The organism is uncultured Caulobacter sp. (assembly GCF_937900395.1).
Taxonomy (GTDB): domain Bacteria; phylum Pseudomonadota; class Alphaproteobacteria; order Caulobacterales; family Caulobacteraceae; genus Caulobacter.
Map to the genome: position 1 here is coordinate 1 of NZ_CALCDX010000046.1, position 87,409 is coordinate 87,409.

Annotated in this window: 79 protein-coding genes and 2 pseudogenes; 43 read left to right on the forward strand and 38 right to left on the reverse strand. The window is 66.6% G+C overall.

Annotated features, from left to right (window positions below):
* Positions 1–1,110 (reverse strand): trypsin-like peptidase domain-containing protein (locus Q0379_RS03940; RefSeq protein ID WP_299004506.1); only part of this gene is annotated, 1,110 nt, incomplete at its 3' end.
* A 927-nt stretch (positions 1,111–2,037) separates the two neighbouring features.
* On the opposite strand from Q0379_RS03940, the gene Q0379_RS03945 reads away from it, so the two are divergent.
* From Q0379_RS03945 to Q0379_RS03955, 3 genes are read left to right on the forward strand one after another with little or no spacing between them, the layout of a single operon-like run.
* Positions 2,038–2,424, forward strand: coding sequence for an Hsp20/alpha crystallin family protein (locus Q0379_RS03945; RefSeq protein WP_291844210.1), 387 nt, complete (start codon positions 2,038–2,040; stop codon positions 2,422–2,424).
* Complete coding sequence (gene lon / locus Q0379_RS03950; protein WP_299004515.1) at positions 2,421–4,799, forward strand: endopeptidase La; 2,379 nt, start codon at positions 2,421–2,423, stop codon at positions 4,797–4,799. The genes Q0379_RS03945 and lon overlap by 4 nt, the downstream gene beginning before the upstream one ends.
* Before the next feature lie 11 nt (positions 4,800–4,810).
* Positions 4,811–5,104 (forward strand): hypothetical protein, encoded by a 294-nt coding sequence (locus Q0379_RS03955; RefSeq protein WP_299004518.1) that lies wholly within the window; start codon positions 4,811–4,813, stop codon positions 5,102–5,104.
* Between the two features lie 18 nt (positions 5,105–5,122).
* Here Q0379_RS03955 and trxC read toward each other — a convergent pair whose 3' ends face one another.
* Positions 5,123–5,560 carry a thioredoxin TrxC gene (gene trxC, locus Q0379_RS03960; protein ID WP_299004520.1) on the reverse strand — a complete coding sequence of 146 codons (438 nt, stop codon included), beginning with the start codon at positions 5,558–5,560 and terminating at the stop codon, positions 5,123–5,125.
* A gap of 175 nt (positions 5,561–5,735) precedes the next feature.
* On the opposite strand from trxC, the gene Q0379_RS03965 reads away from it, so the two are divergent.
* From Q0379_RS03965 to Q0379_RS03980, 4 genes are all read left to right on the forward strand, one after another.
* On the forward strand, positions 5,736–6,413 hold the full coding sequence (locus Q0379_RS03965; RefSeq protein WP_299004523.1) for a BON domain-containing protein: 678 nt from the start codon (positions 5,736–5,738) through the stop codon (positions 6,411–6,413).
* Positions 6,414–6,507: 94 nt separating this feature from the next.
* Complete coding sequence (locus Q0379_RS03970) at positions 6,508–6,879, forward strand: DUF5335 domain-containing protein (protein ID WP_231732259.1); 372 nt, start codon at positions 6,508–6,510, stop codon at positions 6,877–6,879.
* Entirely contained in the window at positions 6,876–7,646 is a 771-nt protein-coding gene (locus Q0379_RS03975) for an RNA polymerase subunit sigma-70 (RefSeq protein ID WP_299004527.1), read from the forward strand. Before Q0379_RS03970 ends, Q0379_RS03975 begins: the two co-directional genes overlap by 4 nt.
* Positions 7,647–7,650: 4 nt before the next feature.
* Entirely contained in the window at positions 7,651–8,031 is a 381-nt protein-coding gene (locus Q0379_RS03980) for a DUF6491 family protein (RefSeq protein ID WP_066680660.1), read from the forward strand.
* On the opposite strand, the gene Q0379_RS03985 is transcribed toward Q0379_RS03980, so the two are convergent.
* From Q0379_RS03985 to Q0379_RS04025, 8 genes and pseudogenes are all read right to left on the reverse strand, one after another.
* Positions 8,028–9,383, reverse strand: coding sequence for an acetate/propionate family kinase (locus Q0379_RS03985; protein WP_299004530.1), 1,356 nt, complete (start codon positions 9,381–9,383; stop codon positions 8,028–8,030). The genes Q0379_RS03980 and Q0379_RS03985 overlap by 4 nt on opposite strands.
* Positions 9,383–10,654, reverse strand: coding sequence for a bifunctional enoyl-CoA hydratase/phosphate acetyltransferase (locus Q0379_RS03990; RefSeq protein ID WP_299004533.1), 1,272 nt, complete (start codon positions 10,652–10,654; stop codon positions 9,383–9,385). The genes Q0379_RS03985 and Q0379_RS03990 overlap by 1 nt, the downstream gene beginning before the upstream one ends.
* A gap of 442 nt (positions 10,655–11,096) precedes the next feature.
* Entirely contained in the window at positions 11,097–11,549 is a 453-nt protein-coding gene (locus tag Q0379_RS03995) for a host attachment protein (protein WP_299004536.1), read from the reverse strand.
* Positions 11,550–11,751: 202 nt separating this feature from the next.
* Entirely contained in the window at positions 11,752–12,753 is a 1,002-nt protein-coding gene (locus Q0379_RS04000) for a 2-hydroxyacid dehydrogenase (RefSeq protein ID WP_299004538.1), read from the reverse strand.
* A gap of 353 nt (positions 12,754–13,106) precedes the next feature.
* Positions 13,107–14,324 carry a hypothetical protein gene (locus Q0379_RS04005; protein ID WP_299004736.1) on the reverse strand — a complete coding sequence of 406 codons (1,218 nt, stop codon included), beginning with the start codon at positions 14,322–14,324 and terminating at the stop codon, positions 13,107–13,109.
* Positions 14,325–16,744, reverse strand: a pseudogene (locus Q0379_RS24135) (glycosyl transferase); the annotation flags it as partial.
* Complete coding sequence (locus tag Q0379_RS04020; protein ID WP_299004540.1) at positions 16,723–19,392, reverse strand: glucoamylase family protein; 2,670 nt, start codon at positions 19,390–19,392, stop codon at positions 16,723–16,725. The gene Q0379_RS04020 and the pseudogene Q0379_RS24135, both read right to left, overlap by 22 nt.
* 31 nt (positions 19,393–19,423) lie before the next feature.
* Positions 19,424–20,785 (reverse strand): hypothetical protein, encoded by a 1,362-nt coding sequence (locus Q0379_RS04025; RefSeq protein ID WP_299004543.1) that lies wholly within the window; start codon positions 20,783–20,785, stop codon positions 19,424–19,426.
* A gap of 442 nt (positions 20,786–21,227) precedes the next feature.
* On the opposite strand from Q0379_RS04025, the gene Q0379_RS04030 reads away from it, so the two are divergent.
* A complete protein-coding gene (locus Q0379_RS04030; RefSeq protein WP_299004546.1) occupies positions 21,228–21,536 on the forward strand; it encodes a hypothetical protein in 309 nt (102 codons plus the stop codon).
* A gap of 87 nt (positions 21,537–21,623) precedes the next feature.
* Here the strand turns inward: Q0379_RS04030 and Q0379_RS04035 are convergent, their stop codons facing one another.
* Positions 21,624–21,926, reverse strand: a complete 303-nt coding sequence (locus tag Q0379_RS04035) for a low affinity iron permease family protein (protein ID WP_299004548.1) — start codon at positions 21,924–21,926, stop codon at positions 21,624–21,626.
* A gap of 911 nt (positions 21,927–22,837) precedes the next feature.
* On the reverse strand, positions 22,838–23,956 hold the full coding sequence (locus Q0379_RS04040) for a cation-translocating P-type ATPase (RefSeq protein ID WP_366519295.1): 1,119 nt from the start codon (positions 23,954–23,956) through the stop codon (positions 22,838–22,840).
* Positions 23,957–24,131: 175 nt separating this feature from the next.
* On the opposite strand from Q0379_RS04040, the gene Q0379_RS04045 reads away from it, so the two are divergent.
* From Q0379_RS04045 to Q0379_RS04070, 6 genes are all read left to right on the forward strand, one after another.
* Complete coding sequence (locus tag Q0379_RS04045; protein WP_299004553.1) at positions 24,132–25,295, forward strand: hypothetical protein; 1,164 nt, start codon at positions 24,132–24,134, stop codon at positions 25,293–25,295.
* Between the two features lie 17 nt (positions 25,296–25,312).
* Positions 25,313–26,680, forward strand: coding sequence for an MBL fold metallo-hydrolase (locus Q0379_RS04050; RefSeq protein WP_299004555.1), 1,368 nt, complete (start codon positions 25,313–25,315; stop codon positions 26,678–26,680).
* A complete protein-coding gene (locus Q0379_RS04055; RefSeq protein ID WP_299004557.1) occupies positions 26,677–28,197 on the forward strand; it encodes a thymidine phosphorylase family protein in 1,521 nt (506 codons plus the stop codon). Before Q0379_RS04050 ends, Q0379_RS04055 begins: the two co-directional genes overlap by 4 nt.
* The gene (locus Q0379_RS04060) at positions 28,194–29,069 is read left to right on the forward strand and encodes a ribose-phosphate diphosphokinase (RefSeq protein ID WP_299004559.1); all 876 of its coding nucleotides are present in this window, start codon (positions 28,194–28,196) and stop codon (positions 29,067–29,069) included. Before Q0379_RS04055 ends, Q0379_RS04060 begins: the two co-directional genes overlap by 4 nt.
* A gap of 113 nt (positions 29,070–29,182) precedes the next feature.
* On the forward strand, positions 29,183–31,009 hold the full coding sequence (gene ftsH, locus Q0379_RS04065; RefSeq protein ID WP_299004561.1) for an ATP-dependent zinc metalloprotease FtsH: 1,827 nt from the start codon (positions 29,183–29,185) through the stop codon (positions 31,007–31,009).
* Positions 31,010–31,102: 93 nt separating this feature from the next.
* A complete protein-coding gene (locus tag Q0379_RS04070) occupies positions 31,103–32,524 on the forward strand; it encodes a Glu/Leu/Phe/Val dehydrogenase (protein WP_299004563.1) in 1,422 nt (473 codons plus the stop codon).
* Between the two features lie 232 nt (positions 32,525–32,756).
* Here Q0379_RS04070 and Q0379_RS04075 read toward each other — a convergent pair whose 3' ends face one another.
* The 5 genes from Q0379_RS04075 to Q0379_RS04095 form a co-directional block, all read right to left on the reverse strand.
* Entirely contained in the window at positions 32,757–33,983 is a 1,227-nt protein-coding gene (locus tag Q0379_RS04075; RefSeq protein ID WP_299004565.1) for a trypsin-like peptidase domain-containing protein, read from the reverse strand.
* A gap of 248 nt (positions 33,984–34,231) precedes the next feature.
* Complete coding sequence (locus Q0379_RS04080) at positions 34,232–34,957, reverse strand: NADH dehydrogenase ubiquinone Fe-S protein 4 (protein ID WP_291845652.1); 726 nt, start codon at positions 34,955–34,957, stop codon at positions 34,232–34,234.
* 128 nt (positions 34,958–35,085) lie between these two features.
* Complete coding sequence (locus Q0379_RS04085; RefSeq protein WP_291845650.1) at positions 35,086–35,589, reverse strand: Hsp20/alpha crystallin family protein; 504 nt, start codon at positions 35,587–35,589, stop codon at positions 35,086–35,088.
* A 73-nt stretch (positions 35,590–35,662) separates the two neighbouring features.
* The gene (locus Q0379_RS04090) at positions 35,663–36,142 is read right to left on the reverse strand and encodes an Hsp20 family protein (protein ID WP_299004575.1); all 480 of its coding nucleotides are present in this window, start codon (positions 36,140–36,142) and stop codon (positions 35,663–35,665) included.
* Positions 36,143–36,337: 195 nt separating this feature from the next.
* Complete coding sequence (locus Q0379_RS04095) at positions 36,338–36,577, reverse strand: helix-turn-helix transcriptional regulator (RefSeq protein WP_299004578.1); 240 nt, start codon at positions 36,575–36,577, stop codon at positions 36,338–36,340.
* A 149-nt stretch (positions 36,578–36,726) separates the two neighbouring features.
* Here Q0379_RS04095 and Q0379_RS04100 point away from each other — a divergent pair, with 149 nt between their 5' ends.
* The 4 genes from Q0379_RS04100 to Q0379_RS04115 all read left to right on the forward strand — a co-directional run bounded on the left by Q0379_RS04100 (position 36,727) and on the right by Q0379_RS04115 (position 39,537).
* Complete coding sequence (locus Q0379_RS04100) at positions 36,727–37,389, forward strand: helix-turn-helix domain-containing protein (RefSeq protein WP_299004583.1); 663 nt, start codon at positions 36,727–36,729, stop codon at positions 37,387–37,389.
* Positions 37,390–37,518: 129 nt separating this feature from the next.
* Positions 37,519–38,742 carry a PAS domain-containing sensor histidine kinase gene (locus Q0379_RS04105; RefSeq protein ID WP_299004585.1) on the forward strand — a complete coding sequence of 408 codons (1,224 nt, stop codon included), beginning with the start codon at positions 37,519–37,521 and terminating at the stop codon, positions 38,740–38,742.
* Positions 38,703–38,939 carry an ATP-binding protein gene (locus Q0379_RS04110; protein ID WP_291845645.1) on the forward strand — a complete coding sequence of 79 codons (237 nt, stop codon included), beginning with the start codon at positions 38,703–38,705 and terminating at the stop codon, positions 38,937–38,939. The genes Q0379_RS04105 and Q0379_RS04110 overlap by 40 nt, the downstream gene beginning before the upstream one ends.
* A 7-nt stretch (positions 38,940–38,946) precedes the next feature.
* Positions 38,947–39,537 (forward strand): response regulator, encoded by a 591-nt coding sequence (locus Q0379_RS04115; RefSeq protein WP_299004588.1) that lies wholly within the window; start codon positions 38,947–38,949, stop codon positions 39,535–39,537.
* Positions 39,538–39,583: 46 nt separating this feature from the next.
* Here Q0379_RS04115 and Q0379_RS04120 read toward each other — a convergent pair whose 3' ends face one another.
* From Q0379_RS04120 to ligD (Q0379_RS04150), 7 genes are all read right to left on the reverse strand, one after another.
* Positions 39,584–41,425: a cation:proton antiporter gene (locus tag Q0379_RS04120; protein ID WP_299004591.1), complete on the reverse strand. Its 1,842-nt coding sequence runs from the start codon at positions 41,423–41,425 to the stop codon at positions 39,584–39,586.
* Between the two features lie 719 nt (positions 41,426–42,144).
* The gene (locus tag Q0379_RS04125; protein ID WP_299004594.1) at positions 42,145–42,480 is read right to left on the reverse strand and encodes a hypothetical protein; all 336 of its coding nucleotides are present in this window, start codon (positions 42,478–42,480) and stop codon (positions 42,145–42,147) included.
* A gap of 160 nt (positions 42,481–42,640) precedes the next feature.
* Entirely contained in the window at positions 42,641–42,892 is a 252-nt protein-coding gene (locus Q0379_RS04130) for an efflux RND transporter permease subunit (RefSeq protein ID WP_299004597.1), read from the reverse strand.
* Positions 42,889–43,407 carry a hypothetical protein gene (locus Q0379_RS04135; protein ID WP_299004600.1) on the reverse strand — a complete coding sequence of 173 codons (519 nt, stop codon included), beginning with the start codon at positions 43,405–43,407 and terminating at the stop codon, positions 42,889–42,891. The genes Q0379_RS04130 and Q0379_RS04135 overlap by 4 nt, the downstream gene beginning before the upstream one ends.
* Before the next feature lie 1,460 nt (positions 43,408–44,867).
* Complete coding sequence (locus Q0379_RS04140) at positions 44,868–45,623, reverse strand: Bax inhibitor-1/YccA family protein (RefSeq protein ID WP_299004603.1); 756 nt, start codon at positions 45,621–45,623, stop codon at positions 44,868–44,870.
* Between the two features lie 134 nt (positions 45,624–45,757).
* Positions 45,758–46,945, reverse strand: coding sequence for a phosphoglycerate kinase (locus Q0379_RS04145; protein WP_299004606.1), 1,188 nt, complete (start codon positions 46,943–46,945; stop codon positions 45,758–45,760).
* Positions 46,946–47,181: 236 nt separating this feature from the next.
* Positions 47,182–48,183 (reverse strand): non-homologous end-joining DNA ligase, encoded by a 1,002-nt coding sequence (gene ligD / locus Q0379_RS04150; RefSeq protein ID WP_299004609.1) that lies wholly within the window; start codon positions 48,181–48,183, stop codon positions 47,182–47,184.
* Positions 48,184–48,419: 236 nt separating this feature from the next.
* On the opposite strand from ligD (Q0379_RS04150), the gene Q0379_RS04155 reads away from it, so the two are divergent.
* The 8 genes from Q0379_RS04155 to ligD (Q0379_RS04190) all read left to right on the forward strand — a co-directional run bounded on the left by Q0379_RS04155 (position 48,420) and on the right by ligD (Q0379_RS04190) (position 55,342).
* Positions 48,420–49,328 carry a DnaJ C-terminal domain-containing protein gene (locus Q0379_RS04155; protein ID WP_299004612.1) on the forward strand — a complete coding sequence of 303 codons (909 nt, stop codon included), beginning with the start codon at positions 48,420–48,422 and terminating at the stop codon, positions 49,326–49,328.
* Positions 49,328–49,648 (forward strand): chaperone modulator CbpM, encoded by a 321-nt coding sequence (locus tag Q0379_RS04160; protein WP_299004615.1) that lies wholly within the window; start codon positions 49,328–49,330, stop codon positions 49,646–49,648. Before Q0379_RS04155 ends, Q0379_RS04160 begins: the two co-directional genes overlap by 1 nt.
* An 82-nt stretch (positions 49,649–49,730) precedes the next feature.
* Positions 49,731–50,648, forward strand: a complete 918-nt coding sequence (locus Q0379_RS04165; RefSeq protein WP_299004618.1) for a universal stress protein — start codon at positions 49,731–49,733, stop codon at positions 50,646–50,648.
* A gap of 13 nt (positions 50,649–50,661) precedes the next feature.
* The gene (locus Q0379_RS04170) at positions 50,662–51,033 is read left to right on the forward strand and encodes a YdbL family protein (RefSeq protein ID WP_299004621.1); all 372 of its coding nucleotides are present in this window, start codon (positions 50,662–50,664) and stop codon (positions 51,031–51,033) included.
* 68 nt (positions 51,034–51,101) lie between these two features.
* The gene (gene pdhA, locus Q0379_RS04175; protein ID WP_299004624.1) at positions 51,102–52,067 is read left to right on the forward strand and encodes a pyruvate dehydrogenase (acetyl-transferring) E1 component subunit alpha; all 966 of its coding nucleotides are present in this window, start codon (positions 51,102–51,104) and stop codon (positions 52,065–52,067) included.
* Between the two features lie 218 nt (positions 52,068–52,285).
* Complete coding sequence (locus tag Q0379_RS04180) at positions 52,286–53,218, forward strand: RNA polymerase factor sigma-32 (RefSeq protein ID WP_299004627.1); 933 nt, start codon at positions 52,286–52,288, stop codon at positions 53,216–53,218.
* Positions 53,219–53,234: 16 nt separating this feature from the next.
* Positions 53,235–53,684 (forward strand): hypothetical protein, encoded by a 450-nt coding sequence (locus tag Q0379_RS04185; protein ID WP_299004630.1) that lies wholly within the window; start codon positions 53,235–53,237, stop codon positions 53,682–53,684.
* Between the two features lie 59 nt (positions 53,685–53,743).
* Complete coding sequence (ligD, locus tag Q0379_RS04190; RefSeq protein ID WP_299004633.1) at positions 53,744–55,342, forward strand: non-homologous end-joining DNA ligase; 1,599 nt, start codon at positions 53,744–53,746, stop codon at positions 55,340–55,342.
* A 34-nt stretch (positions 55,343–55,376) separates the two neighbouring features.
* Here the strand turns inward: ligD (Q0379_RS04190) and Q0379_RS04195 are convergent.
* Together Q0379_RS04195 and Q0379_RS04200 are read right to left on the reverse strand one after the other, a co-directional pair.
* A pseudogene (locus Q0379_RS04195) lies at positions 55,377–55,591 on the reverse strand (hypothetical protein); the annotation flags it as partial.
* Between the two features lie 67 nt (positions 55,592–55,658).
* Positions 55,659–56,975 (reverse strand): HAMP domain-containing sensor histidine kinase, encoded by a 1,317-nt coding sequence (locus Q0379_RS04200; RefSeq protein WP_299004636.1) that lies wholly within the window; start codon positions 56,973–56,975, stop codon positions 55,659–55,661.
* Between the two features lie 53 nt (positions 56,976–57,028).
* On the opposite strand from Q0379_RS04200, the gene dnaK reads away from it, so the two are divergent.
* The 4 genes from dnaK (at position 57,029) to Q0379_RS04220 (ending at position 63,488) form a co-directional block, all read left to right on the forward strand.
* Positions 57,029–58,888 carry a molecular chaperone DnaK gene (gene dnaK, locus Q0379_RS04205; RefSeq protein WP_012520296.1) on the forward strand — a complete coding sequence of 620 codons (1,860 nt, stop codon included), beginning with the start codon at positions 57,029–57,031 and terminating at the stop codon, positions 58,886–58,888.
* Positions 58,889–58,942: 54 nt separating this feature from the next.
* The gene (locus Q0379_RS04210; protein WP_299004643.1) at positions 58,943–59,485 is read left to right on the forward strand and encodes a nucleotide exchange factor GrpE; all 543 of its coding nucleotides are present in this window, start codon (positions 58,943–58,945) and stop codon (positions 59,483–59,485) included.
* A 69-nt stretch (positions 59,486–59,554) separates the two neighbouring features.
* The gene (clpB, locus tag Q0379_RS04215) at positions 59,555–62,161 is read left to right on the forward strand and encodes an ATP-dependent chaperone ClpB (RefSeq protein ID WP_299004645.1); all 2,607 of its coding nucleotides are present in this window, start codon (positions 59,555–59,557) and stop codon (positions 62,159–62,161) included.
* 640 nt (positions 62,162–62,801) lie between these two features.
* Positions 62,802–63,488, forward strand: a complete 687-nt coding sequence (locus Q0379_RS04220) for a purine/pyrimidine phosphoribosyl transferase (protein WP_299004648.1) — start codon at positions 62,802–62,804, stop codon at positions 63,486–63,488.
* Here Q0379_RS04220 and Q0379_RS04225 read toward each other — a convergent pair.
* Positions 63,485–64,249: a Crp/Fnr family transcriptional regulator gene (locus Q0379_RS04225; RefSeq protein ID WP_299004651.1), complete on the reverse strand. Its 765-nt coding sequence runs from the start codon at positions 64,247–64,249 to the stop codon at positions 63,485–63,487. The genes Q0379_RS04220 and Q0379_RS04225 overlap by 4 nt on opposite strands.
* 165 nt (positions 64,250–64,414) lie before the next feature.
* On the reverse strand, positions 64,415–65,344 hold the full coding sequence (locus Q0379_RS04230) for a YfdX family protein (protein ID WP_299004654.1): 930 nt from the start codon (positions 65,342–65,344) through the stop codon (positions 64,415–64,417).
* 185 nt (positions 65,345–65,529) lie between these two features.
* Here Q0379_RS04230 and Q0379_RS04235 point away from each other — a divergent pair, with 185 nt between their 5' ends.
* From Q0379_RS04235 to Q0379_RS04250, 4 genes are all read left to right on the forward strand, one after another.
* The gene (locus tag Q0379_RS04235) at positions 65,530–66,192 is read left to right on the forward strand and encodes a BON domain-containing protein (RefSeq protein ID WP_299004657.1); all 663 of its coding nucleotides are present in this window, start codon (positions 65,530–65,532) and stop codon (positions 66,190–66,192) included.
* A gap of 71 nt (positions 66,193–66,263) precedes the next feature.
* The gene (locus tag Q0379_RS04240; RefSeq protein WP_299004660.1) at positions 66,264–67,001 is read left to right on the forward strand and encodes a sensor histidine kinase; all 738 of its coding nucleotides are present in this window, start codon (positions 66,264–66,266) and stop codon (positions 66,999–67,001) included.
* Entirely contained in the window at positions 66,998–67,657 is a 660-nt protein-coding gene (locus Q0379_RS04245) for a hypothetical protein (protein WP_012520304.1), read from the forward strand. Before Q0379_RS04240 ends, Q0379_RS04245 begins: the two co-directional genes overlap by 4 nt.
* A 30-nt stretch (positions 67,658–67,687) precedes the next feature.
* Positions 67,688–68,287, forward strand: a complete 600-nt coding sequence (locus Q0379_RS04250) for a DUF308 domain-containing protein (RefSeq protein ID WP_012520305.1) — start codon at positions 67,688–67,690, stop codon at positions 68,285–68,287.
* Between the two features lie 158 nt (positions 68,288–68,445).
* On the opposite strand, the gene Q0379_RS04255 is transcribed toward Q0379_RS04250, so the two are convergent.
* A complete protein-coding gene (locus tag Q0379_RS04255) occupies positions 68,446–68,865 on the reverse strand; it encodes a response regulator (protein ID WP_299004671.1) in 420 nt (139 codons plus the stop codon).
* A gap of 215 nt (positions 68,866–69,080) precedes the next feature.
* On the opposite strand from Q0379_RS04255, the gene Q0379_RS04260 reads away from it, so the two are divergent.
* From Q0379_RS04260 to Q0379_RS04270, 3 genes are all read left to right on the forward strand, one after another.
* A complete protein-coding gene (locus Q0379_RS04260; RefSeq protein ID WP_299004674.1) occupies positions 69,081–69,329 on the forward strand; it encodes a hypothetical protein in 249 nt (82 codons plus the stop codon).
* A gap of 205 nt (positions 69,330–69,534) precedes the next feature.
* Positions 69,535–69,873 carry a hypothetical protein gene (locus Q0379_RS04265; protein ID WP_299004677.1) on the forward strand — a complete coding sequence of 113 codons (339 nt, stop codon included), beginning with the start codon at positions 69,535–69,537 and terminating at the stop codon, positions 69,871–69,873.
* Between the two features lie 1,027 nt (positions 69,874–70,900).
* The gene (locus Q0379_RS04270) at positions 70,901–72,409 is read left to right on the forward strand and encodes a PAS domain-containing methyl-accepting chemotaxis protein (protein WP_299004680.1); all 1,509 of its coding nucleotides are present in this window, start codon (positions 70,901–70,903) and stop codon (positions 72,407–72,409) included.
* Positions 72,410–72,900: 491 nt separating this feature from the next.
* Here Q0379_RS04270 and Q0379_RS04275 read toward each other — a convergent pair whose 3' ends face one another.
* From Q0379_RS04275 to Q0379_RS04295, 5 genes are all read right to left on the reverse strand, one after another.
* Positions 72,901–73,326, reverse strand: a complete 426-nt coding sequence (locus tag Q0379_RS04275) for a hypothetical protein (protein WP_299004683.1) — start codon at positions 73,324–73,326, stop codon at positions 72,901–72,903.
* A 544-nt stretch (positions 73,327–73,870) separates the two neighbouring features.
* Entirely contained in the window at positions 73,871–75,751 is a 1,881-nt protein-coding gene (locus Q0379_RS04280) for a CHASE3 domain-containing protein (protein WP_291845211.1), read from the reverse strand.
* A 142-nt stretch (positions 75,752–75,893) separates the two neighbouring features.
* Entirely contained in the window at positions 75,894–76,268 is a 375-nt protein-coding gene (locus Q0379_RS04285; protein WP_066682040.1) for a hypothetical protein, read from the reverse strand.
* 90 nt (positions 76,269–76,358) lie between these two features.
* Positions 76,359–76,796, reverse strand: coding sequence for a helix-turn-helix transcriptional regulator (locus tag Q0379_RS04290; protein WP_066682042.1), 438 nt, complete (start codon positions 76,794–76,796; stop codon positions 76,359–76,361).
* A gap of 275 nt (positions 76,797–77,071) precedes the next feature.
* Entirely contained in the window at positions 77,072–77,629 is a 558-nt protein-coding gene (locus tag Q0379_RS04295) for a recombinase family protein (protein ID WP_299004702.1), read from the reverse strand.
* A gap of 115 nt (positions 77,630–77,744) precedes the next feature.
* On the opposite strand from Q0379_RS04295, the gene Q0379_RS04300 reads away from it, so the two are divergent.
* From Q0379_RS04300 to Q0379_RS04315, 5 genes are all read left to right on the forward strand, one after another.
* Positions 77,745–80,705, forward strand: a complete 2,961-nt coding sequence (locus tag Q0379_RS04300; protein WP_299004705.1) for a Tn3 family transposase — start codon at positions 77,745–77,747, stop codon at positions 80,703–80,705.
* Between the two features lie 909 nt (positions 80,706–81,614).
* Positions 81,615–81,773 (forward strand): type II toxin-antitoxin system RelE/ParE family toxin, encoded by a 159-nt coding sequence (locus tag Q0379_RS24140; protein ID WP_366519296.1) that lies wholly within the window; start codon positions 81,615–81,617, stop codon positions 81,771–81,773.
* Positions 81,770–82,069, forward strand: coding sequence for a helix-turn-helix transcriptional regulator (locus tag Q0379_RS04305; protein WP_299004709.1), 300 nt, complete (start codon positions 81,770–81,772; stop codon positions 82,067–82,069). The genes Q0379_RS24140 and Q0379_RS04305 overlap by 4 nt, the downstream gene beginning before the upstream one ends.
* A 777-nt stretch (positions 82,070–82,846) precedes the next feature.
* Complete coding sequence (locus Q0379_RS04310) at positions 82,847–83,440, forward strand: sigma-70 family RNA polymerase sigma factor (RefSeq protein WP_299004712.1); 594 nt, start codon at positions 82,847–82,849, stop codon at positions 83,438–83,440.
* Between the two features lie 158 nt (positions 83,441–83,598).
* Positions 83,599–84,222, forward strand: coding sequence for a divalent metal cation transporter (locus Q0379_RS04315; protein ID WP_299004715.1), 624 nt, complete (start codon positions 83,599–83,601; stop codon positions 84,220–84,222).
* Positions 84,223–84,509: 287 nt separating this feature from the next.
* Here the strand turns inward: Q0379_RS04315 and Q0379_RS04320 are convergent, their stop codons facing one another.
* Positions 84,510–84,695: a DUF3008 family protein gene (locus Q0379_RS04320; RefSeq protein WP_299004718.1), complete on the reverse strand. Its 186-nt coding sequence runs from the start codon at positions 84,693–84,695 to the stop codon at positions 84,510–84,512.
* 129 nt (positions 84,696–84,824) lie between these two features.
* Between Q0379_RS04320 and Q0379_RS04325 the strand changes: the two genes are divergently transcribed.
* Positions 84,825–85,727, forward strand: a complete 903-nt coding sequence (locus Q0379_RS04325; RefSeq protein ID WP_299004722.1) for an NAD(P)/FAD-dependent oxidoreductase — start codon at positions 84,825–84,827, stop codon at positions 85,725–85,727.
* A 22-nt stretch (positions 85,728–85,749) separates the two neighbouring features.
* Here Q0379_RS04325 and Q0379_RS04330 read toward each other — a convergent pair whose 3' ends face one another.
* Genes Q0379_RS04330 through Q0379_RS04340 form a run of 3 tightly spaced genes read right to left on the reverse strand, consistent with a single transcriptional unit; the run spans position 85,750 to position 87,177 of the window.
* Positions 85,750–86,151: a DUF3597 domain-containing protein gene (locus tag Q0379_RS04330; protein WP_184724612.1), complete on the reverse strand. Its 402-nt coding sequence runs from the start codon at positions 86,149–86,151 to the stop codon at positions 85,750–85,752.
* 20 nt (positions 86,152–86,171) lie between these two features.
* On the reverse strand, positions 86,172–86,777 hold the full coding sequence (locus Q0379_RS04335; protein WP_299004730.1) for a DUF4142 domain-containing protein: 606 nt from the start codon (positions 86,775–86,777) through the stop codon (positions 86,172–86,174).
* A 58-nt stretch (positions 86,778–86,835) separates the two neighbouring features.
* The gene (locus tag Q0379_RS04340; RefSeq protein ID WP_184724617.1) at positions 86,836–87,177 is read right to left on the reverse strand and encodes a DUF883 family protein; all 342 of its coding nucleotides are present in this window, start codon (positions 87,175–87,177) and stop codon (positions 86,836–86,838) included.
* Positions 87,178–87,409 lie beyond the last annotated feature (232 nt).

Consider the following 87,409-nt stretch of genomic DNA (forward strand, 5'->3'; position numbering starts at 1 on the left):
CCCGCCGATCTCTATCGTCCAGTGTTTGTTCCCCCAGAACGTGAAGACGAGCGTGGGGACGGGTCCGAGGAGGAAACGGAGGATCTTGAGGCCCTGGTCGGCGGCGCCCCACGAGTGGTTCAGCATCCGCTTGGCGCGCACATACAGGCGGAACGTGTCGTCGTCCATGCCGTTGCGCTCGATGTCGTGGTACGGCCCCCAGTGCTGGTCGAGTACCCACCCGCTCGCAGTGTTGAGGGGCCACGACGTCGAGATGAACTGTTCGAGCGCTTCGGCGCGCACGTCAGCGATCTCGTAGAGGATCCGATGCCACTCAGCGAAGAGGTTCCGCTGGACACGCCGGAACAGCGTCGGGATCTTGCCGAGCTCGTGAGAGTCGTTGCGGAGCGTGAGCGTGATCCCGTCTCGCTCGACGTCCGCCCCGTGCTCCTTGAGCTGCTCGACGACGCTCTGGACCGTGGCTGCCGGGATCGCGAAGGCGATGCCGACATTGCCGCCGGACGGCGAGTAGATCGCGGTGTTGACGCCGACGACCTCGCCCTGGGTGTTGAAGGTCGGGCCGCCCGAGTTGCCGCGGTTGATCGGCGCGTCGATCTGCACGTAGTCGACGAACGCCGAGCCCAGATCGCGGCCGTAAGCCGAAACAATCCCGGCGGTCGCCGTAGCGCCCAAACCGAAGGGGTTGCCGATGGCGATGACCCAGTCGCCGACCTTCGGCGCGCCGGCGCGCTGCAAGTCCACATAGCTGAAGCGTCCGCCAGAAACCTTGAGCACGGCTAGGTCCGTGGCCGGGTCGCTGCCGATGAGCCGCGCCTTGAGGCGACGTTCGTTGTGCAGCACGACTTCGACGCGCTCGGCGCCTTCGACCACATGGTGATTGGTCAAGACATAGCCGTCGGCGCTGATGAAGAAGCCGGAACCGGACGACATGCGCCGGGTGGGCGGTATGAACTCGGGCTGGAAGAACGGCAGGTCGGGAACGACCAGGATCGGCGGGGACGGCGCACCCTCGGCATAGATCGACACCACGGCGGGGGCGACGCGCTCGATCACCGGAGCAAAAGTGTCTGGGGCGCTGGTGCGCGTCGTCGGCCCAGCGGCGGGGCCCATTTGGCCTACGACCGACCGGTGAGTCGTGATCAAAGCCCCAAAGAGCGCCGCGGCCAATAGGGCGAGCGCGAGGGCGAGGACCTTCCAAATTCTTGGCGTCACGGCGCGAGATCCAGTCGTCAAGATCGTCGGGCTTAGGTTAGCAGCTTGGGGGGAGCGTCGCAAAGGGCCGTGATGCGCGGCGCCTCAGCCAAGCCGATCGACAGCCTTTTATCCCGACGCGTAGCATCTCCCCGCGGTCGCTTTGAAGCGGCTTCAGCGTCGATACTTCCCAAGACGCGCCGGCCTGCAGGCATGCCTGATTTTCGGCCGCACCGGCGGACAAACCGGTGTGGTGGAGATAACAACAAGGTCCGCGCTACTCGCTCGACCACGCTCGTATCGGGATCGAGCGGGCAAGTTAAGTCCCGTGCGCTGTTACTTGTTTGGCCGGCTGGTCGACCTAGTTCGTTATCTGCAGCGTTCCAAGCGGCAAGGGAATTTGAATGCCGTCGTCCGCGTCGGCGTTGGCGCTGCGGCGCGTCCGGGCGCCCGTGGGACGAGCGCCTGAGGTCGTCGAGTCCCCTCAGTGCAGGCCGCGCTGTCACGTCGGGGGACTCGACCGACCGATATCCCGACCGCGATGGGGCATGCGATGGATCAGCTCTCGGCGGCACGAACGATCAAGGTATTGTCCCTCAACCGCCGCAGGGCTGGCTCGCTTCGACCTTCGGTGGGCTCGCGCCGCTTGTGGGCCTCAAGACCAGATGAACGCGCTCTGTGGCTAGATTTTACGGGAACCCTGCAGCCAGGTGCTGTGAGACGCGGAGGTCATTCCTCCACCAGCCGCTACCGCGTTTCGTCGTTTCCGTCAGTAGAGCGGCGGAGTTAGGCTTGTCGTCGTACGGGAGAGCTGGAGCCATGGGGAACCGAAGCGCGAGCGATTGGATGTGGTCGGAAGCCATTCAGATGTTGGCTCGCGCCGACCGGCTGCACCGAGAGGCGTTTCGTCCCGTCACAAGTCCGCGCACCGCCTACTGGGAACCGCCGATCGACCTCTTGGAGACGGCCAGCGACGTGCAGATCGTCGCGGCCCTTCCCGGAGTCGATCCTAGCGGCGTGCAAGTCTTCATCGACGGCGACGCTCTGATGATCACTGGGCGCCGCGATCCGTCGCCGGGCATGCGCCGCGGGGTGATCCATCACATGGAGCTGCCGCAAGGCCAGTTCGCCCGCCGGGTGCCGCTCCCCGCTGGACACTACGGCCGGATCGACTGGCAGGCGGAGAATGGGTGTCTGACAGTCACATTGCGCAAAGCAGGGCAGAACCGATGAACGGCGAGCAGTCCATCAACGGCGCGCGAAACCTGCCGGACGACACGGTCGTCGTCGTTCCAGTGTCCAACGTCATCTTCCCGGGCGTCGTGTTCCCGATCGTGCTCGACCGTCCGAGCTCGGTCGCGGCCGCCCAGCACGCGCTCCGCGAACAGCATCCCCTCGTCCTCGCGCTGCAACAGGACGTCCAGGCGCCCGACCCAGGACCACAGTCCCTGCATCGCATGGGGACTTTGGCCAACGTCCTGCGCTACGTCACCGGGCCCGATGGGGCGCCTCACGTGGCTTGCCAGGGCGTCGAACGGTTCGAGATCGACGAATGGGTGGAGGGGTTCCCCTTCCTCGTCGCCCGCGGCCGCCGCATTCCTGAACCGGAGGCCGAGGGCGCGGAGATCGAGGCGCGCTTCCTGCATCTGCGCAGCCAGGCGCTGGAGGCGCTGCAGCTCCTTCCGCAGTCCCCGCCCGGTGAACTGGTGGCGGCGGTGGAAGGCGCCAGTTCGCCGGCGGCGCTTGCAGACCTTGTCGCCGCCTATCTCGACCTGCAGCCGCCGGAGAAGCAGCAGATCCTGGAGGCGATCGATCTTGAGTCGCGGCTCGACAAGGTTTCGGCCTTCCTCGCCCAACGGCTCGAGGTCCTGCGGCTGACCAGCGAGATCGCCCAACGCACGCGCCAGTCCCTCGGGGAGCGCCAGCGCGAGACGCTGCTGCGCGAGCAGATGGCCGCGATCCAGCGCGAGCTGGGCTCAGGCGAACGCGAGGAGCTGTTCGAGCTCGAAGCGGCGATCGAGAACGCCGATATGCCGGAGGAGGTGGTGCAGCAGGCGCGCAAGGAGCTGCGCCGGCTGGCCCGGACCCAGGAAGCCGCGGCCGAGTACGGGATGGTGCGCACCTATCTCGAATGGCTGGTGGAGCTGCCCTGGGGCGTTCCTGAGGCCGCGCCCATCGACCTGGCCGAAGCTCGCCTCATCCTGGACGAGGACCACTTCGGGCTGGAGAAGATCAAGCAGCGGATCATCGAGCACTTGGCGGTCCGGCGACTGGCGCCGGAAGGCAAGGCGCCGATCCTGTGCTTTGTCGGCCCGCCCGGCGTCGGCAAGACCTCCCTCGGCCAATCCATCGCGCGGGCCATGCATCGGCCGTTCGTGCGGTTCAGTCTTGGCGGGGTGCACGACGAGTCCGAGATCCGCGGCCATCGGCGCACCTACGTCGGCGCCCTGCCGGGCAATATCATCCAGGCGATCCGCAAGGCCGGCCGGCGCGACTGCGTCCTGATGCTGGACGAGATCGACAAGATGAGCGCCGGCATGCACGGCGATCCGTCGGCGGCCCTGCTCGAGGTGCTCGATCCGGAGCAGAACGTCGCCTTCCGCGACAACTACCTGGCCGTTCCGTTCGACCTCAGCCGCGTCGTCTTCATCGCCACGGCCAACATGCTGGACACCCTCCCAGGTCCGCTCCGCGACCGCATGGAGATCATCCAGCTCTCGGGCTACACGGCCGGTGAGAAGCGGCAGATCGCCGAGCGCTACCTGGTCCGCCGCCAGCTGGAGGCGAACGGCCTTACCGCCACACAGGTCCAAATCGAGCCTGCGGCGCTGGAGGCCCTGATCGCGCGCTATACGCGCGAGGCCGGGGTGCGGTCCCTGGAGCGGGAGATCGGCCGAGTGTTGCGCAACGTGGCGGTCCGGTTCGCCGAAGGCCACACCGAGCCGGTCCGCATCGGCCCGACCGACCTCGAGCCGATCCTGGGCCCGCCGCGGGTGGAGAACGAGGTGGCGATGCGCACCAGCGTGCCGGGCGTCGCCACAGGTCTCGCCTGGACCCCGGTGGGCGGCGAGATCCTGTTCATCGAGGCCACCCGCACCCCGGGCGAGGGTCGCCTGATCCTGACCGGCCAGCTCGGCGAGGTCATGCGGGAGAGCGCGCAGACCGCGCTCAGCGTGGTGAAGAGCCGGGCTGAAGCGCTGGGCGTCACGCCGTCGCTCTTCAAGGAGAGCGACATCCACATCCACGTGCCGGCAGGCGCCACGCCCAAGGATGGGCCGAGCGCCGGCGTCGCCATGACCATGGCGCTGATCTCGCTGCTTACCGAGCGGACGGTGCGCAGCGACACGGCGATGACCGGCGAGATCAGCCTGCGGGGCCTGGTGCTGCCCGTCGGCGGCATCAAGGAGAAGGTCGTGGCCGCTGCGACGGCAGGCGTTCGGCGGGTGCTGCTGCCGGCGCGCAACCGGGCCGACGAGCGCGACATTCCGGAGGAGACGCGCCAAACGCTCGAACTGATCTGGCTGGAGCGGATCGAGGATGCGATCGAAGCGGGGTTGGATCCGCGGCGTGGGGACGTGCGCCAGACGCAGGTCCGGGCGGCGAGCTAGGAGGAAGGACGATGGCCGAGGTCGTCAAACTGAAAGCGGGCGACGCCTTGCCCCAGGCGGACGTGTTTCTGGTGGTGACCCGGCTCAGTCGTCCGCGCGTTTTCGAGTATTTCATCGACGTCAGCCCAGCGCTGGAGCCGATGGTCGGCCGGCGCCTGCCCCCGGGCGGCCCCGGGTACGCGAGCCTGGAGACCGCGCTGCACGCGGCGCAGGAGCTGGCCGAACAGAATCATGTGCCGACCATCTATGTGCAGCACGAATCGATCCTGGTGCGGCCCTACTACCCTGGGCTCAACCTTCCGTAGGAAGCCGCCCGCGGCCAATCAGGCCGCCAGGCGCTCCACCCATCCGCGGAGGACGCCCAGGTCGGCCACGCCGGATTGGCGCGCCGCCACCTGACCCTTCTGGAAAGCGAACATCGCAGGGATCCCCTGGACGCCGTATTGCGCGGCAAGGTCCGGGTTCTCGTCGACATTGATCTTCACGAACCGGGCCCGCGGCTCGAGCGCCTGGGCGGCCCGCTCGAAGATCGGCGCCATGGCCCGGCAGGGCCCGCACCAGGGCGCCCAGAAGTCTACGATCACCGGCACATCGGAGTTTTGAAGGTGTTTGCGCGCCCGATCGCCGCTCAGTTCGATGGGGGCGTGCGGGAAGAGCTTGGCGTGACAGCGCCCGCACTTGGCCGCGTCGGCCGGCCGGTCGGCAGGCACGCTATTGGTTCTGTCGCAGTTGGGACAGACAACACGGCGTCTCTCGGCCATCTCATCCTCCCGTGTCTTGGCTGCATCACACCTTAGTTCGGTCCGCCAAGCCGCGCCAGCCACGCGCGCGTGCGGCTGTCTTGTCCAGACGCGCGGCCGCTCTAGTTTTCAGGGAAGGGGCGGCGAGAGCGAACGCCGGCCTGCAGCGACATGTGTGGCTAAGGAGTACAGGGCAATGCGTGGAGATTCGGAGGTCCGACGCGATGTCGAGGCCCAGTTGGCGTGGGAGCCGGGTCTCGTCGATGACGATATCGCAGTGAGCGTCAAGGATGGTGTCGTCACCCTGGCGGGGTTCGTCAATAGCTACGCCGATTATTATGCGGCGGTGGCCGCAGCCAAGCGTATCAAGGGCGTGCAGGCGATCGCCAATGAGATCGCCGTTCGGCTGCCGGATGTCGATCAACGACCTGACCCCGAAATCGCCCGGGACGCCGTCGCAGCGTTGAAGCGAAGTTTGCCGACCATCGCCGAGCGGATCAAGGTTGTGGTCAAGAACGGCGACATCAGCCTGCAGGGCGATGTGGAGTGGAAGTTCCTCAAGGATTGGGCTGAGCGCGCGGTGCGCGACATCAAAGGGGTTCGCGCGGTCGCCAATGCAATCCTTGTCAAGCCCAAGGTTCAGCCCATCGACCTGAAAAAAAAGATCCAGGAAGCCTTCTTGCGGAGCGCCGAGGTCGACGCCCAGCATGTGATCGTCGAGGCCGATGGGAGCCAGGTCACTCTCAAGGGTCATGTCCGCTCTTGGGCGGAGCGGCAGGAGGCGGAACGCCAAGCCTGGTCGGCGCCCGGTGTCACGGAGGTCCGCAATGAACTGACGATCGATCCTTGGCCGTTCGCAGCCCAGGCGCTCTAGCCTGCGCGCGGACATCGCCAAACATGGTCGCGCGGGCGATCAGACGTGGAAGGCAAGGAACTGAAAAGGATGAGCTTTGGAGACGCGCACAGCCATGGAGGTGCCGAACATGAACTGGTCTGACCATACCATCGCCAGGAGCCAATGGCAGGCGTTCTGCGATCAACTGACCCGCCAACTTGAAGGCGCTCAAGCCGAGATCGAGGTGGCCAGCCTGGGGCTCGGCGACCAGATTCAGGCGCAATGGGTGTCGCTGGTCGGCGTGGCTTACGATCCGAAAGACGACATCCTGGAGGTCGCCGTCGAAGGTCTCGACCATATCATCCGGGCGCCGACCGCACTGACCGCGCAGCGGGAAGGGGCCATGGTGGAGAGCCTGGCTGTCGACACGCGTACAGGCGAGCGGCATATCGTCAAATTCAGACGCCCGCTCAGCCTTCCCCCGCCGGAAGGGAGCGCTGCATGACGGACGCCGATACGGGTTCGGGCGCGTCGCTGGCGGGGCCATGGCGCGGGGTGTTGGCCGGCGACAAGGACGCCTACCGGCGCGCTGTCGAGCCGCACCTGCCCGAGCTCCTGGCCGCCGCGGCTCGCGAACTGCGCTACCGCCGCGCGGTGGGCGATCTGCGACCCCAGGACCTGACAGCTGACGAGCTGGTGGGCGAGACCCTGGCGCGAGGCTGGCGTGATCGCGCGCGCAAACCCGCTGGGCTAGAGGTGCGAGCTTGGCTGTTGGGCCTGGAGTTCAAGGTGCTTGAGTCGATCGTCCGCTCCGAACGACGGGCCCGGAAGCTGGCTGGCGTTTCGCTCGAGGCTTCAGTCGAGGAGGAGGCGCAGGCGCTGGACGCCTCGGACGAGGCTTTGTGGGAGTGGTACCAGCCGGACGACCTCCTGCGTTGGGAGGACACGATCCCGGCGCATGACGTCACGCCCGCGGACCTGGACGCAGCAGACGCCTATGCCTTGAGCCGGCAGGAACGCGAAGCCCTGGTCTTGGTCGTCGAGCATCAGTTCAGTCTAAAGGCGGTATCCATGGTGATGAATCTTCCACCCGACCAGGCGCTGCGCTTGCTTCAGGGCGCTGAGCGTCGGGTGGCCGCAGGCCGGCTGGTGGCAGAAGGCGCCAAGCGCCCGGTGACCATGGAACCGTCGCCACCGGTGCGCGTCAAAGGTTCCACTCGGCATCGACCTCGCTCCATCTCCCCATCGGATTGTCTCAGCCGCAAGGACTAAGCTAATGGTCGTAAGAACGTTTGCCGTTGCTGTTGTCGGGGGCGTGGCAGCGGTCACATCGGCGGCCGCCCAGCAGCCGATCTCGGCTCGCCAGTGTTTCTGGAGCCACCAGGTCAATAGTTTCGCCGCGCAGGGCGACCGGCTTGTGAACCTGCGCGTGGGGGTTAAGGACTATTTTCAACTGGAGCTCATGGGACCGTGCCCGGATGTGGACTGGACTCAGAAGATCGCTCTCGTGTCGCGCGGCGGCTCCACGATCTGCTCGGGTCTGGACGCGGAGATCGTGACGCCGTCGCCCATTGGGCCGCAGAAATGCCCGGTGAAGAGCGTTCGGAAATTGACGCCAACCGAGGTGGCGGCGCTCCCGAAGGGGGCCAAGCCCTAGCCGGTGTCTGCTGGACCTTGATCGCGGCTGGGCGGCTCGAGGCCGTCCGGATCGTGCGGCTGGACGAGGGTTGGCGGGTCGCTGGCCGGGAATGTCTCGTCCAGCGCTTCATCCAGCAATCTGTCGATCCGCTCCGCGGCCGCAGGCGCTTGGGGCTCGCCTGACAGGGGTGGCCAGAGCAGGTCGGCGGCTTGGCGCGCCATTTCGGCCTCCTCATTGGTAGGGATCACCCAGATCGCCACGCTGCTCGCGCGCGAATCAATGCGCCGTTCACCCTCCGCAGCATTCAGCTGCGGGTCGAGATCGACGCCGAGCCAGGCAAGGCGGCGGCAAATGCGCGCCCTCACCTCCGAGTTGTGCTCGCCGACGCCGCCGGTGAACACCAGCCCGTCCAAACCCCCGAGCGTGGCCGCCATGCTCCCGATCGCCTGGACGGCGCGATAGACGAAGAGTTCCACCGCAAGTGCAGCCGCTTCCGCATCGCTGTGCACGAGTTCTCGAAGATCGCCCGAGACGCCCGAGACGCCAAGCAGGCCTGAGCGGCGGTAAAGTAGCGCCTCGACGCCCTCCGGCGTCAGACCCCCGTGGCTGAGCAGATGCAGGATGACGCCAGGGTCGAGGCTCCCGCACCGCGTCGCCATCACCAGGCCATCCAGCGGGCTGAAGCCCATGGTGGTGTCGATGCCTTTTCCGCCCGCCACGGCGCACAGGCTCGCACCAGCTCCGAGGTGGGCGGCGACGATGCGCGCCGGCGCGAGCGCGGCGTCGATCTGACGCAGGCGTCGGACGAGGTGAGCGTAGGAAACGCCATGGAATCCGTAGCGTCTCACACCCTTGGCGCTGATCTCGCGGGGGATGGCGAAAATGCGCGCGCACTCGGGCATGGTGGCGTGGAAGCTGGTGTCGAAGCAGGCCACCGGCGTGGCCTGGGGCAGGCGGCTGCGCGCCAGGCGAAGCAATTCGAGGCCCGCCGGTTGATGCAGCGGCGCGCGCGGCGCCAGCGCCTCAAGCTCGGTCTCGATCCCAGGCGTGACGACCGTCGGCCCTGATCGTTCGCCGCCATGGACGATCCGGTGCGCCACGACCGATGGCCGTTCCTTCGCGGGCCGCCGCCCCACCCAGGCCAACACCCGTTCGAGCGCGCCCGCATGGTCGGGCGCCTCCGGGCCAGGGGTCCAGGCGGCGCTGATCAGCGTTTCGCCGCTGCTGTCGCGCCCGACCAGGTGCGCCTGGGTCGAGAGGTTCTCGGCCGCGCCCCGCACGGTCTCGACCAGGCGGCGCCCGCGGCGTCGGTAAAGGCCGAACTTCAGGCTGGAGGATCCGGCGTTGAGGCTCAGGATGGAACCGGTCATCACTCGCCTTCCGCACTCGCCATCACCGCCGCCACAGCGCAGGACGCAACTCGGGTGCGTTCGGCGTCTGCGCGGCTGGTCAGAATGATGGGAACGCGGGCGCCCAATGCAATGCCGGCGGCGGCGGCCTTGCCGAGGAAGATCAGCTGCTTGGCGAGCAGATTCCCGGACACCAGATCCGGCGCCACGAGGATGTCGGCCCGGCCCGCAACCGGCGAGCGGATCGCCTTGGCCTCGGCGGCCTGAGGACTGATGGCGTTGTCGAACGCCAAAGGGCCATCGATCAAGGCGCCCGTGATCTGGCCGCGCTCCGCCATCTTGCAGAGCGCGGCCGCGTCCAGCGTTGAGCGTAGCCGCGACTTGACGGTTTCGACCGCAGAGAGCACGGCCACACGCGGGGTGCGCAAGCCCAGGGCATGCGCCAAGTCGATCGCATTCAGGACGATGTCGCGCTTGTCATCCAGATCCGGATCGATGTTGATCGCGGTGTCGGTGACCAGGAGCGGCCGCGGAAAAGTCGGCGCCTCGACGATGTAGATGTGGCTCACCCGGCGCTCGGTGCGCAGGCCGCGCACCTCGTCCAGCACGGCGTGCATGAGCTCATCCGTCGGCAACGAGCCTTTCATGAGCAGGCGCGCCTGGCCGGCGCGCACCAGGGCGACGGCTTGCGCCGCTGCGGCGTGGCTGTGAGGTTCGGGAATGATCTGTACCCCCTGGAGGTCGACGCCCGCCGCGTCCGCCGCGCGGCGGATCTTGACCTCGGGCCCGACCAGGAGCGGCTCGATCAGGCCGCGCGCCGCCGCTTCCATGGCTGCACCGAGGGCGGCGCCGTCGCATGGGTGGGCGACAGCCGTCGGCACTGCGGGCTTTCCGGCGCATCGGGCGAGGATGTCGTCCAGCCATTGGCCCGGCGCGGGGGTGCGGGGGTCGGCGTCCACCCCGATGTCTTCCGGCTGGTCTTCCGCATCGCAAGGGTGGATCGTCGGCAGTGCAAGCGCCGGCCAATGGCCGGGATGCTCCGGCGGCGTGAACGTCACATAAAGAGTATCCACCACCTGGGCGGCGGCGAGACCCTGGCTGAACAGATGCGCCGCCTCATAGGTGGCGAAGCCTAGGCCACCGCTTGGCAGCGGCTGCGGCAGCCGCGCTTCCAGGGACCGGGACGCGGTCACATAGTAGTCGTAGCCTGGGTGGCGGCGATACCGTCGGATCATCAGCCAGGATCCGGAGTCGTCTGGCGGCCCGTCGCCGCCGATTTCAATCCGCATCATAGCGCAGCTCCTTTCGCCGCAGCCGCTTCGAGCGCAACCTGTCTGCGGACGAACCAAGACCCGCATGGGCGAGATCTCGAGCGACGCCTCGGCGCCTGAGCGCCCGTTTCGAAGATCCGCGGCTGGGCCGAGTCGCTGTTTGGGCGAAGAGCAGGCGGTCGCCGCCCTGGGCGACGCCGCGGCGGCGTCCGCGAGCTGATCGATGCACGGGGCTCGCGCGGCATGTCATGGGGCCTGAGCGGTCTCATGGGGGAACTCGCGTCAAGAGGATTGAAGGGGAGACGCCAGAGGAGGCGGGGGGGCGCCAAGCCGTGTCCTTCCAGCCGAACTTGCGGTCAGACCTAGGTCGGAGCGCGGCATGGACAACCCTCCATATTCGAGTCGAAGCGCTCACGACTGTGTGGACGGAAGGCGCGGCCCCCCGCCGACCAGCCGTGGCGCGTCAGCGGTCGGGAACCCTGAGATCGCGCAGGAGGAGGCGGATCTCCTGGGCGCTGGCGCCGATGCGCTCGTGATCATCCGTCACCTCAATGCGTCGGGCGACGGCTGGCTTGAGCGCGTGCCGAAGGACCCCCAACGCTCGAGGCGGGGCGATGAGAACCAGGCGTTCGAACGCGCCGGCGGCGGCGCCGGCGTTGATGCGCTCGGCGACGCCCTCCAGAAAGCGTCGTTCGGCGGCGTCCGCGGGCGGGGCGTCGTGGATATTGTCCCGCCCGTAACCGAACCGGTCGAACACGGCGCCGCCGGGAGTGCGGGCCCGATGTCGATCGTTCTCGTCGGCGAAAAGCGTCCAGGCATCAAGCTCAGTGAGCCGGCCGTAACGCCGGCGTTCGGCTAGGCCGCGCGCCCGCGCGCCGTCGGCGAGGATGATGAGGGTCTCGGTGGAGTGTGTCACGAACTCTGCTCCCTGCTCGGCCTCGTCGCCGCCGATCGGAGAGGGTCCGGGGAGGCGGTTCCGAACCGATCCATGTCCCGGTCGATGCTTCCGCGGACGGCCCGACGACCGCTGCCCAATTTAAACCCTCGCCCCAAGTACGGATGTATCGCGCGCCTTGAGCACTTCAAGACGCCGTAGACCCTTCCCGTCCGCCGCTGCCCTAACTTCGACGATGCGGGACTTCATGGAGCGCATGACCGTTGCATTCGAAAGCGGTGACGTTGCCGATCGTCGCCTCGGCGATCGCCGTTAGCGCTTCCGCTGTAAAGAAGCCCTGATGCCCCGTCACCAGCACATTCGGGAAGGTAAGCAGGCGCGCAAATACATCGTCGGCGATCACTTGGTCGGAGCGGTCGTCGAAGAAGAGGCCCTCCTCTTCTTCATACACATCGATGCCGAGGCTGCCGATGACGCCGGCCTTCAGTGCGCGGATCACCGCCCGAGTGTCGATGACCGCGCCGCGGCTCGTATTGATGAGCATCACGCCCCGCGTCATGCGGGTGATGGCGCTTGTGTCGATGAGGCGCCGGGTCCCCGCGGTGAGCGGGCAATGCAGGGAGATCAGGTCAGCCTTGGCCAGCAGATCGTCGAACGCCACGAACTCCACCCCTGCTCTCGCGAGCGCAGCGTCGGGGACCGGGTCGCTCGCAAGCACGTGGCAGCCGAAGCCCTTCAGCAGGCGGGCCATCACGCCGCCGATCGCGCCCGCACCGACCACGCCCGCGGTCTTGCCGTGCAGGTCAAATCCCATCAGTCCGTCCAAGGCGAAATTGCCCTCGCGGACGCGGTTGTAGGCGCGATGTGTTTTACGATTGAGCGTCAGCATCAACGCCAGGGCATGCTCGGCGACCGCGTGCGGCGAATAGGTAGGCGCCCGGGCCACGTGAACCCCCGCGTCCCGGGCCGCCTCCAGATCCACGTTGTTGAACCCTGCCGCGCGAAGAACCACGAGGCGAACGCCTTGGGCTGCGGCATGGCGGAGCACCTTGGCGTCGATGACGTCGTTCACAAACACACACGCCGCCTCGAAGCCGGCCAACAGCCCCTGGGTGTGCGGCGTCAAGGGGCTCTCGAAGAAGGCCAGCTGGTGCTTCGCGGCTCGGTTAGCCTTGCCAAGGAAAACCTCGTTGTACCGCCGCGCGCTGAACACTGCGACCCGCAATAGCGGCTCCTTCCAACCTCGCGAGCCCCGCAAGCGAGGGCTCAGCTCCAAAAGCTGGGAAATCGGCTACGCCCGGGCCACGAAGGCCGATCCGCACAGAACGCTCGTTCTTCGAGCACGACCTCGGCGTGCTCGCCGCGCCGCCGCAGCGCCTCTGCGACACCGTTTGCATGGTCCAACGCAGAGTCACGCGAGCCGAAGGGCGTCATCATACCCTCTCCGAGCCGTACAGCCCAACCGTAGGGTTCCTTGACCACCCGGAAACAGATTGTCTCGACCATGGCGACCGCGCTCTGAACTGTATTGGCCCGTCGATAGGATGCCCCTTCGGGGCCAAGCCGAATTGACGCACGTCAAGACGGATTTCCGCCGGCCGTCAGAGGGCGAGTCGCGTCCATGCCCAGGCGAAGCGTCAGGGTGTGATCGCGTTCGTCATCGCGCAGGGCGATGCGGGCCGGCCGCCCGGCGACCGCCACGCCGTCGAGGGTTGCGGTGACGACCCCCCGGCACACCCCGGCCGGATTCTCGACGACGATGCGATACCGGCTGCGGCCCGTCCGAACGGTCGCTTCGAAGCCTGGCCAGCGCCTGGGTATGCAAGGATCGACGATAAGGTCCTGGCCTTCGCGGCGCAGGCCGAGAAGGCTCTCCAGGCCGGCGCGATGCAGCCAGGCGGCTGAGCCGGTGTACCAGGTCCAGCCGCCGCGGCCGATATGTCCCGGTGCGGCGTAGACATCAGCAGCCGCAACATAGGGCTCGACCCGGTAGCGCTGCGCGGCTTGGCGGGTCAGCGCGTGATTGACCGGATTGAGCAGCCCCAGAAGCCGCTCGGCGGCATCGCCATCGCCGAGCGCGGCGAACGCCATCACCGACCAGGCCGCCGCGTGCGTATATTGGCCGCCGTTCTCTCGCACACCCGGCGGATACGCCTTGATGTAGCCGGGATCGCGCAACGTCCGGTCGAAGGGCGGCGTGAAGAGAAGGGCGAGTTGTTCGTCCTCAAGGATCAGGTGTCGCACGACGGACGCCATGGCCTGCGCCGCGCGCGCAGGCGAGCCTGCGGCCGAGAGCACGGCCCAGGATTGGGCGATAGCGTCGATGCGACACTCGTCGCTCGTGACCGATCCGAGCGGCGCGCCGTCGTCGAACCATCCGCGCCGGTACCATTCACCGTCCCAGGCGTGCCGCTGCTGTCCGGCGGCGCGCAACAGGTGCTCCCGCGTCAGCTGCGGCTCCAGCGCGGCGAAGGCCAGGCCGTCCTGGAGTTGATCGCGGAACCCATAGGCTCCGCTGGCCTGGTAGAACCCTGATCGCGCCCAGAGGCGGCAGGACAGAGCCTGATAGAGCAGCCAGCCGTTGAGCATTACATCGAGCGCGCGATCCGGCGTCTTGACCTGGACCTGCTGCAAGAGGCCGTCCCATCGCTGCTTGACCGCCGCGAGGACGGCGTCCAGATCGGCGGCGCGATACTTGGCTACGAGCGCGCGCGCGGCCTCGGCGCTGTCCGCTTCGCCGAGGAGGAAGAGGATCTCATGAGCTTCGGACGGGGCGACCTCGACGGTGGTCTTCAATGCAGCACAGGGATCCAGCCCGGCGCCGGTTTCGCCCGACAGGGCCCCGGAGCGCCGCAGCGCGGCCGGCGCCCGGAGCGAACCGTTGCGGCCGATGAACTCACATCGGTCGGCCGTCCAGCTCTCCTGTCGCCCCCCCAGATCGGCGAACGCGACGGCTGATCCGAAGGCTGGGTTCCAAGCGTTGCGGGCAAAGAGCGCCCCCGTCGCGTCATCCCGGCGGGTGGTCGTGAACGGCGCCATGCCAGACCGTGACGGGCCCAGCGCCCATTCGGCGTAGGCGGCGACGGCGATCCGACGGCTGCGCGATGAGGCGTTGCGGATCCGCAGCCGCATGATCTTGATCGGCGAATCGAGCGGCACGAACTGAAGCAGCTCGGTTTCGAGGCCATGGGCCCAAGCCTCGAAGCGGCTGTAGCCGTGACCGTGCCGGGCGAGATAGGTCGCGTCCTCGAGGCGAATCGGGGCCGCGGTCGGCGACCAGAGCGCGCCGGTCTCCTCGTCGCGCAGATAGAGGCCTCGCCTGTAGGATCGCAGACGGGATCGTTGGACCAGGGCGTGAGCTGGTGCTCGCGGCTGTTGCGTCGCCAGGTGTAGCCGGCGCCGTCGGCCGAGACCTGGAAGCCGAATTCCGGGTTCGCGACGACATTGATCCAGGGCGCTGGCGTCGTTTGCCCGGCCTCCAGCAGTACGCAGTATTCGCGGCCGTCCTGGTCGAATCCCCCCAGTCCGTTGAAGAATTCGAGTTTCGGCGGCGGAGGGGCGGGGGGGTGCGCCGCTGTAGGTTGGCTCGGGGCGGTCGCCGGGCGGGGGCCTTCGGCTTTGGGCACTCGCTCCAGCTGCTCGGCGAGCGTTCCTTCCTGGGCCGACAGCACCACGCGCGCCACCGAGAGCAGTAAAGTTCGCGTTTCGTCCGCCACGAGATCGGCTCGCAGCACTACGGTGCGTCCGGCGGGCGCCTGGCCGCCCAGCCCCCCGCGCGCCTGCGCCGTGCGCACCAGGGATTCCAGGGCGACCTGAAGGTCCTGGACATAGGAAGCCGCGCGTTCGTTCAGGAGCACGAGATCGAAGGCGAGCTGCTTCGTGCGCCAATATTCCCCCGCCTTCACAAGTTGGCGGGCCACGCCGAGGTCGTGCAGCCCCGCCACCCGAAGGACAATGATAGGGAGGTCTCCGGAGATGCCGACGCGCCAGAGACCCGGCTGATCGCCCAAACCGCGTGCGAGGATATCTGCTGGTGCGCGCAGGTCCGCGGACGGGTAAATCATGCGGGAAGCCAGGTCCTGGAAGAGGGCGGCTTCGGTCCGGGTCACCCCAAGGTGATGCAGCTGAACGAGTGCCTGTGTCCAGGCGAGGTCGGCGGCGCGCTCGAACGCCGCCGGTTCGTGGTGCTTGTCGATCAGGTCGAGAATGCCTTTGGGAGAGGAGGCCGCCAAGGTCCAGAAGGCGATCCGCGCGGTGCCCCCCGGCGGGACCCTGATCCGGCGGCGCAGGGCGAACGCGGGATCGAGTACGGGGCCGGTTGCGCCGCCAAGAGGCCCGCCGTTGCGAAGGTGCGGACTCGTGCTCGCATCGAAGCCGCGACCGAGGATTTGAGCGCGGTCGGTGTCGAACTCTGGCCGCCCCGCCGGCTCACCCTCGACGATTGCAAAATGCGCGACCCAGATTTCGGGCTCGGAAGGGGACCGTCGCCGGCGGGTCGCCAGAAGGGCGCCGGCGGCCGGCAGGTGCTCGGTCTCCACAAACAGCTTCGAGAAGGCCGGATGGGCGGCGTCGGCGGCCTGGGGGGCGAGCGCCAGTTCCGCAAAGGACGTCAGCTCGAACTCGCGTGTGGCGAGGCCCGCGTTGGTGATCGAGACGCGCCTGACCTCGCCCTCGTCTTCTGCGGAAACCAGTACGTCCAGTCTCGTGGTGATAGTCCCGTCGCGGCGAGAGATCTCCACATGGTCCTCGCTGAAGGCCGCTTGATAGCTATCCGCCTCTGCGCCGATCGGCTGATGGCCTGCCGACCACGCTGCACCGCTGTGGACATCACGTACGATGACATAGGCCCCGTATGCGTCTTGGGTGGCGTCCTCCCGCCAGCGCGTGATGGCTATGTCGCCCCAACGGCTGTAACCGCCCCCAGCGGCGCTGATCATGACCGAGTAGCGGCCGTTGGAGAGCACGTGCGTGGCCGGCGCCGGGGTGTAGGGCGAGGCGACGCGTCGCAGACCGGTTGCGTCGAACTCTGGCGCAGGCCCCGTCGCGCTATGCCGGGTGACGGGCGGCGGGCTAACCACCACCTCGCGCGGCATACGCTCCTCGAGCAGGAGCTCCGTCGCCCGCACGACGGGCTCGGCATGGAAGCGGGTCTGCATGCGGCCATTCGCCAGCGTGTTGGCGATCGCGACGATGGTCATGCCTTGGTGATGCGCCATATAGGCGCGCACGATCGTGTGCTTCTGACCTTCGGGCACCCTTGTCGGCGTGTAATCGATCGCCTCGTAGAGAAGCCGTGGGCTCCGAGACCGCCAAGGCTCTGCAAGGTCGCGAAGTTCTTCAGAGCCGCCCTCGGTTCGACCATGGCGGCCAAAGCGGTGGCGTAGGGCGCCACCACCACATGCTCATCGAGGCCGCGCTTAAGGCCGAGGCCAGGGACGCCGAAGCTCATATACTGATAGTTCAGATGAAGGTCGCGGGTGTTGTAGGCCGCCTCCGACATACCCCACGGGACGCCCAGCTCTGCGGCGTAGGCCTGCTGCCGCCGCACGACGAGCCGGTTCGTTGTCACCAGCAAGCTGCCCGGCGGCTCGCGCATCACCAGCGAAGGCATGAGGTACTCGAACATGGAGCCCGACCAAGAAACCAGCGCGACGCCGTGCGCCACGGGGGTCACCGCGTGACTGAGCCGGAACCAATGGCGGGGTGGGGCGTCGCCCTTGGCGATGGCGAGAAAGCTAGCCAGCCGAGCTTCGGAACCGAGCAGATCGTAGCAGCTCGGGTCGAGTTCGCCGTCTGCGGCCCGATAACCGATGGAGAGCAACATCCGCTCCGGGTTGAGCAGGAATGTGAAGTCCATGTCGCGCGCCAGACGTCGCGCCCTTTGGGCGATGCTGTTCAATCGCGACGGCAGCAGCGACCCGCTCTCAGCCTGATCGCGACCATGGCTGGCGAGGGTCGCCGAGATGGCGCTGACCCAGAAGGCCAGAGGATCGTGCCGCCGGGCGTCGACTTCGGTCGCGAGGGCGTCCGAGGCCCGCTGAGCCGCCGACGCCGGCGCCGACAGGCCGCCCAAGGCCTCCATGATCGGCTCTTCGACTGCGCCGAGGGCGCTGGCTTGTTGGCGCAGGCGGTCGAGCGCGGCCCGCAGCCGCTTGCGCGCCGCTGCGCTCCCACTGTCGCTGGCGGCCGCCGCTTCCTCGAGGGCGACCTCGATCACGTCGGAGACGCCCGTCAGGCGCGCGCTCGCGGCGGGCGGGCGGGACGACCAATCGTCCATCGCATTGGCGAGCGCCACCAAGTGGCCGGCGAGGTTGCCGCTATCCACCGAGGAGACGTAGTGCGGCTCCAGCGGCTCCAGCGTACGCGTGTCATACCAGTTGGAGAAATGCCCGCGGAAACGGGCCATCATGTCGAGTGCGCCGAAGGCCGCCTCCAGGCGCGCGAGAGCGTCCGCCAGTCCTAGCCAGCCATGATCCGCCGCGGCTATGACGGAGAGCAGGTAAAGCCCGATGTTGGTCGGCGATGTGCGATGGGCTAGCGCTTCGGGATCCTCCTGAAAATTGTCCGGCGGCAGCATGTTGTCGGCTGGCGTCACGTAGGTCTCGAAGAAGCGCCATGTGCGCCGGCCGTTGCGCCGCAGCTGCGCGATCTCCTGGTCCGACAGCGCGGCTTTGGCGTGCGGTATGGGTGGGCGGCTGATCCAGAACGCCACCGCTGGCGAGGTCGCCCACATGAGTCCGAACGCGCCTGCAAGGGCCCAGGCTGACCCGCCTCCAGCGGCGGCCCAGGCGAGCGCCCCGAGACCTGCGAGGGCGGCTGGGGCCATCCGGCGGTAGAAGGCTTCAAGACTGAATGGAAGGGTTGCTGCAGCCTGGGCTGCGGGCGTCCATTCGAGAAGATGGCGGCGTGAGACCAGGACCCGCCACAGCGTGCGCGCGATCGCATCGCCCATGAGCCAAGCCTGATCGGCCAGGAAGATGGTCAAAAGCGCTGTTTGCAGGCCCGCGAGACGCAGATCGGTCCCTAGGACAGCGAAGCGCGCCCGCAGAGGCACGCCCGGCTGGCGACGGCCGATGGCGGCCAAGGGTGGAATGAACGGTGGAATGGCGAAGACGGCCACGATGAAGGCGGTCCACGCGGCTGCGGCGGGGGGCGTCGCCATCCATCCGAGCCAGAGACTGGTGAGCGCTGCGCCGGGCGACAGGGTTCGCCGCAAGTTGTCGACCATCTTCCAGCGTCCGAGCGCCGGCACGCCGGTCCTTCTCTTTGGCCCGTCGGGCGCCGGAGGCAGGCCCAGGATCCAGGGCAGAAGTTGCCAGTCCCCGCGCGCCCACCGATGATGGCGGACGGCGGCGACGTCGTAGCGATCCGGAAAATCCTCCACGACCTCGACGTCGGAGGCGAGCCCCGCCCGTGCAAAAACGCCCTCGAACAAATCGTGGCTGAGGAGAGTGGCCTCGGGAGCTCTCCCCTCCAGGGCGCCTTCGAATGCGTCGATCTCATAGATGCCCTTGCCGGTGAAGGAGCCCTCGCCGAAGAGATCCTGATAGACGTCCGAGACGGCGGCTGCGTAGGGGTCGATGCCGCCGGGGCTGGCGAAGACCCGCCGGAACAGCGAGGCTTCGCGGCTCTGGGGCAAGGCGGGCGTGACGCGTGGCTGAAGGATCGCGTACCCCTCGGTCACCCGGCGTCGTACCGGATCAAGATGGGAGCGATTGAGGGGGTGGGCGAGCTTGCCGATCAGCCGGCGCACCGTGTCACGCGGGAGGCGCGTGTCGGAATCGAGGGTGACGACGTAGCGTACGCCTTGCGGGACGATCTGGTCCCGGACGGGAAGAAATGTGGTGTCGCTTGCGCCCCTCAAGAGCCGGTTCAGCTCGTGAAGCTTGCCGCGCTTACGCTCCCCCCCCCATCCACCGGCCTTCGCTGTCGCTCCAGACACGCCGCCGGTGGAGGAGCAGGAAGCGATCGCCCCCGGGCGCCGGTCCATAGGTCTGGTTGAGGCGCCGGACACCTGTTGCGGCGGCGTTGAAGATTTCATCGTCGCCAGGAGCGGTCGGGCCGTCGGCGTCGGGCCAATCCGAGAGCAGGGCGAAGTGCAGATGGCCCTCCGGGCACGACAGGTAGTGAATTTCCAGCCGTTCAATCAGCTCGTCGACCTGCGCCAGGTCGCCGAGCAGCACGGGTGTGGCGACAACGGTCCGCAGCCGCTGCGGCACGCCGCCCTTAAGTTCCAGCCCCGGCAGGGGCGTCGCGCGAAGGCCGCCGGTGAGGCCGCGATTCACAAGGGCGATGGCGGCGTCGAGCGCGGGGAAACTGCCCAGCACGCCCAGAGCGACCAAGAGGGCGCCGCTCGCGCCCAGGTGTTGCAGGATTGCGAGCGCTGGCGCGAGGAGGAGCAGAGCCACGGCGACGAACGCCGCGACATAGATGCTGAGCCCGAGCCGATGCATGATCCGGCCGGGCCAGGCTCGAAGCGGCGGCCGAAAGTCGATCGTCGATTCGAACGCCGTTCGGCCGGGGCCGACGAGATGATAGCCGGGATCGCAGCGCCGCCCTTCCCCCGTGAGATCGTTCGCCCGCCCCGCGGCGGCCACTGCCTGCCGGGCGATGTCCAGCTCGCTGCGCCCCGATCCCCGCGCCAGCTGTTCGATCGCCGTGCGGTAGAGGTTGCGCGTCGCGAAATCCATGTCGCCAAAGGCGCTGCCCGCCCTGAGCAACCCATCGACGAGGCTGATCCGCTCCACCAGGTCGGCCCAGTCCACGTCGGAAATCAGCCGCAGGCTGGTCACGATGTTGCGCACCGTTGCGCTCGCAGCGACTTGGCGCTGCTGCTCGTCATGGATCACCTGATCGGCCGTGGCGCCCCGTCGCGCGAGCTGATCGTCGAGCCAGCTCAGGGCCGGAGCCGCCAGCGCGTCCTGGTCCCGAAGGCGATGATAGACCTGCACTGCGAAGGCGTCGCTCAATCGGGGCACGGTTTGAGGCCGCAACACCTTGTCCGCCGCTTCCGGCCCCCCTCCTGTCAGCCCGAGTATCCGATCGCAGCATGCGTCCGCCGCCGCTCGCCCTGCGCGGCTGGCCATCACGCGTTCAGCGATCCGGCGCAGGTTCTCAACCAGCGTGATCGCCAGGGCCCAGAGTTCCCCTATCGTTAGCGGCGCGACATCCTGGTAGGCCTGCAGGAAGCGGCAAAACTGATCGGTGTCGAAGCGGCTGTCCGTGTGGGCGACAAACGCCCAGGCGATCCCGAACACCCGCGGATAGCCTGCCAGATGGCCGCTCGCGATCTTCGGTAGTTGCCGGTAGTAGCTCGGCGGCAGGTCCAGTCGGATCTCGCGGATCTGCTTCTCGATCAGGTGGAAGTTGTCGATCAGCCATTCGGCGGCGGGCGCGACGGTTTCCCACCTGGAGCCCGTGCATGAGATTAGAGATGTCGAACACGCGCAGGCCTTTCACGTCGAGCGAGTTCGCCCACGCGAAGGAAATCCGAGCGTGACCTTGGTCATCTTGATCGGCATCAACTTGCGCGCCGCTGGCCGCCTCACTTGGGCGCTCTCGAGCTGTCGCTGTCGCGCCACGCGTGCCTCTATCGCCCGGCAGGAAACTCGCTCGGCGCCTCGCAGTTGACGCCGATCAAGTCGTGCGGCTCGCAGCGGCCGAGGTTGCGGGAGAGATACACCGGCCAGGAGATGAGCCATGTCGAAGTCGCTTACCCGCAAGGCGAAGCAGGAGTTGGAAGATTCCCTGAAGGACGTGTCGAAGGCGCTGCGGGCCGCGGCGGATGACCTCAGCGACGATGCCGAGACGGCCGTCGCTCAGGCCGCTCAGGCGCTTCGCAAGGCGGCCCAGGCGCTGGCGGAGAAAGCGCCCCGGGAGGTCGAAGAGATGGCAGGGAAGGCCGCGGCTGAGGCCAGGGCGCATCCGATCGCCACGGCGGCGGCTGCGCTGTCGGCGGCGACCGCGCTGATCACGTTGCTGGGCGTCGCGCGCCGCAAGCGAGCCTAGCTCGTCGAACTAGGGGCGCTGTGGCGGCGTCAACGGGTTCAGGGCGCGTGCTCCTCGCCTTGAACCTGTCGACGGCTGGACATCTCCTCACGGGCGCGCAGCGCCAACTTCTCGTTCAAGGCCGCGGCCCGTGCGCAGCGGGCGTGCAGTTGCTCGAGTTCGCGATCCGTCAGGCGCTCGATACCGAATGAACTCGTTCTCCGCCTCGGAGGTGAGAATAAGCTCGTCGAGCTTGGTCTGCAGGGCAAGATTGTCGCGGTTCTGAGTGTTCTGAATCAGAAACACCATCAGAAAGGTCACAATCGTGGCGCCCGTGTTGATGACCAGCTGCCACGATTCGGAGAAGTCGAAGAGCGGACCGGTCGCCGGCCAAGCCACGACGACGAGCACACAGGCGGCGAAGGCTGGCGCACTGCCGGCCAGCCGGGCAACCCGGCTGGCGAAGTTCGTAAGGCGCGGTCCAAGTCCATTGGGCAGCTAACGAATCCGTCTCAGCGCCGCTTGGAACTCAATCGCCGGGTCGGTCGGCAGTGGCAGCGGGCGCGGCGACGCGCCCGCACATCGATATGCTCGAGGCGACCCATCGGAGGGGCGATCGCTGAGGGTTGATGGGGTGATCGGATCGCGAGGCATCGGCGCTTCCTTTGGATACTTGCGGCCGGGAACATTTCTACTTCAGGGCTTAGCGTGCGCCGATGGCGCGAACGTTTTTTGAGATACATCAAGTCAACGGCACAATGCGTTGGCGGTCAGGCGAACCTGAGCGCCATGACGCTGTCCCGAGTCATTTTCCGGCGCATCATCGAGGCGCCGGCCTCGTTAAGGCCGGCCATGCTTCAGTTGTTCTTGCCGAGATGGATCTCCAGCATGGCGATCGGCGTCTTGCAGGGGTCTTCTCTCATCCAGCGCCGCATGCGGGCGGAAGGTGAGGGGCGGGCGGTCTTTCGGCCTTACCCTGGTACAGACGCATGACCGATGGCGCCACCACGGCCATCCGATCGCGCCTAACGCCTCGGCTGCAATTTCACCGCCCAAATGGCCAACCAGGCTTGCCTTACCGAACTCGCCAGCATGCCCACCAGCGAGGGTTGGCTGTACTTGGCCACCGTGATTGACCTCTTCACCCGCAAACTGTCGGCCGGGGCGTTCGATGGTGTCGGGTTCAGAAGGATACGGTCACCGATGATCCGCGGCATACAGGGGCGGCCCCGCAGCCATGCCGTCGAGCCCCGTGTCGGCGTCGGGCACATCGGCTCGACCAGCAAGGCGAGCTGACGCGAAGGCATGTTGTGCCGCTGATCTCAAGGCGCTCCGTTTGCCAGGGGGCGGCTCGGCGGAGCCTTTGCCGAGGCATTTTTCCCCCGGGCGTGGGTCAGTCGGCCAAGTCCTGTCCAACCGCCCGCGAGGACGCCCGCCGCCATGGCAAGGGCGAGGTGGGTCGCTGTCGGCCGCGAGATCGCGAAGATCGCGGTGAGATCGGGAACAAGCAGGATTGCCGCGAGCACCGCGAGCACCGCCCCGGCTATGCCCCAGAAGACCCTTCGGTGCGGAGCGAAGAGGCGCCCGATTCGCGCGGAGTCGGCGAGCGCGAGCGCCAGGACGCCTATGACCAGGGCGACGTAGCCTGCGCCGCGAGCCTCAAACTCGGTCGCGCCGGGCCGGACGAGCGACCACCCATAGACACCCAGCGCACCGATCAGGACGCCTGCGCCTTGCACCAGCGCGATCACCATTTGCCGAGGGCCGAACAGCAGTTCGTCGGGTCTGCGGGGCGGCCGCTGCATCGCGCTAGGATCCTCGGGCTCGGCCTCGAACACGAGCGAACAGGTCGGGTCGATCACCAGTTCGAGAAGCACGATGTGCATCGGCAGCAGCATCGGCGGCCAGCCGAGTAGCAGCGGCGCCAGCGCGAGGCCGGCGATGGGCAGGTGGATCGCAGTGATGTAGATCAGCGCCCGCCGTAGGTTGGCGAAAATCCGTCGTCCAAGCCTGACGCCGCCGACGATCGACGCGAAACTGTCGTCGAGGAGCACCAGGTCGGCGGCCTCGCGCGCCACATCCGTACCCCTCCGACCCATGGCGATGCCGATATGGGCGGCCTCGAGGGCGGGGGCGTCGTTGACCCCGTCGCCGGTCATCGCCACCACCTCCCCGGAGGCCCTCAGCGCCGTAACGAGCGTCAACTTCTGCTCAGGTGCGATCCGGGCGAAGACCCGCACCTGGGCGATGCGCCGGGACAGTTCATCCTGAGGCAGGGCCGCGAGTTGCGCCCCGGTCAGGATGCCCGCCTCGGTGTCGAACCCCGCCTTACGCGCGATGGCGAGCGCGGTCGCCGGATGGTCGCCGGTGATCATAATCACCTTGATCCCCGCGGCGCGGGCCGGCCGCTTCGACCGCTCGGCAGTCACCTGACACCCCACACGGGCGGCGGCGCTGTACGTCGCACCGCAAGAGCTGAACGCCGCGCGAGCCGTCTTTGCGCTCCGCGATCAGCAGGAGCGGCCGGCGGAGCGGGACAATCCGCTTGCGACGCGGTGGACGGCGACGCCGGTGTTTCCGGAGGAGCAAGGCCCTCCCACGGAGCTGGTGTCGCCGATGGCGGCCATCGATGCTTGGTTCGTCGCGCTGGCGGAGGCCAATCCGCACCTGCGGCTTCGGATCGGCAACCCCGACGAACTGAGCAGCAATCGGATGAGCGCCGCGCTGGCGCGGTTCAAGCATCGGGTGAACCGTCCCGAACCGGGGGCGCCCGAGGCGGTGGACGGGGCGGTCATCACCGCGCTGAACGAGGAGGCTGTGGCCAGCGCCGCGCTCGCCAACAAGGGCGGCCTCAATCTCATCGTCACCTACGAGGCGTTCGCCCCCAAGATGCTGGGGGCCCTCCGGCAGGAGATCATCTTCGCGCGCCAGCAGAAGGAGGCTGGGTATGCCCCCGGGTGGCTCGGCGTCCCCCTCCTGGCCGCTTCGCATACGTGGGAGAACGGCAAGAACCAGCAGTCGCATCAGGAGCCGACGATTGGCGAGGCCATGCTCGGCGAGATGGCGGATGTCGCGCGAGTGCTCTTTCCAGTGGACGGCGCTACGGCCGTCGCGGCTCTGCGGAGCCTCTATGCGCAGCGGGGCGTCGTCGGTTGCGTGGTGGCGCCTAAAGGCGAGGTGGCGGCTCGGTTGTCGCCAAGCGCGGCCGACGAGGCCCTGCGCGAAGGGGTCGTCGAGATCGGTCATGACGCCGCGCCGGCCGTGCAGTTCCTCGCGGTGGGCGCCTACCAACTGGCTCAAGCCGAGGCGGCGAGTTCACGCCTTCGCGCCGCGGGCGTGCCGGTGCGGCTTACGGCGCTGTTGGAGCCGGCCCGCCTGCGAACGCCCCGCGACGAATGGGAAGCGTCGGTCACCTTGTCGGATGAACGGCTCGACGCGATGTTCCCGCGCAGCGCGCGCCGGGTGCTCGTGGCGCACACGCGTCCCGAGCCCTTGCTCGGCCTACTTCGCCGAATCGACGGCGGCCCGGGCCGCCTGCGCGCCCACGGCTTTCAGAACCGTGGAGGAACGCTGGACCTGTTCGGCATGCTGTTCGCGAACCGGTGCACATTCGCTCATCTCGTGCGCAGCGCGGCGGCGCTCGTCGGCGTCGATGAGGCACGCCTGCTGACCGCGGCCGAGCGCTCGGCGCTGGATGGGGCCGGCGACCCGCAAGCGCTCCACGCGGGCGCTGGACTTGCGCTAGGTCAAGTCGACGATCGGGCAGCCGGTCCAGGCTGACTGCGGAGGAGAGGGCGATGGCGCTGAGCCTGCAATGTTTGGGTGGTGCCGGGACGGTCACCGGTTCGCGTCATCTCCTCGATGGGAAAAGCCAGCGAATCCTCGTCGGCTGCGGCCTCTTCCAGGGGTTGAAGGCGATGCGCGAGCGGATCTTGGCCCCGTTTCCGACGCCCCCGAAGAGCATCGGTCGGGTGGTGCTGACCCACGCCCACCTCGATCATAGCGGATATCTGCCCAGGCTCATCCGCGACGGTTACCGCGGCGAGGTGCTGTGCACGCCGGCGACGGCCGACCTTTGCCGCATTCTCCTGCGCGACGCCGCCCACTTGCAGGAGCGCGAGGCCGAGCAGGCGAACCGCTACGGCTACAGCAAGCACCATCCGGCCTTGCCGCTCTACACTGTTCAGGAGGCGGAACGGAGCTTACTGGCGCTCGCAAGCCAGGCCGCCGGCGTCGAGCGCGACCTGGGCGGGGGCGTCCATCTGAGGTTCGCGCGCGCTGGCCATATCCTGGGCGCCGCCACCGCGCGGTTTCGCCTGGAAGCCCGGACAGTGGTGTTCTCGGGCGACCTTGGACGTTACGACGACGCCGTGATGCTCGACCCGGAGCCGGTCCGAGACGCCGACTATCTCGTGCTGGAATCGACCTACGGGGATCGGGTGCATGAACGGACCGACCCAGCTGAGGCGCTGTTCGCCGTCGTCGAGCGGACCATCGGGCGCGGCGGCACGGTCGTTATCCCGGCCTTCGCCGTGGGCCGCGCCCAGCAAATTCTTCACCACCTCTGGCGGCTCAAGGCGGCGGGCCGGCTCGGGCTGGTCCCCATCTTTCTCGATAGCCCGATGGCCATCGATGCGACAGATCTCCTGGCCCGGCATGCGGACGAGCACCGCCTGTCCAAAGACGGCTGCGGGGCCACATGCGCCGTGGCGCAGTATGTCAGGACGGTCGAGGGCTCAAAGGCGCTGAGCGCCAACGCGATGCCGAAGATCATCATTTCGGCGAGCGGCATGGCGAGCGGCGGTCGGGTGCTGCACCACATCAAGGCTTTCGGCGGCGACCGGCGAAACACCCTCTTATTCACCGGCTTCCAAGCTGTCGGCACCCGCGGCGCCAAGCTCGTGGCCGGCGCTCGCGAGATCAAGATGTTCGGGCAGTGGTGGCCGATCCGGGCCGCGGCCGTACATTTGTCGATGCTTTCCGCACATGCCGACGCCGAGGAAATTCTGCGTTGGCTGTCAGCCTTTGAAGCGCCGCCGCGGGAAACCTTCATCGTCCATGGCGAGCCCGCCGCATCGGAGGCGCTGCGTGACCGGATCAGCCGCCAACTGGGCTGGCGGTGCACGGTCGCCGAGCCCTTCAGACGCTATGAGTTGGCCGCATGACGGATTCAGGCGGCGACCTTCGCAAGACCCGGCTCGCGGCGCGCCGGTTCGGGCTGGTGACGCAGGACGAGCCCGTCGCTCTGGTGCGGGCAGACTCGCCGGTTAGCCACGCCGAAGGGTTGGCCCCCCGATCGCAGGTGGTGGTGAGCGGGCCAACCGCCACGATCACCGCCACCTTGTACCATGTTACGTCGAAGGTCCTGCGGCCCAACGAAATCGGCCTTTCGGAAGCCGCCTGGGCAAGGCTCGGCGTGGAGAGCGGCGCCGAGGTCGAGGTTCGACACCCGCTTCCGCTCGAGTCGCTGGCTCGGGTGCGGCGCCGGATCTTTGGCGAGCGCCTTGGGCCGGCGGATTTCTCCGCCATCCTGCGAGACATCGTTGAAGGCCGCTATGCCGAGGCGCATCTGGCGGCGTTTGTCACCGCCTGTTCTGCGTTGCCGCTCGACCTGAACGAGACCACGGAATTGACGCGCGCCATGGTCGACGTGGGAAGGCGCCTCACCTGGAAGCGGCCGGTTGTGCTCGACAAGCATTCCATCGGCGGACTGCCGGGCAACCGCACCACGCCGATCGTGGTCTCGATCGCCGCCGCCCTCGGCCTCGTCATCCCCAAGACCTCGTCGCGCGCGATCACCTCCTCGGCGGGCACTGCGGACACCATGGAGGTGCTGACCCGCGTCGACCTGGAGATCGATGCTGTCCGTCAGGTCGTCGAAATGGAGGGTGGCTGCTTTGTCTGGGGCGGAAGGATGTCGCTGAGCCCGGCCGACGAGATCATTGCTCGGATGGGCCGCACGCTAGAGATGGACGCCGAGGGACAGCTTGTCTCCTCGATCCTGTCCAAGAAGATCGCAGCCGGCTCCAATCACGTGATCATCGATATCCCGGTCGGGCCGACGGCGAAGATGCGGACGCCGGCGGATGCGCAGGCCTTGGCCGAGCGGCTTGTCAGCGTCGGCCGCGCTTTCGGACTCCAGGTCCGTTGCGTGATCACCGATGGCTTGCAGCCGGTCGGGCGCGGCATCGGCCCGGCGCTGGAGGCGCGGGACGTCCTGGCGGTGCTCCAAGGGGCGCCGGAGGCCCCGCGCGATCTTCGGGAGCGCGCCCTCGCCTTGGCCGGCGCGGTGCTCGAATTGGGCGGGGCCGCGTGCGAAGGCGGCGGCGTCGACCTGGCCAGGACGGCGCTGGATGATGGCCGGGCCTGGGCGAAGTTTCAGGCGATTTGCCGCGCGCAAGGCGCCTTTCGCTCACCGCCGCGGGCGCCGTTGACGCGGGTCCTACCGTTGTCGCACGCCGGAACCGTGGTGCATCTGAACAACCGCAAGCTGGCCAAGCTGGCCAAGCTCGCCGGCGCGCATGAAGCGAAGGCCGCCGGGCTGGAGCTGCACGTGAAGATTGGCGACGAGGTCGTTGCGGGCCAGGCCATGATGACGCTCCATGCCCAGGCGGTGGGCGAGCTCGATTACGCGGGCGAATATGCGCGCGCCAACCCCGACATCATCGGAGTCGAGCTTTGAAGGTCTTCCTCGCCTTGCCAGGCAACGAACGGCTCGCCCGTTGGCTCGCGGTCCAAACTGGCGGCGCCTTTTGCGGTCTCCGCACTCGCCGGTTCCCGGACGGCGAGACCTATGTGCGCCTCGGGCGGGCCGTCCTGGGGGACGAGGTCTATGCGGTCTGCACCCTGGCGCATCCAGATCGGCGGACCCTTCGATTGCTGCTTGCGGCTGGAGCGGCGCGCGATGCCGGCGCAAGGCGCGTTGTGTTGGTGGCGCCCTATCTGGCCTATATGCGTCAAGACCGCGCATTTGCGGAGGGCGAGGCCATCAGCGCCCGCCATTTCGCGCGCCTGCTGTCTCACGCTTTCGAAGGCTTGGTGACGGTCGATCCGCATCTGCATCGGATCCGCGCGCTTGGCGAGATTTTCGACATCCCGGCGCGAGCGCTCCACGCAGCACCGCTACTGGCCGACTGGGTGCGCGTGAACGTCGAGCGACCGCTGCTGATCGGACCGGACGTCGAGAGCCGTCAATGGGTTGAGGCCGTCGCCCATCGCGCAGCAGCGCCCTTCGCCGTGTTGACCAAGGTGCGCCGCGCAGACCGCCAAGTCGAGATTGAGCTGCCAGCGCTGGCGACGTTTTCCGGACGCCAGCCCGTGCTGATCGATGACATCATTTCGTCAGGGACGACGATGATCCAGGCGGCGAGAATGCTTCGGGCCGCAGGGGTGGGGAGGCCGGTTTGCTTAGCTGTGCATGGGCTCTTCGCCCAGGACTCGTTCGAGCGGCTGTCGGCGCTCGCCGCGACGGTGGTCACGACCGATAGCGTTCCACACCCTTCGAACGGCATTTCGATTGCTCGTATGCTGGCCGATGGCTTGTCAGGAATCTAGAGCATGCAGATCCTCTCGTCAGACCAAACACAGTGGGGCGCCGGGCGCGACTTACCTGACACCTTGGGCCGGCGTCACGCGGCCTTGCCCGCAGTCCGCCTCGTGAGCCGGCGATGAACAAGCAGGCACGATTCCATGTGGCCTATTGGCTCATCGCCTTCCTCGGCGTGTTGGCCATCCAGCACTACATCGGCGTCGCCACCCAGGTGGCTCAAATTCCGTACAGCCAGTTCGAACGGTTGCTTCGCGAAGGCAAGATCGCCGAGGTGGGGATTTCGGACGAGTTCGTCCAAGGCCGGCTGAAGCAGCCCGTGCAGGGCAAGAGCGCCTTCGTTTCGGCGCGCGTCGAGCCCGAGCTTGCCCGTGAGCTTGACAAGTACGGTGTCGTCTATAGCGGCCAGGTCGAGAGTACCTTCCTGCGCGATCTGCTCTCCTGGGTGGTTCCGGTCCTGTTGTTCTTTGGCCTTTGGGCCTGGCTCTCTCGCAAGGCAGGGCCGGCCGGATTGATGCAGGTGGGGCGCAGCCGGGCGAAGGTCTATGTTGAAGCCGACACCGGCGTAACGTTCAGCGATGTTGCCGGCGTGGACGAGGCGAAAGCCGAGCTTCAGGAGATCATCGATTTCTTGAAGAGCCCGCAAGAGTACAGCCGCCTGGGCGGCCGTATGCCGAAGGGAATACTGCTCCTTGGGCCGCCGGGCACCGGCAAGACATTGCTCGCGAAGGCGGTGGCGGGGGAAGCCAAAGTTCCCTTCTTCTCGATCTCCGGATCGGAGTTCGTGGAAATGTTCGTGGGTGTCGGCGCGGCGCGGGTGCGCGACCTGTTCCAGCAGGCCCGCGAGCGCGCGCCGGCCATTATCTTCATCGACGAGCTCGATGCTTTGGGGCGCGCCCGCGGCCTCTACGCCTGGGGCGGGCACGATGAGAAAGAGCAGACGCTCAATCAGCTGCTGGTGGAACTGGACGGCTTCGATTCCAGCACGGGGCTGGTGCTGCTCGCTGCGACGAACCGGCCCGAAATCCTTGACCCAGCGCTGCTGCGTGCCGGGCGCTTCGACCGCCAGGTGCTTGTGGACAGACCGGACAAGAAGGGTCGGATTGATATTCTGCGGGTGCACACCCGAAGGGTGAAGCTCGCGCCGGACGTCGATCTCGAGAAGGTCGCGGCCCTAACGCCCGGCTTTACGGGCGCTGACCTCGCCAACCTTGTCAATGAAGCGGCGCTCCTGGCCACGCGCCGCCGCGCCGACGCGATAACCTTGGCGGATTTCAACGAAGCCGTGGAGCGGATCGTCGCTGGCCTGGAGAAGCGCAACCGCCTGCTGAATCCGAAGGAGCGCGAGGTGGTGGCGCACCATGAGATGGGTCACGCCCTGGTGGGCCTCACGCTGCCGGGGGTCGAGCAGGTGCACAAGGTCTCGATCATCCCGCGCGGGGTGGGGGCGCTCGGCTACACGATCCAGCGCCCGACCGAGGACCGCTTTCTGATGACCCAGGAGGAGCTGGAGAACAAGATGTGCGCGCTCCTGGGCGGTCGCGCCGCCGAATGGATCATCTTCCGACATCTGTCGACCGGCGCCGCGGACGACCTTCGCAAGGTGACCGATATCGCGCGAAGCATGGTGACGCGCTACGGCATGTCCAAGCGGCTTGGGCCTGTCTCCTATGATCGAGAGCCTCGGACCTTTCTCAGCGCCGGAGATGCTCCGCCTTCGTTCATGCGGGAGAACGACTTCGGAGAGGCCACGGCCGACGCGATCGACGAAGAGGTGCGCGCCATGGTGGAGGCGGTCTTCGCGCGCGCGGTGCAAATCCTCGAAAGCCGCCGCGCGGCGCTCGAGCGCGGCGCCAAGCTGCTGCTGGAGAAGGAAACCCTTGACGAGGCTGAACTGCAACGCCTGGTTCAAGATGGACCGGCCTCGACCGAGGCTCGGCGAGCGTGAGCCAGGGCGCGCCCTTCCTGCCCGGGCGTTGGCTGATCGGCGCGCGCCGAGCGGCTTGGCTGCGAGCGCCGAACAAGGACGGACGGTGAACACATGGAATACAGAGGCGCCGACACCTCCGCTCGGCTGAACGAGCAAGTCGATCAGGCGGTGATCCGCGCGGCGGCCTTCACCAAGCACGACCGCACGCTGCTGGCCCAAGTCCGAGCGTGCAACACGGTGTGCGAGTTCGCCTTTCCGATTCGTCGGGACGATGGGAGCGTCAAGGTCGTCAAGGCGTGGCGCGCCCAGCACAGCGACCATCGGCTTCCCACCAAGGGCGGAATCCGCTTCAGCCCCAACGTCGACTCTGATGAGATCATCGGGCTGGCGGCGCTGATGACCTACAAATGTGCGTTGATGGACGTGCCGTTCGGCGGCGCGAAGGGCGCCGTCCAGATCGACCGCGACGAATTCTCCGCCGGCGAGCTGGAACGGATCACACGACGCTACACGTTCGAACTCATAAGGCGAAACATGATCGGCCCAGGCGTTGATGTGCCTGCGCCTGACTATGGCACCGGGCCGCAGGAGATGGCCTGGGTCGCGGACACCTACCGTCAGATCAGCCGCGGCGACCTTGACGCACTGGCTTGCGTGACCGGCAAGCCGATCGCCCTGAGCGGCCTGCGTGGGCGGTCCGAGGCCACGGGACTCGGCGTCTTTTACGGCCTGCGTGAAGCCTGCGCCCAGGAAGAGGACATGCGAAAACTGGGCTTGGCGCCCGGCCTGGACGGCAAGACGATCGTCATCCAGGGCTTTGGGAATGTCGGCGCCCACGCGGCGGCGTTTCTCGCGCAAGGCGGGGCGCGGATCGTCTGCGTCATCGAACGCGATGGCGCGATCTTCAACCCGACCGGACTCAAGGTCGCCGAGATTGTCGAGCACCGGAGCCGGACTGGCTCCATCTTGGGCCTTCCCGGCGCCGAGACGCTGCCCTCCGCTGCGGCAGGACTGAACGTGGAATGCGACATTCTTGTCCCCGCCGCGCTCGAGAACACCGTTCACGCCGGCAACCAGGCGGGGATCCGCGCGCGGATCATCGCCGAGGCGGCCAACGGGCCTGTGACCGCTCTGGCGGACCAAGCCTTGCGGCAGCGTGGCCTGATGATCATCCCGGACATATATCTGAATGCCGGGGGGGTGACGGCGTCATATCTCGAGTGGCTGAAGAGCTTGGCGCACGTCCGTTTCGGGCGCATCGAGCAGAGGTTCGATCAAGGAGCCTATCACCGGATCGTTGAGGCCGTCTCGGGGGCGACCGGCCATGCATTTGATGCGCAGATCCTCAGCGGGCTGAAGGGCGCCGGTGAGACGGACCTCGTCCGCTCGGCGCTCGAGGAGACCATGGCGACGACATTTGCGCAGCTACGCGCCGTCAGCACTCAGCATCGGACGGACTTGCGCACGGCAGCGCTGATCATCGCCCTTGACAAGATCGCCGAAAGTTACGCCCGGATGGGGATATTTCCATAGTCCTGAGGGCTGTCGCGGCGGCGGCTCACAATTCGCTCCCGACGGCCTCGACAGCGCATGGCCCGATACAGGGATCGCCCCAGGACGGCGGGCGGCCGCCGAGTAGGCGCTTGGCCCCACACTGGCTGTTCATGGACGGCGGCCAGAAGCCCGACATGTTCCGGACGCGGCGCAGATCCATGCCTGCGGCGTCCTGGCCGAAGCTTCGCGGCCCAGGATCGGCCGCGGGGCGCTAACGTCCGTCAGGCGTCGCAAGCTTTAGCGGCACGAAGAGGCTCCGGCCCGAACGCCAGACGCGTATGAGGACCGCAGGGCGCCCTTGGTTGCGGGCCGCCTCGATCGCGGCATGGATGTCGGAGGGCGTAGTGACCACTCGATCCCCCACGCGGTCGATCACGTCGCCGGCGCGCAGGCCCTTTTCGGCAGCGTCGGATCCCGGCGAAACGCTTTCGATGACGACGCCGCGGGCGTCGGCGGGAAGGCGGTAGAGGCTTCGCGCTTCAGCATCCAGGGGGCGCAGCCGAAGACCCAGGCTGTCGCCCCCGGCAGGTCCCCCCGGGACCGGCGCGGTCCGATCGTCGGGGCGACGTGCGGCGCGCACGTCCAGGGTCTGCCGCCGCCCGGCGCGCCAGACCTCCAGTCGCAGAGGCTCGCCCTCCCGTGCGGTCGCCACCCGACGGGTCAGATCAGACGACGAGGCCAGCGTCTGTCCATTCAAGGTGAGGATCGCGTCCCCGGGCTGCAGGCCTACGGCCTCTGCTGGGCCCCCCGGTGTCGTTTCCACGACGAGGGCGCCGGTGCGCCCCGGAATACCGAGGCTGCCGGCGATCTCAGGCGTCAAGTTCTGAACCAATGCGCCGAGATAGCCTCGGACGATCCCGCCATCGGCGATCAGCTGCTTGGTGACGTGGTCGGCGATGTCGGCCGGGATAGCGAAACCGATGCCGACCGACCCGCCATTTGGCGAATAGATCGCCGTGTTGACGCCGACCACCCGGCCCTGCACGTCGAAGGCGGGGCCGCCGGAGTTTCCCCGATTGATCGGCGCATCGATCTGGAGGTAGTCGACATAGGCCTCGCCGATGTCCCGCCCGTCAGCCGAGACAATCCCCGCCGAAGCGGTGCCGCCGAGGCCGAAGGGGTTGCCCATGGCGACGACCCAATCGCCGACCCTGGGCCGCGCGGTCGTCTCGAAGGTCACGAAGGCGAAGCGCGAACCGCTCACCTTCAGGACCGCCAGGTCGGTTAGTGGATCGCGTCCGATGATACGCGCCGCAAGTTCGCGCCCGTCATTCGTTCGCACAGTCACCTTGGCGGCGTTCTCGACGACGTGATTGTTGGTGACGATGTAGCCGTCCGGCGCGATAAAGAAGCCCGAGCCCGACACCCGAGCGAGGGGTGGTGTTCGCGGCTCTTCGTCGCCGTCGGGCGCGCCCGGAAACCCGAAGAAGAACGGCAAGCCAGGAAACCCTTCAGGCAGATAGGGACTGGCCGGAGCGCTGCGGGTGACGTCGATAGAGACGACAGCCGGCGCCACGCGCGCGATGATGTCTGCAAAGCTCGACGGCGGCCGAACCGGCAAGCTTCGCGCCGGCTGTGCGGCGGCGAAGCAGACGGTGGGCGAGAGACCGCCGGTCGTGAGCGCGAGGGCGAGGGCTGCTGAGGCCAGGCGGGTCGCTTGGGGCTGCTTGGGCATCGCGGCGGCTCTTATTCGGCTTGGAGCGGGTCTGCGGTTGACGCATCGTGGGCGGCTGGCGCAGCTTCCCATTGATACAGGGGCGCGGGCGGCGGCGTTCCTGCGTCGAGGCCGGCGAGGGCTGTCCTCACTTCGTCGAGGCGGGACACATGTTCGCGCACCGGCGCTTCCGTGGCCTCCACCTCCAGCAGGTATTCATCCCATTCCCAGGAGCGCAGGATTCTGCGCTTCTGCGCGGTCGTCAGCGACGGGTCGGCGACAATCGCCGCCGGCGTCCGGTAGATCGCCTGGGGACTGAGGTAGAGGGCTTCGGCCTCCGCCGGCGTGAGGGGATCGAGCGGCTTTTCCGGCCGCTTGGGGCCCCCCATTGGGGGCGGATCCGCCGCGGTGTCGGACCCGTAGGGCGCAGCGCCCTCGCCCGCGTGGACCTCGAATTCGAGGCCATGCCGGCGGCAGTAGCCGATCGCGGCTTCCGCTGTGGGGAAGCGCAGGTTCACCTGCTGCAGCGGGTCGGTGCTTTCCAGCCAACCCATCAGGGGCTCCACGCGGGGCGCGGATCGTGCCGCGAAGCGCAGGGTCCATGCCTTCGCCTTGCCCTGTCCCCCGGTGACGGGGGCGGAGGGCTCGTCCTGCTGGATGATCGCGAATGCGTCAGCCGGCAGAGCTGCCGCGTGATGACGCGCGGCGATGGATTGAACCCCTGTTTCGCCTTGCCGAAAATCGTCGTGCCGGGGCATGTCTGGACCTCTGGTCTGGCCCGGGAACACAGGTTCCCGGGCAGCTTCACTGGGCGTGACCGGCCAAGTTACTGGCGTCGCGGATGACCGGGCCGGACAGGAGCTCTTTTCGGGAACCCCACATCACATCAGCCCTTGTCGATCGCGATCCGGCGAACGCCGTCCTGCTGGGCCCGGGTTTTCGGGAGCGTTACGGTGAGGACGCCCTTTTTGAACTTGGCCTTGATAGCATCCTCGTCGATCGCCACGGGCACCGGGATCACGCGTTCGAAACGGCCGTAATAGTGCTCGCTGTAGCGTCGGTCGTCGTCTTCGACGTCCTTGCGCTTCTCTCCACGCAGAACCAGCACGCCATCGTCGAAGACCACATCCACGTCGTCCTCCTCCATTCCGGGCAGCTCGGCGGAGACACGGATCGCCTTGTCGTCTTCCGACACTTCGAGGCTTGGCCAAGCCTGGCGGCCAAGCGTCGGCGCCCCGAAATCACGGAACACGTCGTCGAAAAGCCGATTCATCTCGCGATGCAGCACGAGAAAAGGATGACCGTCATCGTCGCGCTCGGCGGTCGTCAGCGCGTTCTCGCCGGGGCGTCGGCCGCCGCGGGTCCAAGGGATCAAGTCGCGAACATTCATGTCTTGTCTCCTTTGATCATCGGGCGATCCGGTGCAGGGGACCAAGCCGCCCGGGAAGGTGTTTGGGGCCGGTTCAGTTCGCCGGGGTCTGGGCCGTCTCGGCAGCGCTATCGGCAGCCGAAACCTGACCCTCGACCTGGATCCGCCTGGGCCGGGCGGCCTCCGGGATCTCGCGGACCAGGTCTATGGACAGGAGCCCGTCCGCAAGGCGGGCGCCTTGGACCTGCACGTGATCAGCCAGGGCGAAGATCCGCCTGAACGGTTGGGTCGCAAAGCCGCGATAGACGACCTGTCCGGGCTCTATCGTGTTCGAAGGCTGGCCGCTGATCGTCAGGCGGTTGGGTTCGTAGGTGATCTCGATGTCCGCATCCCGGAAGCCGGGTGTCGCCAGGACGATCCGGAAGTGATCATTGTCGAGGGTCACCACATTGTAGGGTGGCCCGGCCGTCTGCAGTTCGGGGCCGGTCGCCGATCGGTCGAACAGACTGAGCGCGTCTTCGACGCCCGGCGTCAGCCGATAGGGGAACATCGGCGTGATGGTGCTCATTCTCATGGCGACTTCCTGCCTGATCGTGTGAATCCGGGAGGAGCCGGGGTCGGCTCGCCTCCGGCGCCAGAGCCCGCGAATGGCCTGGCCATAGAGGACGTAGGGCGCAAGCGGCGCCCTTCAAGGCAGAATTTTCGGCGATCGAGACGAAGCCGCTGGCGCCCCGCTCCCCGCGCCAATCAATCCCGGCGACGACGGGCGTCAGAACAGCGGGCCGTCAATCTCCAGCAGCTTGGAGGGTGGCACCTTCAAGGCGAGCGCAGTGTGCCACAGCGTCAGGATCGTCGGGTTGCGGCGTCCGAGTTCAAGGCCGCTCACATAGGCGCGATCCACGCCCATCCGCGCGGCCAGGCCTTCCTGCGAAAGCCCAGCATCGCCCCTATAGCGCCTGACGTTGGTTCCGACGACCATGCGAACGTCCATGGCGATCACCAACAGCACCGAGAACTTTGATGCTACGCACTAAAGTGCACGGGCCGCATGTTGTTCTGGCGCGGGGGGCGTTCGGGCATCCTCCTGCGCCCTACGGGTTGCTACGTAGTTGTCACCCACAAGTAGGCGTCCGCCCTGCCGGCCGCTAGACGTCGGGCATGCGACCTGGCGCACTCCCGACCCCCCCGACCGCATCGTCTCAGGGCGACCAGCATGAGCCGTGTGCGACGGCGATCTCTGAGGCCTTTGCACGGCATGGCGCGCGGCTCCTCTGTCGGCGCCGGACGACGATCTATAGCGAAGGGGGGTGCGCCGATCGGGCCTTCTATATCCGGCGCGGCGTCGTGCGCACCAGCCGCGTGAGCGCGACCGGGCGACGAGAGGTCGGTGACTTCTACGGGCCTGGGAGTGTGTACGGGCTGGAGTCGGGCGCCGCGCGTTGCTTTGCCGCCGAGGCGGTCACCGATTGCGAGTTTCTGATCGTGTTTCGTCACGAGATCCGCTTCGATCCGCAGCTGCAGCAGGCGATCGACGCGGCTATGCGGCTGGAGCTGGCGCGAATGCAAGACCATCTGTCCCTCCTCCGCCGGATGAGCGCCCGGGAGAAGGTCGCAAGCTTTCTGACCCGGCTCTCGGGGCCCCACGCTGTGAGCCCCGCCCTGCCGATGGGGCGGCAGGATGTCGCCGATTTTCTCGGCCTGACCATGGAGACTGTGTCCCGCGTGCTCAGCCAATTCGAGCGGGACGGCGTTCTGCGTTTCGCCGGGCCGCGCCAGTTTGAGGTTCACCGGCCGCAGGTTCTTGCGGCGCTAGCGGCCTGAAAGTCGCCTGCCGAGGAAGGCTGAGAACTTGCCTTCGTCTCATCCTCCGCCCAAGCTCGCTCAGATGCTGCCTGGGGGGCGATCCGCACGGCCCTGAAGACGCGGCTTGGCGAGGCTGCCGGCTACGCCGTGGCGATCACCGCCGCGCTGCTTTGCAGCCTGCTCAGGCTCCTGGTCGATCCGCTGTTGGGGAACGAGATGGGCCTCCTGCTCTTCGTGCCGGCGATATTGGCCGCGGCGATGGCCGGCGGCGCGGGCCCCACCTTCGTGGCTGCTACGCTGTCGATCGGCTCGAGCCTCGCCATAGCCCGGTTTCACCTGGATGGCGACGCTGTGGTGCGGATCGTGATCTTTATCCTGATCGCGCTGACGGTGGGGTGGCTCGGCTCGCGGATGCTGCGGAATGGCCGCGAGCTCGAACGCTTTGTGGGCGCGCTTCACGAGCGCGAGGTGCGGCTGCAATCGATCCTCGAAACCGTGCCCGACGCTTTGGTCATCATCGATGAGCGCGGCGCGATCGACGCACTCTCGCCCGCCGCCGAACGGCTCTTCGGCTGGTCGGGCGCGGAGCTGAAGGGCCGGAACGTCGCGCTGCTGATGCCGGAGCCCGATCGGTCGCAGCACGGTGCTTATCTGGCGCGCTACCTGGCCACGGGCGAAAAGCGCATAATCGGGAAAGGTCGGGTGCTGATCGGCCAGCGTTGCGACGGCTCGACCTTTCCCATGCAGCTGGCGGTGGGCGAGATGGTCCTCGGGTCAAAGCGCCTTTTCACCGGCTTTGTTCGCGATCTCACCGAACGACAGGACGCCGATCGCCGGCTTCGGGATGTGCAGGGGGAGTTGCTCCACGTCTCCCGCCTGGCTTCGCTGGGCGAAATGACGTCTGCGCTCGCCCATGAGCTCAACCAGCCGCTGGCGGCGGCGACCAGCTATATGGAAGGCAGCCTCATGCTGCTTGAGCGCGCACCAGTTGATTTTCAACGCCTGAAGGCGATGATTGGCCAGGGTGGGGAGCAGACTTGGCGGGCGGGGGAAATCCTGCGACGGATGCGGGACTTCTCAGTGAGGGGCGAAACCGAGCAACGGATCGAGCGCTTGTCACCGCTTCTTCAGGAGGCCGCCGCCCTCGCCCTGGTCGGGCCAGGAACCCGCGACGTGCGATTGTCCTTCCAGATCGACCCTGCCGCAGACGCAGCTCGCATCGACAAGGTGCAAATCCAGCAGGTCGTCGTCAATCTCGTACGCAATGGGATCGAGGCGATGGAGGGCGCGGCCGACAAGTCCCTTGCCGTTGGGACAAGTCCGGCAATGGCATGGTGGAGGTATGGGTTAGCGATCGCGGCGCAGGGCTGAGCGAGGCGGCGGCCTCGACATTGTTCGAGCCCTTTCGGTCGACCAAGCCGGGCGGCATGGGCATTGGACTTTCTATTTCCCGGACGATCATCGAAGCCCATGGAGGGCGGATCTGGGCAGATCTCAATCCTGTCGGCGGCGCGGTCTTCCGCTTCACGCTACCCGGCGTGCATGCCGAGGCGGGTAGCGATGTCTGAGCCGCGGGTGCATCTGATCGATGACGAGGACTCCGTGCGCAACGCCATGAGCTTCATCCTCGACATGGCGGATCTGCCGTCCCGGAGCTACGCCAGCGCGCTCGAGTTTCTCGATGTCGCTGGATCTATCCGTGAGGGATGTGTCGTAACCGACCTGCGGATGCCCCATATGAGCGGCCTTGAACTCATCACGCGGATGAAACAGCTGGGGCTTGGACTGCCCGTCGTGATGATCTCCGGCCACGGCGACATCCCCATTGCCGTCGAGGCGATGCGTGCGGGGGTGGTCGATTTCATCGAGAAGCCTTTCAAGAAGGATGCGCTTCTCGACGCCATCCGCCGGGCGCTCGATAGCGAGGCGAGCCGCGCCGCGGCTCAGTCCTCGCGGAGCAGGTTCGAGGAGATGATCGCGACGTTGTCGCCGCGACAGACGGACGTGCTGAGGGGCGTCATCGCGGGCAAGATGAATAAGACGATCGCCAACGAACTTGGCATCAACATCCGCACCGTTGAGGTGCACCGGGCGCACGTCATGAGCAAGACGCACGCCGCCAGCCTGTCCGAACTCGTCCGTGTCGCCATGTCAGCGGGCTTCTGAGTCTGAGCGGTCGGATGCCGGCTAACGGCATGATCGCCACCCCCGCTCAGGTTACGTCGCCTGAGCCTCCGCCAATGCTGGCCCTATAGGCGCGCCGGCGATCGCGGATGAACGCATCGACAGCTTCGACCGGCTCGCCGAGGTCGCGCAGCAACGACTCGGACAGATGCAGGCTGGCCTCGAAGGTCTCCGGCACGGCGCTGGTTGCGCCGAGGCCATAGAGTCGGGCCGCATGGCGCGCGTCGCGGGCGCGGGCCACAATCACCAGATCTGGATGGCGATGGCGCGCCACGCCGACGACGGCTTCGACCCCTTCCGGGGCATCCATGGTTACGACCAGAGCCCGGGCGTCAGCCAGGCCCAAGCGATCCAAAAGCTCGATCCGGGATCCGTCGCCGAAGTAGATCGGCCGGTCCCGCCGCCGTTCGGCGCTGACGACGCGCGGGTCGCGATCTACGGCGACCCAGGCGAAGCCTCTTGCATCGAGGATCTCGGCGATCATGCGGCCGACCCGACCCATGCCGACGATCAGGACACGGCCCGGATTGACGGTCTCGGCGGGGTCGGCAGATGGCTCGGCGGCGAGCTTGAGAGCAACCGACTTTCGCCCGGCCCAGGCGCCGAAGGCGACGAGACCCGGGGTGAAGGCCATGCTCAGGCTCACGGCGACAAACAGCGGCTGCAATAACGAGGTCGAGAGGATCGCAGAGTCGCTGGAGTGTCGGAGCACCACGAACGCGAATTCGCCTCCGCCGCAAAGCGCGAGGGCGGCCTCAAGGCTGGTGGCCGGCGCCAGCCCAAACAGGCGGCAGGCGACGAGGTTGGCCAGCGCCTTCAGCGACAGCAGGCCCACGGTCAGGCCGGCGACCAGTGTGGGTTGCACCCAAAGCGCCGACAGGTCCAAGCCCAAGCCAACGCTCAGGAAGAACAGCCCCAGCAACAGGGCTGTGAACGGCTCGATCATGACTTCGACCTCGTGCCGGTACTCGGTTTCGGCCAGCAGGACCCCGGCGACAAAGGCCCCAAGCGCCATGGACAGGCCCGCGAGCGCGCTGGCGGCGCCTGCGCCGATGATCACGAGGAAGGTCGCCGCCATGAAGAGATCCTGGCTCTTGGCGCGGGCGACCAGTTTCATTAAAGGTCGCAGGAGCCACCGGCCGGCCAGGATCAGGGCGCCGACAGCCAAGACGCCCGGGGCCAGGGCATAGAGCGCTCCAACCTCCACCCCATGCCTTTCCGAGGCGAAGAGGGTGGCGACCGCCAGCAGGGGCGCGACAGCCAGATCCTGGAATAGGAGTACTCCAAACGCGGCGCGTCCAGCTGGCGCGTGCAGCCGATGACGGCGAGACAGAGCCGGCGTCACCATCGCCGTTGAGGAAAGCGCCAGGGCGGCGCCGGCCATGAGGGCGCTTGGCGCATCGGGGACCAGCAGCCGCAGGGCGCCCCCGAGAAGGAGTGACGCGATGAGGAGTTGCGCGAGACCCAGGCCGAACACCAGCTTGCGCATCAATCGCAGTCGTTCCCAGGAAAGCCCGAGCCCGAGGTGAAAGAGGAGGAAGGCCACCCCCAGCTGCGCAAACTGCTCGAATTCCTCTGGACGGGTGATTGTGAAGGCCGCAATCCAAGGCGCGGACGGCGCCAGGGCGCCGAGTCCATGAGGTCCGAGGATGACGCCGGCCGCCAGGAATCCTAGCGTGGAGCCGACGCGAAGGCGGGCGAAGATCGGAGCGACTACGCCGGCGGTCGCCAAGAACAGCATGAGGTCCTTCAAGACCGGCGCGATGGTCGGATCGCTCATGCGGCCTCCGTTGCGACGGATCGCATTGATCTGGGGCCGCCGCATTTCGGCGCCCGCATTGTCGCCGCCGATGGCGGAATTGGGCGCCACCGCATCTCCTGGGTGTGTTGCGAAGACGGCGCCGCACCGGCACGATTGTCGGTATGCGCCGAGAGATCAGCGGCGGATCGGCGCATCCCAGCGGGCGCCGCCTGCCTCTGCCGGTGGATCGCGACCCGCTCCATCGCCCGGAGCGGATCAGCCCGTTGCCGCCCAGGACCTGCATCCAGGGCCGCGGGCTTCTCATGCGTAAGCGGACAATCGTTCAAAGGACGGACCGTGACGGTGTCGCCGGGCCGATCCCCAGCCAGAACGGCGGCTCGGATCGCGCCACGGACCGCTTCGCGAGCCCTGAGGCGATGTCGCAGCATGCCTTGCGCCCGAGGCTGAGGATCGCCGACCTCGATCCCGGCGTAGTTTGCCAGGTCCGTCCGACGCTGCGGCGCCAGCGCGCCCGGTGCGAGGGTGTTTGCGAGCACCTCGCCAGACACTGGGGTGATATCGACCCGCAACCCAATGGCCTGCGCCGCTTCTTCCCTGGCCCGGTCGTCGTCGTTCGGCATCGCTGTCCTCCGCGTCTTCGCGACCCGGCAAGGCGATACCGGCCAGGGTCGAAAGGCCAATGGCATTCACGAGCAGACGCTCCGACGATGACATCTAGGGCGAGGGCTGCTGGCGACAACCGCGCCTCCACCGAAGGAGAAATGGATGCCCCGCCCGCCGCGGCGTCGTAGATGTCGCCGGAAGGCCTCGGCGCTGCTGATTGCGTGCTAGGTTCGCACGTCGCGCGCCCTCGCGTGGCGACAAGCGGACCGGTAGTCGGCCGCGGCTTTCGGGTCGAAGCGCTCGAGGGCCGAGATCAGGTCGTCGAGATGGGAGACAGGTGCGAACTCGGTGAGGTCGCGCGCATCCGCCATCTCCAGCCCCAGCGCATCGTTCGCCCAGGCCAGCAGGATGATCCGCTTCTGATCGTCAGTTAGTCCGGCGTGGGCGATCACGTCCGCGGGACGGGCAAAGGCCGACGCCGGGTCGATCAGCGCATCCACGAACGCAGCCTTGGCCATGGGCGAGGTGGCGGGTGGCGACGGCTCGGCTTCGGGCACCATATGCGCCTTCGCTGGTTGAGGTTTCGTTTCGAACTTAGCGCGGGGGCGCATACCGGCAAGGTGGTATGTAACAGCTGGCCCTAGCTGGGCCGCGCCTCGGATCTTGCTGGCCTCTCGTCATCGCGCAGGACGACGTAGGTGGCGGGGATCACCAGCACGGTCAGCAGGGTGGACGACGCCAGGCCGAACAGCAGGCTGATGGCGAGGCCCTGGAAGATCGGGTCGAACAGATCACCGCCGCCCCGATCATGGCGGCCAGCGCCGTCAGCAGGATCGGCTTGAAGCGGATGGCGCCGGCCGAGAGCAGCGCGTCGCGCAGGGGCCGGCCCTCGGCCTGCTCAGGGCGGATGAAGTCCACGAGCAGGATCGAGTTGCGCACGATGATGCCGGCCAGCGCGATGAAGCCGATCATCGAGGTGGCGGTGAACGGCGCCCGGAAAAGCATTGGCCCGCCACGATGCCCACCAGGGTCAGCGGGATGGGCGTCAGGATGACCAGCGGCAGGCGGAAGCTCTTGAACTGCGCCACCACCAGGACGTAGATGCCGAGGATCGCCACCCCGAACGCCGCCCCCATGTCGCGGAAGGTGACCCAGGTGATCTCCCACTCGCCGTCCCACAGGACGGTGGGCCGACTCTCGTCCGTCGGCTGGCCGTTCAGGCGGATGTCGGGCTTGGGCAGCTTGCCCCAGTCGTGCGCCTCGATGGCGTCGTCGACGGCCAGCATCCCGTAGATCGGCGCCTCGTAGCGGCCGGCGAGGTCGGCCATGACCATCTCGGCGTCGCGGCCGTCGCGGCGATAGATCGGGTACGAGCCGGTCTCGCGGGTGGCCTCGACCACCTCGCCCAGCTCCACCAGGCGCCGGCCCTGGGCGGTGTTCGCCACGGCCACCGGGGTGGCGGCCAGCCGTTCGCTCCAGGAAATCAAGGATGTCGAGGGCGCCGGGCTTCCGGCCGCCTCCATCACTCGCCCCCTGAAAGATCCCAACGATCGAGCCCCCTTACGCCGAGGCGTTTCGGCGGATCACGCCAGCCTTGCTGGCGCAGATCTCCGACGTCCTCGGCGATCTAGTCGACCTCAGCACCCGATTCTCGTGAGACGCCACAAGATCGAACCGGCCCGCAGAAATGGGGCGGCGTACGCCCAGAAAGTCTCGATGAAAGGACCGGAAGCGGAAGGTGGCTCGCGGCCGACCGGCATTGGCGGGGTCCTTTAGGCTCGACCCAAGCGCTCCGCATGCGTCCGCAGCGGCGACGTGCTCGTCGTTTGCAACGATCGCCTCAGTCGATCGATGGCTCCACTGGATCACCTCTGGCAGCCGACTCCTGAAGCTGCCAGAGCAACCTATCCGCTACTCGTCGACGGACGCGGCAGCGTGCCGTCTGAAGATGCCGACGATCCGCATCGGTGCGCGGGGGTTCTGGGAAGTTTGGCGCGGCCCCGAGCACGGGGGTCATCTCGCGAGACTCAAATGCGCCGGCGTTTCCGGCGAGCGGCGCCCCCTTCCGAAGGGGGTGTGGACGGAGTCGCCCAGGGAGGGCGTCAGAACGTCGGCACAAGCCTAGCTGGGGCGGCAGCGACAAATTTCACCAGCGGCGATACCGATAGACCCATGGGCCGGGCCGGAACCTAGGCCGCCAATAGTGGTGATTGTGCCAATACCAATAGCGATAGGGTCGGAACACCCAAACCCCTCCCGTCCAGACCCAGGGATTGTACCAGGGCGGCCCATGGATCACGTCAGGCGGATAAGCGCGCGTTCCGGGCGAGGCATGGACGAATGCCGGCGCCCCCGGCCGCACGATGTACCCCGGAGGGCATTGCGACCCGCCCCACCGGATCCGACCGCGGCGCCAGCCGCAGCTCCCAAGGCTCCCCCGATGATCGCGCCGGCGGCCGGATCCCGTCGCTCGGACAGGCTTGAGCCCAAGATCGCGCCCATAACGCCGCCGATCGCCGCGCCTGCCAGCGCATTGGTGCGTTGATCGATGCAGTTTTGAGCGGCCCATTCCGCAAATCGCTGGGCGTAGTCTCGATCATACCACTGGGCCTGATCGTCGTAGACCGCCCCCTGCGCTCCGCGCCCGGGGGCGGCGGCGCATGGTGGCCCGTAGGCGGGGCGGACGCGGGGGAGGCGCCGCCGAGGCGGAGGCGACCGGATGGGCTTCGGCGACGGCGCCGTCGGCAAAGATCAGGCCGATCGCGGCGAGGAGCGCTGGTCCGTCGAGTCGTCGAGGTCATGGCGTCGGTCTCCTTGCTCCTTGAAACGGGCGTTCGCCCCGGCGCTGCAATCCCCTACCGGTATGGCTCCCGAGCAAAAACTAGGGCGCGCCTGTCGCAACCCAAACTTCCCCCACCTTGTTCGGAGCGCGGCTGCGATCGCCTGCCTAGTCCCGTCGTTGCCCGAACAACGACAGCAGAAATTGAAACAGGTTGATGAAGTTGATGTACAGGCTGAGCGCACCGTAACTGGTGGCGACACTCCGGGCGGCTTCGGCTCCCCCGAGTTCGTAATAGGCGATCTTCAGGCGCTGGGTGTCGTAAGCGATCAGGCCCGCGAAGACGAAAACGCCGATCACGCTGATCATAAACTGCATCAGCTCCGACCTCAGGAACAGATTGACGAGAGAGGCGATCACCAACCCGACCACGCCGACGATAAGAAAGGATCCGAAGCCGGTCAGATCCTTCTTTGTGACGTAGCCGAAGAGGCTGAGGGCGCCGAAAGCCGTAGCCGTGATCAGGAACATCGAGACGATGGACGCCCCAGTATAGACAAGTCCGACGACCCCCAGGGACGCGCCGATCAGGGCCACGATCGTCCAGTAGAGCGCGCTTGCGGCTCCGCTTGTCGGATTGCGCATAGCAAACCCGGAGACCAGCAGGATTCCGAGCGGTGCGATGGCCACGATCCAGCCGATCGGCGTCATGCCGGCCAGATGGCCATCGGCGCTCGTCACGAACATCAGGTCCCGGACCGGGGGGACGCTGGAGGTGAGGTAGGCGAGGGCGGCCGAGACCAAGAGCCCCAGGGCCACCTTATTGTAGACGCCGATCATGAAGGATCGCAGGCCGGCGTCGATCGCCATGTCGGCGCGTGTGCTCAGGATTGTCGCGTGGCGGGCGCGCTGGAAGTCGCTCATGGCTGGTCGTCCCCAGGATGTGGTTCTCCAGCCAACTCCATCTAGGTCGAACGCCCAATGGAACAAGAGGGGCGCGCGGCGGTGATGCGGCGGGCCTCCGCTCAACGGCCCTCCGCGCAAAGGTCCAGTCGCCGCTAGGACAGCGCCTCGATGCCTGGAAGAGTGCCTTTCGCCAGGAACGTCAGGCAGGCTCCGCCACCGGTGGAGACATGGCTGAACCGCTCCCCAAGCCTCAGCCTCTGAGCGGCCGCGACGGTGTCGCCCCCGCCAAGCACTGTGAAGGCGGCCGGGAGGCCGGCGATGGCGCGGCCAATCGCCTGCATCCCCCCCTGAAAGCCGTCGATCTCCGCCGCCCCCATCGGCCCGTTCCAGAATACGGTTCTGGCGCCCTGCAACGCCTCGACGAAGCGCTGGCGCGTCTGGGGGCCGATGTCCACGCCCTTCCAGCCCGCCGGAATGTGGTTGGCTGGAACGATTCTCGCCTCAGCGCCCACCGCGGGCTTGGGGGCCGCCACCACATCGACGGGGAGCAGGAGCTGTACGCCCCGATCGTGGGCCATGCCCAAGAGGCTTTTGGCCAAACCTGCGGTTTCCGCAGCCACCAGGGAGTTCCCCACCTGGCCGCCCTGAGCCTCGATGAACGGAAAGGCCAAGGCGCCGCCGATCAGCATGCCGGTCACGCGCGGCAGCAAGCTCTCCACTGCGCCAATTTTATCGGCTGCCTTCGAGCCGCCGAGCACAACCCAAAAGGGCTTCGCTGGGCGCTGGATGAGTCTGGTGAGGTTGGCGACTTCCTTCTCCATCAAAAGGCCAGCGCAGCTCGGTAGGAACCTGGTGGCCCCGGTAACCGACGCGTGGTCACGGTGGGCGGACGCAAAGGCGTCGAGCACGAACGTTTCGCCCAGCCTGGCATAACGCCGCGCCAGGGCCGCGTCGTTCGACCCTTCACCCGGTTCGAATCTCACATTGTCCAGCAGCGCCACTGAACCTTGGGGCAAAGGTAGGACTTGCCTGAGCGTGGGGTCGGAAGCTGGTGTGCGTTCGGCGCTCCCGCCGATAAAGGTCACGGGGCGCCCCAACTGCGCCGCCAGCACCGGCGTCACGGGGGCCAGACTGCTCGTTGCTTCGAAGCGGCCTTTGGGACGTCCGAAATGGCTGAGGAGCACAAGGCTCGCGCCCTGATCGAGCAACTGCTTCAGCGTCGGAAGGCTCGCCTTCACCCGGCTCACGTCGGCGATCTTGCCCGCGTGTATTGGCAAGTTGTAGTCCGCCCGCACGATGATGCGCTTGCCGGCGGCGCTGAGATCCTTGAGCGTTCGCAAGTCGGCCTCCAGCCTGCATTTTCAGTCGAGGTCTGCAGAGCGACACGGCGCCCCGGAGGGCCTCAGGTCGATCTGCGGGCGCAATCGACTAGTAAGGCATGTCGCAGAGAGGATCCGCCATACGAGCAATTAGGCCGGGCCGCATCCAGGCTCAATGGTCCGCCACCCACCCGGATCCCAGCCGCTGGCGGTGGCGCCTCAGCCCCAGCGAACCGCCCTCTCGCTCGTGTGGGGACTCACTCTGCTGAGCTCTCGGGAATCTCTGCGACCACGTCCTGCGGGGACTTGTCCGACCGCAAGCCCTTGAAGCTTGCCTGCCGAATGCGGCCATGCTCGGTCCATTCGGCGAAGTCGATGTTCTCCATCAGTACCGGCCGGGTCCACTGAACGGCCGGATCCTTGCGCGGCGGATCGCCGGCCTCGAACGGACAGGTCTCGGATCGCACGGCGCGGAGTCGCGCGAGCAGCTCGGGCACCACCCGGCGCGGATAGCCGGTGTGCACGCGCCCGACATAGCGCAAGACCCCGTCGTCATAGACCCCGACCAGTAGGGATCGGAACTTGCGCGAACCGGTCATGGCCCAGCCGCCGATCACCACCTCCTGGGACGGGCGCCACTTCGACTTGCGCCAGCTGTCGTTCCGTTCGCCCGGGGCGTAGGGAGAATCGAGCCGTTTGGCGACCACGCCTTCGAATCCCTCGCGCCTCGCCCAGCCGAGGGGATCCGGGTCGGTGATCGCGGCCGCCGACCGGATCGGCCCATCAAGCGGCGCCCGCCGCAAGAGGCGCCCGAGCGCCTCGTGTCGGGCCGCGAGCGGTCGCCGCAGCAGCGCCTCGCGGTTCAGGTGCAGCAAATCGAAGGCGAAGAAGACCAGCGGATCGCGGGCCGCGTGGCGCTGACGCGCCCCTAGTCGCGCCCGGAGGAGGCTGAAGTTCGGCCTTTCCGCTCGGTCGAGCGCGCAGAGCTCGCCGTCCAAGATGCAGTCGGGCAAGTCGGCGAGCCGTGCGCTGAGATCAGGAAGCAGAGCCGATCGGTCGACGCCGTTTCGACTACGCCACCGGACCTCGCCCTGCAGGACTCGGGCCTGGAAGCGGTCGCCATCAAGCTTGACCTCATGAAGCCAATCCGGACCTGACGGCGGCGCGCGGACGAGCCGCGGATGCTGGAAGGGGATGAAGATCGGCGGCCCGGATCCGGTCCAAGATCCGTCGACGGGCCTGTCACGCGCCGTGGCCACGACAGTCACTCTTCGCCAGATCGCATTCTCTTAACGTGACACCTCGGTTTGGCGGCGGTTCAATGAGCCTATGGAGCAGGCTCGAGCGGGAACGACGACCCTATGACCATGCGGATGTCGACAGATATCAAGTTCGAGAATGGCCGCGGCAGCATGATCTCCAGATCGTGTTCGCGACCAGGGCCGTCGCCAAGACGGCGAGCGGGGGCTAAGGCGAGCCGTTCAGGAGAAGCCAATTGAACGAAGACCCTTACAAGGTGCTGGGGCTGAGCTCCGACGCGACCCAGGACGAGATACAGAAAGCCTATCGAAGGCTGGCCAAGAAGCACCATCCAGACCTCAACCCGGGCGACCGGGCCGCCGAGGAGAAGTTCAAGCAGGTGTCGGCCGCCTACGATCTCTTAGGGGATGAGGAAAAGCGGCGCCGCTTCGATCGCGGCGAAATCGACGCGCAGGGGGCCGAGCGACCTCGGCACCGCTACTACCGGGAGTACGCTGATGCGGCCGCCGATCATCCCTACGCCAGTCGCACCGGTTTCCAGGACTTCGCAGACGAGGACATCTTCGCACAGTTCTTCAGCCAGGAAGGGGAGCGCTTCCGTGAAGTCCGGATGCGTGGCGCCGACCTCAGATTCCACCTCAGGATCGACTTCCTTGATGCTGTGCGCGGAGCGCGCCGCACGCTGACGCTTCCCGACGGCACGTCCATGAACCTCAACATTCCCGCGGGAGTGGAAGACGGACAGGTGCTCCGGCTGCGGGGCAAGGGCGCGGCGGGCGTCAACGGCGGGGAGCCGGGAGATGCGCTCATCGAACTCGAGATCGGAACGCACCCGTTCTTCAGCCGCGAGGGCCGGGACATTCACCTTGATCTGCCGGTTACCCTCGATGAGGCGATCCTGGGCGGTAAGATCGAGGTGCCGACGCCCACCGGGCGGGTCACCATGACAGTGCCCGCAGGCGCCAATACTGGTCGCACCCTGCGCCTGCGCGGCAAGGGGGTGCAGGGCAAGCCGAAAGGGGACGAGCTGGTGCACCTCAAGATCGTCCTGCCGGAGCGGATCGACCCGGAGCTTGAGGCGTTCATGCGCCGCTGGCGCGAGCAACACCGGTATGATCCCCGTCAAGCGATGGGAGCAGCGTGATGAGGGAAGAGGCCGAGGTCCTGCAAGGGGTTCGCGGGCTAAGCCGCCGCAAGCTGCGCGCGTGGGTGCAGGCGGGCTGGGTGCTTCCCGCGCGGGGGGAGCAAGGCGCGATGTATAGCGACATCGATATCGCGCGGGTTCACCTGATCCACCATTTGCAGGCGGACCTCAATATCGGAACCGACGCGCTGCCCGTGGTTCTGTCGCTGGTGGATCAGGTTTATGGTCTGCGGCGCGAGCTTCGGCGGCTGGCGCGCGCCGTCGAGGCGCAGCCGGACAGGGTGAAGCAGGCGATCCTGAGGGCGAACGACCAAGGCTGAGGGGCCGCTCCGGGGTGCGCCACGCCCCTCCTGGTCACCCCCGACGGGCGACGGATGCGCGCCCGGGCGCCAGGGGCGCGACTTGACCGCGGTCAAGTCGGCATGCCGATGGGGCGGCATGTTGAATCGCCAATGGAGAAGAAATTCCGCGGCGCTCCAGGAGGGCTCGATGAGCATCAAACATATTGTCGTGCAGGCGGCCGGGAAGGCAGAGGACGCGCGGCGCGTCGCCATGGCGGTCGATCTCGCGAACCGATGCGAAGCCACGCTTGGTGGCGTATTCCTGGAGCCGGCGCCGCCCTGGCTCTTCGTGGGCGGGGACCTTGCAGCCCCCGCCGCTCTCGCCGATTTGACTGAATCTCACCGCAAAGCGGTGCAGACAGCTTCGGCGGCGGCGCGGGCGAACCTTGAGGCGGCGGCGCAGGGCAAGTCGTTCGAGTGGCGCCAAGTCGACGGCTCCGCCCCTACCGCGTTGGCCGAAGTGGCGCGGGAGGCGGATCTGCTCTTCATGGCGGGGCCTCCACTGACCAGTCGCGATGGCGTGTTCGCCCCAGCGGACGCCGTGGCGCTTACTGCCGGCGCGCCGATCATCGCGGTGCCAGAGACCGCGACCGGGACGTGTGTCGGACACCGCGTGCTCGTTGCTTGGAACGGCGCGCGCGAGAGCGCGCGCGCCTTGCGCGACGCCCTGCCATTGCTGCAGCGCGCCGCGCAAGTCGATGGCGTGATCGTCGACCACCCGGAGGCGGCCCGCGACGGGGAACGCGTCCTGAAGGCGTTCCTCCAACGCCACGGCTGCCCGGCGATAAACGTGATCCGGCTTCCCGCCGGCGGGCGGCATGCCAGCGAGGTGATCCTGCAGCACGCGGCGCACGTTGTGCAGGCCGACCTGATCGTCATGGGACTGTACGGCCACTCGCGCCTACGGGAGTTCGTACTGGGCGGGGTCAGCCGGGACATGCTCGACGACTCGCCCATTCCGCTGCTCCTGTCGCACTGACGGAGGCGCGGCTGTGCTCCGATACCACCCGACGCGTCGAACGCTTGCCATCTTGTTGCTGGCCGCGATGGGAACGCCTGTGCGGCCGGCCCTGGCGCAGTCCTCGTCGTCCAAGGCGCTTGTCGATGCGGCCAAGGCCGCCGGGAAGGTCGGCGAGCAGGCCGACGGCTACCTCGGTTTCGTGGCGCCCCAGGACGACCCCGGGCTCACCGCGGCGGTGGCGGAGATCAACACCGCGCGCGCTCGGCTGTACGCGGAGACGGCGCGTCGTCATGGCGTGAGCCCTGAGGTCGCGGGCGTCGCCGCCGCGAAGGCCCTGTTCGAGACGAAGCTGCGGCCCGGTGACTACTATCGTGACGCCACGGGCGTGTGGCGCAGGAAGTAGGGGCTGTGTCCGCGGGCGCCGCCAGGTCGACGGATGAGGGCCGGGATCGACTCCGCCGGGAGGACGTCATGTCGCAGACCCTCGCGACGCTGTTGGCCGACTATCAGCAGATGGCGCTGATCCGGCGGTTCGAGGAGGAGGCTGCGCGCCTCTACGGCATGGGATTGATCGGCGGGTTCTGTCACCTCAGCATCGGCCAGGAGGCGGTCGCCGTGGGCGTGGTCGGCGCCCGTGCGCCAGGCGATCAGGTGATCACAAGCCACCGCGACCACGGCTATGCGCTGGCGTGCGGAATGGAGCCGCGAGCGGTCATGGCGGAGCTGACCGGACGCATCGGCGGCGCCTCGCGGGGCAAGGGCGGATCGATGCACATCTTCGCGCCCGACCAGGATTTCTACGGCGGCCACGGCATCGTCGGAGCCCCGGCCAGTCTCGGTAGCGGCTTGGCCTTCGCCAACCGCTACCGGAGCAATGGGAGGGTGGCGTTTGTCGTCTTTGGCGAGGGCGCCGCCAATCAAGGCCAGGTTTATGAATGCTTCAACATGGCCGCGCTCTGGCGATTGCCCGCGCTCTACATCATCGAGAACAATCGCTACGCGATGGGGACGGCGGTGGAGAGGTCCGCCTCCGAGCCCCGCTTCTATCGGCGCGGTCTCTCGTTCGGAATTCCCGGAGTGGCGGTCGATGGAATGGACGTTGTCGCGGTCCGCGAGGCGACGGCGCGGGCCGCACGGCATGTCCGGGCGGGGGAAGGCCCCTATCTCCTGGAAATGAAGACCTATCGATACCGCGGCCATTCGATGAGCGACCCGGCGAGGTATCGGCCGCGAGATGAGGTGGAACGGGTGCGGCGCAGGCGCGATCCCATCCAGCAGCTGAAACGTCTCGTGTTGACCCGCGATCCCGACCTCGCCACCGAGCTGGACGAGATCGACAAGACGGTCCAACAGCGCATTGAGGATGCCTCCGCCTTCGCGAAGGCGTCTCCAGAGCCCCCCCCCGAACACCTGCTGCGCGACATCTATTCCGCCTGACGTCCTCAGGGTCAGGTCCGCGGGCTCCTGGCGAGCAATGCTCAGAACACGCACGGCCGAAGGGCGACGGCGCGGCGCAGGACCAGCGGCGCTCGGCCGGCGAACTGCCGAAGCTTCGCGCTGGCGCGCGGTGCGGGCGGCACTTGATGACGGTCAAGTCATGGCGGCGCGGAGCCACCACTCTGGTCACGGCAGCACCATCAGGAGCATCGGGTCCCGTGTCCTATCCATTCCTCGCCGGCGGCGTGGTCGCGTCGCCCTACGCCGCCAGTCTGCGGCAGTATCTCTCGGCCGTGCGACGCTATCCGGTGCTGACGCGCGATGAGGAATATGCGCTCGCCAGACGCGTGCGCGACGAGGTCGATTTGGCGGCGGCGCATCGGTTGATGACCAGTCACCTCCGCCTCGCAGCCAAGATCGCCTGCGGCTATCGCGGCTATGGGTTACCGCTCGAAGACATGATCTCCGAGGCCAATGTCGGGCTTCTGCATGCCATTTACAAGTTCGACTTGGAGCGGGATTGCCGGCTGTCCACGTACGCCGCCTGGTGGATTCGCGCCGCCTTGCAGGACTACATCCTGCGCCACTGGTCTATCGTCAAGCTCGGCACGAGCGCGACTCAGAAGCGCTTATTCTTCGGTTTCAGGCGGGCCCGCGCGCGCGTCGAGGCGTGTCCGTCCGAATTGCTCGCCGGCGACAGCATCGCCAAGATGGCCGAGCTGTTTCATGTTCCGCCCGGAGACATCACCGGGATGGAGGCCCGCCTCGGCTGGCGCGACCTGTCGCTGAGCGCGCTCCACGGCGACGAAGGCGGGCCGGATCGCCTCGAGCGCCTTGCCGATGAGAACGCTCAGGATCCGGAGACCGCGCTTTCGGAAGCCGACGAGCGAGACTACCGCACGCGTCTGCTCACTCAGGCCCTCAGCCCGCTCGGGCCGCGGGAGCATCGAATCTTCGTCGCCCGACGCCTGCGCGACCCTCCCGCTCCGCTTGCCGAGCTGGCTCAGGAATATGGCGTGAGCTGCGAGCGCATCCGGCAGATCGAAATGCGCGCTTTCGAGAAGGTGCAGCGCTTTGTCACCGATCAACAGCAGCACCACGCGCGCGAAGGTGCGTGGCGGCGCGGTCAGGCGTACGAATGCGCCGCCTGAAATGGACGGTGAGAACTTGAAACACGAGATCGAAGTCCGCGCGCCGGCCGCTCATGCGTTCTCCGTGTTCGTGGACGAGATGAGCGGATGGTGGCCGTTCGCCTACACCGTGTCGAAGGACGCCCTCGCCAAGGTCGTGATGGAGCCACGTCTCGGCGGCTCCTGGTTCGAGTTGACCGTCAGCGGACGGCGCATCCCTTGGGGCGCCGTCGCCGCGTTCACCCCGGAAACGCACCTTGGCCTCACGCGAACGGGAAGCGATGGCCACCCTCTCAGCAACATCTCCATTTGGTTTCGGCCGCGCAGCGCGAAACTGACGCAGGTTGAGCTGCAGCACCAAGCTGCCTGCGCTCATTCCATCGCCGAGGATGGAGACCCCTTGTCACAACCCTCCGCATGGCCCGCGATCCTGCGCGAATACGCGGAGGCGGCGAGCCCCACCTCCCGCGCCCTACTGAACGCCTAGGGGACACCTGACGACAAGAACGCCGGCGAACCGAACAGTCCAAGCAGGTGAAGCAAGCCGTGATCGAGACGCGACTCGACAGTTACCGCGCCAAGCGAGACCTTTCCAGGACACCGGAACCAGCTGGCCAGGGCGCCGTCCGACCGGCAAAGCGGCTGCGGTTCGTCGTCCAAAAGCATGCGGCGCGGCGACTGCACTATGATCTGCGGCTTGAGCTCGACGGCGTCCTTCTCTCTTGGGCCGTCGCAAAGGGGCCCTCGTTCGATCCCGCGGAGCGAAGGCTGGCCGTAAGGACAGAGGACCATCCCCTCGACTACGGCGACTTTGAAGGCAAAATCCCGGAGGGACAATATGGCGCTGGCGCCGTGATGATATGGGATCGCAGCTACTGGAGGCCCGAGGGCGACCCCCGCATCATGCTGGAGCACGGCAAGTTGAGGTTCACCCTCGATGGCGTTCGGCTCAAAGGCGGGTGGGCGCTGGTGCAAATGACGCGGCGTTCCGGAGCGCGCGGGCGCGATTGGCTGCTGATCAAGCGCCGCGACGCCTGGGCGGCGCCTGGTGAGGGCGCGGCTCTGCTCCACACCCTGACCACCTCGGTCGCCTCCGGGCGCACCGTTGAGGAAATTGCGGCGGGTCAGCGCCCTGCGCCGCGCCGGGACGGCGTCACAAGGTCCTGCAGGAACGCGGAGCGCATGGCCGACGAGATCAAGCGGACGGCGAGCGCCGCGGCCGGGGCCGGTTCGTCGGGGCGCGCTGCGCAGGCTCAGGTGCTCGGCGTGGCGATCACCCACCCGGACAGGGCGCTGTGGCCGGACGACGGCCGGGGACAGCCAATTTCCAAACTGGACCTCGCCCGCTACCTGGAGGCCGTGGGACCTTGGATGCTGCGCCACGTGCAGGGCCGGCCGTGCGCCCTTGTTCGCGCGCCGAACGGCGTCCTCGCTCCGCCGCGGTTCCTTCAGCGCCATCCGGGTCGAGGCGCCCCAGCGCAGATAACGCGGGTCGCCGTCACCGGAGGCGGGCCCCCCTGTTTTCAGCTTGACCGCCTCGACGCGCTCGCGGCCGCGGCGCAGTTGGCGGCGGTGGAGTTCCATCCCTGGAACTGCCGGCCACTTCAGCCGGAGGTCCCCGGCCGCCTTGTGATCGACCTTGACCCGGGCGATGGCCCGCCATTCGAGAGCGTCGTCAAAGCGGCCCTGGCGGTGAAGGACAGGTTGGAAGGCGCCGGGCTTGTGCCGTATTGCAAGACCACTGGCGGCAAGGGCCTGCACGTGGTCGCGCCCTTGGCGGACGAGAAGGGTAAGACCACCTGGGCGATGGCGAAGAGCTTTGCCCGCAGGCTCTGCCAAGCGCTCGCCGCCGACGCGCCGCAGGCCTACGTGCTCAGCGCCAGCCTTGACCAACGCCAGGGGCGCATATTCCTTGACTATCTGCGCAATGACTGGGCGGCGACCGCGGTGACGCCGCTTTCGCCGCGTGCGCGGCCATTCGCGCCCGTTAGCTTCCCTCTTGCTTGGAACCAGGTGCGAGCCGGGCTTGACCCCCAGGCCTGGACGCTGCGCACCGCAGCGACCGCGCTGGTCAGCACCGCGGCCTGGGCCGACTATCTCGACGCTGAGCGGCCGCTGAGCGACGCCTTGCATCGGCTGACCTGAGCTGCGCGGTCCGTCGGCGCGGCCGCGCAAATTGTCAGGCTTCCCGCCGAGCCGCTGTGGCGCGCTTGTTCGGCCAAAGCGGAGGCGCTGGCCTCCGTTTCTCCGCGATGCCGCCCACCGCCGCCTCAATGATCAGTAGTCCCGCGACGGACCCCGCATCCTGAAACGCAGTGCGGACAACCTTGGCGGGGTCAACGACGCCGGCCGCACCAGGTCGATGTACTCTTCGGTTTTCACGTTGAAGCCGAAGATAGGGGAGGGGGCCTTGCGGCCGGCCAGCCTATCTCACAGGGATAATGCTCGAAGTTGATCGCGATCAAGTCCGCCGCTCGCTTTCGGCCTGCGCACCAGAAGATCCGAGTGCGGCTGCAAGTAGCCGGTGGGCCGACATGCGAACACTGAAACAGCTTCCGCGCTCAAGTGCGGTGTTGACGCCGATGGTGCACCCGAGCACTCCTGCCAACTCGCCCACGATCCAGAGGCCGAGACCCAAGCCTCCGGCGGCAGCGTCGTCGCCGCGTGCGAACGCTTCGAAGAGCCGCGCGCGCATCGGCGGGAGGATGCCCGGCCCGGTGTCGTAGACTGAGATCGCCAGATCGTCCCCGCGCCGCCGGACGCCGATGAGCACGCCCCCACGCGCAGTATGCTTGACGGCGTTCGCCACCAGGTTGCTGACAATGCTGCGGAGCAGCTGCGGATGACTTGTGACCCGCGCCTCCGTCGATACGGTGCGGAGCTTGATTGACTTGAGGTCCGCTTGCGGGATCCAAGCCGCCATCACCTCATCCAGCAGGGGTTGCAGGGCGATCTCTTCCAGGAAGAGCGCCGAACCCCGCTGCTGAGCCGAAAGGAAGGCGACCGCCGCCAGGTCCTGGTCGAGCTGCGTCGCGGCGGCATTCGCATACCCCAGCAGCTGTTGCGCCCTGGCGGGAGGCGCGGACCCCAACAGTTGAAGAGCCGCGACGATCGTCCGCAGCGGCTGCCTCAGGTCATGGCCGATCATCGCCAGCAGATGACTTTGGGCAAGCCCCGCCGCCCGGCTGTGGACCTCGCGTTCGGCCGCGGCCGCCGTGAATCCGGCGACCACGGCGTATGAGTCTTTCGTCTCCTGCGGCAGAGGCGCCGCTGTTATCCAGCAACTGAGAATTCGGTCGTCGGCGAGTCGCAGCGTCGCCGGCGCGTGGATAGGATCCGCCGCGGCGATCCCGACATGGGGCCATGCCAGGTCCAAACCCAGCGCTCTCAGGTCCTTCCCGGCGATGTCGGCCGAAGCGTATCCGGTCAGGCGCTCCCAAGCGGTGTTGCAGACGCGGAGTGACGAACGGCCCGCCTCGGTCTCGATCAATGCGAGGGGGTGGGGGGCGGCCATGAAAGCCGCGGCCAACCTTCCTGCCTCCCGATCGTCGCCCTGCGGTGCTTGTAACATGGAACTAGGCGCCTCCGCGATGCACGGCCGCGCCGGGAGGCGCTGACCCAATCTTCGCATGGAGGGTCGATGGATGCGCTGCAGGCCATGTTGACGAACATCAAGACGACCGAGCCCTCGGCGGTCGGCTCGCCGCTCCCAGCCCAACGGCCGGCGTGGGCAAGCGATGCGATCGGCGGAAATCAGGCGGCTCTTGATGCAGATCAAGTCGGTCGGCTCCGGGAGCGCGAAAGTTGGTGATCAATGAAGGAGAAGCCGTCATGGCGCGCGCAGTCGGTATCGACCTCGGCACGACGAACTCGTGCGTCGCCGTGATGGAGGGCGGCAAGCCCACCGTCATCGAAAATGCCGAGGGCGCGCGCACCACTCCTTCCATGGTGGCGTTTCGTGATGATGGCGAAGTGCTCGTGGGCGCCGCAGCCAAGCGGCAGGCGGTGACCAACCCCGAAAACACGCTCTTCGCCATCAAGCGCCTTATCGGCCGCCGCTATGACGACCCCATCGTCCAGAAGGACAAGGCGATGGTGGCTTACAAGATCGTCGCGGGACCCAACGGCGACGCCTGGGTGGAGGTCGCTGGGAAGGCATACAGTCCCAGCGAGGTTTCCGCTCACATCCTGCGCAAGATGAAGGAGACGGCGGAGAAGCATCTCGGCGAAACGGTGACCGAAGCGGTCATCACCGTGCCGGCCTATTTCAACGACGCCCAGCGCCAGGCCACCAAGGACGCAGGGCGTATCGCCGGCCTTGAGGTGCTTCGGATCATCAACGAGCCGACCGCGGCGGCGCTCGCCTATGGGCTCGACAAGACAAAGGCCGGCCGCATCGCCGTCTACGATCTCGGCGGCGGCACTTTCGACATTTCGATCCTCGAACTCGGCGACGGGGTGTTCGAGGTCAAGTCCACCAACGGTGACACATTCCTAGGCGGCGAGGACTTCGACAAACGCGTCATTGAGTACCTGGCCGATGAATTCAAGCGCGACCAGGGAATTGACCTGCGCAACGACAAACTGGCGCTGCAGCGCCTCAAGGAGGCGGCCGAAAAGGCCAAGATCGAGCTGAGCTCGGCCGTGCAGACGGACGTCAACCTGCCCTTCATCACCGCTGACCAGAACGGGCCCAAGCACCTCAACATCAAGCTCAGCCGCGCTAAGCTGGAGGCGCTGGTCGAGGACCTGATCGACAAGACCGTCGAGCCCTGTCGCGCCGCGCTGAAGGACGCCGGCGTGACGCCGGACCAGATCGACGAGGTCATCCTGGTCGGCGGCATGACCCGCATGCCCAAGGTCGTCGAGGCGGTGAAGCAGCTCTTTGGCAAGGAGCCCCACAAGGGCGTCAATCCCGACGAAGTGGTCGCGCTGGGCGCCGCCGTCCAGGCCGGCGTGCTGAAAGGCGACGTCAAGGACGTGCTGCTGCTGGACGTTACGCCGCTGTCCCTGGGTATCGAGACCCTGGGCGGCGTAATGACCAAGCTGATCGAGCGCAACACCACCATACCGACCCGCCGAAGCCAGGTGTTCTCGACCGCCGAGGACAATCAGCCGGCGGTGACGATCCGGGTGTTCCAGGGCGAGCGCGAGATGGCGGCCGACAACCGGTTGCTTGGCCAATTCAACCTTGAGGACATTGCTCCGGCGCCGCGTGGCGTGCCGCAAATCGAAGTGACCTTCGATATCGACGCCAACGGCATCGTCAATGTTTCGGCCAAGGACCGCGGGACAGGCAAGGAGCAGAAGATCACGATACAGTCCTCGGGCGGACTGACGGAGGACGACATCAAGCGCGCGGTGCGCGAAGCGGAGGAACATGCCGAAGAGGACCGGCGACGGCGCCTTCTGGTGGAGGCGCGCAATCAGGGCGATGCTCTGATTTTCGCCGCCGAGAAGGCCCTCGCGAACGCGCCGCAAGGATCGCAACGGCAGGCAGTGGAGGATGCGCTCGCGGCCCTGCGGGCAGCGATGCAGGGCGAAGACACCCAAGCGATCATCGCCCGCGGGGAGGCATTGCGAGCGGTGACGGAGGCGCTGACGAGCGCTGGAGGGGGCGAGGCGCCAAAGGCTGGGAGCGAAGACATTGTCGACGCTGAATTCGAGGATGCCGATGACGGGCGGGCTTGAGGTCGGCGAGCCAGCCCGCCAGAACCGTCTCTAAGATCGGCAGGAGACAGCACAGTGACCTCGGAGAGCGGCATCCCGAACGCGCCCCCGGCGGCTGAGATCAAGACGTCTGCCGGCGAGACGCCCCAGGCAGCGACCGAGGCCGTCGAAGCCTTGCAGGATCGCCTGCTCCGCGCCCTCGCTGATGCCGAGAACGCGCGGCGCCAAGCCGAACGCGCGCGCAGCGAGGGACGTCGGGCGGGGGTGGTGGACCTGATCGCCCGCCTGGCGCCCGGCCTTGACAGCCTTGACCTTGCGGTCGACGCAGCGCGCGGACCCGACCAGGACGACGAAACCTTCGCAAGGTCCGTTCAGGAGGGTTTGCGCGCCGCGCGGCGCGCCTTGCTCGAGGCTTTTCAACGCGAAGGCGTGGAGCGCATCGAGCCCCTGGATCAGCCTTTCGACCCGACGTCGCACGAGGCCGTGGCGACTCGCGCTGACCCGGCGGCTGCGCCCGGCCACGTGCTGCAGGTCGTCCAGGCAGGATACCGGGTCGGGGAGCGCCTGGTGCGACCGGCGCGCGTCGTGGTCTCAGCCGCCGCTCCGCCGGCCGATTAGGGCTTCGTGAACGCTCGCCCCCTGGCGCACCGCCGATAACGCGCCGATAGTTCGGCAGGAGATTGCGACATGAACCTCGAAAAGTTCACCGACCGCGCCAAAGGCATGCTGCAGGCCGCCCAGACAGTGGCCGTCCGCCTCAACCATCAGCGCATTGCGCCCGAACACATCCTCAAGGCCCTGCTGGAGGACCCGGAGGGCATGGCCGCCGGCCTGATCCGCTCGGCGGGCGGAACCCCAGAGTTGGCCGGCCGCGAGGTCGACTCGGCGCTTGCCAAGATCCCGGCGGTGACCGGCGCCGGCGCTTCCCAGCCGCCGGGCCTCGACAACGACGCCATCCGGCTCCTCGATCAGGCCGAGCAGGTGGCGCAAAAGGCCGGAGACACCTTCGTGACGGTCGAGCGCCTCCTGCTGGCCATCGCGCTATCGGCCAGTTCGACGGCGGGCCGCGCGCTCGCCTCTGCAGGGGTCAAGCCGGAGGCGCTATCGAAAGCCATCGACGCGCTGCGGGGCGGGCGGCTGGCGGACACCGCCAGCGCCGAAGACCGCTACGAGGCGCTGAAGAAGTACGCGCGAGACCTCACGGAGGCGGCGCGCGCCGGGAAGCTTGATCCGGTGATCGGGCGCGACGAGGAAATCCGGCGCACGGTCCAGATCCTGGCCCGACGAACCAAGAACAACCCCGTGCTGATCGGCGATCCCGGCGTCGGCAAGACTGCGATCGTGGAGGGCCTCGCGATCCGCATCGCCAACGGCGATGTGCCCGATACGCTGCGTGACCGCAAGCTGATGGCGCTGGACATGGGCGCCCTGATCGCCGGGGCGAAGTATCGCGGTGAGTTCGAGGAACGCCTCAAGGGCGTGCTCGACGAGGTAAAGAGCGCCGAGGGGCATATCGTCCTCTTCATCGACGAGATGCATACCCTGATCGGCGCAGGCAAGGCGGAGGGGGCGATGGACGCGGGCAACCTGCTGAAGCCGGCCCTGGCCCGCGGCGAGCTGCACTGCATCGGCGCCACCACGCTCGACGAGTACCGCAAGCACGTCGAGAAGGACGCCGCCCTGCAGCGCCGCTTCCAACCCGTCTTCGTCGATGAACCCACGGTCGAAGACACCATCTCGATCCTGCGCGGACTCAAGGAGAAGTACGAGCTGCACCATGGGGTGCGGATCACCGATGCGGCGATCGTCGCCGCCGCCACCCTCAGCCATCGCTACATCAGCGACCGCTTCCTGCCGGACAAGGCGATCGATCTGATGGATGAGGCGGCGTCGCGCTTAAGGATGGAGGTGGAGTCGAAGCCCGAGGAGATCGAGGCGCTCGACCGGCGGATCATCCAACTCAAGATCGAGCGAGAGGCCCTGAAGAAGGAGACGGATGCGGCCTCCAAGGATCGGCTCAGCAAACTCGAAAAGGAACTCGCCGACCTCGAGCAGGAATCGGCCGCCCTGACGCAGCGCTGGCAGGCCGAGAAGGAGAAGATCCAGGCCGAGGCCAGGCTCAAGGAGCAGCTCGACCAAGCCCGCCTCGAACTTGAGCAGGCGCAACGGCGCAGCGACCTTACCCGCGCCGGCGAGCTCAGCTATGGGGTCATTCCACAGCTGGAGAAGCAGCTCGCCGACGCGCAGGCCGCCAGCCAGGGCGCCATGCTGCGTGAGGAGGTGACGGCCCAGGACATCGCTGGGGTGGTGTCGCGCTGGACAGGCATCCCAGTCGACAAGATGCTTGAAGGCGAGCGGGAGAAGCTGATCCACATGGAAGAGGCGCTCGGCCGCCGCGTGATCGGTCAGGCCCACGCCATCAGCGCCGTCAGCCGTGCGGTCCGTCGCGCGCGGGCGGGCCTGAAGGATCCGAACCGGCCGCTCGGCTCCTTTCTCTTCCTGGGGCCGACCGGCGTCGGCAAGACTGAACTCACCAAGGCGCTCGCCGGCTTCCTGTTCGACGACGATACGGCGATGGTCCGCATCGACATGTCCGAGTTCATGGAGAAGCACTCCGTGGCGCGCCTCATCGGCGCGCCACCGGGGTACGTCGGCTATGAGGAGGGCGGCGTGCTCACCGAGGCGGTGCGGCGACGGCCCTACCAGGTGGTCTTGTTCGACGAGATCGAGAAGGCGCACCACGACGTCTTCAACGTTCTCCTACAGGTCCTCGACGACGGACGGCTGACGGACGGGCAGGGCCACACGGTCGACTTCTCCAACACCCTCATCATCCTCACATCCAATCTCGGAAGCCAGTTCCTCTCGAGCCTGCCAGAAGGCGAAAATGTTGAGAGCGTGGAACCACAGGTCATGGAAGTCGTGCGCGCGCATTTCCGGCCCGAATTCTTGAACCGACTCGACGAAATCATCCTGTTCCATCGCCTCGGCCTTGAGCACATGGGTCCCATCGTGGACATCCAGGTCGCCCGACTGCAGCAGTTGCTGGCGGATCGGAAGATCACGCTTGAACTGAGCGAAGAGGCGCGCGCCTGGCTCGGCCGGGTAGGCTACGACCCGGTCTATGGCGCGCGTCCGCTCAAGCGAACGGTGCAGCGACACCTGCAGGATCCCCTGGCCGACATGATCCTGAAGGGCGAGGTGGGTGACGGCGCGACTGTCCGCATCACCGAGGGCGACGGCTTCCTTCAGCTGACGGCGACGGCTACGTCGTCGTCACAAATGGCCGCCTAGGTGTCGTCGCCAAAGAGGTAGTTCACCCAAGTCGCTGGGGTTGCGAAGCCCGCGAACCACTCCGGCGATCCCTGGTTGAATATGGAAAAGAATGCGGTGCTGTCTCGGCGTGGTCGCGCCATATTGATGTCGCGGATCGATCGAAAGTTAGAGGGTCGAGGCGGAGGCATAGGCGCTTTCGGGGTCGACGGCGTGCTTGATGGGCCTGTCGGCGGCTGAGCGGCGAGCAAGCGCTGTCGCGCCGCGGCGCACACGGCCGAGGATTGGGACGACGCTGCTGGCATCGATGATGACATATCCTGAAAGGGACGCCCTGACGTGCCACTGACAGACTCGTTCAACGGTTGACGATGCGCAAGCCTTCCTGAGCAGCCTGCAACTCGGCTAGCGGCCGGGGCCTGCGTGGCCGCATGCCGTCAAGCGTCCTCGCCCTCGATCGGTCGAGGCAACGAACACCTGGATGAACTCGATAGGGCGGGCTCTGCGGCGGTCGGAACGGAGCCGTTTGGTGGGCGTGCCGCCGCAGTCCGGCCTGAGACCAATCAAACCCTAGAACCCCAGTGTGCACGATAGTCCCCTGGCGCTTCCCGACCTCTACGCCCAGCTTCCAAACCCAAAGCATGATGAGGGAATCGGCGGCGTGGCCGGAAAGCTGCAGGCACCACTGGAAGATGTCTCATTGCGAGACGCCGAGCAAACGGCCCGTCCCATGCCGTCGAAGACAGAAGCCGCAGACGCTCTCGCCGCCGAGCGGCTGAAGCACCTGATCGGCACGCCGTCGCTCGTGTTGGCCGCAGCGCCCGAAGCCGTGGCGACCGCGGTAGAGATCGCCAGCGCCCTCGGCAGCGACTTGGATCTCATGTTCGTGGAAGGGGTCACTTCGCCTGCCGCCCCGAACGCGCTTGTGGGCGCCATTGCCGATGCAGGCGCTCTCGTCACTCTCAAGGCGCCCGGCGACGACCTGGCCCCCGACGTCTTCGCCGCGCAATGGGGCCTCGCGCTTGAGGCCCTACAGCGTCGCCAGATGCTCTACGCCCCCTTTCGGCGCAGCCTTGGAGCCGCCGGCAAGACCGCGATCTTGGTGATCGATACGGCCGCGCCAGCCGCGCTAGCCTTCGCTGCCATCGCCGCGGCTCGGCGGCGAAGTCCGGCCCGCCTAGCCTTCGATGAAGACCTGCAAGCCCTCAGCATCGAGGCCGACGAGTTGATCGTGCTGCAGCCGTTGCCGAGGACCGCCGAGCTCGCCGTTGGGACGGAATCCCAGATCAGCGATCGCGAGGCCATCGGATTGCTGACCGCCTATCGACAAGGGGGACCGCTCCACTAGCGACGTGGGCTGGAGGCGCGATCCGCGACCGGGATCAGCCGCCCAACGGCCTGGTCAGCGTTGCTGGATTCCTGCGTCACCAGGCATGGGCGGCGTCGCAGGCCCCAAGTTCCTTGGCTTGCTTTCCTGTTTTCTGGCGGGGGGGGGGGGCGGCATCCGCCAATCCAGAGCCGGCGGCCGTGCCGCGCCAGTTCCCCGCGCTCGCAAAGTTGGACCACGGCGCGGCACAGGGTCTCGGGCGCGACGCCGAGATAGTTGGCAAGATCAACCTGGCTGAAGGGCAGGCAGATCCCGCTTGGGCCACCGCTGGTGATGCGCTCGCCCATCCGCGCGATGAATGCGCGAAGCTTTTCGGCCGCCGAAGGTTGCCCGCGCCCGACCTCGACGCGCTCACGGTAGTGCGTCGTGCATGCCTCGAAGAGTTCCAGGAGCGCGACCGGATCGGTTCGACCGATCCGCAGGAGCCCGGCGACGGGGATCACCGTCATTTGCAGGTCGGTGCAAGCTTCTGCGGTGCAGTCTCGCACTTGCAGGTTCGCCCCGAAGTAATCGCCTGGGCCCGCGAACGCGAAAATCCGGCGCAGCCCGTCTTCACCATCGAGCAGAAGCCGCACCCAGCCCTTGTCGACGCGGTAGACGAACTCGGCAGGATCGCCCTCATGGTAGAGGCTTTGCCCCGGCCGCCACTGAATCCGCCAGAGGTGAAGCTGCTGAACAAAGGCCCCAACTTGATCGTCGTTTACCAGAGCAAGCTTAGACATGTCCCTCACGCCTCCCTTGTTTGCCTTTTAAAAGGTTAACACAGGCAGGCAGCGCGCGACGAGTCCTTGACGACGATCAACATCCGAACCGAGCTTGCTCTCCGGCTATCGCGTCCGGCCCGCCGTCGGCGCCGACGGCGGGCACGTCGCGTAGGCGGCGCCGCCTCAGGCTTCAGCGCTCTTGCGCTCGGCCTTCAGGTCACCGATCGCCTTCGAAATCCGCTCCTTCAACTGCTCCAGCCCGGCCTTGATGTCCGAGCCGCCCTTCGCCTGGCGCTCGACTTCACGCATCTCGGCCAGAAGCGCCTTGCGGACGTCGCGACTGGCGTAGCCGAGCGCCTCAGTACGTTCGAGCGCGGCCCGCGCCGCCTCGACATGCTGAAGCTTCTTCTGGGCGTCCGTATCGGACTTAGCGGCTTCCACCGCGGCCTCCGCCGCTAGCAGCGGCAGCGGAATAGCGACGTCCGTCATGGCGAGAGTGCTTCGAGCACGATCCAGAGCCTCCGCCGCTGCAGCGAGGTCATCGCGCTCCAACAGCCCGGCCGCAGAAGCGAGCGCCGCGGGGTAGGTAGCGAGGGGCAGATAGAAGGTGCGCACGCGAATCTCGCTCCGCATGCCATCCAGGGCCACCCGCGCCTTCGGGAAGTCGTCGGTGAGCACCGCAAGCTCGACCGCGCGGCGAAGCTTGCGCACCTGGCCCAGGTCGGCCGGCGCCACGTCGATGATCTGAACCTCCGCCGCCGCCGGAATGAGCGCGGCCGCCGGATTCCGGCCGACAAGTATATTCGCCTTGCCGGCGGCCTCCTCGAGGGCCCGGATCGCTCCCGCCTTGTCCCTGGCGGCGATCCGGCTCTGCGCCTCGTCGGTCTTGGCCAGCACCGCGACGGCCTCGGCGTCCAGCGCCTGCTGGGCGCCCGCCTCCGCCTGCGCACGCTCAGGCTCATAGCGGTTGGCGGGGGCAGGGGCCTGGCTGGCCACAGGGCCGGCCTGCGGCGACGGAGTCGGCGCGGCCTCTCGCCAGGGTTTCCAAATGAACAGGGCCACGATCACGACCACGGCAATCGCGAGCAGTATCCAGACGCGCTTCGATCGCATGCTTGCTTCTCCTTCAAGCGGCCGTCAGGCGATCGCCGCTGCGACCTCTGCGCGCCGTGAAGCAGAGAATGGCGGAGCCTGCGCGGCCGGTCTTGATGGTCGTCAAGATGCCCCCGGCGGGGCGTGGGACTGTCCTGCGTCGGCCCCCCCCCCCGCCGACGCTAAAGCATAGGAGAACCCTCACCATGGCCCTTTTCAGAACCGACACCGACATCAAGCGCGACGTCGAGGACGAGATTCGCTGGGATCCCTCGATCGAGGACGACAGCCACATCGCCGTGGCGGTCAACGACGGGGTGGTCACCCTCACGGGCTACACCAAGAAGTACATGGATTCCTATTACGCCGAGCGGGCCGCCAAACGTGTCCAGGGCGTCAAGGGCGTCGCGAACGAGCTGGAGATCAAGTACGACACCGGCAGCGAGCGGCCCGACCCCGACATCGCCGAGGAGGCGGTCAAGGCGCTCAAGCGGGACCTCCCGCTGACGCACGAGAAGCTTAAGGTCATCGCCAAAGATGGCCGTCTCACCCTCGAAGGTGAGGTGGAGTGGAACTACCAAAAGGAGACCGCCGAGCGGGCCGTCCGCACCATCCGGGGCGTGAAGTCCATCAGCAACCTGATCACCGTGAAACCGAAGATTACCCCGTCGGAGCTGAAGAAGAAGATCGAGGACGCCTTCGTGCGCAGCGCCCAGCTCGACGCCAACAAGGTCACTGTCGAGGTCGATGGCAGCCGCGTCATCCTGCGCGGGTCCGTCCGCTCCTGGGCGGAACGGCAGGAGGCGGAACGCTCCGCCTGGTCCGCCCCCGGCGTCACCAGCGTCGACAACCGCATCGTCATCGCCTGACCGTCGGCGCCGGTCCGCGCCTGTTGCGGTCGGCCGACGACCGCAACAGGCGCGGACCGGGGAGGGAAGCCATGAACGTCGAGCAGCTGCACGGGATCGCCCACGATGTGCGCAACGACCTGATGATCATCCAGGCTGCGACAAGGTCCCTGCGCCGCGCCTGGTCGAACCGCGAGGCGGACGAAGCCCAAGCGTCAGCCTTTACGCCCGGGCTATTGTTCGGCGCCCTCGATCTTGCCGTTTCCCACTCGGCCGCGCTTCTCGCCGGCTGGTCGGATTCCTTGCATCCGAACGGCGGCCCCCATCTCAGCGGCGGCGTCGCCGATCTGCCGCGCGCCCTCTATGCGGCAGGGGCGGCCTTCCAGCCCTGCCTGGCGGCAGGTCAACGTCTGGACTGCGAGGTGTTCGGTCGCTTCTCGCCGCTCGGCGCGGGCTCTGCAGAGCTGGTGGCCGTATTGATCAATCTCCTCAAGAACGCCAAGGAGGCGCTCGACGAGCGGCCAGGGCGCATCGTCATCCGCGCCCGTGCGCTCCGGCAGCCAGCCCAGCCCGTCGGGAGCTGTGTGCGAATTGTGGTGGCGGACACCGGCCCGGGAATCCGTCCGGACGACCTGGCCAGGGCTACGAGCTTCGGTTTCTCGACGAAGGGTCAAGGGCGCGGCCTTGGCCTGTGGCGCGCCCGCAAGTTTGCGGAGGCCGCGGGCGGACGCCTGCGGCTTCGCTCAAGGCCCGGACGCGGGACGGCGGCCGTTCTCATCCTGCCGCTCGACGATGTGGCGCCTGGAGCGCCGATGGAGGACTACCCATGAGCCAACCCGACGCCCCGCCGATCGAGGTCGCGCGCGTGCGCGAAGTCGTCGGCATCGCCGACTCTCGAGACGCCTTCGATCGCATCGTCGAGGCTCTGCTCCTGGCCGGCGTGGATCGCGCGCGCATCTCGTTGATGGGTAGCCGAGAGGCGATCCTGGACAAGCTGCACCACTACTATGTCGAGCCCACCGCGCTAGCGGAAGTCGACCAGTTGCCCAGGCGTGACCTGGTCACTCGCGACGATGCAGCCGCTCTGAACGTGCTGGTCTTTGGCACCTTGCTCGCGGTCGCCACGCTGGGCGCAGGCGCCATCGTGGTGGCCTCCGGCGGCGCTGCGGCGGCGGCGCTGAGCGCGGCCGTCGGTGGCGGCGTGCTGGCGACGACGCTCGCCAGATCCATCCGCCGCCGCGTTCTCGGCGAAGCCGATCCCGACATGCTCGAGCACGACCTGGCGATGGGCGGTTTGGCGATCTTCGTGCGCGTCGATGACGGGCAGGAGGAGGCCAGGGCGCTGGCCATACTTCGCGAGCATGCGCGCAATGTCCACGTCCACGAGGTCGACCTCGCCAAGACCCTGCTGGACATCCCGCTGGGGCGGATTCGCCCCGACCCGTGGTTGGATGATCGGCCTCTGGCCGCCCCACCCAACAGCTGAGCTGTAAAGACCGACACGGAGGACCCCGACATGACTATGAAGAACGCCACGGCGACGACCGTCGGAGCGAGCCGCCCCCGCCGCTTCGGCGTGAGGTTCTGGCTTTCCCTCGACGCCGTGCTCTGGATATTGCTGGGCGTACTGGCCATTGTGGCGCCGCTGATCGCCGGCCTGGCCACGGTTGCTCTGTTCGCTGTCTTGTTGATCGCCGCCGGCGTTGTCGGCCTCGTCGGGCTTTTTCGGAGCGGGCGCCGCGGCGCCTGGGGCTGGCGGCTGGTGTCGACAATCGCGGCGTTCGTTGCCGGCGTGCTGCTCCTGCTCGATCTCTTTCTCGGCGCCTGGACGATTACGCTGTTGGTGGCGGCCTACCTCATCGCCTCCGGGGTCACGGCCGCCGTCGCAGCGTTCCGGATGCGACGCGTCGAGGCTCGGGGCTGGTATTGGCTGCTGGTGGCGGCCGCAGTGGATATAGCTCTGGCGGCCTTAGCGCTGCTCATCGCCCCGATCGCGGCGCCAATCTTCCTCGGGTATCTCCTGGGGGTCGATCTGGTCCTGTCGGGGGCGGGCTTGTTGGCGTTCGCGCGAAGCCGATCTGTGGCCGCCTGGGACCAAGTGGCGCCGCGGACATAGTGCTTCAGGGCGCCGGCGAAACTGATCTCGTGCATTGCCTCGCTAGGGATTTTCGACGGTGGCCGCGAGCGCCGGCGCATCGCGACCGGCGGATTCGGGCGCGCGCGTCCATCCGCGGCCATCATCTGTCCCGCAGCGGGTGGCGGCTCTCCAATGAGTCAGCGGCCGCGGCGGGCGCCGATCTCCTTGATGGCGGCGCAGAAGGCCGCGGTCGGTGCAGGCTTGCTGACCGCAGCATCGGCTCCAAGGTGAAGCGCGAGAGACAGAAGATAGTCGGGCTGCAACGCGCCACATCCCGCCGTCGTGGCGACGACCGCGACCTCGGGCCAGAGCGCTCGCGCATTGAGAATCGCCTCGACGCCATCTGTCTCTGGCATAAGCATCTCTACGATCAGCACTTCGGCCGGGGTGAGCGTCGTGGAGACGGCGCGGCCGTCCTCCCCCTCTCGAACGGCGAAGCCAGCGCTCCTCAAACAGGTCGCCAACTGTGAGCGGAACGCTTGATCGGGATCGAGAAGAAGAACGTGCTGGAACACTGTCGCCTTGGCGTGCGCGAGCGGAATTGCGCTGGCCCTCATCTGCCGGCCCCCGCCAGCTCGAGCAATATAGTGCACGGTCGATCGGCTCGAATGCGGCGAAGGCGCGCACCGACGGTCAATCACCTGGCCCGCTGGCATGCCGGGGCCCCGATCAGACGGCCCAAGAGCCATCAAGCCGATGGCGCGCGCCATACGCTGACTTGTCCGCCAGCTTCGCCGACCTAGATCGTGGAAGTACAGGACGGGAGGGGACCATGCTTCACAACGTCTCCATAGTTCCCACAGCCGCCGGATGGCTGGTTCATTCCGACCTTCTGGCTGGACCGCTCGTCTTTCGCTCCGGCGCGAAAGCGCAGGACGCGGCCTGCCGTGTCGGACGCGCGATCGCGGACAACGGCGGCTGGGCGGAAATACAGCTGATGTCGCATGATTGCCGGCAAGCGAGCCGCTTCCTGTGTCCGCCGCTGGCGCCTGATGCTGGCGTTGGCGGGGTCGAGCCGTAGGGCTCCGGTCAAGGGGCGGACACCCAAATCGCTGTGCTCCGCGCCGCCGATGGACGGCTCTCCACGGGAAGCGCCGTCGGGCGAGCCCCAGAAGCCTAGAATGCGCGACGGCGCTGGCAGACGTTCCGTTCGCGGCGAGCGAGGTCTTCTCGGACGTCGTTCACGCCGCCCGATGTGTCGTGTGTTTTTCCGAAGGAGGCTCGAAATGGCGGATGCTGGGGTCAAATCCGTCCCAACGCGCCCCTTCGACGATCAGAGGCCCGGAACCTCGGGATTGCGCAAGCCGGTCTCGACGTTCCAGCAGCGCCATTATCTTGAGAATTACGTACAATCGATCTTCGACTCCGGAGCCCTCTCGCGAGCCGCCCCTCTCGTGATCGGCGGCGACGGCCGCTATCACAGCGGCCCAGCACTCCAGACGGTCGCCAAGATGGCCGCCGCGAACGACTTCCCAGTGCTATTGGTGGGCCAGGCGGCCTTCTTTCCACGCCTGCAGCCTCTTGCGTCATCCGCAAGCGCGCCGCGGCGGGCGCAATCCTGCTGACGGCCAGCCGCAACCGAGGGGGGGGGGTGACTTTGGGGTCAAGGTGAACCTGGCCAATGGCGGACCAGCGCCCAACCCCATAATGCAGGCCATATTCGCGGCGTCACAGCGCATTCGCAGTTACAGGACCATGGATCAATCCGACCTGAACCTCGAACGGATTGGGTTGACGACGCTCGGGCGTACAAGGGCTGAGATCTTCGATCCTGTGGCCGACTAGGGCTCACCTCAATGTTTGCTCGTCCAGTTACGCTATGCGGAACGTTGGAAGAACAGCAATGATAGTCTATCTTGTGCGCTCTCACTGTGAGTTGCCTGCGTACTTTGGGCAAAGCAGCTTTCCAGCGCCGGCCCCGTGGCACAGCGGTCGTTCGCCGTGCTATCCCCTCTTGGCGCTGCGAACGATAGCAACGAGTTGGCGAGAGGCTCAGGAGTAGTGATCGCCTCGGTGTTACAAATCGATTTCGTCTGTTGCGGCGCTGGCCCGGCCCGCGTCGCATCTCACGCTCGAGAGCTCCAGCGTTCATTAGCCTGCCCTGGCTGTCTAGAATTAGAAAGATTTCAATCTCGCTGCGATAGGGTTTTTACGGTAGTTGATCGGGGCTGCCTTTCCGCGCGCCGTCCGGCACATAGGGGCGCGACAAGATGCGGCGCGCGGCGAGGCTAGTCCGATGCCGTTGCAGAAGACGCGGGGATTGTCCGACGAGTTCCACGCTTCTGTAGCCCGTCATGTGTTCGAACGCGGCGTCGACATCTCGCGTTAGAACGGCGATCAGATCTTCCAACGCCATACTAAGACCGCCTCGCATGAAGTGCATTTCATTTAAATAGCGCCATAGACAACACGCGTCGGATTTCAATTCATGATTGTTTAACCAACGCGAAGATCCGCACGGGCGTGACGTAGCTCAATACGAGTAAGCTAGGCTGCGGCATAACGCCGTAGGGAGGGCGCAGTTAAGACTGGATTAGCTTCTCAAAGGAAGGTTCGCGCAACGTTGTTCTTAGAGCGAAAAATCAACCCGCCATGCTATTTTCGACCCGGCCCAAATCTAAGCAAGCCGCCACAACCGCCGAGTTGCGGGAGTTGAAAGCCCAGGTTGCGGCGATGGAACTGTCCCAGGCGGTGATCGAGTTCAAGCTTGACGGCACGATCCTGCGGGCTAACGCAAACTTCCTGAACGCCTTAGGCTATCGATCAGAAGAGGTCATCGGCCGACATCACAGTATTTTCGTGCCGCCGGACGAGGCGGCGAGCGCTGAGTACCGCGCCTTTTGGGAAGAGTTGAACAGCGGGCGGTTCATCGCGCGCAAGTTTCGGCGGATTGGCAAGAGCGGCGCCGAGTGCTGGATCCAGGCCTCTTATAATCCCGTGCTCGATGAAAACGGCAAACCTTACAAGGTCATCAAGTTCGCCACCGATGTCACGGCCATCGAGCACGAGCGGATGAGATCCGAAGGCGAGCGGCAGCGCGCGGCCGAAGAGCAGGAAGAGGTTGTGTCCAACCTCGCCGAAAGCCTCAAGCGCTTGGCGCGGGGAAACCTGACCGCCCGGATCAGCGCCCAGTTTCGGGGTCGGTACGCGCAAATCAAGGACGATTTCAACGCCGCGATCGACAGCCTGCGCGAGGCGATGAACGGCATAGCGGCAACCACCAGCGGCTTGCGCGCTGGCGCTGACGAAATCTCCTCAGCCTCCGATGACCTGTCTCGCCGAACCGAGCAGCAGGCCGCCAGTCTGGAACAAACGGCGGCAGCCCTGGACGAGATCACCGCCACCGTCCGGCGCAGCGCCGAAGGCGCCAAGCAAGCCTCGGCCGCCGCGTCTGGCGCTCGCACAGACGCGGCCCGTTCGGGCGAGGTCATGCGCGACGCCGTCGCCGCCATGGGCGAGATCGAGCAGAGCTCAAGCCAGATCACAAACATCATTGGCGTGATCGACGAGATCGCCTTTCAGACCAACCTTTTGGCCCTGAACGCGGGCGTTGAAGCCGCGCGCGCCGGGGAAGCCGGTCGTGGCTTCGCGGTCGTGGCCCAAGAAGTCAGGGCGTTGGCTCAGCGTTCAGCGGATGCGGCCAAGGAAATCAAGACCCTGATCGCCAGCAGCACCGCCCAGGTCGAGCGCGGCGTGAAGTTGGTCGGTGACACCGGCCAGGCGCTGACGGGCATCGTCGGCAAGATCGCCGAGATCGACATCCTGATCTCTGAGATAGCCACCTCGTCTCAAGAGCAGGCCACGGGCCTCAACGAGGTCAACACGGCCGTGAACCAGATGGATCAGGTCACCCAGCAGAACGCCGCCATGGTCGAGGAGGCCACGGCCGCGGCCGCCAATCTCAAGACGGAGGCCGGCGAGCTTGAGCGGCTCGTGTCGCGCTTCCAGGCCGACGCGGCCGTAGCTCGACTTGAACGCCCCCCGACTCGTGGCCACGCGCCGGCGGCCGACCCGATAGCCCGGTCTCGGGCCAAGATCGCCGCGTTCACGCGTTCCAGCGGCGTGGCGCAGGCGGCGGCCCAGTCGTGGGAAGAGTTTTGACATGCGCGCAGGCGCGCCGCCTAACGGAGGACTGTGTCGGCCTGCCCTGGAGCTTGGTTGGGAAAAACCATCGTCAGAGCGGGTCCGCATGATTCCGATGGGCGAGCCGGCACAGGGAAAGGAACACGAACGAGCGGTCCAAGAGGGGCAACCAAGCCATCGGCTTGGGTCCGAATCTGTGGAGCCGCCTCAAGTCACAGCTCAGCCTAGGGGCTTCTGGTAGATGTCTTGGCTGCAGCCTTCCCCGGCCGCGGCAAGCAGTCTGCGAGCCGAGGTTATCGCCGCTTTTAGGGTTAGGGAAGCGCAGAGCCCATCAGGGCCGGTTATCACCACTTCGCCGTCGACGGAGGTGACCTCCAGAGGCACGTCGAAAGCCTTTCGGTGGTCTGTCCTGCGTTCCATTGGTCTCAACTCCACGAATGCCTATTGAAGCCCTCGCGGTCCGATGGGTTCCTCAGCGAGCGGGAGGTCGCCGGTGACGCGTAAATCCGTCAGGCCGCTGCGGTCGCCGGCGACGCGCGGAGCGCTGCGCGATTCCCAAGCGAGCCTCGTACTTCACCGACATCTGAGCGGGTCAGGAAGCCGGAGCGCAGCAAATCGGCGCAGCACGCGTCGAACAGACGATGCAGCGCGCCTATCGCATCAGGATGCGAAGCGTGCCAGTCGGGTTGACGCAGCAAGGCCCCCGCTTGGCGCGCGGCGGTCCACACCACTAGGTCGCGCGGCGACCAGCCCCAATCGCGTAGCGCGACACGGGTCGCACGCTTGTCCTGGCGCAGGGCCGCCAGCGTGCGCGCCAAGAGCATGTTGGCGACGGGCGCCTGATCTTGCGCGTGGGCTTCAAGCCAGGCGGAGAAAGGCGCCAGTTCGGCCTGGGCGGCTCGTAATTCCTTGGAGGTAAGAAGATTTCCAAACATCGTGCATTCATGTCAGATCGCGGCTAGCAGCTCGTTGCACCCCGCAGGGCGCCTCTTTGAAATGGGTACGGCGCGCGACGGCGTCCGGATCAAAAATCGTCATTCGCCTGGATGTCTTCCATTCGCTACTCGTGGCGCGGGCGCGATGCGCCTTTCGCACGATGGCGTTGGCGGCTGGCTGCCGCACAGCGCCAACGGTTCACCTGAAGGCCGCCAGAGCTCCGGCGCGCCAAACACGCCCACCCCGCCTCCAGCAGGAACGCGCAAGTGGGGGCGGACGGCAAGGCGAGCCCCGGGGCGAAAGCCGTCGACGGCTCCAGTAGGGCCTCGAGGGCGGCCTGCGGGGGCAAGGGTGATAGGCCGGCGCCCTTGGCGGCCTCCGCGGCGTCCCCGCCCCCAGCGCCTCGGGCGTCTAGATCGCAAGCAGTCGATGTCAAAGCGTCGTCTCCCAACAGAGCCCCCGACGCTAGTGTTTAGAAAAGCGCGCTCCCGTGCAGCTTGCAAGCTACATTGATGATGAGGCTCGTCGGAGCGGCTTCGGCGCTCAGGGAGCGGGGCGGTTGACACCGCCCCCGTCGAGAACGTCACGAACCTTTCGCGACAGCTGCTCGAGGGTGAAGGGCTTTTGGAGGAAGGCGACGCCAAAATCGAGGACGCCGTTGTGGACGACGGCATTGCGCGTATAGCCGGTCATGTAAAGCACGTGCAGGTTTGGATGATCGCTCCTGAGCCTATCGGCCAGGACGCGCCCGGTCATGCCAGGCATGACGATGTCCGTCATCAGCAGATCAATGCGCGAGGCTCCGTCAAAGCGTGCGATCGCATCTTCGCCTGTCGCCGCCAAGACGACGCCGTAGCCCAGGTCCTGGAGCGCTTCACCCGTGGTCTTGCGGACGTTTTCGTCGTCTTCCACGAGCAAGATCGTCTCGCCTGGCCTGGCGCGCGGTGATACCGGTCGTGGCGTGAACGGCGCGGCGGCTGTGGCCTCACCGAGATAGCGCGGCAGGTAAAGCTTCACCGAGGTGCCCACCCCCACTTCTGAGTATATTTTGATGTGGCCGCCCGACTGTTTGACGAACCCAAAAACCTGGCTGAGCCCAAGGCCCGTCCCCCGCCCGACCTCCTTGGTGGTGAAGAAGGGTTCAAACACGCGATCGACGATCTCGGGCGCCATGCCCGTGCCGGTGTCGGTGACGGAAATCAGCACATACTGTCCCGGAACGACTTCCAGATTGCCTTGAGCGTAGGCCTCGTCAAGCGAGGTGTTCGAGGTCTCGATCGTCAGTCTGCCACCGTCGGGCATGGCGTCGCGCGCGTTGACGCAAAGATTGAGAATGGCGTTTTCCAGCAGCTGGGGATCGGCGTGCACGGGCCAGGTGCCGCCGCCAAGCACCACCTCGATATTCATCTGCTCGCCGATCGTGCGGCGCAACAAGTCAGACATGCCGCTGATGAGCTTTGTCGGCTCAAGCGGACGCGGCTCAAGCGGCGCTTGTCGCGAGAAGATCAGCAATCGCGCGGTCAGGCTCGCCGCCCGCTGGGCGCCGTCCATGGCGTTGTCGATGCACGCCTCGGCTCGGTCGGGTTCACCGCGCAGGCGGCGCTTGGCGATCTCCAGGCTGCCGATGATCACCGAGAGCATATTGTTGAAGTCGTGAGCAATGCCGCCCGTGAGCTGTCCGACGGCCTCCATCTTCTGCATTTGCCGAACCTGGGATTCGGCCTTTTCCCGCGCGACAGCCTCCGCCGTCAATCGGTCGTTGGCGCTTGAGAGTTCGTCTCGGCTTTCTTGCAGCGCCCTAAGCTGGCCGTTGGCCGCCCTCACCGCCGTCAAGGTCAGAGCAAGCAGTCCCAGGAAACCGAGCACCAGGGAGGCCTGGAGCGCGGTGCGCGTCGCCGCCGCACGATCCTGGCGAACGTCCAGGAGACGGGCTTCCTCGGCGATCATCCCCGCCACCTGCCGACGGATTTCTTCGGTCAAGGCATCGCCGCGGTTGACCAGCAGGTAGTCCCGCGCCGCTTCGAACCCCTTATCGTGGCGCAAGGCGACCCCTCGCGCCAGGATCCGCAGGCGCTGCTGGATCAACCCATGGAGCCGCGCGGCCGAAGCCGTCTGGCGGGGGTTATCCGCGACCTGGCTGGTCAAGCGTCCCATAAGCGGTTCCATATCGGAAAGCGCCGCCTGGTAGGGGTTCAAGTAGCTTTCGACGCCCGAGACGAGATAGCCGCGCTGCCCGGTCTCAGCGGCCTGCACGTTCGCGCGAAGCTGCCAAAGCGTGGTTTGCACCTGCATGGAATGGCGCACCCATGCATCGGTGCGCCTCTGGGCCTCGGTCAGAACGAGCGCGCCCAGGACGACCACGCCTAGGAGGGTGAAGCCCGCGATCAAAAGCGTTGCGGGATGACGAAGTCGACGGATCGACATGATCGCTCCAGCGCTGGCGTTAGAGCGACAGGCCACAAGCGGGCAGGGTTCGTAAAGTCTTCATATCGCCGATTACGCCTGGCCGACTAAGCCTGGGTCCTCGCGCGTCGGCGCAACAGCGCTGCTCGAAAGGGTCAAAGCTCTAAACTTTTACCCCCACGGCGGCCAGTTCGCGAAGAAGGCGGCGGATTTGGGGGAGATGGGCGAGCGCCTGTTCGAGCGAGGCGTCACGCTCCAGGGGTGCGATGACGTATCCCTCTTTGGTCTGCCGGATGAACCCCTTATCCTGGAGGGCGATGAAGCGTCGCCGAACTGTCTCCATAGGCAGATGCAAGGAGGCGGCGACCTGATTAATCCTCAGCGGGCGCAGCCCGTGTTCGGCGCCGAGGATTGGCGTGTCGGCGCAGGAGAGGCAAGCCAGCACCAGCGCCTCAAGGATATCGCCATCGTGTTTGCGTAACGCCGTCACCGTCCAGCGCAACACATAGTCTGTCGCGATGCGCACGCCGGCGCGCATGTTGGCCTCGTCTGGTGCGCAGGTGTCTTCGGCCGGGCGCATGCCTGTAGTTAAGGTTCCACACTGCGCCTGCGGGAAATCCGCCCAAGATCATGCGACCTTGGCATTCTGATCCCCTACATCAGCCATCGCCTTGCACATGCCCACCACGTGGCGGCGGATCTTGGCGTTGGAGATCCGGGGAAAGAGTTCGGCCAGCTCGAGCGCGCCTTGGGTCGCCATGAACCGGGTGAAGGCGTCTCCGAGGCCCTGTCCAGCCGAGTGCGCGGCGTCATCGTCGACCAACACCGGCAGCCCCTCGAAGAAAAAAGGGATCGGGACACCAAGGATTCTGGCGGCTTCATAAAGCTTCGAGGCGCTGATGCGGTTAGCGCCGCGTTCGTATTTTTGCACTTGCTGGAATGTAAGACCCAAGGCCATCGCCAACTTGTCCTGGCTAAGGCCAAGGCTTTTGCGGCGCGCGCGGATCCGCATGCCAACGTGCAAATCGACAGGATTGGGCTGCCGAGCTAGGTGGTCTTTGTTCATGTACGCCCTCGCACGATCACGCTTTGGAATATGCGCGAGACAGCCGCGATCGGAAACCATAAATGGCGGCCACGTCGCTTTGGTCTCACGACGCTTCGAAATGCGCCTAACCTAAGCGCCGCTGGGAGAGGGGCATTCGCCCCGTCCTTGCTGTCGGTAAAACCGGTTGGGGCCGCGACTTAACCATCGAGCCAGACAGCCCCAGGCAAAGGCGCGGACAAAAACGGGGCCCGAGCACTTCTCGATCAGCGGTTGACGCCCAATGCGCCGCCACCCTACGCGTCTCTCTCCGGCGCGATCCTGCCGATCGTTGCGCGACTAACGCCAAGGACCTTAGCCAGATGGCGCGTGCTTTCGCCCTTTGAGCGCTCAGTCGCGACGAAAGCGCGCTGGTCAGCTGAAAGCTTGTAGCGCCGGCCAAGCTTTACGCCTCGCGTCCTGGCCCGCGCCCGCCCTTCAGATGTCCGCGCCCGTATCAGTTCGCGCTCGAACTCGGCAAGGCCGCCGAGAACCGTCAGCATAAGGCGCCCGTGCGCGGTCGTGGTATCCGCCCAGGCGTCGCGCATGGATCGAAACTGAGCCCCCTTCTCAGCAATCGCCGCCAGAATGTTGAGCAGGTCGCGCGTCGAGCGCGCAAGCCGGTCGAGGCGCGTGACCAACAGGATGTCGCCGGCGTCAAGCGCGGCTATCGCCCGTTTTAGTTGGGCTCGATCAGCTCGCGCCCCGGAGACGACCTCTTGGAAGATCTTATGGCAACCGGCCAAGCGAAGTTCATCGATTTGCGCCGAGACGCCCTGCCCGTCCGTGGAGACCCGCGCATAGCCGTAAATCATGCCCTATTATGAGACTATAATATGAGCCGCTCAAGCTATTGTTTTCTCTAAGGCTGGTCAGCGTCTCGTTTTTCTTGAATTCTGAGCCGCCGCAAAAGGCGGCGGAGGCGATCCGATGGCGCGGCGAAGCTTGCTGACGGGAGAGGAACGTCGACGGCTGTTCGAGCCACCGACCAGTGATCGCGAGATCGCCACCCGCTACACCCTGTCTCTAGAAGAGCTGGACTGGATCGAGGAGCGACGGCGACCAGCCAACAAGCTTGGGGCCGCCGTGCAGCTGGCGCTCGTGCGGCATCCCGGGTTCGGCTGGACTGGGAGCCAAACGGTCGCGCCGACCCTTCTGAAATTCATCGCCGAGCAGATCCACGTTCCACCAGAGGCTATGTCCCTTTACGGCGCTCGGGTTCCGACCCGAAGCGCGCACCATGCGGCGATCTTGGCGCGCCTAGGCCTTCGCCCGTTCAGCCGCACTGACCTGCGATTGGCGATCGCTATCGCTGCCGACGCGGCGCGGTCGACCGACAAGGGCGGACCGATTGTCGAAGCCGTCATGACGCAGCTTCGCCGCCAAGGCGTCGCCTTGCCCTCGCCAGACACCATCGAGCGCGTTAGCCTGGCAGGGCGCGCCCAGGCCAAGCGACAGTCTGCCGTCGATCTTCTGGCGAGCCTATCAGAGGCGCAGCTTGCGGCGCTGGATCAGCTGCTCGTCAATGACCAACAGCTTGGAAAGTCGGCGCTGGCCTGGCTGCGTGATCTGCCCGAGACCCCTAGCGCTCTCAACATGGGCGCATTGATGGAGCGATTGGACTATGTCCGCGCCATCGGCCTACCGCCGAAGATCGCCGAGGCGATCCATGAGCGGCGCTTTGATCAGTACGTCCGGGAGGGCGCGATCGCCCCGGCGTTCCTGCTCGGCGGCTACAGCGTCGGGCGTCGACGCGCGACTGTCGCCGCACAGCTTCTCGATCTTGAGCGTCGGATCAGCGATGCGGCGGTCGACATGTTCGAAAAGATGGTCGGCTCACTCTTCGCCAAGGCCAGGCGCGGCCGCGAGCGGCAGTACCAGGCCAGTCAGCGCGAGGTCGCCCATCTGATGGGTCTGTTCAGCGGCGTCATCGCCTCGGTCGAGCGAGCTCGGGCCGATGGTCGCGACGTCCTTGACCAGATCGACGCCGACGTTGGCTGGTGGAAGGTGGTTGCCGCGCGGCCGAAAATCGACGCCCTAGCTTCCTTGGCGTTGCAGGACCCGCTCGTCCGCGCCGCGGAACGCTATGGCGCCCTGCGTCGCTTTGCGCCGACGTTCCTTGCTCACATGCGGTTCAGGGCCGGGACCGGTGGCGCGCCGATGCTCAAAGCGATCGCGCTGCTGAAGGAACTCAATGCCGGCGAGCGCCGACATCTTCCAGACGATGCGCCGATGCCGTTCGCCTCGAAGGCCTGGAAAACCCTCGTCAAGCCGCCCCGGGCGCCCATCAACCGGCGCCTCTATGAGACCGCCGTCATCGCCACGCTGCGCGATCGCCTCCGCGCCGGTGATGTGTGGATTGAAGGCTCCAGAGCCTACCGTAGGTTCGACGACTATCTGATCCCGCAGGACGATGTCGCCGCTGAGGCGCAATCCCTGCCGGTGACGGTCGAGATGGGCGCCTACTTGAGCGAGCGGGCCAGTCTGCTCGATCAGCGCCTTGCCGCCTTTGCCCGGAAGTTGGCCCGAGGCGACCTTGAGGACGTCTCGCTCCAAGGCGAGGTCTTGTCCGTCAAGCCGATCAAGGCCAGCACGCCCGATGAGGCGCGTGTGCTCGACCGTGCGATCGACGCTTTATTACCGCGCATCCGGATCACCGAACTCCTAGCCGAGATAGACGCTTTGACAGGCTTCTCCTCAGCGTTCCGAGAGCTTCGGTCCGGTAGGGCGCACGACAATCCCAGCTGCGTGCTGGCCGCCGTTCTGGCCGATGCGACCAATCTTGGTCTGGAGCGCATGGCCAACGCCAGTCAGGGCGTGACTTACGCCCAGTTGGCTTGGACGCAGAGCTGGTATCTCAGCGAAGAGAACTACCGCGCGGCCCTGGCCAAGATCATCGACGTTCACCACAGCCAGTCCTTCTCGCGTCACTGGGGTGATGGGCTGTCGTCTTCATCGGATGGCCAGTTCTTCCGGTCTGGTCGCCGCCGGTCTGGCGCCGGCGATATCAATGCTAAATACGGGCCCGAACCAGGCTTGCGGGTCTACACCCACCTTTCCGACATGCATGGGTCATTCCACACCAAGGTGCTTTCGGCGACGGCGTCGGAGGCCCCGTATGTGCTCGACGGATTGGTCGGCCGGGGAGGCGGTGAACATTACACCGACACCGGTGGGGCGACCGATCACGTCTTCGCCCTTTGCCATCTCCTGGGCTACAGGTTCGCCCCGCGCCTGCGCGACATCCAGGATCGACGCCTGGCCATTATCGGCGTCAAGCCGCGCCACAAAATCCTTGAGCCGTTGCTGGGCCGCGCCATTCGCGTCGATGTCGTCGAGGAGAACTGGGACGACATCCTTCGCTTAGCCGCTTCTATCAAGGCCGGCGCGGTCGCGCCTTCGGTGATGTTGAAAAAGCTGGCCGCCTACAAGCGGCAGAACAGACTCGACTTGGCGCTTTCAGAGGTGGGACGCATCGAGCGCACCTTTTTCACGATCGACTGGCTGGAAAGTCCGGATCTGCGGCGTCGCTGTCAGGCGGGGCTCAACAAGAGCGAAGCCCGTCATGCGCTCGCTCACGCCGTATTCGTCCACAAGCAGGGCCGGATTGCAGATCGCACCTTGCAGAACCAGCAGCACCGGGCGTCAGGTCTCAACCTAGTCATTGCCGCCATAGCGCTCTGGAACACATTGTATATGCAGCGCGCCGTGGACCATCTCCGCGCCAACGGCCAGGACGCGCCAGACCGTTTGATCGCCCATCTGTGGCCGATGAGTTGGCAGCACATCGGCCTCACGGGCGACTATCTCTGGCGCGATGCAGCCCCGGCAACCGCAGCCGGCGAGCGACCCCTTCATGATCCGCATGATCGCCTGTTCAGGGTGGCCTGAGCCGCGTTCTCGGATCGTTCTTCTAAGCGTACTCTGGCGAACAAACCTTGAGGTGAGCCCACTACGGCGGCGCTGATGGAAATCACTGTTTGATTTCGACCGGCAATCCCGGCTGCTGTCCCGTGACAGGTTCCGGCTGCGCTATGACGCAATGCACGTCATTACAGGGCCCTACGCTCAGGAAATCTGTGCGGCGGCTGGGCGCGCCCGGCGGATCCGTGGGCAACGGCCTGCCAAGGCCCGACTTCGGCGGTCTGCAGCCCGACCCTAACCCGACACAAGCGCGCGCGCCTGATGGAGGTCATATTTCGAAGCGACGCGCCCGATTTCGGGGCCGCTTCCGACGGCGACGTAGCCAGAGTTATGCAGTCGCACTGGCGAGAATTTGGCCGTTGTCCTGCCCCCCGCCGGTCCCTCGATCATTGTGAGAGTCCAGGGGTTGGTAGCCGATCTGCAGCGTCGGCGGTAGCGGCCGGCCGCGGGGTTCAGCCGCACGACGCCCGGGGTTAGCCCGCCATGCGCGAGTGCGGTCGGCGTCATCTATGACTATGTCGACCGGGACGTGCCAGTTCTCGCCCGGATGGCCGCGAAGCGAGCGGCCGGCTATTCGGCGCTGGGCTATACGATCGAGAAGGCCCAGGCCTGTTGATAGGCCCCAGGCGGATTGAGAAAAATAGCAAGTATGCTATATCCGCTGAGATCGGCGGACTAGCGGGTCCGCTGCAGCGGGTACAGGCGTCGAATGACATGGACCGTGGAGACCGTCGGGGATGCGGTCGACGCCGAGATCGCGGCATTGCCGAAGGACATGTAGGCTGCCTTCTTGCGGTTGGCAGGACGCATCGAGGCCGTCGGCCTGGAGCGAATCGGCCAGCCGACGTCAAGCATCTCCAGAACAAGCTCTGGGAGATGCGGTTCAGCGGCCGGGATGGAATCGCCAGAGCGATCTACGTCACCGCAGTCGGCCGCCGAGTGATCGTGGTGCACGCGTTCGTCAAGAAGACCCAGAGAACGCCGCGAGCGGCCATTGAGTTGGCCCTGCGGCGAGCCAAGGAGATTGAGCCATGACCAGCCTCGCAAAGCTTAGGCAAAGGCTGCTGACCGATCCTGAGGTCAAGGCCGAGTATGACCGGCTGGGGCCGATCTTCGCTGTCGTCGGCGAGATGATCGAAGCCCGGGAGGCGGCGGGCCTAACCCAGACCGAGATCGCAACTCGGATGGGGACTTCGCAATCCGTGGTCGCTCGTTTGGAAAACGCCCGGCACATGCCGACCTTCGCCATGATTGCTCGGTATGCGGAAGCGGTCGGTCGACGCCTCGACGTCCACCTGGTTCCGAACGGTCGCGAGCACCGCGCCTCATAGGCCGTCCCGGCGATCCCACTGCAGCGATATCGACATCCGACAGCGATGATGTCCCAGGGACGGGAACAGTTCAGTCGCAACCATTTCGATCGGCTGGTCGAATAGTTGCGCGCTTTTCGAGCCCAAAGCCGTGGCTATTGAGCCGGTCGCGTCTATTTTGATATCGGACATACGATACTATCAATTAACTGTTAATATTTCCGATAACAATAGTTATGCGCGATATCCGGAACGGCAAAAGGGCCGCCGTAGAGCCGCCCTTCCCTGTCTGAATTTCGCGTTTAGACTCCAGATCAGCCTCGGCAAGAGGGAACCACCCCGTTGGGGGTGACATCACCAGAGTGGGTCGAATGTCGTCTCAGCCTGACGAAATGTCAAATCAGGCTAGAAGATCCGTCTATTACGCCCGCCGCGAGTTACCGCGTCTTGAGCGGGCTCTTTTCCACCCATCTCAATTTTAGGCCAAGCCCAGGCCGCCGCCCTACTTCTAGCGGCCGAATGGCGCCTGCCGGTCTCGTGCGTATACGCCGTCCCTCCACGGGAGGGTCTTCGCCGTGGTTAGAATGCCCGCTTGATTTAAACGGTCCGAAACGCGGCGGGCCGCAGCGTCATCTTCACGACTCCCTAGTGCTCCCCGGGGGTTGGGAACTCCTGGCGTGGCTTTCCGTAGACTGCTGTGCTTGGGGTCAGGAACCAAACGGTACGGCCAGAATTGAAGCTCCAGCGCACACCTAGACCGAAGATCGCCCGGGAAAAGCAGTAGAGACGGGGAAGGCCATGACGATGTCGTCGCGTGACAAGACCTTCGAACGAGACCTGGTTTTACAAATTCCCCACCTGCGGGCTTTCGCGCGATCTCTCTGCGGCGATCCGTTCGAGGCTGACGATTTGGCGCAGGAAGCGGTCGCTAAGGCTTGGGGCTGCCGCAACAGCTTTTCGCTCGGCACCAACATGCGCGCGTGGATTTTCATGATCTTGCGCAATCACTTCCTTTCCGAAAAGCGCCGCAGTTGGCGGTCCGTCGCGCTGGACCAGGAGCGCGCCGAGCAGACCCTGGTCGCAAGCGACAATCCGCATGCGGCTATCGAGCTCGACGATGTCCGCCAGGCGCTGATGGCCTTGCCGGTGTCCCAACGTGAAGCTCTGGTCATGGTCGGCGCCGGCGGGTTCTCCTACGAAGAGGCCGCCGAGGTGATGAGCGTGGCGGTCGGCACCGTTAAGAGCCGACTGAGCCGGGCTCGCGCGGAGCTGCAGCGCGTTCTGGAAAGCGGCGACTACGCTCGAGAGCGGCGCCGCGGGGGCGAAGTCATGGTCACGCTCGCGTCCTGCAACGCGACGAACGCCGAGCCCCACGCGAAGTCGGCGGCGTAATGCCCTCTTCCCGGTCGGAGACCCCCCAACGGCCAGCGACCAGTCTGCTGCGAAAGCTTGGCCCCGGGCTTGTCACTGGGGCCGCGGACGATGATCCCAGCGGCATCGCCACCTACTCCCAGGCAGGGGCCCAATTTGGCAACAGCCTGCTGTGGACCATGGTCCTGACCTATCCGTTGATGAGCGCCATCCAGCTGGTCAGCGCCCGTATCGGTCGAGTGACCGGAAAGGGCCTTGCGGCCAACCTCGGTGAAGTTCTTCGGTGCTGGTTGGTGAACCTTCTCGTGGTCCTGCTCCTGGCCGCCAACACCATCAACATCGGGGCGAACCTGGCGGCGATGGGCGCGGCCGCCGAACTGCTGGTACATCGTGGATCGCACCTGTTCACCCTGGCCTTTGCGATCCTGTCGCTTCTTCTGCAGCTCTTCGTGCCCTATCGGCGCTATGTCGCCTTCCTCAAATGGCTCACCTTCGTCCTGCTGACCTATGTCGCGGTGCTCTTTACCGTGAAGCTCGACTGGATCGCGGTGGCCAAGGGTCTGCTATGGCCGCGCATCGAGCCGACGCCAGCGCTGATCACCGCTATCGTGGCGATCTTCGGTACGACCATCAGCCCCTATCTTTTCTTCTGGCAGGCCGCTCAGGAAGTCGAGGAGGTCAACCGCAAGGCTCCCTCGACCGCTGACGCAGGCGCCGAAGCAGGCCGACAAGGCCATGCGGCGTATCCGCTTCGCCACCGCTGCCGCCAGATCGCAAGTCATCATAGGCCTGGCGGGCAATAGTGGGGCGTCGCCCTCACCCTTGGCGTCGATCAGATTGACCGCGCCCGTCACTTGGCAAAAGCCGTTCTCCGTCCGGTCCGCGACGGGCCGAAACCCAAGGCCCGCCGCGGTCAACCAGGCGGCGCACGCTTGTGGATCGCCGGTGGCTTTGAGCAGGCGTCCACGCGTCGAGCCATCGATAGGCTCTGTGATGAAGACCGGCCGGCGACCGATGCGGAGGTCCGACAGAGGCTGGCACGACCCGCAAAGCAGTGCGGCTAGCCCGATGATGTGGACGCGGCGGCGCACTAGGTCTTGGCGACGTGCTCGGGCCTGCCGCTGCGTTTGGTGTGGGCGAAGTCTTCCAACTGCTTTTCCCTCATCGACAGCATCGACTTGGACGCGCCCTTGAGCTTGCTCTTGGGCGTGTCGCCGCGCTTGGCGGAGAGGGCCGCGCCGGCGGCCTTCTGTTGAGCGACGGATTTGGCGGGCATTTTCGCCTCCTGGAATTGATGTCTTGAGTCAACGCACTTTGACCCGCTCCGTGCCGCCCGGATAACTGGAACCGCGGCAAGTCCAGTTCCGTTGAGGCGGGCGGACCTGGAGGCGAGAGAGAGCGCTAGATGATTTACGACACCCTCATCGTCGGCGCCGATCCTGCAGGGCTGACGGCTGCCACCTATCTGGGGCGTTTCCGCCGCCAGGCATTGGTGCTGGATGGTGGCGAGCCGCGCGCCAGCTGGATCCCGGAAAGTCACAACACGCCAGGGTTCCCGCGCGGGGTCGGCGGACCCGAACTGCTCACTCGGATGCGCGAACAGGCAGAGCGCTATGGCGCAGCGTTCCGCAAAGCGCGTGCAGAGATCCTCAGCCGAGAGGGCGACCTGTTCGTTGTCGACCTTGCCGGCGCGCCAGGTGAATCGGTGCGGGGGCGAACGGTGCTTCTGGCCACGGGGGTGGTGGACATCAAGCCAACTCTCGGGGGGATCGAGGCGGCGATCCGTCGGACGCTTGTCCGAATGTGTCCGATCTGCGACGCGTACGAAGCCATCGACCAAGCGATAGCCGTGCTTGGCGACGGCCCGCTGGGCGCGCGTGAAGCCATGTTCCTGCGCACCTATTCGGAGCGGGTGACGTTGTTACATCTGGGCGCGATGGAGGATCTTGATCTGGCGGCGCTGCGCGACGCCGGGATCGGCGTGGCGGCAACATCCCTGAAGGACATCACGCTGGAAGAAAAGGTGATCGTCGGCCCCGTTGGAACGGGGAGCACCTTCGACTGCCTTTATCTCGCGCTGGGCTGCGAGATGCAGAGCCGTCTTGCCGTCCGTTGGGGGGCTGAGCATGACGCCGAGGCCAATCTTATCGTCGACGCTCACCAGCGCACCTCGATCGATGGCCTCTATGCCGCAGGAGACGTCGTCAGGGGTCTTAATCAAATCGCCATCGCAACCGCCGAGGCTGCGATTGCCGCGACCGACATTCATCGTCGCCTGCGGCAGATCGATCATCCGCCGCGCGCCTGATGGCGCGCGGCGGGCGCTTTGGTCAGTGGTAGAGGCTTTCAGGAACCTGGCCGCCGTTCTCGGCGAGCTTCTTCATGACAGCCTTGTGCAGGGCGATGTTCTGCTCGGCGCTGCCGGCTTCGCCGACATGCACGCCCAGCTCGTCTGCCAGTTCCTTGCGGGCCTCGAGGTTCGAGTCGAGCTTCAAGAGCTTGAGGAGATCGACGATCGATGTGCGCCAGTTGCCGCCGCCCCCTTCGATCTCGGCCATCGAGGTCAGCACCGCCTCGACGTCGACCGGCGCGGCCGGCGTTTGCGGGGCGGTGGGCTGAGCCTGAGGTTGGGTCGGGGCTTGGGTCGCAGCCGCGGTCGGCGCCGGCGCTGTCGGTGCGGACGGACGGTCATGGTGGAAGATCTTGTCGACGATCTTGGAAAAGAGGCCCATGGGCGAAGCTCCAGATGAGGTTAGTGAGCGCCCGAGGCCAGGCCATGGACGTGATCGAGGTGCGCCTTGATCTTCGGCAGGGCCTTGGTCGCGCCGGCCTTCAGCCCTGCGTCGTCACCATGGTCCGCATAGCCCTGCATCAGCGTCAGGGCCTCGTCATGGGCGGCCTTCTGCTGGTCCAGATAGACCTTGTCGAAGTCGGCAGGCGCGGCGGCGTTGAGGTTGTCGATGAGACCTTTGCGGCGCTCGTCCAGGCCCGTCGGCGCGGGCTTGCCCGACGCGAGGATCGCCGGCTTCATCGCGTTCGAAAGCGCGGTGTGGTCGGTGACTATCTGCTTGCCGAAAGCCTTGACGGCTGCGGACTGGCCCTTCTGCTGAGCGATCTTGCCGGCTTCGATTTCATACATATCGCCGATCGCGGCGTTGCTGACGAAGGCTTCGGTCGACACCGGGCCGGCGACGGCTGCGGCCTGGCCGACAGCGGCGGACGTCGCATCCTGGGCGGCGTTCACCGCGGCGTTTCCGGTGCCGGGATCGGCGGGGTTGGGATCGGCCGTCTTTTTCTGACAGGCAGCCAGACAGAGCGCGGAAAGCGCGGCGACGGCGAAGAGATTGGCTCGGGCCATGGACATTCTCCGGAGGCAAGGTCGGCGGTGCGCCGACGGGGATCGTGAAGATCGAACTCTAACGCGGGCGGGCGTAGGCGACGCGCTGGGGGCGACCGCGCAGCAGCAGGCCCAACACCACGCCGACGCCGGCGGCGACGCCGAGCGCTCGAGCGGGGTTCTCAATCACCCAGGCCTCCAGATCGCCGTAGCGCCCCTGCGCCTGGTCCACCGCTTGGCGCGAAACGGCGCCGAGCCTGCCGCGAACTTCGTCGACGGCGGCTTGGGCGGCGTCTTTCAAACTGCCGGCCGCCGCGCGGGCGCTGGCTGCGGCGGCCTTTACGTCGGGTCTGGCCGCCTGACCGATCGCCGCAGCCGTGCCCATGCCTTCGCCATAGATGTCGGCGTCGTAGTCGGCCATGTCGTGATCCCTCCAGCCGTGGTCAAACAGCGCAAACTGTGCCGGACCAGTTGTCGCAGAAGACAATTCGGAAGGCGGCGGAGCGTTCCACCGCGATAGGGGGCGGCAGGCGCTAAGCCGGGTAGAGTTCGGAACCGCCCCGCTCAGCGCGGGTTTGGCCCTCGACCCTAAAGGCGGTGACCTGCTCCTGAAAAACTGGACCGGTTTGAGCTAGAATTTTCTCGTTTTGCGG

Coding starts and splice junctions, on each gene's coding strand:
- Q0379_RS03945 (WP_291844210.1), top strand. CDS start 2,038: ATGTGGTCGGAAGCCATTCAGATGTTGGCTCGCGCCGACCGGCTGCAC.
- lon (WP_299004515.1), top strand. CDS start 2,421: ATGAACGGCGAGCAGTCCATCAACGGCGCGCGAAACCTGCCGGACGAC.
- Q0379_RS03955 (WP_299004518.1), top strand. CDS start 4,811: ATGGCCGAGGTCGTCAAACTGAAAGCGGGCGACGCCTTGCCCCAGGCG.
- trxC (WP_299004520.1), bottom strand. CDS start 5,560: ATGGCCGAGAGACGCCGTGTTGTCTGTCCCAACTGCGACAGAACCAAT.
- Q0379_RS03965 (WP_299004523.1), top strand. CDS start 5,736: ATGCGTGGAGATTCGGAGGTCCGACGCGATGTCGAGGCCCAGTTGGCG.
- Q0379_RS03970 (WP_231732259.1), top strand. CDS start 6,508: ATGGAGGTGCCGAACATGAACTGGTCTGACCATACCATCGCCAGGAGC.
- Q0379_RS03975 (WP_299004527.1), top strand. CDS start 6,876: ATGACGGACGCCGATACGGGTTCGGGCGCGTCGCTGGCGGGGCCATGG.
- Q0379_RS03980 (WP_066680660.1), top strand. CDS start 7,651: ATGGTCGTAAGAACGTTTGCCGTTGCTGTTGTCGGGGGCGTGGCAGCG.
- Q0379_RS03985 (WP_299004530.1), bottom strand. CDS start 9,383: ATGACCGGTTCCATCCTGAGCCTCAACGCCGGATCCTCCAGCCTGAAG.
- Q0379_RS03990 (WP_299004533.1), bottom strand. CDS start 10,654: ATGATGCGGATTGAAATCGGCGGCGACGGGCCGCCAGACGACTCCGGA.
- Q0379_RS04030 (WP_299004546.1), top strand. CDS start 21,228: ATGTCGAAGTCGCTTACCCGCAAGGCGAAGCAGGAGTTGGAAGATTCC.
- Q0379_RS04045 (WP_299004553.1), top strand. CDS start 24,132: ATGGCGGCCATCGATGCTTGGTTCGTCGCGCTGGCGGAGGCCAATCCG.
- Q0379_RS04050 (WP_299004555.1), top strand. CDS start 25,313: ATGGCGCTGAGCCTGCAATGTTTGGGTGGTGCCGGGACGGTCACCGGT.
- Q0379_RS04055 (WP_299004557.1), top strand. CDS start 26,677: ATGACGGATTCAGGCGGCGACCTTCGCAAGACCCGGCTCGCGGCGCGC.
- ftsH (WP_299004561.1), top strand. CDS start 29,183: ATGAACAAGCAGGCACGATTCCATGTGGCCTATTGGCTCATCGCCTTC.
- Q0379_RS04070 (WP_299004563.1), top strand. CDS start 31,103: ATGGAATACAGAGGCGCCGACACCTCCGCTCGGCTGAACGAGCAAGTC.
- Q0379_RS04080 (WP_291845652.1), bottom strand. CDS start 34,957: ATGCCCCGGCACGACGATTTTCGGCAAGGCGAAACAGGGGTTCAATCC.
- Q0379_RS04085 (WP_291845650.1), bottom strand. CDS start 35,589: ATGAATGTTCGCGACTTGATCCCTTGGACCCGCGGCGGCCGACGCCCC.
- Q0379_RS04090 (WP_299004575.1), bottom strand. CDS start 36,142: ATGAGAATGAGCACCATCACGCCGATGTTCCCCTATCGGCTGACGCCG.
- Q0379_RS04100 (WP_299004583.1), top strand. CDS start 36,727: ATGCGACCTGGCGCACTCCCGACCCCCCCGACCGCATCGTCTCAGGGC.
- Q0379_RS04110 (WP_291845645.1), top strand. CDS start 38,703: ATGGTGGAGGTATGGGTTAGCGATCGCGGCGCAGGGCTGAGCGAGGCG.
- Q0379_RS04125 (WP_299004594.1), bottom strand. CDS start 42,480: ATGGTGCCCGAAGCCGAGCCGTCGCCACCCGCCACCTCGCCCATGGCC.
- Q0379_RS04130 (WP_299004597.1), bottom strand. CDS start 42,892: ATGATCGGCTTCATCGCGCTGGCCGGCATCATCGTGCGCAACTCGATC.
- Q0379_RS04140 (WP_299004603.1), bottom strand. CDS start 45,623: ATGAGCGACTTCCAGCGCGCCCGCCACGCGACAATCCTGAGCACACGC.
- Q0379_RS04160 (WP_299004615.1), top strand. CDS start 49,328: ATGAGGGAAGAGGCCGAGGTCCTGCAAGGGGTTCGCGGGCTAAGCCGC.
- pdhA (WP_299004624.1), top strand. CDS start 51,102: ATGTCGCAGACCCTCGCGACGCTGTTGGCCGACTATCAGCAGATGGCG.
- dnaK (WP_012520296.1), top strand. CDS start 57,029: ATGGCGCGCGCAGTCGGTATCGACCTCGGCACGACGAACTCGTGCGTC.
- clpB (WP_299004645.1), top strand. CDS start 59,555: ATGAACCTCGAAAAGTTCACCGACCGCGCCAAAGGCATGCTGCAGGCC.
- Q0379_RS04225 (WP_299004651.1), bottom strand. CDS start 64,249: ATGTCTAAGCTTGCTCTGGTAAACGACGATCAAGTTGGGGCCTTTGTT.
- Q0379_RS04230 (WP_299004654.1), bottom strand. CDS start 65,344: ATGCGATCGAAGCGCGTCTGGATACTGCTCGCGATTGCCGTGGTCGTG.
- Q0379_RS04235 (WP_299004657.1), top strand. CDS start 65,530: ATGGCCCTTTTCAGAACCGACACCGACATCAAGCGCGACGTCGAGGAC.
- Q0379_RS04240 (WP_299004660.1), top strand. CDS start 66,264: ATGAACGTCGAGCAGCTGCACGGGATCGCCCACGATGTGCGCAACGAC.
- Q0379_RS04245 (WP_012520304.1), top strand. CDS start 66,998: ATGAGCCAACCCGACGCCCCGCCGATCGAGGTCGCGCGCGTGCGCGAA.
- Q0379_RS04250 (WP_012520305.1), top strand. CDS start 67,688: ATGACTATGAAGAACGCCACGGCGACGACCGTCGGAGCGAGCCGCCCC.
- Q0379_RS04255 (WP_299004671.1), bottom strand. CDS start 68,865: ATGAGGGCCAGCGCAATTCCGCTCGCGCACGCCAAGGCGACAGTGTTC.
- Q0379_RS04260 (WP_299004674.1), top strand. CDS start 69,081: ATGCTTCACAACGTCTCCATAGTTCCCACAGCCGCCGGATGGCTGGTT.
- Q0379_RS04265 (WP_299004677.1), top strand. CDS start 69,535: ATGGCGGATGCTGGGGTCAAATCCGTCCCAACGCGCCCCTTCGACGAT.
- Q0379_RS04270 (WP_299004680.1), top strand. CDS start 70,901: ATGCTATTTTCGACCCGGCCCAAATCTAAGCAAGCCGCCACAACCGCC.
- Q0379_RS04275 (WP_299004683.1), bottom strand. CDS start 73,326: ATGTTTGGAAATCTTCTTACCTCCAAGGAATTACGAGCCGCCCAGGCC.
- Q0379_RS04280 (WP_291845211.1), bottom strand. CDS start 75,751: ATGTCGATCCGTCGACTTCGTCATCCCGCAACGCTTTTGATCGCGGGC.
- Q0379_RS04285 (WP_066682040.1), bottom strand. CDS start 76,268: ATGCGCGCCGGCGTGCGCATCGCGACAGACTATGTGTTGCGCTGGACG.
- Q0379_RS04290 (WP_066682042.1), bottom strand. CDS start 76,796: ATGAACAAAGACCACCTAGCTCGGCAGCCCAATCCTGTCGATTTGCAC.
- Q0379_RS04295 (WP_299004702.1), bottom strand. CDS start 77,629: ATGATTTACGGCTATGCGCGGGTCTCCACGGACGGGCAGGGCGTCTCG.
- Q0379_RS04300 (WP_299004705.1), top strand. CDS start 77,745: ATGGCGCGGCGAAGCTTGCTGACGGGAGAGGAACGTCGACGGCTGTTC.
- Q0379_RS24140 (WP_366519296.1), top strand. CDS start 81,615: ATGCGGTTCAGCGGCCGGGATGGAATCGCCAGAGCGATCTACGTCACC.
- Q0379_RS04305 (WP_299004709.1), top strand. CDS start 81,770: ATGACCAGCCTCGCAAAGCTTAGGCAAAGGCTGCTGACCGATCCTGAG.
- Q0379_RS04310 (WP_299004712.1), top strand. CDS start 82,847: ATGACGATGTCGTCGCGTGACAAGACCTTCGAACGAGACCTGGTTTTA.
- Q0379_RS04315 (WP_299004715.1), top strand. CDS start 83,599: ATGGTCCTGACCTATCCGTTGATGAGCGCCATCCAGCTGGTCAGCGCC.
- Q0379_RS04320 (WP_299004718.1), bottom strand. CDS start 84,695: ATGCCCGCCAAATCCGTCGCTCAACAGAAGGCCGCCGGCGCGGCCCTC.
- Q0379_RS04325 (WP_299004722.1), top strand. CDS start 84,825: ATGATTTACGACACCCTCATCGTCGGCGCCGATCCTGCAGGGCTGACG.
- Q0379_RS04330 (WP_184724612.1), bottom strand. CDS start 86,151: ATGGGCCTCTTTTCCAAGATCGTCGACAAGATCTTCCACCATGACCGT.
- Q0379_RS04335 (WP_299004730.1), bottom strand. CDS start 86,777: ATGGCCCGAGCCAATCTCTTCGCCGTCGCCGCGCTTTCCGCGCTCTGT.
- Q0379_RS04340 (WP_184724617.1), bottom strand. CDS start 87,177: ATGGCCGACTACGACGCCGACATCTATGGCGAAGGCATGGGCACGGCT.